Genomic DNA, 112,410 nt, shown 5'->3' with positions numbered 1-112,410 from the left:
CGCCCCGCTGCGCATCTCTTTTGCAAAGATCAAGGAGCCCCTCGAGGTTCCGAACCTCCTCGCGCTGCAGACCGAGAGCTTTGACTGGCTCCTCGGCAACGCCGCCTGGAAGGCTCGCGTCGAGGCTGCTCTGGACAGCGGACAAGACGTCCCCACCAAGTCCGGCCTGGAGGAAATCTTCGAGGAGATTTCGCCGATCGAGGACTTCTCCGGGTCGATGTCGCTCACGTTCCGCGACCACCGCTTCGAGCCCCCGAAGAACTCGATCGACGAGTGCAAGGAGCGCGACTTCACGTTCGCCGCGCCGCTCTTCGTCACGGCCGAGTTCACCAACAACGAGACCGGCGAGATCAAGTCCCAGACGGTCTTCATGGGCGACTTCCCGCTCATGACCAACAAGGGCACCTTCGTCATCAACGGCACCGAGCGTGTCGTCGTGTCGCAGCTCGTGCGCTCGCCGGGTGTCTACTTCGACTCCTCCATCGACAAGACGTCCGACAAGGACATCTTCTCCGCCAAGATCATCCCGTCCCGGGGTGCCTGGCTGGAGATGGAGATCGACAAGCGCGACATGGTCGGTGTCCGCATCGACCGCAAGCGCAAGCAGTCCGTCACCGTCCTCCTGAAGGCGCTCGGCTGGACCACCGAGCAGATCCTCGAGGAGTTCGGCGAGTACGAGTCCATGCGCGCCACCCTGGAGAAGGACCACACCCAGGGCCAGGACGACGCGCTGCTCGACATCTACCGCAAGCTGCGTCCGGGCGAGCCGCCCACGCGCGAGGCCGCTCAGACGCTGCTCGAGAACCTCTACTTCAACCCGAAGCGCTACGACCTCGCGAAGGTCGGCCGCTACAAGGTGAACAAGAAGCTCGGCGCCGACGAGCCGCTCGACGCCGGTGTCCTCACCAGCGACGACATCATCGCCACCATCAAGTACCTGGTGAAGCTGCACGCCGGCGAGACCGAGACGGTCGGCGAGTCCGGCCGTTCGATCATGGTCGAGACCGATGACATCGACCACTTCGGCAACCGCCGTATCCGTAACGTCGGTGAGCTCATCCAGAACCAGGTCCGTACGGGTCTCGCCCGTATGGAGCGCGTCGTGCGCGAGCGCATGACCACCCAGGACGTCGAGGCGATCACGCCGCAGACCCTGATCAACATCCGGCCGGTCGTCGCCTCCATCAAGGAGTTCTTCGGCACCAGCCAGCTGTCCCAGTTCATGGACCAGAACAACCCGCTGTCGGGGCTGACGCACAAGCGTCGTCTGAACGCCCTCGGCCCGGGTGGTCTGTCCCGTGAGCGGGCCGGCTTCGAGGTCCGTGACGTCCACCCGTCGCACTACGGCCGCATGTGCCCCATCGAGACGCCCGAAGGCCCGAACATCGGTCTGATCGGCTCGCTGGCCTCCTACGGGCGCATCAACCCGTTCGGTTTCATCGAGACGCCGTACCGCAAGGTCGTCGAGGGTGTCGTCACCGACGACGTCGACTACCTGACGGCCGACGAAGAGGACCGCTTCGTGATCGCCCAGGCGAACGCGACGCTCTCCGACGACATGCGCTTCACCGAGGCCCGCGTCCTGGTCCGCCGCCGTGGCGGCGAGATCGACTACATCCCCGGTGACGACGTCGACTACATGGACGTCTCGCCGCGCCAGATGGTGTCGGTCGCCACCGCGATGATCCCGTTCCTCGAGCACGACGACGCCAACCGTGCCCTCATGGGCGCGAACATGATGCGTCAGGCCGTCCCGCTCATCAAGAGCGAGGCGCCGCTGGTCGGCACCGGCATGGAGTACCGCTGTGCCACCGACGCCGGCGACGTGCTCAAGGCGGAGAAGGCGGGTGTGGTCCAGGAGGTCTCCGCGGACTACATCACCGTGACGAACGACGACGGCACGTACACCACGTACCGCATCGCCAAGTTCTCGCGCTCCAACCAGGGCACCTCGGTCAACCAGAAGGTCGTCGTCTCCGAGGGCGACCGCGTGATCGAGAGCCAGGTCCTCGCCGACGGGCCCGCCACCGAGAACGGTGAGATGGCGCTCGGCAAGAACCTGCTCGTGGCGTTCATGCCCTGGGAGGGTCACAACTACGAGGACGCGATCATCCTGTCGCAGCGCCTCGTGCAGGACGACGTCCTCTCCTCGATCCACATCGAGGAGCACGAGGTCGACGCCCGTGACACCAAGCTCGGCCCGGAGGAGATCACCCGGGACATCCCGAACGTCTCCGAGGAGGTCCTCGCCGACCTCGACGAGCGCGGCATCATCCGCATCGGTGCCGAGGTCGTCGCCGGTGACATCCTCGTCGGCAAGGTCACGCCCAAGGGTGAGACCGAGCTGACCCCGGAGGAGCGTCTGCTCCGCGCGATCTTCGGCGAGAAGGCGCGCGAGGTGCGTGACACCTCGCTCAAGGTCCCGCACGGCGAGATCGGCAAGGTCATCGGCGTCCGCGTCTTCGACCGCGAGGAGGGCGACGAGCTGCCGCCGGGCGTGAACCAGCTGGTCCGCGTCTACGTCGCGCAGAAGCGCAAGATCACCGATGGTGACAAGCTCGCCGGCCGTCACGGCAACAAGGGCGTCATCTCGAAGATCCTCCCGATCGAGGACATGCCGTTCCTGGAGGACGGCACCCCGGTCGACATCATCCTCAACCCGCTGGGTGTCCCGTCCCGAATGAACCCGGGACAGGTCCTGGAGATCCACCTCGGCTGGCTCGCCAGCCGCGGCTGGGACGTCTCCGGCCTCGGTGACGAGTGGGCCCAGCGCCTGCAGGCCATCGGCGCCGACCAGGTCGCCCCCGGCACCAACGTCGCCACGCCCGTCTTCGACGGCGCCCGCGAGGACGAGATCTCCGGTCTCTTCGGAGCCACGATCCCGAACCGCGACGGCGACCGGCTGGTCCAGCCCTCCGGCAAGGCCCAGCTGTTCGACGGCCGCTCCGGCGAGCCGTTCCCGGACCCGGTCTCGATCGGGTACATGTACATCCTCAAGCTGCACCACCTGGTCGACGACAAGCTCCACGCGCGTTCGACCGGCCCGTACTCCATGATCACGCAGCAGCCGCTGGGTGGTAAGGCGCAGTTCGGTGGTCAGCGATTCGGTGAGATGGAGGTGTGGGCCCTTGAGGCATACGGCGCCGCATACGCCCTCCAGGAGCTCCTGACGATCAAGTCCGACGACGTCACCGGCCGTGTGAAGGTCTACGAGGCGATCGTCAAGGGCGAGAACATCCCCGAGCCGGGCATTCCCGAGTCCTTCAAGGTGCTCATCAAGGAAATGCAGTCGCTCTGCCTCAACGTGGAGGTGCTGTCCTCGGACGGCATGTCCATCGAGATGCGCGACACGGACGAGGACGTCTTCCGCGCGGCGGAGGAGCTCGGTATCGACCTGTCCCGGCGCGAGCCGAGCAGCGTCGAAGAGGTCTGACGGGTTGCCCGGCCGGATCCCCGTGATCCGGCCGGCCCTCCCCGGACCCGTTCAGACCATTGCTGAAGTGCCCCGATTTCTCGCGTGAAGCGAGGGGGCTCGAACCCCCGAAAGAGGGATTGACGACAAGTGCTCGACGTCAACTTCTTCGACGAGCTGCGGATCGGCCTTGCCACCGCGGACGACATCCGGACCTGGTCCCACGGCGAAGTGAAGAAGCCGGAGACCATCAACTACCGCACGCTCAAGCCCGAGAAGGACGGACTCTTCTGCGAGAAGATCTTCGGTCCGACCCGGGACTGGGAGTGCTACTGCGGCAAGTACAAGCGTGTCCGCTTCAAGGGCATCATCTGTGAGCGCTGTGGCGTCGAGGTCACGCGCGCCAAGGTGCGCCGTGAGCGCATGGGCCACATCGAGCTTGCCGCTCCCGTCACCCACATCTGGTACTTCAAGGGCGTCCCGTCGCGCCTCGGCTACCTGCTGGACCTCGCGCCGAAGGACCTCGAGAAGGTCATCTACTTCGCCGCGTACATGATCACGTTCGTCGACGAGGAGCGCCGCACGCGCGACCTCCCGTCGCTGGAGGCGCACGTCTCCGTCGAGCGCCAGCAGATCGAGAACCGCCGCGACTCGGACCTCGAGAACCGCGCCAAGAAGCTCGAGACCGACCTGGCCGAGCTCGAGGCGGAGGGTGCCAAGGCCGACGTGCGCCGCAAGGTGCGCGAAGGTGCCGAGCGCGAGATGAAGCAGCTGCGCGACCGTGCGCAGCGCGAGATCGACCGTCTCGACGAGGTGTGGAGCCGCTTCAAGAACCTCAAGGTCCAGGACCTCGAGGGCGACGAGCTGCTCTACCGCGAGCTGCGTGACCGCTTCGGCACGTACTTCGACGGCTGCATGGGCGCCGCCGCGCTGCAGAAGCGCCTGGAGTCCTTCGACCTCGACGAGGAGGCCGAGCGCCTCCGCGAGATCATCCGCACCGGCAAGGGCCAGAAGAAGACCCGTGCGCTCAAGCGCCTCAAGGTCGTCTCCGCGTTCCTGCAGACCAGCAACAAGCCCAAGGGCATGGTGCTCGACTGCGTGCCGGTCATCCCGCCGGACCTGCGTCCGATGGTGCAGCTGGACGGTGGCCGCTTCGCGACCTCCGACCTGAACGACCTGTACCGCCGCGTGATCAACCGCAACAACCGCCTGAAGCGGCTTCTCGACCTCGGCGCGCCCGAGATCATCGTGAACAACGAGAAGCGCATGCTCCAGGAGGCCGTGGACGCCCTCTTCGACAACGGTCGTCGTGGTCGCCCGGTCACCGGTCCCGGTAACCGTCCCCTGAAGTCCCTCAGCGACATGCTGAAGGGCAAGCAGGGCCGTTTCCGCCAGAACCTCCTCGGCAAGCGCGTGGACTACTCCGCGCGTTCCGTGATCGTCGTCGGTCCGCAGCTCAAGCTGCACCAGTGCGGTCTGCCGAAGGCGATGGCGCTGGAGCTCTTCAAGCCGTTCGTGATGAAGCGCCTGGTGGACCTGAACCACGCGCAGAACATCAAGTCGGCCAAGCGCATGGTCGAGCGTGGCCGCACCGTCGTGTACGACGTCCTCGAAGAGGTCATCGCCGAGCACCCGGTGCTGCTGAACCGTGCGCCCACCCTGCACCGCCTCGGCATCCAGGCCTTCGAGCCGCAGCTGGTCGAGGGCAAGGCCATCCAGATCCACCCGCTCGTCTGCACCGCGTTCAACGCGGACTTCGACGGTGACCAGATGGCCGTGCACCTGCCGCTCTCCGCGGAGGCGCAGGCCGAGGCCCGCATCCTGATGCTGTCCTCGAACAACATCCTGAAGCCGGCCGACGGCCGTCCCGTCACGATGCCGACCCAGGACATGGTGCTGGGCCTCTTCTTCCTCACCACGGACGAAGAGGGCCGCAACGTCAAGGGCACGGACCGCGCGTTCGGCTCCACGGCCGAGGCCACCATGGCCTTCGACGCCCGCGAGCTGTCGCTCCAGGCGAAGGTCGACATCCGCTTCCCGGTGGGCACCATGCCCCCGCGCGGCTGGGTGCCGCCGGTCGCCGAGGAGGGCGAGCCCGAGTACCAGCCGGGTGACACCTTCCGTCTGCGTACGAGCCTGGGCCGCGCGCTCTTCAACGAGCTGCTGCCCGAGGACTACCCGTTCGTCGACTACTCGGTGGGCAAGAAGCAGCTCTCCGAGATCGTCAACGACCTGGCCGAGCGCTACCCCAAGGTCATCGTGGCGGCGACGCTCGACAACCTGAAGGCGGCCGGTTTCCACTGGGCGACCCGCTCCGGTGTGACCGTGGCCATCTCCGACGTCGTCGTGCCCGAGGCCAAGAAGGCCATCGTCAAGGGCTACGAGGAGCAGGACGAGAAGGTCCAGAAGCAGTACGAGCGCGGTCTGATCACCAAGGACGAGCGCACGCAGGAGCTCATCGCGATCTGGACCAAGGCGACCAACGAGGTCGCCGAGGCGATGAACGCGAACTTCCCGAAGACGAACCCCATCTTCATGATGGTCGACTCGGGTGCCCGAGGAAACATGATGCAGATGCGTCAGATCGCGGGTATGCGTGGTCTGGTGTCGAACGCGAAGAACGAGACCATCCCGCGTCCCATCAAGGCGTCCTTCCGTGAGGGCCTCACCGTTCTGGAGTACTTCATCTCCACGCACGGTGCCCGTAAGGGTCTGGCGGACACCGCCCTGCGTACCGCCGACTCGGGTTACCTGACCCGTCGTCTGGTGGACGTCTCGCAGGACGTGATCATCCGTGAGGAGGACTGCGGCACCGACCGCGGCCTCAAGCTGAAGATCGCCGTCAAGGGTGCCGACGGTGTCCTGCGCAAGACGGACGACGTCGAGACCTCGGTCTACGCCCGCATGCTCGCCGAGGACGTCGTCGTCGACGGCAAGGTCATCGCGCCTGCCAACGTCGACCTCGGTGACGTCCTGATCGACGCCCTTGTGGGCGCCGGCGTCGAGGAGGTCAAGACCCGCTCGGTCCTGACCTGTGAGTCCGCGGTCGGCACCTGTGCCTTCTGCTACGGACGCTCGCTCGCCACCGGCAAGCTGGTCGACATCGGTGAGGCGGTCGGCATCATCGCCGCCCAGTCCATCGGTGAGCCCGGTACCCAGCTGACGATGCGTACCTTCCACACCGGTGGTGTGGCCGGTGACGACATCACGCAGGGTCTGCCGCGTGTCGTCGAGCTCTTCGAGGCGCGTACCCCCAAGGGTGTCGCCCCGATCTCGGAGGCCAAGGGCCGGGTCCGTATCGAGGAGACCGAGAAGACCAAGAAGCTCGTCGTCACCCCGGACGACGGCAGCGAGGAGACGGCGTTCCCGATCTCCAAGCGTGCCCGTCTCCTGGTCGGCGAGGGCGACCCGGTCGAGGTGGGCCAGAAGCTCACCGTCGGTGCCACCAACCCGCACGACGTGCTGCGGATCCTCGGTCAGCGCGCGGTCCAGGTCCACCTGGTCGGCGAGGTCCAGAAGGTCTACAACTCGCAGGGTGTGTCGATCCACGACAAGCACATCGAGATCATCATCCGGCAGATGCTGCGCCGCGTGACGATCATCGAGTCCGGCGACGCGGAGCTGCTGCCGGGCGAGCTCGTCGAGCGCTCGAAGTTCGAGACCGAGAACCGTCGTGTGGTCACCGAGGGCGGTCACCCCGCCTCCGGCCGTCCGCAGCTGATGGGTATCACCAAGGCCTCGCTCGCCACCGAGTCGTGGCTGTCGGCGGCGTCCTTCCAGGAGACGACCAGGGTCCTGACCGACGCGGCGATCAACGCCAAGTCGGACTCCCTGATCGGCCTCAAGGAGAACGTCATCATCGGTAAGCTCATCCCGGCCGGTACGGGCCTGTCCCGCTACCGCAACATCCGGGTCGAGCCGACCGAGGAGGCCAAGGCCGCGATGTACTCGGCCGTCGGCTACGACGACATCGACTACTCGCCGTTCGGCACGGGCTCCGGCCAGGCCGTTCCGCTGGAGGACTACGACTACGGTCCGTACAACCAGTAAGCGAGTCGCTTGATACGACCGAAGGGCGGTCACCCCGTACACACGGGGTGACCGCCCTTCGGCGTGTGGTCGGCACCACGGTGCGCACGGGTTCAGCGCGGCGGCTCCAGGTAGGGCCGCAGGTGGTGCAGTCGGGTCGCGTGGTCCGGGTGTGAGTCCAGCAGGTGCGTCAGCGGCCCGGGGCCGACGCTTGTCCCTCTGGAGACGGGCTGGACGGGAGCATGGATCGGGCCCGTTTCCATGTCCTCCATGAACTGGAGTGCCTCCACCAGCATGGGCGCGAATCCCAGCGAGGCCGCGTGCCGATCCGCCCGCAATTCGGCGCGCCGGCTGAGAGCAGCCATCGCGTAGGGGAGAGCCAGCAGCAGCAACGGGGTGGCCAGCACGGCAAGGGCGGAACCGAGCACCATGATCGCGAGACCAATGGTGAGGATGAGCGCGATCAGACAGCTGGTACGCCGTGCGGAGGCCATCGTCCGAAGGAGCACCACCCGCCCCGCACGGCAGGCTGCGCGGCCGGGCAAGGCGTACCACTGTCCGAGCAGACCGGACCAACTGTGCCCGCCCGTGTGGTGACCCAGTTCGTGGGCGAGTACGGCGGCGAGCTGCGCGCTCGACAGGTGTCCGAGCGCGTACCGGGTGACCCCGACGATGTGGCCGGCCGCCGCGTAGGCGTTGAGTTCGCCGCTGTCCTCGACCCACAGCCGGTAGCGACTGCCATCGACGCCGGAGCGGCCGGTGACCTCGCGCCAGACGGGTTCGAGCCGGACACGTTCCTCGGGCAGCGGGTAGCGCAGTTTCAGCACGTGGCGGGCGAAGAGGGCCTCCGTGGGGTGGTGGAAGACCAGGACTCCCGAGGCCAGCCACAACAAGGTGGGGATCCAGAAGGGCAGACCGCACCCTGCTTGCAGGAGCAGGGCCGTGATCACAATCATGGCCAGGCTCAGCACAAGGCCCGGCAGGTACAACGCCAGCTGACCCAGTGCGGTGGCGTCCACCCCGCGTTGCCGGGCGGACAGGTAGAGCCGGCTGCCCAGGGCATGGTGATAGTCGAGATCGTCGGGTGAGGAGTGCTGCACGCCGGTTTCCGGCGCGTGCGCCGGACCGTCCTCGTGCTGGAACGGCTCGCGTGACTGCTGGGGCATGTCCGTCCTCGTGGTGTGGGGATGTCAGCCGATGACCATGGACGCGGGCAGCAGCAAGGCTCCGAGGCAGAGGGCGAGCAGCCCTGCCCTTATCCACTGGTGCTTCCGGGTGGCGATCCGGCTGGTCTCCGTGAGCGCTGTCAGGAGCGAGGTCATCGGCAGCTGTTCGGTTTCGGCCAGCGCCTCCTGCAGCCTGTTCTGCCGAGCAGCGCGCTGGATATCGCCGAAATAGGTGAGCGGTGCTCCCGGAGCCCAATCGCTGAGGCGATAGCGGGGCAGCACTGCCATCAACAGGAACAGGAGAGCCGCTGTGAGTGAGGCCGCGCCCATCCACCACAGGCACGTTCCCGTGGGTGAGAAGCGGGCCGGTGACCACTCACGGCCGACCAGGAGACCGCTGACGGCTCCCGCGCTGATGCCCAGGGCTGCGACCACGATGGCTGCCTTGCTGTCGGCACGAGCGATCTCGACCCGTAGGTCGGCAAGAAGACGAGTCGCGGTCTCGACACCTGCGGCGGCACTTTGCGGTGGTCTGCCGGTCGGCGGGGGAGGCGGTGAGGCGGCCATCAGCGACCGCCGCCCTTCAGCTCCTCACCCGTGTCGGCACCGGGCTCCTCCCCGGGCCCCGATGCCGACACGGGCGGGTCCTCGGCCGGGCGAGCGGACCGGGGCAGGCCGTTGACGAGGCCGACCGGCGGCTGCCAGCCAGGAAACGTGCTGTCGGAGCTGCTCGGCACCCCCTGACCGGACGGGCGGGATGCGGGAACGTACGGTCCGGTTTCCGGCGCGACGGCTGTCGGGGTGCACCCTTCGGGCCGACGGAGAGGTTCCTGCGTTCCCGGGCCCGCCGCGGCGCTTTCGGCCGCGGGCTGTGTGTTGCGGCCCGTTCCGACGGCTCGCACCGTGGTGAGGGGCAACCGCGGTACTCCTGGACCGTGTCCTGCCGTGGCGCCTGGCAACTGCTCGTTCAGGATGTCGTGCAGAGCCCGCAGCGCGAGCTCCTTCGGACCCTCCAGCTCATAGCCCTCCACGTCGTGCCCGGCCAGTAATTTGGCCACCATGTCCGCCTTGGCACGGATCATGTTCACCTGATCCTCGCGCAGGCTCTGTACCACCAGGCGGGAATCCTCCGGATGCTCGGCCAGGTGCAGTGCCCAAGCACGGACTCCGCCGTACTCCAACTGCTTCTGGTAGAAGTCGATCTTCGCGACCTCGCCCTCGCGTAGTTCTGCCTGCCACTGCTGCTGTTGCAGAAGCACCTCGTGCTGCTGTTCTCCGTAGGCGAGCGCCCGCTCGGACTGGAGCTCGTCCTGACGGCGTACCCGCCGGTCACTTTCGGCGTCCTGCCGCATGCCGTGCTGCTCGCTGTGGATGTGTTCCGTGGTCGCGTGATCGATCGCCTGCATGCGACGCTCGTGGTCGATGTTGGCCCGGTCCCGGTGCAGCCGCAGCGTCCAGGTCACGATGAGGCCGGCTGCTGCGCCGAGATCCCCTTGTGCCCGGACCGCTCGAAGCACCTCGGCCTCGGCCTCCGCGCTGTCGGTGATGCGGAAGCCGCGTGTCACCGATCGCGCCGCTTGCTCCAGTTCGCTCGACAGCAGGCGCGGTACGTCGCGGATGCCGGAGGCGACGAACACCGACGGGTTTCCCATCTGCCAGGTCATTTCCACGGCTGACTCGAACTGCAGCGTGTCGTTTTCGCTGGGCAGGAACAGCTTCAGACGGACTGGCTGGACGCCCATGTCGACTTCGTAGACCGAGGTGTAGCGCTTGCTGATGATCTCCCTGCGGGACGGCCGGACAGGTGGCAGGTAGGTGTTGTAGGTGCCGCTGGGCGTGGAGAAAACCAGGGCGTGGCCGATGCGGGTGAGGCGACGAGAGACGAAGCCGAGCCGTGAGAGCTGTCGTACGGTCAGTACCGGGTCCCTCAACAACGAATGCCGGTCGACCGGTTGCTCCCACTCGGGCGAGCGGCGGAACTGGGTCATGAATCGGATCTCCAGGGGTGGTCGGACCGGTGCGTCAGGGATGGGGCAGCGCGGAGAGCAGGCGACTCACCACGGGCGGCGGCGAGGCGTCCTCGCCGGTCGTCGTGCGCAGCAGGTGGGTGATGCGCCGCCACTCCTGCTCGCTGCCGGCAAGCAGGGGAAGCAGGAGTTCCAGGCTCTGTTCAGCCGGTGTGTCGTGGTCTGCCGACAGCACCCACTGGCGCATGACTTCCAGAGCCTTGGCACGGTGGAAGCGGTCGCCCAGCGCCGCCTGCCAGAGCCCGGCGATGTGAGCGGCTGCGTCATTCAGCTCCGGTGACTGCCCGTACCGGCCGAGGAGAAGCGGGCGTCCGCCCGGTTCGTCGCCTTCGGCTCGCCGGCAGGCACCCAGAAAGCCGACGACGGCAAGGTCGAACGCTTGGCGGTCCTGGCGCAGAGTTCTCAGCAGCTCGGACAGGACCTCGTCATGGGCTGATGACAGCAGCAGGAGTTCGACCGACTCGGCCAGGACGCCGCCCAGGTGCGCGTCGCCGTCCACTCTTTCGTCCGGGGTCGCCGGTTCGTCGGGTTCTCCGTGACGGGCGGCCGCACGCAGAGCGGCCAGCGTCTCCATCGGCCGCTCCGGCCCGATCAGTCCGTGTGTACGGATGGCTACCCAGCGCAGGTGCGGCGTCTTGCTGTCGCACCAGACGTCCAGGATGCGCGGGACGTTCGGAGTTCCGATGCTGTGCGCCAAGGCCAGGGCACTCACGGCCACGCTACGCGGGCCGAACTGACGGGACGAGGCCCAGGGCTCGATCACCAGGGCCATGGCGGAGGGCAGGTCGGTGTAGGCGAGAACGGCTGCTGTGGACGCCGCCCGCGTGCGGACCAGCGGCCGGCCGTCCTTCGACAGGTCCTGGAGCCACTGCACAAGCGCGGGGCGCGCCGACGGGTGCCCGGTCCACACCTCGCGCAGGAGGACGAATGCCGCCCTTTCGTCGCGGTAGGCCGCCTTCACCTGGCGCACCGGCCCCCATTCGGTGTGCTCCTCGTCCTCGTAGCGGTGGGCGCGGGCCAGTTGGAGGCGCTTCTCGATGTGCGTTCCGAACACCGGGACCGCTGCCTGCTGACGGGCGTCGGCGGTCCGTTGGAGGTGCGTGTAGAGGCCGTCGCTCACCTCAGCAGTCAGGGCGTACGGGCCCTCGTCGAAGGCAGCCAGGGCGATGAGGAACGCCTTCTCCCGCAAGTGCAGTGCCGCGTCGTCCTGCTCGAACCACTCGCGGACCTGGTTCTCCACCTTCAGCAGCGAGAAACCGTCGACGTGGCTCCGATCGACCTCTCCGGCCGTGTACCGGGCCAGGACCGACGCGAACTCGGCTGTCTCGCGGGGTTGATGGTCACGTGAGAGGAATTCGGTGACCATCGGCAGGGTCAGCATCTCCGCTGCTCTGCCGCGGCCCAACAGCGTTTCCAGATGGGAGTTCAGGATGGCCGGGGGCGGTGGCGGCTGCCAGCCGCAGGTCTCCACGTCCTCCAGATGCGCCTTGAGTCCTACGGTGATCACCGCATAGGCGTCCTGCTCCCTGAGCCGGTCCCGTAAGGCGAGCAGTTCAACCTCGCGCAATGGCCTCTTCGCATCGTTCACCGGGTCGCACAGCAGATGGCCCCGGGCGCCACCGGGTTGTTCGCCCTCCCTTTCAGGGGCGAGTTCTCCGAAGGGCGTTTCGCGGGCGACCGCGTGTACCGGCGTCGCTCCCAGACGGCGCAGCAGCATGAGGGCGGCGGTCCGACGCCCCGCCGAGTGGGGCCCCGCGATGACGAGGAGCCTCTCCTTGCGCAGCCGCTCGGCGAGTTCACCGAAGACCGGCCCGGGGTCCGCGAAGCTGTCGGCCAGCCGTTCCAGCGTGGTTGCCGGTACTTCCCCTGCGGGATTGGCTGCGGCACGGGTTCCGAACCGGTAGTGGACGTGGGTGGCGCCGACGTGGACGTCACCGTGGAAGGCTCCGCCGCCGATGCCGTGGTTGACACCGCCCAAAACACCGCCGTCGATCCGGACCCCATCGCCGAAGCCCATGGCGCGCGGAGTGTGGTGCTGCAGGTCACGCCGGGCTGCCCATGCCTCCTGAGGGCGATCCTCGACTCCGCCTTCCTCCTGGTGCTCGGGCGGGTGGGCGCCGTCGCTGTCCGGGAGCGTCGCGGGGTCGGCCGGGACCTGCCCGTCGCCATCCCGGGGGCGGCCCTTCCCGTCGATGCTCATGCGCCTTCTCCGGGGGCACCGCCCAGGTGGACGTCGCCGTGGAAGGTGCCGCCGCCGATGCCGTGGTTGCTGCCGCCGAAGACCCCGCCGTTCACCGTGGCCCCACCGAAATCGAAGGCTCCGGTCCGCGGTACGGAGCCCGACGGGCGGGCGGTTGCCAGGGGCTCCGGGGCCGGACCGGACGCCTGTGCCTGGGGGAACAGGCTGTGGATCCTGGCCTGGAGCACGCCGTTCTTGCTGTCCACCGTGACTGCGTGGAACTCCTCCGCCACCACACCCGGGTGGTTGTGCCGTACGACGCCGCGGTACACCGGCTCCGAGACACACAGGGCGAAGTCGCCGGGGCCCTCCCGTAGCGCCTCCCGCAACACCTCGGCGTCGAGCAGACGGCAGGCGTGATTGAGGTCGGAGCCCACCCAGCCACCGTCGCGGTCAACAGCCACGTAGCCCGATGCGACCACCCCGCGCAGCCGCATACGCGCGGAACTGGAGGCGAGACGATTCAGCGCGCGCAGCTCTGCGGGTACGACGGTGAGCAGTGTGCGCAACAGGGCGGTCACGGACGCGTTGGAGTCGATGAGCTCCATCACGCTGTCGCCCCGGTCGGCGCGGCGCCGCAACGTCTCCTCGATGCCGGCAGCCAGCAGAGCGCGGTCGGTGAGGTCGAACAGCATGCGGCGCAGGTATGCCTGCTCGACATCGTCGCGGTCGCTGTACTTCTCGATGTCGAGCAGGAGGATCGTGCTGTTCACGGGGTCGGACATGGTTGCCTCTCGCCAGGGGACAGGTGCTGGCAAGAGATTGGCCGCAGCCGGACGGCGGCGGTGAGTGCAGATGACGCAGTCGTACTGTGACCGTGGGCACAGACATCAAGGCGCGGGTGTGTCCTGCCGGGCCGAGCGCAGCGCGGTGGCAGGGGTCCGGGAAGGGACCGGAGTGGGCTGCGGGGTGCCCGCGATCCGGCGCAGCGCACTCGGACGTACGATCACCAGCGCTCTGCGCCCGGTGATCACGATGCCGCGCGTCCGCAGGTCCTTGAGCAGCCGTTGCACCATCTCCCGGGAGGCCCCGACCGCACCGGCCAACTCCTGCTTGCTGAGTGGCACGTCGATCTCGATTCCCTCGTCGGTACGGCGGCCGTGCGTGTGGAGGAGGTCGAGGAGGAGAACGGCGAACCGTTCTCTGACGCTCATCGAAGCGAATTCCAACCTGCGCTGGTCGGCCGCGCGGGTCCGGTCCGACGCCAGCCCGAGAAGCTTGAGCGACACGGTGGGGGAGTGTGCGACGAAGGCCCGGAACCGGCCGTGCTCGATGACGGACGCCCGTACCGGCGCCAGCGCGGTCACTGTCGCTGAGCGTGGCCTTCCGGTCAGTGCCGCGGACTCGCCGACGATGTCGCCGGGACCCCGCAGGGCCAGCAGCGCCTCGTAGCCGTTCTCGGCCGACGCGGTTACCTTCGTCCAGCCGTGAAGGATCAGCAGGACGTGGGAGGACGGTTCGTGCTGATGCAGAAGCGCGGAACGGGATGCGAAGGACAGTTCCCTGCCAAGAGTGAGCAGCGCTGCCCGGTCCTCGCTCTCCAGCCGGGCAAGGAAGGGCACCCGGTCGTCGAGCCCGCCACCGCTGGACAAGGGCTCAACCGTCGGCATACCGTCCCCCGAATCTCCCACGCGGCTTCAATGTACGGAGGGCTCCGGAGGCTCGCCCGGAATGACGGGATCCAGCCAGGGTTCCGGCTGAAGACAGCTCCTCACGTTCGCTGCGCCGACCGCGGGAGAGCTGGTGTGCCGTCGTGGATCGCATTTGTTTTGACCCAGCTCGGTGAGGTAGGTACGCTCAAGCCTTGTGCCTGGGGTGTGCCTGGGCTCGGGTGCGTGTCCTCAACCGCATGGCGAGTCCGTAAGTGGCCACCGCAATCTGTGTTTCCTCTGCCTGACCGCAGGGACGTGCAGTATTCGACACACCCGACCGCGTGGGTCGGACTGTGTTCCAGGTTAGTTTCACGAACGGCACACAGAAACCGGAGAAGTAGTGCCTACGATCCAGCAGCTGGTCCGGAAGGGCCGGCAGGACAAGGTCGAGAAGAACAAGACGCCCGCGCTCGAGGGTTCGCCCCAGCGTCGCGGTGTCTGCACGCGTGTGTTCACGACCACCCCGAAGAAGCCGAACTCGGCCCTCCGTAAGGTCGCGCGTGTGCGTCTGACCTCCGGCATCGAGGTCACGGCCTACATCCCGGGTGAGGGGCACAACCTGCAGGAGCACTCCATCGTGCTCGTGCGTGGTGGCCGTGTGAAGGACCTGCCGGGTGTTCGTTACAAGATCATCCGCGGTTCGCTCGACACCCAGGGTGTCAAGAACCGCAAGCAGGCCCGCAGCCGCTACGGCGCCAAGAAGGAGAAGTAAGAATGCCTCGTAAGGGCCCCGCCCCGAAGCGCCCGGTCATCATCGACCCGGTCTACAGCTCTCCTCTTGTCACGTCGCTGATCAACAAGATCCTGCTCGACGGCAAGCGTTCCACCGCCGAGCGGATCGTCTACGGCGCCATGGAAGGCCTCCGCGAGAAGACCGGCGCTGACCCGGTCATCACGCTGAAGCGCGCGCTCGAGAACGTCAAGCCCTCGCTCGAGGTCAAGTCCCGCCGTGTCGGTGGCGCCACCTACCAGGTGCCGATCGAGGTCAAGCCCGGTCGTGCCGCCACGCTCTCGCTGCGCTGGATCGTCGGTTACTCCCGCGCCCGTCGCGAGAAGACCATGACCGAGCGCCTCATGAACGAGCTGCTCGACGCCTCCAACGGTCTTGGCGCTGCCGTCAAGAAGCGCGAGGACACCCACAAGATGGCCGAGTCCAACAAGGCCTTCGCGCACTACCGCTGGTAGTCGCTCCCCCCATCGAGACCGAGAGAAGATTGAGCCTCATGGCCACCACTTCGCTTGACCTGGCCAAGGTCCGCAACATCGGGATCATGGCCCACATCGACGCGGGCAAGACGACCACCACCGAGCGGATCCTCTTCTACACCGGCGTTTCGTACAAGATCGGTGAAGTCCACGACGGCGCAGCCACGATGGACTGGATGGAGCAGGAGCAGGAGCGCGGCATCACGATCACGTCGGCCGCGACGACCTGCCACTGGCCGCTCAATGATGTTGACCACACCATCAACATCATCGACACCCCCGGTCACGTCGACTTCACCGTCGAGGTGGAGCGTTCGCTCCGCGTCCTCGACGGTGCCGTCACCGTGTTCGACGGTGTGGCCGGCGTCGAGCCCCAGTCCGAGACCGTCTGGCGTCAGGCGGACCGCTACGGCGTGCCGCGTATCTGCTTCGTCAACAAGCTCGACCGTACCGGTGCCGAGTTCCTCCGCTGCGTCGACATGATCGTCGACCGCCTCGGTGCGGTTCCGCTGGTCATGCAGCTCCCCATCGGTGCCGAAGCCGACTTCAAGGGCGTCGTCGACCTCGTGTCGATGAAGGCCTTCGTGTGGTCGGACGAGGCCGCCAAGGGCGAGATGTACGACACCGTCGAGATCCCCGACACGCACAAGGAGGCCGCCGAGGAATGGCGCGGCAAGCTCCTTGAGGCCGTCGCGGAGAACGACGACCAGATGATGGAGCTGTACCTCGAGGGCAACGAGCCCACCGAGGAGCAGCTGCACGAGGCGATCCGCCGGATCACCCTCGCGTCGAAGGGCTCGGCCGACTCCGTCACCGTGACCCCCGTCTTCTGTGGCACGGCGTTCAAGAACAAGGGCGTCCAGCCCCTGCTCGACGCGGTCGTCCGCTACCTGCCTTCCCCCCTGGACGTCGAGGCCATCGAGGGCCACGACGTCAAGGACCCGGAGCTGGTCATCAAGCGCAAGCCTTCGGACGACGAGCCGTTCTCCGGCCTGGCGTTCAAGATCGCGAGTGACCCGCACCTCGGCAAGCTCACCTTCGTCCGGATCTACTCCGGTCGCCTCGAGGCCGGCACCGCGGTGCTGAACTCGGTCAAGGGCAAGAAGGAGCGCATCGGCAAGATCTACCGCATGCACGCGAACAAGCGTGAGGAGATCGCGTCGGTGGGCGCCGGTGACATCGTCGCCGTCATGGGCCTGAAGCAGACCACCACGGGTGAGACGCTGTCCGACGACAAGAACCCGGTGATCCTGGAGTCCATGGACTTCCCGGCGCCGGTCATCCAGGTTGCCATCGAGCCCAAGTCCAAGGGCGACCAGGAGAAGCTGGGTGTCGCCATCCAGCGCCTCTCGGAGGAGGACCCCTCCTTCCAGGTGCACTCCGACGAGGAGACCGGCCAGACCATCATCGGTGGTATGGGCGAGCTTCACCTCGAGGTGCTCGTCGACCGCATGAAGCGCGAGTTCCGCGTCGAGGCGAACGTCGGCAAGCCCCAGGTCGCTTACCGCGAGACGATCCGCAAGACCGTCGAGCGCATCGACTACACGCACAAGAAGCAGACTGGTGGTACCGGCCAGTTCGCGAAGGTGCAGATCGCCCTCGAGCCCATCGAGGGTGGCGACGCCTCCTACGAGTTCGTCAACAAGGTCACCGGTGGCCGCATCCCCCGTGAGTACATTCCCTCGGTGGACGCGGGTGCCCAGGAAGCCATGCAGTTCGGCATCCTGGCCGGTTACGAGATGGTCGGCGTCCGCGTCACCCTTCTCGACGGTGGTTACCACGAGGTCGACTCCTCGGAGCTCGCCTTCAAGATCGCCGGTTCGCAGGCGTTCAAGGAGGGTGCCCGCAAGGCGTCCCCCGTGCTCCTCGAGCCGATGATGGCCGTCGAGGTCACCACGCCCGAGGACTACATGGGCGATGTCATCGGCGACCTCAACTCCCGCCGTGGCCAGATCCAGGCCATGGAGGAGCGCAGCGGCGCTCGCGTCGTGAAGGGCCTCGTGCCCCTCTCGGAGATGTTCGGCTACGTCGGAGACCTCCGCAGCAAGACCTCGGGTCGCGCAAGCTACTCGATGCAGTTCGACTCCTACGCCGAGGTTCCGCGGAACGTCGCCGAGGAGATCATCGCGAAGGCCAAGGGCGAGTAACTCTTCCGAGCTCACGCTTTAGGCTTGTCACCGGAGCCCGGTCGGGCATTCGTCGCAGCGCGCAAGCAGCGCGGCGGATGCCCCCGGCACCGGCATTCCAGCAAAGATCACCTGGCGCCGATGAAGCAAGGCGTACAGAACCACTCAGGAGGACCCCAGTGGCGAAGGCAAAGTTCGAGCGGACTAAGCCGCACGTCAACATCGGCACCATCGGTCACATCGACCACGGTAAGACGACCCTCACGGCCGCCATTACCAAGGTGCTGCACGACGCGTACCCGGACCTGAACGAGGCCTCGGCCTTCGACCAGATCGACAAGGCTCCTGAGGAGCGCCAGCGCGGTATCACGATCTCGATCGCGCACGTCGAGTACCAGACGGAGTCGCGTCACTACGCGCACGTCGACTGCCCGGGTCACGCGGACTACATCAAGAACATGATCACGGGTGCGGCGCAGATGGACGGCGCCATCCTCGTGGTCGCGGCCACCGACGGCCCGATGCCGCAGACCAAGGAGCACGTGCTCCTGGCCCGCCAGGTCGGCGTTCCGTACATCGTCGTCGCCCTGAACAAGGCCGACATGGTGGACGACGAGGAGATCCTGGAGCTCGTCGAGCTCGAGGTCCGTGAGCTCCTCTCCGAGTACGAGTTCCCGGGCGACGACCTTCCGGTCGTCAAGGTCTCGGCGCTCAAGGCTCTTGAGGGCGACGCCGAGTGGGGCAAGACCGTTCTCGACCTGATGAAGGCCGTGGACGAGAACATCCCGCAGCCCGAGCGTGACGTCGAGAAGCCGTTCCTCATGCCGATCGAGGACGTCTTCACGATCACCGGTCGCGGTACGGTCGTCACCGGCCGTATCGAGCGTGGTGTCCTCAAGGTCAACGAGACCGTCGACATCGTGGGCATCAAGCAGGAGAAGACCACCACCACGGTCACCGGCATCGAGATGTTCCGCAAGCTGCTCGACGAGGGCCAGGCCGGTGAGAACGTCGGTCTGCTCCTCCGTGGCATCAAGCGCGAGGACGTCGAGCGCGGCCAGGTCATCATCAAGCCCGGTTCGGTCACGCCGCACACCGAGTTCCAGGCCCAGGCCTACATCCTGTCGAAGGACGAGGGTGGCCGTCACACCCCGTTCTTCAACAACTACCGCCCGCAGTTCTACTTCCGTACCACGGACGTGACGGGCGTGGTGACCCTTCCCGAGGGCACCGAGATGGTCATGCCGGGTGACAACACCCTCATGGACGTCGCGCTGATCCAGCCGGTCGCCATGGAAGAGGGCCTGAAGTTCGCCATCCGTGAGGGTGGCCGGACCGTGGGCGCCGGCCAGGTCACCAAGATCGTCAAGTAGTCACTTGACCGTCTGACCTGGTTGCTCCGCACAGAGCACCAGGAAGGGCCCCGCACCTCGTGAGAGGTGCGGGGCCCTTCCGCATGGGAGAGCTTCCGCATGAGAGAGGGGGATCCGGTGCGTGAGTACCGGTTGACCTGGCTGCTCCTGCTCGTCCCCTCCATGGTGGCGAGCGGGACGGACGGGATCGGGGAGCCGGGCTGGGGCGGCCGGCTGTGGGGTGCGGCCGAGATCGTGCTGGCCGTCTGCGTCCTGGTGGGCGCCGCCATGGAGATCCGCGCGGGCCGGATCCGCCGGAGGGCGGGCCGGGGCGCCGGGGGCGCGGAGCCCGACGGCCGGCCGTAGCCGTACCGTGCAGGCGCGGGAGGCGCGGAGGCCACGGACGCCGGGGCGCGGTGCGGTTCCCCGTGGCCATGCCCTCCCCGGCCGGCGGTCGCCGGACCGGGCGGGTGGGGCGCGGGGGTGTGGCGGCTACGGGCGCCAGAGCCAGGGCAGCGCGTCCGTGCCCATGCCCGCCACCGTCGCCCGCCCCGCCTCGCCGAGGTGGAGCACGGCCCCGTCCAGGGCCACCGGCCCGTGCGTGCGTACGGCGCGCGCTCCCGCGGTACGCAGCTGGACCTGGCCGTCGGCGGTACGGCCCAGCAGCACCGGGCCCTGGGGCGACGGGGCCGCCATGACGGAGCCGTAGCCGTCGAATCCCGGCTCCTCCGACGCGGTCCCGGCGCGGACAGCCGTGAGCCGGCCCGCGGCCTGGCCGCGGTAGTACACGTCCACGGAGCCGTCCTCGGCGGCCAGCGCCGCCGGGGGAGTCCCCGGCACCGGGGCCCCGCCCCCGCCGATCTGGGTCCGGGCCGTCAGGTCGTCGCCGGCCGTGTCCTGGGTCCAGTGGTGCACCGCGTGGTGCCCGGCGCCGTACACATGGACGCGTCCGGCGCCGTCCACGGTGGTGGTCAGGCCGTCCTGCACCTCGCCGCCGCCCATGTCGCGCCACGCGCTCCACCCGCCGTCGGTGTCCCGCACCCGGGTGCTGAGCCCCTTCTCCGCAGTGCGTACGAAGAGGTGGACGCGGCCGTCGGGGGTCGCCCGGGCCACCGGTACGCCGATGCGTCGTCCCTCGTCGCGCCGGGGGGAGGGGGTTCCGAGGCCGCGCCAGGGCTGGAACGCGCCGTGGCGGGCGCCCTGTTCCAGCACCACGATCTCGCGGTCGTTGTCCGCGCCGTGCCCGGCCAGGGCCGCGAAGCGCAGCCCGAACACGAGCAGACGCCCGTCCGCGGTGGTGGCCGAGCCCAGGGCGGGCGCCAACGGCCCGCCGCCGAGGTCCAGCGCGGGCCCCCAGACCCCGCTGCCCGCCGCGGTCTCCTGCCACCGGACCAGGCGCAGGCCGAGCACGGCGTACGCGTCGAGCCGCCCGCCGGGTCCGGCCGCCGTGACGACACGGGGGCCCGGGTAGCGGTGGTGGGTGGAGCGGACCCAGCCCTTGCGGTTGGTCAGGGGCCGGTCGCCTCCGACGTTGTAGTCGCCGCAGCCCGAGGGGTTGCCGCAGTCCCAGTCCGGCGAGCCGCCGTAGGGGACGAGGTGGGCGGCCTTCTCCGAAAGGACCGCCGGGGGCAGGTTCTTGGGCCAGTGCCGGTTGTAGTAGCCCCGGAACGCGGTCACCCCGAAACCGGGCACCTCACCGCCCGCGGCCGCCGCCCCGGCCGTCCACCGCATCAGCGCGGCCCAGCTGAAGCAGGCGGCGGCGGTGTGGTCGGCGTGGTCGGAGTAGCCCTGCTGTTCGCTGTCCTTGCGGCGTACGGCCTCGGCGCTGTGCTGGATGTCGGGATCGGGGTCGAGGGTGTGGACGACGGTGGGCCGGTAGTCCTGCATCAGCCCGACGAGGACGTCCAGCAACCCGTCGTACGTGTACGAACCGGGCCGCCGCAGCGGCGAGCCGTCGGCGACCACGGTGCGCAGGGCCAGCCGCCGGTCCTGCCACAGGCTGGGCAGCCCCAGCCGGTGCCGGGTGGTGTGCATCGCGGTGTCGAGGAAGACCAGCTCTACCCGCCGGCCCCCGTCGGCGAGCACGTTGACCTCGGCCCGGTGGCCGCCGCGGAGCTCGGCGACGGAGACGCGCCAGGGCGTGAACCTCCCCAGCCCGAGCAGCGTCGCGTACGCCTGCCGGAGCCCCTGGTGGCGGGCGGAGGAGTACGCCGCCTTGTCCGGCTCGGGCCGGGGGCGGCCGGGGATCCTGTTGACGCCGTCGGCCTCACCGGCCGTGAGGTAGACGCACACCAGCGGGGTCCCCGCGTCGAGGGCGCGCTGGGTGTCCGGATTCATGAAGTACAGGTCGTCGTCCGGGTGGGCGAGCAGCTGCATGACCAGTGCGCGGCGGCCGGTGCTGATGGCCTGGCCCGGCGCGGGATCCGGGGCCGGATCGGTGCGCCGGGGCGCCGGAACCGAGCAGGCGCTGAGTGCCGCGCCGACCGCGGCCGTCGTGATGACGGTGCGCCGTCGCACACCGTTTCCCGGCAGGGCAGGTCCATCCGTCACGCCGCGCACTCCGTCCGCGTCCCCCGCAGCGGGCGCGGTGCCCAGAGCTGCGTGCTGTTGGTCGGTGCAGGTCAGAGCGGTGCCGCCTGTTCCTGCGGGGAGATAGACGGGGATCAGTGCGCCCGGGTTGCCCGGAAGGGGCACCTTGTCGGACGGGGCTCGGGGACCATGACTCCGGACGGACCGCCCGACCGGCCGCGCACCGGATGCGGCAGTCGGCGGGGGACCGCAGAACCGTCGGACGGCGTACGTCCGTCACAGGATCACCTCGCACCTGTGTGCGGGGTGGGCCGGCGCCGTGCCGTAGACGCGGCAGCGCTGTGCGGGAGGGAGGACCGAGGAGTGGGCACCAGCGCGTCACGGGGTGAACAGCCCGGGGACCAGGGTCGGGAGGGATCCGTCCCCGACGGACGGTGGGCAGGACTCGTCCGGCGGGCCGGGAGCGGCGGGGCCGGTGCGTCGGAGCAACCCTCGCCCGGCGCGCGTACGCGTGCCCGCGTGCGCCTGGACGACGCGCCGCCCGGGACGGGTCCCGGCCGTGACCGCCCGGCGGCCCCGTGAACGGGCCCGGAGAGGCTTCCTGAAGAATCGGGAGCAGGTTCGTCGACGAGGGACGGGGAAACGCAGGCGATGATCAAGCTGTCCGACATTGCGATATTCGTGGGCTGCCTGGCGTTCGGGGCGGTGCTGGCCCTGGTCCTCGGGAACGGCTTCCTGGGCCAGGCAGCGCTGGGGATATTCGGGATCGGGGGCGGAACCCTGGTCGGAACCCGTATCAGGGAGCGGAGGAAGTGAGCTGAACCAGCCGTGCGGGGCGGGTCGTCCGCCCGAGGACGGACCGCGGGGCGGAGGGCTCCACCCTCCGCCCCGCGGTCCGAAGCGCCGGCCACCGGCCGGAGAACGGATCAGGCGTCGGTGAACAGGTCCTCGGCCCGGGTCGCCGAGATCGCCCGGACCAGCCACCCGTCGAGCACGTCGGTGTCGGCGCAGCCCGTGACGCGGTCGAGGACGTCCTGGCCGACGGGGATCCCGCGCCCTTCCAGAACCCTCACCACGGCTTCGGCCTTGCCCTCGGCCTTGCCCTTGGCCCTGCCTTCGGCGCGCAGCCGCTGCGAGGTCTCCGAACGGAAGAATGAGAGGTCGACGGCCATGAGGTTCCTCCAGATCTGGGCGGCCCGGGTCGTTCCCAGACCGAGTTCGGTGAGTTCGCCGAAGATGATCGCGGTCTCTTCGTCGACGGTCTTCAGCGCGGCGGCCAACGCTTCGAGTATGGCAGGCGCATTCGGATCCTTACCATGCGTGATCGCGGAGAAGGCGGCCAGCGGGACATCGCGTGCCGCTGTGGACGCGTCGGTCACCGGCGGGACGTTGTGCGGGCCGAGGACCAGGGGGCGAACCGTCATCGACGTCCACTGGGGCGGGCCGATACGGATGGGCCGTGCGGCCCACCGCGCCGTCCGTTCGTCCTGGCAGACGACCAGCAGCACGGCGCCGACGCCGTACTTGGCGTTCAGGTGCGCCAGGTAGTACGGCCAGCTGCTGTGCTTGGCCGGGTCCTTCCTGGCCTGGGCCTCGACGGCGAGGAGGTAGCCGTCTCCGTCGGCCGTGTCCACGCGTAACAGGGTGTCGAGCCGCCGCTCCAGCGGCTTCGTCTCGGTGAGGTCCGTCGGGAGGAGCGAGACGGCCACGGGGTCGGGGAACGGGATGCCCAGGGTCCTGAAGGTCCTGGTGAAGATGCCCGGGTCCTCCTGGAAGATCCGGTGCATCGCCTCGTGCGAGGAATTGACCATGCTCCGGACGCTAGAACCGAATCGCCCCCGGCATATGCCGAGGGCGAAGGGTTAGCTCGAAGTGGTGGTGCGGCGCACGCGTGTGCGCGGACCGGCCGCCTCGCCCCGTCGTACGGTGTACGCGTGCGCGGAGGCGGGCGGCCGTCCGGTCAGGCGGAGGCGAGCGCCGTACGCAGCGTGGCGACGGCCTGGGCGATGGCGGCCTCGGCGGCGTGGGTGCCGCGCAGGGCGTTGAGCATCACGAAGTCGTGGATGACGCCCTGGTAGCGGACGGCGGTCACCGCGACGCCCGCCTCGCGGAGCTTGGCCGCGTAGGCCTCGCCCTCGTCGCGCAGCACGTCGGCCTCACCCGTGATGACCAGGGCCGGGGGCAGTCCGGTGAGCTGGTCCACGGTGGCCCGCAGCGGCGAGGCGGTGATCTCGGCGCGCTGCTTCTCGTCGGTCGTGTACTGGTCCCAGAACCACTGCATGGCGTCGCGGCGCAGGAAGTAGCCCTCGGCGAACTCGTGGTACGAGGGCGTGTCGAAGGCGGCGTCGGTGACCGGGTAGAAGAGCACCTGGTGGGCGAAGGTGACGTCGCCGCGCTCCTTGGCCAGCAGCGTCAGGACCGTCGCCATGTTGCCGCCGACGGAGTCGCCGGCCACGGCCAGCCGCGTCGGATCGAGCAGGTGGGCCGCGCCCTCGGCGGCGACCCAGCGGGCGACCGCGTAGCTCTGCTCGACGGCCACCGGGTAGCGGGCCTCGGGGGACAGGTCGTACTCGGGGAAGACGACGGCCGCGTGGGCGCCGACGGCCAGCTCCCGCACGAGGCGGTCGTGGGTGTGGGCGTTGCCGAACACCCAGCCGGCGCCGTGCACGTACAGCACGACGGGCAGCGGCCCCTCCGCGCCGGCGGGCCGGGTGACGCGGGCCCGGACGGAACCGGTCGGGCCGCCCTCGACGGTGACCCACTCCTGGGTGACCTCGGGGGCCTCGACGGGGCCCGACTGCACCTCGTCCACGGCCTTGCGGCCCTCCACCGGACCGAGGTCGAAGAGGTACGGCGGGTTCGCGGTCGCCTCGGCGAAGGCGGCGGCCGCGGGTTCCAGTACGACCTGACGGGGGCTGGTCTGCTCGGACATGACGGACTCCTGTGACAGGGGGAGAGGGATCCGCCCGGAGCCGGGGGACCCGGAAGGAATCATAGGGCTCGATTAAGTCGTGCACAACTTAATCGAGCACGAACCGATCGTGGATGACCGGAGACGTAGAGTGGAACGCCGCCCCGCCCCCTGGGCCCGCCGTCGACCGGAGTGAAGGGACCGCCCCATGAGTGCCGCCGCGAACACCCCGCCCGCCGAGGGCTCGCTCCAGCTCCGGGACCAGCTCTGCTTCGCCCTCTACGCCGCCTCGCGGGCGGTGACGGCGCGCTACCGGCCGCTGCTGGACGAACTGGGCCTGACCTACCCGCAGTACCTGGTGATGCTGGTCCTCTGGGGGCGCGACGCCGTCTCCGTGCGGGACCTCGGCGCGGCGCTCCAGCTGGAGTCGAGCACGCTCTCACCGCTGCTCAAGCGCCTGGAGGCGAACGGCCTGGTCCGCAGGGAGCGGCGGGCGGACGACGAGCGCTCGGTGGCGGTGCGCCTCACCGGCGCCGGAGTGGACCTGGAGGGGCGGGCGCGCGCGGTGCCCCTGGCCATCGGGGACGCGATGGGGCTGACGCCCGAACAGGACGCCACGGCCAAGCAGTTGCTCCGGCTGCTGACCGAGAACGTCACCCGGGGCTGACCCGCGGGCGGCCGTCGGCGGGCGGACGCGCGGGGCCCCGAAACGTGCTCGCGTTTGACCGCTCCCTCGCGAGGGGTAAGATTCTCGACCCGATTGGCCAGGCTCATAGCCCGTATGGCACACTAGCCAGGTTGCTCGGTTGAGTGTCAATGCTGCGCGCCTCCCGCCGGGAGGACCGGAAGCGAGTCCCACAGTACTCGTCGACCCCCAGGGTCGGACGTACGGGAATCTTCCGGGAAGTGTCAGTGGGGCGCTGACCAGGCACCCGGTGGGGTTTCGCCCCCGGCAGCGCGGTTTCGGCCCGCACCCCCTTGGTTGGGAAATCCTTCGGGAGATCTTCGTAGAGGGGATGCGACACGCCCGACCGCGTGGGTCGGAGGCGGAGGTTATGAGAACTCCCGGGTTCCAGAGCGTTATTGAGAGACAGGACTACTAGTAGCCATGGCGGGACAGAAGATCCGCATCCGGCTCAAGGCCTACGACCACGAGGTCATCGACTCCTCGGCGAAGAAGATCGTCGAGACGGTGACCCGCACTGGTGCGTCGGTCGCAGGCCCGGTGCCGCTGCCCACTGAGAAGAACGTGTACTGCGTCATCAAGTCGCCGCACAAGTACAAGGACTCGCGCGAGCACTTCGAGATGCGCACGCACAAGCGCCTCATCGACATCCTCGACCCCACGCCGAAGACGGTTGACTCGCTCATGCGTCTCGACCTGCCGGCGGGCGTCGACATCGAGATCAAGCTCTGAGGTGACGCGCGAGATGGCTAAGAACATTAAGGGCGTCCTGGGCGAGAAGCTCGGCATGACCCAGGTCTGGGACGAGAACAACCGGGTTGTCCCGGTGACCGTCGTCAAGGCCGGGCCCTGTGTCGTCACCCAGGTCCGCACCAACGACAGCGACGGCTACGAGTCGGTCCAGATCGCCTTCGGCGAGATCGACCCGCGCAAGGTGAACAAGCCCCTCAAGGGCCACTTCGCCAAGGCCGACGTGACCCCGCGCCGCCACCTGGTGGAGCTCCGCACCCCTGACGCCAGCGAGTACACGCTGGGCCAGGAGGTCACTGCCGAGGTGTTCGAGTCCGGCGTCAAGGTCGACGTCACGGGCAAGAGCAAGGGCAAGGGCTTCGCCGGTGTCATGAAGCGTCACAACTTCAAGGGCCTCGGCGCCGGCCACGGCGTCCAGCGCAAGCACCGTTCCCCCGGTTCGATCGGTGGCTGCGCCACCCCTGGGCGTGTCTTCAAGGGCATGCGCATGGCCGGTCGCATGGGTAACGAGCGCGTCACCACCCAGAACCTGACCATCCACGCGGTTGACGCGGAGAAGGGTCTGCTGCTCATCAAGGGCGCGGTCCCCGGTCCGAACGGCGGCCTCGTCCTGGTCCGTACCGCGGCCAAGGGGGCTTGAGGTAATGAGCACCATTGACATCCTTTCGCCGGCAGGCGACAAGGCCGGTACCGTCGAGCTCCCCGCGGAGATCTTCGACGCGAAGACCAGCGTTCCGCTGATCCACCAGGTCGTCGTCGCACAGCTGGCAGCTGCCCGTCAGGGCACGCACAAGACCAAGACCCGCGGCGAGGTCCGTGGTGGTGGGCGCAAGCCGTACCGCCAGAAGGGCACCGGCCGCGCGCGCCAGGGTTCGACCCGCGCGCCGCAGTTCGCCGGCGGTGGCGTCGTCCACGGCCCGCAGCCGCGTGACTACTCGCAGCGCACCCCGAAGAAGATGAAGGCCGCCGCCCTGCGCGGTGCCCTCTCGGACCGGGCGCGTCACTCCCGCATCCACGTCGTCACCGGCGTGGTCGAGGGTGGGATCTCCACCAAGGCCGCCAAGACGCTGCTCGGCAAGATCTCGGAGCGCAGCAACCTGCTCCTGGTCGTCGAGCGTGCCGACGAGGCCGCGTGGCTGTCCGCTCGCAACCTGCCCCAGGTGCACATCCTGGAGCCGGGCCAGCTGAACACGTACGACGTGATCGTCTCTGACGACGTGGTCTTCACCCAGGCCGCTTTCGAGTCCTTCGTGTCTGGCCCCCAGACCGCTGAGACCGAAGGGAGCGCCGCCTGATGAGTGAGGCGACCGTTACCAGCTCGAACATCACGAGCAAGACCTACTCGGACCCGCGCGACGTTCTCGTCAAGCCGGTTGTCTCCGAGAAGAGCTATGCGCTGCTCGACGAGAACAAGTACACGTTCATCGTCGCGCCCGGCTCCAACAAGACCCAGATCAAGCAGGCCGTGGAAGCGGTCTTCTCGGTCAAGGTCACCGGGGTCAACACGATCAACCGGCAGGGCAAGCGCAAGCGGACCAAGACCGGCTTCGGCAAGCGCGCGGACACCAAGCGCGCCATCGTGACCCTCGCCGAGGGCGACCGTATCGACATCTTCGGCGGCCCGACCTCCTGACGGAGGTCGAGACGTCCAGGATCCGGAATTCTTCCGAGGACTGAGAGATAATGGGTATCCGCAAGTACAAGCCGACGACCCCGGGCCGTCGTGGCTCCAGCGTCGCCGACTTTGTCGAGATCACGCGGTCCACGCCGGAGAAGTCGCTGGTCCGCCCGCTGCACAGCAAGGGCGGCCGTAACAACGCCGGTCGTGTGACCGTTCGTCACCAGGGTGGCGGCCACAAGCGCGCCTACCGGGTGATCGACTTCCGTCGTCACGACAAGGACGGCGTGCCGGCCAAGGTCGCGCACATCGAGTACGACCCGAACCGCACCGCGCGCATCGCGCTGCTGCACTACGCGGACGGCGAGAAGCGTTACATCGTCGCCCCCCGTGGCCTGTCGCAGGGTGACCGCGTCGAGAACGGTCCGACCGCAGACATCAAGCCGGGCAACAACCTGGCGCTGCGCAACATCCCGGTCGGTACGACCATCCACGCCATCGAGCTGCGGCCCGGTGGCGGCGCGAAGTTCGCCCGTTCCGCCGGTGCCTCCGTGCAGCTGCTGGCGAAGGAGGGCACCATGGCCCACCTTCGTATGCCGTCCGGTGAGATCCGGCTGGTCGACGCCCGCTGCCGCGCCACGATCGGCGAGGTCGGCAACGCCGAGCAGTCGAACATCAACTGGGGCAAGGCCGGCCGCATGCGCTGGAAGGGCGTCCGCCCGACCGTCCGCGGTGTCGCGATGAACCCGGTTGACCACCCGCACGGTGGTGGTGAAGGCAAGACCTCCGGTGGACGTCACCCGGTCTCGCCGTGGGGTCAGAAGGAGGGTCGTACTCGCTCGCCGAAGAAGGCATCGAGCAAGTACATCGTCCGCCGCCGCAAGACGAACAAGAAGCGCTAGGAGCGGGTTTAGATGCCGCGCAGTCTCAAGAAGGGGCCCTTCGTCGACGGCCACCTCATCAAGAAGGTGGACGTACAGAACGAGGCAGGCACCAAGAACGTCATCAAGACCTGGTCCCGTCGCTCGATGATCGTCCCGGCCATGCTGGGTCACACCATCGCGGTGCACAACGGCAAGATCCACGTCCCGGTGTTCGTCACCGAGTCGATGGTCGGCCACAAGCTCGGCGAGTTCTCGCCGACTCGCACCTTCCGCGGCCACGTCAAGGACGACCGGAAGTCGAAGCGCCGCTAACCGCGGGGTGGAAACGACTATGACTTACACCGAAGGGACAACCATGGAAGCCAGGGCCCAGGCGCGGTACATCCGCGTCACGCCCATGAAGGCCCGCCGCGTGGTGGACCTCATCCGTGGCATGGATGCCACGGAGGCTCAGGCGGTCCTGCGTTTCGCCCCGCAGGCCGCGAGCGTGCCGGTTGGCAAGGTGCTTGACAGCGCCATCGCCAACGCTGCACACAACTACGACCACACCGACGCCTCTTCGCTGGTCATCAGCGAGGCGTACGTGGACGAGGGCCCGACCCTGAAGCGGTTCCGTCCGCGTGCTCAGGGCCGTGCCTACCGGATCCGTAAGCGGACCAGCCACATCACCGTGGTCGTCAGCAGCAAGGAAGGAACCCGGTAATGGGCCAGAAGGTAAACCCGCACGGGTTCCGGCTCGGCATTACCACGGACTTCAAGTCCCGTTGGTACGCCGACAAGCTGTACAAGGACTACGTCAAGGAAGACGTCGCCATTCGTCGCATGATGACGAAGGGCATGGAGCGGGCCGGCATCTCCAAGGTGGAGATCGAGCGCACCCGCGACCGCGTCCGCGTTGACATCCACACCGCCCGCCCGGGCATCGTCATCGGCCGCCGCGGCGCCGAGGCCGACCGCATCCGTGGCGAGCTGGAGAAGCTGACCGGCAAGCAGGTCCAGCTGAACATCCTCGAGGTCAAGAACCCCGAGGTGGACGCTCAGCTGGTGGCCCAGGCCGTCGCCGAGCAGCTCTCCTCCCGCGTCTCCTTCCGTCGTGCCATGCGCAAGAGCATGCAGAGCACGATGAAGGCCGGCGCCAAGGGCATCAAGATCCAGTGCGGTGGCCGCCTCGGCGGCGCCGAGATGTCCCGCTCGGAGTTCTACCGCGAGGGCCGCGTGCCCCTGCACACGCTCCGCGCGAACGTCGACTACGGCTTCTTCGAGGCCAAGACGACCTTCGGCCGCATCGGCGTGAAGGTCTGGATCTACAAGGGCGACGTCAAGAACATCGCCGAGGTTCGCGCCGAGAACGCCGCGGCCCGCGCCGGCAACCGTCCGGCTCGTGGCGGCGCCGACCGCCCGGCCGGCCGCGGTGGCCGTGGTGGCGAGCGTGGCGGCCGCGGCGGTCGCAAGCCGCAGCAGTCCGCGCCGGCAGCGGAGGCCCCCAAGGCCGACGCTCCCGCCGCCGCTGCGCCGGCTGAGAGCACCGGAACGGAGGCCTGACCGAAATGCTGATCCCCCGTAGGGTCAAGCACCGCAAGCAGCACCACCCGAAGCGCAGCGGTATGTCCAAGGGTGGCACGCAGGTTGCGTTCGGCGAGTACGGCATCCAGGCGCTGTCCCCGGCGTACGTGACGAACCGCCAGATCGAGGCAGCTCGTATCGCGATGACCCGCCACATCAAGCGTGGCGGCAAGGTCTGGATCAACATCTACCCGGACCGCCCCCTGACGAAGAAGCCTGCCGAGACCCGCATGGGTTCCGGTAAGGGTTCTCCCGAGTGGTGGATCGCGAACGTCAAGCCCGGTCGGGTGATGTTCGAGCTGTCCTACCCGAACGAGAAGATTGCTCGTGAGGCGCTCACCCGCGCTGCTCACAAGCTTCCGATGAAGTGCCGGATCGTTCGGCGCGAGGCAGGTGAGTCGTGATGTCGGCCGGTACCAAGGCGTCCGAGCTGCGCGAGCTGGGCAACGAGGAGCTCCTCAACAAGCTCCGCGAGGCCAAGGAAGAGCTGTTCAACCTCCGCTTCCAGGCGGCGACCGGACAGCTCGAGAACCACGGTCGGCTCAAGTCCGTCCGTAAGGACATCGCCCGGATCTACACCCTGATGCGCGAGCGCGAGCTGGGCATCGAGACGGTGGAGAGCGTCTGATGAGCGAGAAGACTGTGACTGAGACGAACACCGACCGCGGTTTCCGCAAGACCCGTGAGGGTCTGGTTGTCAGCGACAAGATGGACAAGACCGTCGTCGTCGCTGTCGAGGACCGCGTCAAGCACGCGCTGTACGGCAAGGTCATCCGCCGTACGAACAAGCTCAAGGCCCACGACGAGCAGAACGCTGCCGGCGTCGGCGACCGCGTTGTCATCATGGAGACGCGTCCGCTGTCCGCCACGAAGCGCTGGCGCATCGTCGAGATCCTCGAGAAGGCCAAGTAATCCCTGAGGGGGTCTCCCCTCAGGACAGTTCCGCCAGGCTCGGCAGGGGCTTCCGCGACGAAGCCCCTGCCGGGAACCGGCAGACGATCAGGAGATAGACGTGATCCAGCAGGAGTCGCGACTGCGCGTCGCCGACAACACGGGTGCGAAGGAAATTCTCACCATCCGTGTTCTCGGTGGCTCGGGTCGCCGCTACGCGGGCATCGGTGACGTCATCGTCGCCACCGTGAAGGACGCGATCCCCGGTGGCAACGTGAAGAAGGGTGACGTCGTCAAGGCCGTCATCGTTCGCACCGTCAAGGAGCGCCGTCGCCCGGATGGCTCGTACATCCGCTTCGACGAGAACGCCGCTGTCATTCTCAAGAACGACGGCGACCCCCGCGGCACCCGTATCTTCGGCCCCGTGGGCCGAGAGCTGCGCGAGAAGAAGTTCATGAAGATCATCTCGCTCGCGCCGGAGGTGCTGTAAGCATGAAGATCAAGAAGGGCGACCTGGTTCAGGTCATCACCGGTAAGGACAAGGGCAAGCAGGGCAAGGTCATCGTCGCCTTCCCCGCTCAGGACCGCGTCCTCGTCGAGGGTGTCAACCGGGTCAAGAAGCACACCAAGGCCGGTCAGACGGCTCGCGGCTCGCAGACCGGTGGCATTGTCACCACCGAGGCCCCGATCCACGTCAGCAACGTTCAGCTGGTCGTGGAGAAGGACGGCAACAAGGTCGTCACCCGCGTCGGCTACCGCTTCGACGACGAGGGCAAGAAGATCCGCGTTGCCAAGCGGACCGGTGAGGACATCTGATGACTGCCACCACTGCGCCGCGTCTCAAGACGCGCTACCGCGAGGAAATCGCCGGCAAGCTGCGTGAGGAGTTCTCGTACGAGAACGTCATGCAGGTTCCCGGTCTGGTCAAGATCGTGGTCAACATGGGTGTGGGCGACGCCGCCCGCGACTCCAAGCTGATCGACGGTGCCGTCAAGGACCTCACCACGATCACCGGTCAGAAGCCGGCCGTCACCAAGGCCCGCAAGTCGATCGCGCAGTTCAAGCTGCGCGAGGGGCAGCCGATCGGCTGCCACGTCACCCTCCGTGGTGACCGCATGTGGGAGTTCCTGGACCGTACGCTGTCGCTCGCGCTTCCGCGTATCCGTGACTTCCGTGGCCTGTCGCCCAAGCAGTTCGACGGCCGTGGCAACTACACCTTCGGTCTCACGGAGCAGGTCATGTTCCACGAGATCGACCAGGACAAGATCGACCGGGTCCGGGGCATGGACATCACCGTGGTCACCACGGCGACCAACGACGACGAGGGTCGTGCCCTCCTTCGTCACCTCGGCTTCCCGTTCAAGGAGAACTGACCGTGGCGAAGAAGGCTCTGATCGCTAAGGCCGCCCGTAAGCCGAAGTTCGGCGTCCGCGGGTACACCCGCTGCCAGCGCTGCGGCCGGCCCCACTCCGTCTACCGCAAGTTCGGCCTGTGCCGCGTGTGCCTTCGTGAGATGGCTCACCGTGGCGAGCTGCCGGGCGTGACCAAGAGCTCCTGGTAACTCTCCTTCGCCCTCCGGGCGTTGGCAGTACCAGAAGCTCTCGGTAAGTATCTGGTCGGCAGGAGCCCCGCTTTTCATGCCGTAGGCTTGAAGGGTTGGGCGCCTGCCGCCCTGACCGACTTACTACGCCGTAGGTCCCCGCACCGCACCCGTCCCGCCACTGAGCGGGGAGAGGGATGGCGCATACAGGAAACCCCGGCGAGAGAGGCCGAAGGCCAACTCATGACCATGACTGATCCCATCGCAGACATGCTCACGCGTCTGCGCAACGCGAACTCGGCGTACCACGACGATGTCGCGATGCCGCACAGCAAGATCAAGTCGCACATCGCGGAGATCCTCCAGCAGGAGGGCTTCATCACCGGCTGGAAGGTCGAGGACGCCGAGGTCGGCAAGAGCCTCGTTCTCGAGCTGAAGTTCGGGCCGAACCGCGAGCGTTCGATCGCCGGCATCAAGCGCATTTCGAAGCCGGGTCTGCGTGTATACGCAAAGTCCACCAATCTGCCGAAGGTTCTCGGCGGCCTGGGCGTGGCGATCATCTCCACGTCCCACGGTCTCCTGACCGGCCAGCAGGCCAGCAAGAAGGGCGTAGGTGGGGAAGTCCTCGCCTACGTCTGGTAGTCGGGAACGGAGGAATAGCTCATGTCGCGAATCGGCAAGCTCCCCATCCAGGTTCCCGCCGGTGTGGACGTCACCATCGATGGCCGCACGGTCGCGGTGAAGGGGCCCAAGGGCACCCTCTCGCACACCGTCGCAGCGCCGATCGAGGTCACCAAGGGTGAGGACGGCGTGCTCAACGTCGTCCGCCCGAACGACGAGCGTCAGAACAAGGCCCTCCACGGCCTGTCCCGCACGCTGGTGGCGAACATGATCACCGGCGTGACCGCGGGATACAGCAAGGCGCTCGAGATCAGCGGTGTCGGTTACCGGGTCCAGGCGAAGGGCTCCAACCTGGAGTTCGCCCTGGGCTACAGCCACCCGATCCTCATCGAGGCCCCCGAGGGCATCACCTTCAAGGTCGAGTCGCCCACGAAGTTCAGTGTCGAGGGCATCGACAAGCAGAAGGTCGGCGAGGTCTCGGCGAAGATCCGTAAGCTGCGGAAGCCTGACCCGTACAAGGCCAAGGGCGTCAAGTACGCCGGCGAGGTTATCCGCCGCAAGGTCGGAAAGGCGGGTAAGTAAGCCATGGCATACGGTGTAAAGATCGCCAAGGGTGACGCCTACAAGCGTGCCGCCCTCAAGCGCCGCCACATCCGCGTGCGCAAGCACATCTCCGGTTCGCCGGAGCGGCCGCGCCTGGTCGTGACGCGTTCCAACCGTCACATCGTCGCCCAGGTCATCGACGACATCGCGGGCCACACGCTCGCGTCGGCGTCGACCCTGGACACGTCGATCCGTGGCGCGGAGGGTGACAAGAGCACCCAGGCCAAGCAGGTCGGCGCCCTGGTCGCCGAGCGTGCCAAGGCCGCAGGCGTCGAGGCCGTCGTGTTTGACCGCGGTGGTAACCAGTACGCCGGGCGGATTGCCGCTCTGGCTGACGCCGCCCGTGAAGCCGGGCTGAAGTTCTAAGCCCCGGTTCCAACGCACAGCGGACGTAACAGAGAGAGGTAAATCCAATGGCTGGACCCCAGCGCCGCGGAAGCGGTGCCGGTGGCGGCGAGCGGCGGGACCGGAAGGGCCGTGACGGTGGCGCTGCCGCCGAGAAGACCGCGTACGTCGAGCGCGTCGTCGCGATCAACCGCGTCGCCAAGGTAGTGAAGGGTGGTCGTCGCTTCAGCTTCACCGCGCTGGTCGTGGTGGGCGATGGTGACGGCACCGTCGGTGTCGGATACGGCAAGGCCAAGGAAGTTCCCGCGGCCATCGCCAAGGGCGTCGAAGAGGCCAAGAAGAGCTTCTTCAAGGTCCCGCGTATCCAGGGCACCATCCCTCACCCGATCCAGGGCGAGAAGGCCGCGGGCGTCGTCCTGCTCAAGCCTGCTTCCCCCGGTACCGGTGTGATCGCCGGTGGCCCGGTGCGCGCCGTCCTCGAGTGCGCCGGCGTTCACGACATCCTGTCGAAGTCGCTCGGTTCCTCGAACCCGATCAACATCGTGCACGCGACCGTGGCGGCCCTCCAGGGCCTGCAGCGTCCCGAGGAGATCGCGGCCCGCCGCGGTCTGCCCCTCGAGGACGTCGCCCCCGCGGCTCTGCTCCGTGCGCGTGCGGGAGCGGGTGCGTAATGGCTCGCCTCAAGATCACGCAGACGAAGTCGTACATCGGCAGCAAGCAGAACCACCGCGACACCCTGCGTTCGCTCGGGCTCAAGCGCCTGAACGACTCGGTTGTCAAGGAGGACCGCCCCGAGTTCCGCGGAATGGTGCACACCGTCCGCCACCTCGTGACGGTTGAGGAGGTTGACTGACATGGCGGAGAACAGCCCGCTGAAGGCCCACAACCTCCGGCCTGCCCCGGGCGCCAAGACCGCCAAGACCCGTGTGGGTCGTGGTGAGGCGTCCAAGGGTAAGACCGCAGGCCGTGGTACCAAGGGTACGAAGGCTCGTTACCAGGTTCCGGAGCGCTTCGAGGGTGGCCAGATGCCCCTCCACATGCGTCTCCCGAAGCTCAAGGGCTTCAAGAACCCGTTCCGCACGGAGTACCAGGTCGTGAACCTGGACAAGCTCGCGACGCTCTACCCCGAGGGTGGAGAGGTCACGGTGGCCGACCTGGTCGCCAAGGGCGCCGTGCGCAACAACCACCTCGTCAAGGTCCTCGGACAGGGCGAGATCTCCGTGGCGCTGCAGGTTTCGGTTGACGCCGTCTCCGGCTCCGCCAAGGAGAAGATCGCCGCCGCAGGCGGCACCGTCACCGAACTCGTCTGAGACAACTCGGACAGGACTGTGGCCTGAACACCCGACCGGGGATGCCTCTCATTTGGGGCATCCCCGGTTGGTCGTTCCTAGGGGGGCATGTCCGCCGGTAAGGTGGCGTGCACTTGCTGTGGTAAGTCCTGGGCAATCGCCCGGGGTCCTTTGGCTGTTACGTAACCGTCGATCCTCAAGACCGTCACCTCACGCTTTGCGCGGGGGTCGCAGGAGGCACCGTGCTCACCGCGTTCGCCCGGGCGTTCAAGACGCCCGACCTGCGCAAGAAGCTGCTCTTCACGCTCGGCATCATCGTGCTCTACCGTCTCGGGGCGCACATTCCCGTACCGGGGGTGAGCTACGAGAACGTCCAGACCTGTGTTGATCAGGCCAGCAAGGGCAACAACAGCCTCTTCGGTCTGGTCAACATGTTCAGCGGTGGTGCACTGCTGCAGATCACGATCTTCGCGCTCGGCATCATGCCGTACATCACGGCCAGCATCATTCTTCAGCTGCTGACCGTCGTCATCCCCCGGCTCGAAGCCCTCAAGAAGGAGGGCCAGTCGGGCACGGCCAAGATCACGCAGTACACGCGTTATCTGACCGTCGCGCTCGCCATCCTCCAGGGCACCGGCCTGGTGGCGACCGCCCGCAGCGGCGCCCTCTTCAGCGGCTGCCCGGTGGCCGACCAGATCGTCCCGAACCAGTCGATCTTCACGACCATCGTCATGGTCATCACCATGACCGCGGGTACCGCGGCCGTCATGTGGCTCGGTGAGCTCATCACCGACCGCGGCATCGGCAACGGCATGTCCATCCTGATGTTCATCTCGATCGCCGCCAGCTTCCCCGGCGCCCTGTGGGCCATCAAGCAGAGCGGCAAGCTGGCCGACGGCTGGATCGAGTTCATCACCGTCATCCTCATCGGCTTCGTGATGGTCGCCCTCGTCGTCTTCGTCGAGCAGGCCCAGCGCCGGGTCCCGGTGCAGTACGCGAAGCGGATGATCGGGCGCCGTTCGTACGGTGGTACGTCCACCTACATCCCGCTGAAGGTGAACCAGGCGGGTGTGATCCCCGTCATCTTCGCTTCTTCGCTGCTCTACATCCCTGCTCTGATCGTTCAGTTCTCCAACTCCACCGCGGGCTGGGCGACCTGGATCCAGGCCCACTTCGTCAAGGGCGACCACCCGTACTACATCGCGACGTACTTCCTGCTGATCGTTTTCTTCGCATTCTTCTATGTGGCGATCTCGTTCAACCCCGAGGAAGTCGCCGACAACATGAAGAAGTATGGTGGCTTCATCCCGGGTATCCGGGCAGGTCGACCTACCGCCGAGTATCTGAGCTACGTGCTGAACCGGATCACTTGGCCGGGCTCGCTGTACCTGGGTCTGATCGCTCTGGTGCCGACGATGGCGTTGGCAGGCTTCGGGGGCGCTAACCAGAACTTCCCGTTCGGCGGGACGAGCATCCTGATCATCGTGGGTGTGGGTCTGGAGACCGTGAAGCAGATCGAGAGTCAGCTCCAGCAGCGCAATTACGAAGGGTTCCTCCGCTGATGCGAATCGTCCTCGTCGGGCCGCCCGGTGCCGGCAAGGGAACGCAGGCTGCGTTCCTTGCCAAGAATCTCTCGATTCCGCACATCTCCACGGGCGACCTCTTCCGCGCCAACATCAGCCAGGGCACCGACCTTGGCAAGCAGGCCCGTTCCTACATGGACGCGGGACAGCTGGTGCCGGACGAAGTCACCATCGCTATGGCCAAGGACCGCATGGCTCAGCCGGACGCCGTGAACGGCTTCCTGCTGGACGGATTCCCCCGCAACGTGGGGCAGGCCGCCGCGCTCGACGAGATGCTTCTCGGCGAGGGCGTCAAGCTGGACGCGGTCCTTGACCTCGAGGTCCCCGAGGACGAGGTGGTCAAGCGCATCGCCGGCCGCCGGATCTGCCGCAACGACAGCGCGCACGTCTTCCACGCGACGTACAACCCGCCGAAGACCGAGGGCGTCTGCGACGTCTGCGGCGGCGAGCTGTACCAGCGGGACGACGACACCGAGGAGACGGTCCGCACCCGTCTCGAGGTCTACCACACGCAGACCGAGCCGATCATCGACTACTACCGGTCCCAGGGCCTGGTCGTGACGATCTCCGCGCTCGGCAAGGTCACCGAGGTGACCGAACGGGCCATGGAGGCCCTCAAGAAGTCCGACGAGGGCTGAGCCCCCGTCCCACCACCGCAGCCGGCCGCGGCGCCCTCGGGCGTCGCGGCCGACTGTTTGCGCGCCGTATCGTGGAGTACGGCCCCAACCGTTCCCCTTCGTACGCAGAGAGGCGCCCAGCGATGGTGCAGATCAAGACCCCCGAGCAGATCGCCAAGATGCGCGAGGCGGGCCTCGTGGTCGCTGCCATTCACGCCGCCACGCACGAGGCGGCCGTCCCCGGCGCCACCACCAAGGACCTGGACGAGGTCGCGCGCAAGGTGATCGCGGACCACGGCGCGAAGTCGAACTTCCTGGGGTACGGCGGATTCCCCGCGACGATCTGCACCTCGGTCAACGACGTCGTGGTGCACGGCATCCCGGACGAGAAGACCGTCCTGAAGGACGGCGACATCATCTCGATCGACGCCGGCGCGATCATCGACGGCTGGCACGGCGACGCGGCGTACACCGCCTTCGTGGGCACAGGTCACGCTCCGGAGCTCGTCGAGCTGTCCCGGGTGACCGAGGAGTCGATGTGGGCCGGGATCGCCGCGATGAAGGTGAACAACCGGCTGGTCGACATCTCGAAGGCCATCGAGTCCTACATCCGCCGCCAGCCCCGGCCGGCGACCGGCAAGTACGGGATCATCGAGGACTACGGCGGCCACGGCATCGGCACCGAGATGCACATGGACCCGCACCTGCTGAACTACGTCGCCCGCAAGCGCGGCAAGGGCATCAAGCTCGTCCCGGGCGTCTGCCTGGCCATCGAGCCGATGGTCTCGCTGGGCACGCCGCAGACGAAGGTCCTCGCCGACGAGTGGACGGTCCTGACCACCGACGGCACCTGGTCCTCGCACTGGGAGCACTCGATCGCCCTCACGGAGCAGGGCCCGCTGGTCCTGACCGCCCCGGACTGCGGCCGGGCCAGGCTCGCCGCGTACGGCGTCGAGGCGGCGCCCGACCCGCTGGGCTGAGCCCGTCCGCCCCGCCGCCCGGTCCGTGTTCCGCAGGACTGTCCGGCTGATCCGTGTCTAAGGATCAGGGGAAGTGGGCAAACTTGACGGATTCGTCTTTTGGGGTCCGCTGACGTAGACTGACTCGTCGGCTCTCGTGCATCAGTGTGCCCGTATGTCTGCACACACGGTGTGGAGAGTCGATCAAGGTAGCCGATTCGAAAGGCGAAGCGTGGCCAAGAAGCAAGGTGCCATCGAAATTGAGGGCACCGTGATCGAGTCCCTCCCGAACGCCATGTTCAAGGTGGAACTCCAGAACGGTCACAAAGTCCTCGCGCACATCAGCGGCAAGATGCGGATGCACTACATCCGTATCCTCCCGGATGACCGGGTCGTCGTGGAGCTGTCTCCGTACGACCTGACGCGTGGCCGGATCGTCTACCGCTACAAGTAGATCTTGCCGCCATCCCGCTTCGGCGTGGTGAGGGCACTGACCCGGAGAACCTGACATCCCATGAAGGTCAAGCCGAGCGTCAAGAAGATCTGCGACAAGTGCAAGGTGATCCGCCGTCACGGCCGGGTCATGGTCATCTGCGACAACCTGCGCCACAAGCAGCGCCAGGGCTGACGCACGACCCCCTGCATCTCGCAGTTCTTCGCGCGACGCACGTAAACGTACATACGCAGTGCCCGTCCACGCTTCGGCTGACGACACCTCCGGCGGGGGCCGGGGACCCGGGCGTACCACCTCCTCCCTCGTGGACGGGGTCGGCGTTCGGGAGTGGCTCTGTGGAAGACCCCCGACATGACAACTGGAGCCATTGAATGGCACGCGTTTCAGGTGTTGACATCCCGCGCGAAAAGCGCGTGGAGGTTGCCCTCACCTACGTCTTCGGTATCGGGCGCACCCGGTCCAAGGAGATCCTCGCCACCACCGGCGTGAACCCCAACACCCGCGTTCGTGACCTGGCCGAAGAGGACCTGGTCAAGATCCGCGAGTACGTGGACGCCAACCTCCGCACCGAGGGTGACCTTCGCCGCGAGATCCAGGGCGACATCCGCCGCAAGATCGAGATCGGCTGCTACCAGGGCATCCGGCACCGTCGCGGTCTGCCGGTCCACGGTCAGCGCACCAGCACGAACGCGCGTACCCGCAAGGGCCCGCGTCGCGCCATCGCCGGTAAGAAGAAGCCGGGCAAGAAGTAGTCCTCAGCGGACGTACCGCGGAGGTCCGGGCCACCGGATGTTCGCGGAAACCAGCGGTCTTCGCTGTAGGACCGATCACCTCCCCTCTCCATCTGGAGTCAAGACATGCCCCCCAAGGGTCGTCAGGGCGCAGCCAAGAAGGTGCGTCGCAAGGAAAAGAAGAACGTCGCTCACGGCCACGCGCACATCAAGAGCACGTTCAACAACACCATCGTCTCGATCACGGACCCCTCGGGCAACGTGATCTCCTGGGCCTCCGCCGGCCACGTCGGCTTCAAGGGCTCGCGCAAGTCCACCCCCTTCGCCGCGCAGATGGCCGCCGAGTCGGCCGCCCGCCGCGCGCAGGAGCACGGCATGCGCAAGGTCGACGTCTTCGTCAAGGGTCCCGGCTCCGGCCGTGAGACCGCGATCCGCTCCCTCCAGGCCACGGGCCTCGAGGTCGGTTCGATCCAGGACGTCACCCCGACGCCGCACAACGGCTGCCGTCCGCCGAAGCGTCGCCGCGTCTGATCCGCTACGGCCGGTGACGGCCGTGCGTCAGTAGCGTGGGTCCGGGCGGTAGGCCCCTTCGGGGGCGTACCGCCCGTACCCTTGTTTCATCTGTCGGGCATCAAATAGTGGGTGCCCACGACTGAAGGATCACCCCATGCTTATCGCTCAGCGTCCGTCGCTGACCGAAGAGGTCGTCGACGAGTTCCGCTCCCGGTTCGTGATCGAGCCGCTGGAGCCGGGCTTCGGCTACACCCTCGGCAACTCCCTGCGTCGCACCCTCCTCTCCTCGATCCCCGGTGCCGCTGTCACCAGCATCCGGATCGACGGCGTCCTGCACGAGTTCACCACCGTGCCGGGCGTCAAGGAGGACGTGACCGACCTCATCCTCAACATCAAGCAGCTGGTCGTCTCCTCGGAGCACGACGAGCCGGTCGTGATGTACCTGCGCAAGCAGGGCCCCGGCCTGGTCACCGCTGCTGACATCGCCCCGCCGGCCGGTGTCGAGGTCCACAACCCGGACCTGGTCCTGGCCACGCTGAACGGCAAGGGCAAGCTGGAGATGGAGCTGACCGTCGAGCGCGGTCGCGGCTACGTCTCCGCCGTCCAGAACAAGCAGGTGGGCCAGGAGATCGGCCGTATTCCGGTCGACTCCATCTACTCGCCGGTGCTCAAGGTCACGTACAAGGTCGAGGCGACCCGTGTCGAGCAGCGCACCGACTTCGACAAGCTGATCGTCGACGTCGAGACCAAGCAGGCCATGCGTCCCCGTGACGCCATGGCGTCGGCCGGCAAGACCCTGGTCGAGCTGTTCGGCCTGGCGCGCGAGCTCAACATCGACGCCGAGGGCATCGACATGGGCCCGTCGCCGACGGACGCCGCGCTCGCCGCCGATCTGGCGCTGCCGATCGAGGAGCTCGAGCTCACGGTCCGTTCGTACAACTGCCTCAAGCGCGAGGGCATCCACTCCGTGGGTGAGCTCGTGGCCCGCTCCGAGGCTGACCTGCTCGACATCCGCAACTTCGGTGCCAAGTCGATCGACGAGGTCAAGGCGAAGCTGGCCGGTATGGGCCTGGCGCTCAAGGACTCGCCTCCCGGCTTCGACCCGACCGCCGCCGCCGACGCCTTCGGCGCCGACGACGACGCGGACGCCGGTTTCGTGGAGACCGAGCAGTACTGAGCCACCTCCGGCGGGGGTGCCCGGACTCCGGGTGCCCCCGTTCCGGGGCGTTCCGGCCGGGGCATCCCGATGCCCCGGACCGCAGGACTTCCGCGGGGCGGCCGCCTCGCGGGAACTGACACCGGTACCTGATACGGCCGGTGCAGCACACAAGGAGAAACACCATGCCGAAGCCCGCGAAGGGCGCCCGTCTGGGCGGCAGCGCTGCGCACGAGAAGCTTCTTCTCATCAACCTCGCGAAGTCGCTGTTCGAGCACGGCCGCATCACCACGACCGAGGCCAAGGCCCGCCGCCTGCGTCCGGTCGCCGAGCGCTTCATCACCAAGGCGAAGAAGGGCGACATCCACAACCGTCGCCTGGTGCTGCAGTCGATCACGGACAAGAGCATCGTGCACACGCTCTTCACCGAGATCGCCCCGCGGTACGAGAACCGCCCCGGTGGTTACACCCGCATCACCAAGATCGGCAACCGTCGTGGCGACAACGCCCCGATGGCCGTCATCGAGCTGGTCGAGGCGCTGACCGTGGCCCAGCAGGCCACCGGTGAGGCCGAGGCCGCGACGAAGCGCGCCGTCAAGGAAGACGCCCTCAAGAAGGACGAGGCTCCGGCCGAGACCGTCGAGGACGCCAAGCCGGCCGCCGCCGAGGAGTCCAAGGACGCCTGAGCGTTCTGAGACCCAGGTACGGGCCCGCACCACCCTTCGGGGCGGTGCGGGCCCGTTCGGTTTTGAGAGGATCTTCGGGTGAGTGACGAGGCAGAGCCCGGATTCGTACGGGTACGGCTGGACCTTTCCTACGACGGGAAGGATTTCTCCGGCTGGGCGAAGCAGACGAGCAGGCGCACCGTGCAGGGCGAGATCGAGGACGCGCTGCGTACCGTGACGCGGTCGGCGGTGACGTACGACCTGACGGTCGCCGGGCGCACCGACGCGGGGGTGCACGCGCGCGGGCAGGTGGCGCACGTCGACCTGCCGGCCGGGGTGTGGGCCGAGCACGAGGAGAAGCTGCTGCGGCGGATGGCGGGGCGCCTGCCCCAGGACGTGCGGATCTGGCGGGCGGCCGAGGCCCCGGCGGGGTTCAACGCGCGGTTCTCGGCGCTGTGGCGGCGGTACGCGTACCGGGTGGGGGACCGGCAGGGCGGGGTGGACCCGCTGACCCGGGGCCATGTGCTGTGGCACGACCGGCCGCTCGACGCGGACGCGATGAACGAGGCCGCCGCGCTGATGGTGGGCGAGCACGACTTCGCGGCGTACTGCAAGAAGCGTGAGGGCGCCACGACGATCCGCACCCTGCAGAAGCTTCACTGGGTGCGGGACGCGGAGTCCGGTGTGCTGACGGCGACGGTGCAGGCGGACGCGTTCTGCCACAACATGGTGCGGGCGCTGATCGGAGCGGCGCTGTTCGTGGGGGACGGGCGGCGCCCGGCGGCGTGGCCCGCGGAGGTGCTGGCGGCGAAGGTCCGGGATCCGGCGGTGCACGTGGTCCGGCCGCACGGGCTGACGCTGGAGGAGGTGTTCTACCCCGCCGACGAGCTGCTGGCGGCCCGGGCCCGGGAGGCGCGGAACGTCAGGACGCTGCCGGGGGCGGGGTGCTGCTGAGGGCGGGCCGCGCTCAACGGCTGCGGCTGCTGCGGGCCTCGTCCCGGAAGTGGCGTACGAAGGTGAGGACGCCCCAGGCGACCAGGACGTTCACCAGCGCTCCGGAGCCGTGGAACAGTGGGGTGAGGAGGCTGGAGCCGGCCTCCTCCGTGACCGGGTCGTCGCCGGTCAGCAGGGCCGCCGGCCAGAGCAGGGCGACCAGCACCAGGCCCGCGCCGGGGAACGAGATCAGGGCCATCGCCGTGTCGAGGGCCGGAGGGCGGCCGGCGATCTCGTCGGCCAGGGCGACGGCCAGGACCAGGCCGACGTAGCCGAGGGCGAGAGGGCGGGCCCAGTTCCTGGGTCCGCCCCGGTCCGGGACGGCCGGCTTGCTCATGAGTACGTCCTCCGCCTGGTCGTCCGGCCTGCCGAGGGCCCGCTCCCCCCGGGCCCCGGCCCCTTATTGAACGCGTTCAGTATGCCTCGGGCGGTCCTGGAGCCTCGCGCGGACCAGCCCGGCCGCGAAGTACAGGGCCAGGGCGCTGGACACGGTGGAGCGGAACCAGCCGATGTCCGGGGCCCACCAGGCGTAGGCCGCCGCCGCGGTGAAGAACAGCAGGGCCGCCGTGCGCAGCACCCACCAGCGGACCGGACGGGGGTCGTCCTGGCGCGGGGACTCCGGGTGGACGCCGTCCTTCGTGGTCATGGTGTCCCGCATGCCCGCGAGGAAGCTCCGCCGGGCCAGCACCCGGGCGCCCGGGAGCGCGGTGAGCACCTCCTGCTCGCCGCCGTACCCGGCGGGCGGGGACGGGAGGCCCAGGGCGGCGACGAGTTCGCCCTGGTGGCGGGCGGGGTCGCCCGCGGCCCGCAGGACGTGGGCCACCGGACGCGGGTCGCTGAGTCCGTAGGCGCGGGCCAGGGCGGCGGCCGTCGTGGCCGCCGCCGTGTGGTCGGCGGCGGGCGCCGCGGTCTCCCAGGTGTGGTCCGCCACCTTCCGGCCCCGGTGCACGAGGGTGAAGCTGCTGCGCTCCGGGGTCCGGTGCAGCACCAGCGCGGGCCACTCCTCGGCCGTGGTGAAGCTGGCTGCCGCAGCGGTGAGCGGATCCTCGGGCAGCAGCGCCGCGCGGGCGCCGCGCACCGGGTCCGGGACGGCCTCGACGTACGTGTGGCGGCTGCCGGCCGGGGCCGTGCGCAGGCTGTGCCCGCAGATCAGGGCGGCCTGCGCCACCTCGGTGGGGCCGGTGGAGACGATGGCGAGCGAGCGCGGTGCCAGCTCGCGTTCCCAGCCGGGTGTCCCGGCGGCCGGCGGGTCGGGGGAGGCGCGGAAGAAGGGGATCCTCATCGCCAGCTCGATGCGGGTGTCGGAGCGGGCCTCCAGGAACTCCGAACGGGGCTCGCCGAAGTAGGACCAGGGGAACGTGGTGGCGTGCACCCCGATGCCGCGGAAGACGGTGAGCGCCTCCTCGTAGCGGTTCATCGACCACAGGACGAAGGCCAGGTGGTTGCGGAAGCCGGCGGCCTCCCGGTCCCCCGGCGCGTAGCTCTCCGAGAGGGCCTGCGCGCGCGCCACGGCCGCTTCGGCGCGCTCCGCGTACGGGTCGGGGCCGGGAGCCTTCTCCTCGGCGATCAGGTACTCCACGACGGCCCGCAGCGGCAGCGCGTGGAGCCGGGAGCCGGGAGGCGCCTGGTCCGCGGCGCGCTCGGCGAAGGCGAACATCTCCTCGTGCGAGCCGTACCACTTGGCGCAGAGGTACTGGAGCGCCTGCGCGTGGCACCCCTCGTGGTGCCGGTCGCGGGCGTCCGCCTCCGCCAGGTACGAGTCGAAGACCTCGCGCGGGGCCTGGATGCCCCGGGCCTGGGCCAGTGCGACGCGCCACGGGACCGGATCGCCGGGGTTCAGCTCGGCGGCGGCGGAGATCACCGGTACGGCGTCCCGCAGCACGGCGTGGAACGCCCGGAACTGGTCGGCCTCGACGTGCCCGGCCCGCGCCCCGGTCCGTATCTGCCAGGCCTGGCAGACGTACAGGTCCGCCTTGACCAGGACGGCGTCGGGGTCCTCGGGGGACTCCTCCAGCCAGCTGTCCAGCCAGCCCGGGTGGTGCAAGGAGGCCCGTGCGAGACGGGAGACGCAGGCGTCCCTGCGTTCCCACTGGGCGTGCTCGCGGGTGGCGGCGAGCAGTTCGGCGACCGGGGCGTGGTCACCCGACGCGGCGGCGGCGAGGGCGACCCGCAGCGAGGGGTCAGGGGCGTCGAGGACCACCGCGTCGTCCGGGGCCAGGCCGGCGCCCACGGCGTCGCCGTGGCGCAGGACGCGCGGGATGGTGAAGAGCGTGGTCAGACGCACGGCGGCGGGTCCTCGTTCGGGGAGTGGACGGGACCGGTGCGCGGGCGGGCCCGTCGACGGTCAGGTGACGGGGGCACCCGCGGCCGCCGATGCCCGGACCTCGCCGCGGTGGCGGATCTGGCGGAAGGTGAAGTCGGTCAGGTCGTCACCGACCGCGTACACGTCCTTGGCCGCCGTGGTGACGTTCTTCCCGCTGGTGAAGCCGCCGACCGTGAAGTAGGCGTACCGGCCGTAGGAGTTCGCGGTGCGGCGGCAGACGGCTCCGGCGCGGCAGAAGGTCGGGACGCCCGAACCGCTGAGGGAGGCGAGGCCGCCGGTCGCCTCCCGGGCGGCCTTCCTGGCCTCCGCCTCGGTGCCGAAGACGGCGAGCCCGACGGTGACCGCGACACCGTCCTTGCTGTACGTGGCGCGGATGACCTGGTCGCAGCCGTTGGCGTCGAGGACCGAACCGAGGGCGCCCTGGGTCGTCGTCGCGCAGTCCGCCGTACGGGCGGTGGCGCCCTTGGCGTAGACGCGGTCGCCCATGGTCAGTTTCCTGCCGGGGAAGAAGGCGTCGACGGTGACCGGGGCCGTGTCCTTCTTCTCGTCGGCTATGTAGTCCTTCGGGTCCGGCGGGGGCGGGGGAGCGACCGAGGAGAAGGAGGGCCCGGGGCCGGTGGGCTCCGAGGGCAGGTCGGCGGGGGCGGGCAGTTCGCTCGCGTTCCTCGCCGGGCCGGGGGAGCCGCCCCCGTTGGTGGTGATGACCGCGGTGGCCACGATCGCGCCCACCGCCGCGGTGGCCACCGCGCCGCCCCCGATCATCAGCCACTTCCGGCGCCTGCCCCGCGCCGCGGACCGATCCGCCAGCGCCGCCCAGTCCGGAGTCCGGCTCTCTTCCGGCCCCCAGGAGGGCCCCCCTTGCCCAAAGCTCATGCGGCGAATCCTAGACCGCGGTTAATCCGGTTGGGCCAACGGTTCGGCTGCCGTGACAATGCTGTGCATGGGACATCTCGAAGCGGGCCACCTGGAGTACTACCTACCGGACGGACGGGTGCTGCTCGGCGATGCCTCGTTCCGGGTGGCCGACGGGGCCGTGGTCGCCCTCGTCGGCGCGAACGGGGCGGGCAAGACGACGCTCCTGAAGCTGCTCGCCGGGGAGCTCCAGCCGCACGGCGGCTCGGTCTCGGTGAGCGGAGGGCTGGGCGTGATGGCCCAGTTCGTGGGCTCCGTGCGTGACGAGCGGACCGTCCGCGACCTGCTGGTGTCCGTGGCCCAGCCCCGCGTCAGGGAGGCGGCGAAGGCCGTCGACACGGCCGAGGAACGCATCCTCACCGTGGACGACGAGGCCGCGCAGATGGCGTACGCGCAGGCGCTGAGCGACTGGGCCGAGGCGCGCGGGTACGAGGCCGAGACGCTGTGGGACATGTGCACGATGGCCGCGCTGGGCGTCCCGTACGAGAAGGCGCAGTGGCGGGAGGTGCGCACGCTCAGCGGCGGTGAGCAGAAGCGGCTGGTCCTGGAGGCGCTGCTGAGGGGCCCGGACGAGGTGCTGCTCCTGGACGAGCCGGACAACTACCTGGACGTCCCCGGCAAGCGGTGGCTGGAGGAGAAGCTCGGGGAGACCCGCAAGACGGTGCTCTTCGTCTCCCACGACCGTGAGCTGCTCTCGCGGGCCGCCGAGAAGATCGTGAGCGTGGAGCCCGGCCCGGCCGGCTCGGACGTCTGGGTGCACGGCGGCGGCTTCGGCACGTACCACCAGGCCCGCAAGGAGCGCTTCGCGCGCTTCGAGGAACTCCTGCGGCGCTGGGAGGAGGAGCGGGCCCGGCTGAAGGCGCTCGTCCTGCGGATGCGGCAGCAGGCGGCGAACAGCCCCGACATGGCGAACCGCTACCACGCGATGCAGACCCGCTTCAAGAAGTTCGAGGACGCGGGACCGCCGCCGGAGCCGCCCCGCGAGCAGGACATCAGGATGCGGCTGCGCGGCGGCCGGACCGGGGTGCGGGCCGTGACGTGCGCCGGCCTGGAGCTGACCGGGCTGATGAAGCCGTTCGACCTGGAGATCTACTACGGCGAGCGGGTCGCCGTACTCGGCTCCAACGGGTCGGGGAAGTCGCACTTCCTGCGGCTGCTGGCGGGCGAGCCGGTGGCGCACACCGGTGAGTGGAAGCTCGGCGCGCGGGTCGTGCCCGGCCACTTCGCCCAGACCCACGCCCACCCGGAGCTGCTCGGCAAGACGCTCGTCGAGATCCTGTGGACGGAGCACGCCAAGGACCGCGGCGCCGCGATGTCGGTGCTGCGGCGCTACGAACTGGAGCGCCAGGGCGACCAGGCCTTCGAGAAGCTGTCCGGCGGGCAGCAGGCGCGCTTCCAGATCCTGCTCCTGGAGCTGGCCGGCACCACCGCGCTGCTGCTGGACGAACCCACGGACAACCTGGACCTGGAGTCGGCCGAGGCCCTCCAGGACGGCCTCGAGGTGTACGACGGCACGGTCATGGCCGTCACCCACGACCGCTGGTTCGCGAAGTCCTTCGACCGCTACCTGGTCTTCGGCTCCGACGGGGTGGTCCGCGAGTCCACGGAACCGGTCTGGGACGAGCGCAGGGTCCGGCGGGAGCGGTAGGGCAGGCGCGTTTTGACCCGTCCCGGGCGGGGCGGGTACTGTCGGGGGTTGTTATACGTATCGGACTTCGCCGTTCACACGCGAAGAAACCTTACGTAGGTTCTCTGGAGCAGTTACCAGTGGCTCGCATACGGGCAGTGTCCCCGGCACTGCGGGCCCCAGCTGCATGATCGCTTCAGGGGTGCCATGTGTCTGGACCTCATCCACTGAAGAAGCGAAGGCTACGAAGTGCGTACGTACAGCCCCAAGCCCGGCGATGTCACTCGCCAGTGGCACATCATCGACGCTGAGGACATCGTCCTCGGCCGTCTGGCCACCACGGCTGCGAACCTCCTCCGAGGCAAGCACAAGGCGATCTACGCCCCCCACATGGACATGGGCGACTTCGTCATCATCATCAACGCCGAGAAGGTCCACCTCTCCGGCAACAAGAAGACCCAGAAGATGGCGTACCGCCACTCGGGCTTCCCGGGCGGTCTCCGTTCGGTGCGCTACGACGAGCTGCTCTCCAAGAACCCGGAGAAGGCTGTCGAGAAGGCCATCAAGGGCATGATCCCCAAGAACACCCTGGGTCGCCAGATGCTCTCGAAGCTGAAGGTCTACGCGGGTGACCAGCACCCGCACGCTGCGCAGCAGCCGGTCCCGTTCGAGATCACCCAGGTCGCGCAGTAGTTCCGGCCTCCCCCCTAAGACGTAAAGAAAGATCTGAGGAGAATCGTGGCCGAGACCACTGTTGAGACGCCCGTCGAGGGCACCGAGGGCGAAGAGACCTTCGCCGAGGTGACCACCTTCGAGTCGGAGGTCCCCGTCGAGGGTGAGTACACCTCCGAGTCGCTCGCGGGCCGCTTCGGCGACCCGCAGCCCGCGGCCGGCCTTGGCCGTCGCAAGAACGCCATCGCCCGCGTCCGGATCGTCCCGGGCACCGGCAAGTGGAAGATCAACGGTCGCACCCTTGAGGACTACTTCCCCAACAAGGTGCACCAGCAGGAAGTCAACGAGCCCTTCAAGGTGCTCGAGCTCGACGGCCGTTACGACGTCATCGCCCGCATCTCGGGTGGCGGCGTCTCCGGTCAGGCCGGCGCCCTGCGCCTCGGCGTGGCCCGCGCGCTGAACGAGGCGGACGTGGACAACAACCGCGCCACGCTGAAGAAGGCCGGCTTCCTCTCCCGCGACGACCGTGCGGTCGAGCGCAAGAAGGCCGGTCTCAAGAAGGCCCGTAAGGCTCCGCAGTACAGCAAGCGCTAAATCGCCTGCTCGTCTGCTTCACACGTTCGCCCCGGCGGCACGCACCGTGCTGCTGGGGCGTTCGTTTATCAGCCCTCGCGGGCGTATAACGGCTTAAGACGTTTGCCTTCTTATAGGGCCGGCAGCCGCAGGCGCGCCCTTCTTCGCTGTGCCTTGCCTCGCTTTGCCCTGTTTTGTTTACTTTGGTTTTGTGGTTTCGGAGCACCTTCGGAGGACACCAGTGGGACGACTCTTCGGCACGGACGGCGTGCGCGGTGTCGCCAACGCGGACCTGACGGCCGAGCTCGCGCTCGGGCTCTCGGTCGCGGCGGCGCACGTACTGGCCGAGGCGGGGACCTTCGAGGGGCATCGGCCGACCGCCGTGGTGGGCCGCGACCCCCGCGCGTCCGGAGAGTTCCTGGAGGCCGCCGTCGTGGCGGGCCTGGCCAGCGCCGGCGTGGACGTGCTGCGGGTCGGGGTGCTGCCCACCCCCGCCGTGGCGTACCTCACCGGCTCGCTCGGCGCCGACATCGGTGTCATGCTCTCCGCCAGCCACAACGCCATGCCGGACAACGGCATCAAGTTCTTCGCCCGCGGCGGTCACAAGCTCGCCGACGAGCTGGAGGACCGCATCGAGACCGTCTACGAGCAGCACCGCACCGGCGAGCCCTGGGCCCGTCCGACCGGCGCGGGCGTGGGCCGTGTCACCGACTACGCGGAGGGCTTCGACCGGTACGTCGCCCACCTCATCGGTGTCCTCCCGAACCGCCTCGACGGGCTGAAGGTGGTCCTCGACGAAGCGCACGGCGCCGCCGCCCGCGTCTCGCCCGAGGCGTTCGCCCGGGCCGGGGCCGAGGTCGTCACCATCGGTGCCGAACCGGACGGCCTGAACATCAACGACGGCTGCGGCTCCACGCACCTGGACCTGCTCCGGGCCGCCGTCGTCGAGCACCGTGCCGACCTCGGCATCGCCCACGACGGCGACGCGGACCGCTGCCTGGCCGTGGACGCGGCCGGCGAGGAGATCGACGGCGACCAGATCCTGGCCGTGCTCGCCCTCGCCATGCGCGAGGCCGGCCACCTGCGCAAGGACACCGTCGTCGGCACGGTCATGTCGAACCTCGGCTTCAAGATGGCGATGGAGCGGGAGGGCATCCGGCTCGTGCAGACCGCGGTCGGCGACCGCTACGTCCTGGAGTCGATGAAGGCCGAGGGCTTCGCGCTCGGCGGCGAGCAGTCCGGCCACGTCATCGTCCTGGACCACGCCACGACGGGCGACGGCACCCTGACCGGCCTGATGCTCGCGGCCCGGGTCGCCGCCACCGGTCGTACGCTCGCCGACCTGGCGGGCGTGATGCAGCGCCTCCCGCAGGTCCTCATCAACGTGCCGGACGTCGACAAGTCCCGCGTGGACACCTCGCCCGAGCTCGCCACCGCGGTGTCCCTGGCCGAGCGCGAGCTCGGTGACACCGGGCGCGTACTCCTGCGCAAGTCGGGCACCGAGCCGCTCGTGCGGGTCATGGTCGAGGCCGCCGACCTGGAGCAGGCGCGCGCCGTGGCCGGGCAGTTGGCCGACGTCGTCAAGTCCGCCCTCGGCTGACGCCCGTTCCGCTCCGCGAAGGGTCCGGCCGCGCGGCCGGACCCTTCCGCGCTCCCGCGCCGGGTCAGAGCTTGCGCAGCGACAGCCGCTGGACCTTGTGGTCCGGCCCCTTGCGCAGCACCAGCGTGGCGCGGCCGCGCGTCGGCGCCACGTTCTCCAGCAGGTTCGGCTTGTTGATGGTCCGCCACATCGTGCGCGCGTAGTCCAGCGCCTCCTCCTCGGAGACCTGGGTGTACTTGCGGAAGTACGAGAACGGGTTCTGGAACGCCGTCTCGCGCAGCCTGCGGAACCGGTGCAGGTACCAGTTCTCGATGTCCTCGGCGCGCGCGTCGACGTACACGCTGAAGTCGAAGTAGTCCGCGAGCCCGACCCTGGTCCTGCCGTCCTTGCCGGGCAGTGCGGGCTGCAGCACGTTCAGCCCCTCGACGATCAGGATGTCGGGGCGGCGCACGGTCAGCCGCTCGCCCGGCACGATGTCGTAGATCAGGTGCGAGTAGACGGGGGCCGTCACCTCGTCCTTGCCCGCCTTGATGTCGGCGACGAACCGGGTCAGCGCCCGCCGGTCGTAGGACTCGGGGAACCCCTTGCGCGACATCAGGCCGCGCGCCTCCAGCTCCTTCATCGGCAGCAGGAACCCGTCGGTGGTCACCAGCTCCACCCGGGGGTGCTCCGGCCAGCGCGCCAGCAGGGCCTGGAGGATGCGGGCGGTGGTGGACTTGCCGACGGCGACACTGCCCGCGACCCCTATGACGAACGGGGTGCCGCGCTGCTCGCCGTGCCCGTTGCCCGCGTCGCCGAGGAAGGTGTTCAGCGCGCCGCGCAGGCCCGAGGTGGCCTGGACGTAGAGGTTGAGCAGCCGGGAGAGCGGCAGGTAGACGTCCCGGACCTCGTCGAGGTCGATGACGTCGCCGAGCCCCCTCAGCTTCTCGACCTCCTCCGCGCTCAGGGGCAGCGGGGTCTTGTCGCGCAGAGCGCTCCACTCGGCCCTGGTCAGGTCGACGTAGGGCGTCGGCGCGTGCTCGGTGCGGCGGGTGCTCCGTGCGGACGAGGTGATCACCTGTTCATTGTTGCGGCAGTTCTGACGGAGTGGGGGGTGGGGTGGGTCACGTGGCGGAGCGGTTTCCCACCACCGCGCGCGTGCCGACCGCCCTTACCGCCCCCGGCCACCTCCCGGCCTTAGGGTGCCGATATGTGCGGAATCGTGGGTTACGTCGGGGCGCAGTCGGCGCAGGATGTCGTCGTCGCGGGACTGAAGCGGCTGGAGTACCGGGGATACGACTCCGCCGGGGTCGCCGTCCTCGCGGACGGGGGGCTGGCCTCCGCGAAGAAGGCGGGCAAGCTCCTCAATCTGGAGAAGGAGCTCAAGGACCGGCCGCTGCCGGCCGGGAACGCCGGGCTCGGGCACACCCGTTGGGCGACCCACGGCGGGCCCACCGACACCAACGCCCACCCGCATCTCGACAACGCGGGCCGGGTCGCCGTCGTGCACAACGGGATCATCGAGAACTTCGCGGCGCTCCGCGAGGAGTTGGCCGGGCGGGGCCACGAGCTGGCCTCCGAGACCGACACCGAGGTCGTGTCCCACCTGCTCGCCGAGGCGTACTCCTCGTGCGGCGACCTGGCGGAGGCCATGCGGCAGGTGTGCCGGCGGCTGGAGGGCGCGTTCACCCTGGTCGCCGTGCACGCGGACGAGCCCGACGCGGTGGTCGGCGCCCGGCGGAACTCACCGCTCGTCGTGGGGGTCGGCGAGGGCGAGGTGTTCCTGGCCTCCGACGTCGCCGCGTTCATCGCGCACACCCGGTCAGCGATCGAGCTGGGCCAGGACCAGGTCGTCGAGCTGCGCCGGGACGGGGTGAGCGTCACCGGCTTCGACGGGCGGCCCGCCGACGTGCGGGAGTACCACGTGGACTGGGACGCGTCGGCCGCCGAGAAGGGCGGCTACGCCTCCTTCATGCTCAAGGAGATCGCCGACCAGCCCAAGGCCGTCGCCGACACCCTGCTCGGCCGCGTCGACGGCTCCGGCGCCCTCCACCTCGACGAGGTGCGCATCCCGCCGGGTGTGCTCCGCGAGGTCGACAAGGTCGTCGTGATCGCCTGCGGGACCGCCTTCCACGCCGGGATGATCGCCAAGTACGCCATCGAGCACTGGACGAGGCTGCCCTGCGAGACGGAGCTGGCCAGCGAGTTCCGCTACCGCGACCCCATCCTGGACCAGCGCACCCTCGTCGTCGCCATCTCGCAGTCGGGCGAGACGATGGACACGCTGATGGCGGTCCGGCACGCCCGGGAACAGGGGGCGAAGGTCCTCGCGATCTGCAACACGAACGGCTCGACCATCCCCAGGGAGTCGGACGCCGTCCTCTACACGCACGCCGGACCCGAGGTCGCCGTCGCCTCCACCAAGGCGTTCCTGACGCAGCTCGTCGCCTGCTACCTGGTCGCGCTGTACCTGGGGCAGGTGCGCGGCACCAAGTGGGGCGACGAGATCCGCACCGTGGTCCGCCAGCTCTCCGAGATGTCCGGCGCGGTCGACCGCGTCCTGGGCACCATGGAGCCCGTACGCGAACTGGCCCGCTCGCTGTCCGCCCACGGCACCGTGCTCTTCGTCGGCCGGCACGTGGGCTACCCGGTGGCCCTGGAGGGCGCGCTGAAGCTCAAGGAGCTCGCCTACATGCACGCCGAGGGGTTCGCCGCCGGAGAGCTCAAGCACGGGCCGATCGCGCTCATCGACGAGGGCCTGCCGGTCGTCGTGATCGTGCCCTCCCCGCGCGGCCGTTCGGTGCTGCACGACAAGATCGTGTCGAACATCCAGGAGATCAGGGCCCGTGGCGCCCGCACCGTCGTCATCGCCGAGGAGGGCGACGAGGAGGTCGTCCCCTACGCCGACCACCTCATCCGGATCCCCGCTACGCCTACGCTGCTTCAGCCGCTGGTCGCCACGGTGCCGCTCCAGGTGTTCGCCTGCGAACTGGCGACCGCCCGCGGCAACGAGGTGGACCAGCCGCGCAACCTGGCGAAGTCCGTGACTGTCGAGTGAGTGAGTGAGCGCGTGATCATTGGGGTCGGGATCGATGTGGCGGAGATCGAACGCTTCGGCGCCGCGCTGGAGCGCACGCCCCAGCTGGCCGGGCGGCTCTTCCTGGAACGGGAGCTGCTGCTGCCCGGCGGCGAGCGGCGGGGGACCGCCTCGCTGGCGGCCAGGTTCGCCGCGAAGGAGGCCCTGGCCAAGGCGCTCGGCGCACCGGGCGGGCTGCTCTGGACCGACGCCGAGGTGTGCGTCGAGGAGAGCGGACGGCCCCGGCTGGAGGTGCGCGGCACCGTCGCCGCGCGGGCGGCCGAGCTCGGCGTACGCAGCTGGCACGTCTCGCTCAGCCACGATGCGGGGGTGGCGTCGGCCGTGGTGATCGCGGAGGGTTGAGACATGCGACATGCCTACAGCGTGGAGACCGTACGGGCCGCCGAGAAGGCGCTCATGGCACGGCTGCCGGAGGGGACGCTGATGCGCCGCGCCGCCGCCGGGCTCGCGGTGGCCTGCGGTGACCTGCTCCGGCGCAACGGACGGGTCTACGGATCACGGGTGCTGCTGCTGGTCGGCAGCGGCGACAACGGCGGGGACACCCTGTACGCGGGCGCCCTGCTGGCCCGGCGGGGAGCCGGCGTACGGGCGCTGCTGACCTCGCCGGACAAGGTCCACCGGCCCGCCCTCTCCGCCCTGCTGGCGGCGGGCGGCCAGGTCCTTCACGGCCCCCCGCACGGCGGCGCCTTCGCCCCCGTCGACCTCGTCGTCGACGGCATCACCGGGATCGGCGGCCGTGGCGGGCTGCGGCCCGGGGCCGCGGAACTGGTGCGGGCCGTCACCGGCGGCCACGCGCCCGTGCTCGCCGTGGACCTGCCGAGCGGGGTCGAGGCCGGGACCGGTCAGGTGCTCGGCCCGGCGGTGCGGGCGGACGCGACCGTCACCTTCGGCGCGTACAAGCCGGGGCTGCTCATCGACCCGGCCGCCGCACACGCGGGCGCCCTCCGGCTCGTCGACATCGGCCTGGCCGCGGAGCTGCCCGCCCGGCCGGACCTGGAGGCCCTCCAGTACGCCGACGTGGCGGCCCTGCTGCCGGTGCCGGGCGCCGAGAGCGACAAGTACCGGCGGGGGGTCGTCGGGGTGGCCGCCGGATCGGAGCGGTATCCGGGCGCGGCCGTGCTCGCGGTCGCGGGCGCCCTGCGCGCCGGCGCGGGAGCCGTGCGGTACGCCGGCCCCGGGGCCGGCGCGGTGATCGCCCGCTTCCCCGAGACGCTGGTGCACTCCGGCCCGCCCTCGGAGGCCGGGCGGGTGCAGGCCTGGGTGGCCGGCCCGGGGCTCGGCGACTCCGCGGCGGCGGCCCGCGCGGTCGCCGACGTGCTGGCCGCGGACGTCCCCGTGCTGGTCGACGCCGACGGGCTGCGGCTGATGGACGCGGGGGCCGTGCGCGCGAGGACCGCCCCCACCGTCCTCACCCCGCACGCGGGCGAGGCCGCCGCGCTGCTCGGGGTCCCGCGCGAGGAGGTCGAGGCGGGGCGGCTCGCCGCCGTGCGGGAGCTGGCGGAGCGCTACCGGGCCACCGTGCTCCTGAAGGGCTCCACGACCCTCGTGGCGGAACCGGGGGACGCACCGGTGCGGGTCAACCCGACCGGCACGTCCTGGCTGGCCACGGCGGGCAGCGGCGACGTGCTGTCCGGGCTGACCGGCTCGCTGCTGGCCGCGGGCCTCGCACCGCGCGACGCGGCGTCGGTGGGCGCCTACCTGCACGGGCTCGCCGCCCGCCGCGCCTCGGACGGCGCCCCGGTCGCCGCGCAGGACGTCGCGGACGCCGTCCCGGCGGCGTGGCGGGACGTGCGGAGCTGATCCACGCTGGAGAGCGGAGGGCCGGAGGGCCGGAGCGACGGGAACGGCGGTGATCGGTCATGGGCAGCGGCAGCGGCATACGCGTACGCAGGGTGTACGACCCGCCGGAGCCCGAGGACGGCACCCGTGTCCTGGTGGACCGGCTCTGGCCCCGCGGGCTCTCCAAGGAGCACGCGGCGGTCGACCTGTGGGCCAAGGACGTGACCCCTTCGAAGGAACTGCGCACCTGGTACCACGAGGACCGCACGGGCGGCCGGTACGACGAGTTCGCGGACCGCTACCGGACCGAGCTGGGCGACGCCGCCCACACCGAGGCCGTGGAAGGACTGCTCGCCCTGCTCCGCAGAGGCGGTCCCGTCACCCTCGTCACCTCCGTGAAGGACGTCCGGACCAGCCACGTCCCGGTCCTCGTCGGCCACCTGGAACAGGCCCTCGACCACCGGTGACCGCCTCACCGGGCACAGGAGGTCGAGGGCACAGGCGTACGGCTCTGAGACACTGGGCGCGATGAACGAGACAGCGACCCTGAGAGCCCGTGCCGAGATCGACCTCGACGCGCTGCGCGCCAATGTGCGCGTCCTGCGCGCGCGGGCGTCCGGGGCGCAGCTCATGGCCGTGGTGAAGTCCGACGCGTACGGGCACGGGGCGCTGCCCTGCGCCAGGGCGGCGCTGGAGGCCGGCGCGGCCTGGCTGGGCACCGCCACCCCGCAGGAGGCGCTCGCGCTGCGGGAGGCCGGGATCGGCGGCCGGGTGATGTGCTGGCTGTGGACGCCGGGCGGGCCCTGGCGGGAGGCGGTCGAGGCGGGTATCGACGTCTCGGTGAGCGGCATGTGGGCCCTCGACGAGGTCACCGCCGCCGCCGCGGAGGCCGGGATCCCGGCCCGGGTCCAGCTCAAGGCGGACACCGGCCTGGGCCGCAACGGCTGCCAGCCCGCGGACTGGCCCGAGCTCGTCACGGCCGCCCGCGCGGCCGAGGAGGCGGGCGTCCTGCGCGTCACCGGTCTCTGGTCGCACTTCGCCTGCGCCGACGAACCCGGTCACCCCTCGATCGCCGCCCAGCTGAACGTCTTCCGGGACATGGTGGCGTACGCCGAGAAGGAGGGCGTCCGGCCCGAGGTGCGGCACATCGCCAACTCCCCGGCCACGCTCACGGTGCCCGAGTCCCACTTCGACCTCGTCCGCACCGGCATCGCGATGTACGGCATCTCGCCCAGCCCCGAGCTCGGCACCCCCGCCGACTTCGGGCTGCGGCCGGTCATGACGCTCGCCGCCTCCGTCGCCCTGGTCAAGCAGGTGCCCCCGGGGCACGGCATCAGCTACGGGCACCACTACACGACCCCGGCCGAGACCACGCTGGCCCTGGTGCCGGTCGGCTACGCGGACGGCATCCCGCGCCACGCCTCGGGCCGCGGCCCCGTCCTCGTCGGAGGCGCCGTCCGCAGGATCGCCGGGCGGGTGGCGATGGACCAGTTCGTGGTCGATCTCGGAGGGGACGCCCTGGAGGCGGGCGCGGAGGCGGTGCTGTTCGGACCGGGGGACCGGGGCGAGCCCAGCGCCGAGGACTGGGCGCGGGCGGCGGACACGATCGCGTACGAGATCGTGACGCGCATCGGCACACGCGTCCCGCGCGTCCATCTCCACGAGGACTCCGGCCGGGGCTGAGACCCTGCCCGGCACGCGCACGGCCCGGCGACGACACCTACGACGAAGGAGCACGGCACGGTGAGCGAGACCAGCGCGGAGGACGTGGTGGCGACGGCGGCCGTCGCGGCGGCCGGCTGGCGCCGGGCGGGTATCGCGGGGGCGGCGATAGGCGTCATCGCCGCGGGCGCGGCGGCCGGCGTCGCCGTCGAGCGGCTCACCGTGGGCCGGGGCATGCGCAAGAAGGCCCGCCTGGCGCTGGACGCCTCCGGCCCGTACGGCTCCCTGCGCGGACAGCCCGGCCGGGCGGTCGCGGACGACGGGACCGAGCTGTACTACGAGGTCGACGAGATCGAACCGGACGGCGGTACGGGCCGCGCCGGAGCCCCCGCCGGGGCCGCCCCCCGCCGGCGCAGGCTCTTCGGCAGCAAGGACCCCGCGCCCCTGACGGTCGTCTTCAGCCACGGATACTGCCTCGGCCAGGACTCCTGGCACTTCCAGCGCGCCGCGCTGCGCGGCCTGGTGCGTACGGTCCACTGGGACCAGCGCAGCCACGGCCGCTCGGAGCGGGGCAGGGCGCAGGCCGAGGGCGTGCCCGTCGGCATCGACCAGCTGGGCCGCGACCTCAGGGCGGTCATCGACGCGGCGGCCCCCGAGGGCCCGCTCGTGCTGGTCGGGCACTCGATGGGCGGCATGACGATGATGGCGCTCGCCGACCGGTACCCGGAGCTGATCCGCGACCGGGTGGCCGCGGTCGCGTTCGTCGGGACGTCGAGCGGCAAGCTCGGCGAAGTGAACTTCGGGCTGCCGGTCGCGGGCGTCAACGCCGTGCGCCGGGTGCTGCCCGGGGTGCTCAGGGCGCTCGGTTCGCAGACGGAGCTGGTGGAGCGCGGTCGGCGGGCGACCGCCGACCTGTTCGCGGGGCTGATCAAGCGGTACTCGTTCGGCTCGCGGGACGTGGACCCGGCGGTGGCCCGGTTCGCCGAGCGGCTCATCGAGTCGACCCCGATCGACGTGGTCGCCGAGTTCTACCCGGCCTTCACCGAGCACGACAAGAGCGCGGCCCTGCCCGCGTTCCGCGGGATCCCGGTGCTGATCCTGGCCGGTGACAAGGACCTCGTGACGCCCAGTTCGCACAGCGAGGCCATCGCGGACGAGCTCCCGGACGCGGAGCTGGTCATCGTGCCGGACGCCGGGCACCTGGTGATGCTGGAGCACCCGGAGACGGTGACCGACCGGCTCGCGGACCTGCTGGTGCGGATCGGAGCCGTTCCCGCCGAGGCGCGCTGATCCTCTACCGTTGGTCGGCATGGAAGCAGCGCACAACGGCCCGGTGGCCGGCACCGTCGCACCGGGCACCGTCACCCTGGACGTCGCCGTCGAGTCCCCCGAAGAGATGAAGGAGCTGGGCCGCCGGATCGCCGGTGTGCTGGCCCCCGGTGACCTGGTGATGCTCACCGGCGAGCTCGGCGCGGGCAAGACCACCCTGACCCGTGGCCTGGGCGAGGGCCTCGGGGTGCGGGGTGCCGTCACCTCGCCCACCTTCGTGATCGCCCGGGTCCATCCGCCGCTGGGCGAGGGCCCCGCCCTGGTCCACGTCGACGCGTACCGGCTGGGCGGCGGCCTGGACGAGATGGAGGATCTGGACCTCGACGTCTCGCTGCCGGAGTCGGTGGTCGTCGTGGAGTGGGGCGACGGCAAGGTCGAGGAGCTGTCGGAGGACCGGCTGCGGGTGGTGATCGACCGCGCGGTCGGCGACACCGACGACGAGCGCCGCACGGTGACCCTGGTGGGGATCGGTGCCCGCTGGGCCGGCCTCGGGGCCGAGCTGGCCGGGCGCTGAGGACGCGACGGGACCGCCCGCCCGAGCGGAAGTCCGCGCCCCCGCTTCCCGACACTTTCCGACAAGGCGTCGGTAAAATGTTGCGCGGGGGAGCCCCGTCGTGGTCACATGGGGTACGAGGCCTGGTTAGGTCTACCTAACCACGTCGCTCGACGAGCCCGAGGAGGCATCCATGCCGGCACCCGAGCGTGAAGCCCGTCCGCAGCCGACGCAGCCGGAACCGCCGTCGGTGTCCGCGGTGTCGATGAAGGACCTGCTCGCCGCCGGCGCGGCAGCGAGCGCGGTCTCCACGCCGCCCCGCGACGAGCCGGCGGACGAGGGCGACACGGAGGACGCGGGACGCGACGCGGCCTGATCCCCGGCCCGTGGCCGGGGAGCGGCAGGACGGGCTACGGGACGACGACGACCTTCGCGCCGATCGTGGCGAACGTCCACAGCGCGTCACCGTCGGGCCGGCCCATCCGCACCCCGCCGGTCCTCATCGTGGGGTCGGGGCTCTTCATCGAACCGTCCTGGGCGGCGCTGAAGCCGATGGACACGTCGTCGACGCTCGCGAAGCGCACCACGTGCTCGATCATGACGCCGTCCGAGCCCTTGATGGTCCCGGAGCGCGAGGTCACGCCGTAGACGCCGGGCAGCGGGTTCACCGAGCTCGGCATCACGGCGAACGTCCGCAGCGCCTTCTCCGCCTCGTCCACGATCCAGACCCGGCGGTCCTTCAGCGCGTACACGACGCGGGCGCCGGTGTCGGAGTCCGCGGGGACCGCGAGCGGCTCCCGCGTGGCCTCGGGCTTCTTGGTGGGGGTCGCCTTCGCGGTGGCGGTGGCCCCCGGCGTGGGGACGGCGACCGAGTCGGGCGCGTTCGCCGACGCCTGGTAGGCGAGGAAACACACCGCGGCCACCGCCGCGGCGGTGAGCCCGGCCACGATTCCCGAGCTGCCCCTTGCCACCGTGGGATCCCCTTTCACCTGCTGCTCGTCGTATGTCGTACAAGCATGTATGTCGTACACGCGTATACCCGGCGACGGTACCAGCAGCGGACAGGGAGACCGGGACGCTGCACGGGCTGCCGTGGCCGGGTCGGCGGAGCCGTAGGCTGTTGGTGTGCTGCTGCTCGCCATGGATACCGCCACCCCCGCCGTCACCGTCGCCCTCCACGACGGGACCTCCGTCGTCGCCGAGACCGGCCAGGTGGACGCCCGCAGGCACGGGGAACTGCTGCTGCCCGCCGTCGACCGGGTGCTCGCCGAGGCCGGGGTGGGGCTCGACGCCGTGACCGACGTGGCCGTCGGGGCCGGCCCCGGCCCCTACACGGGGCTGCGCGTCGGCCTGGTCACCGCAGCTGCCTTCGGCTCCGCCCTCTCCGTGCCGGTGCACGGGGTGTGCACCCTCGACGCCCTCGCCTACGCCGCCGGACTGGACGGCCTCGAAGGCCCCTTCGCCGTCGCGACCGACGCGCGCCGCAAGGAGGTCTACTGGGCGCGGTACGCGGACTTCCGCACCCGGGACGGCGAACCCTCCGTCGACCGGCCCGCCGACATCGAGGACCGGCTCGCCGGACTGCCCGTGGCCGGCGCCGGCGCGCTGCTCTACCCCGGGGCGTTCCCGGACGCCCGCGGACCCGAGCACGTCTCCGCCGCGGCGCTCGCCGCGCTCGCCGTCGAACGGCTGGCCGCCGGCACCGCGCTGCTGCCGCCGCAGCCGCTCTACCTGCGCAGGCCCGACGCCCAGGTCCCCAAGAACTACAAGGTGGTCACCCCCAAGTGACCACCGCGACCGCAGTGCTCCGCGAGATGCGCTGGTGGGACATCGAGCCGGTGCTGGAGCTGGAGCACGAACTGTTCCCCGACGACGCCTGGTCGGCCGGAATGTTCTGGTCCGAACTGGCCCGCACCCGCGGGCCCCGGGCCACCCACCACTACGTCGTCGCCGAGGACCCCGCCGACGGCCGGATCGTCGGCTACGCGGGTCTCGCCTCGGCCGGCGACCTCGCCGACGTCCAGACGATCGCGGTCAGCCACCGCAGGTGGGGCGGCGGCCTCGGCTCCGAACTGCTGACCGACCTGCTCCGGCACGCCACCGCCCTGGAGTGCGCCGCCGTGCTCCTGGAGGTCCGGGTCGACAACACCCGCGCCCAGAAGCTCTACGAACGCTTCGGATTCGAACCCATCGGATTCCGCCGGGGCTACTACCAGCCGGGCAACATCGACGCACTCGTCATGCGCCTGACCGTACAAGGAACAGAGACAGACTGATGGCTGACGAACCGCTCGTACTCGGTATCGAGACCTCCTGCGACGAGACCGGCGTGGGCATCGTGCGCGGGACGACGCTCCTCGCGGACGCCGTCGCCTCCAGCGTCGACACGCACGCCCGCTTCGGCGGCGTCGTCCCCGAGATCGCCTCCCGCGCCCACCTGGAGTCGATGGTCCCGACCATCGAGCGCGCGCTGAAGGACGCCGGGATCAGCGCCCGCGACCTCGACGGCATCGCGGTCACGGCAGGCCCCGGGCTCGCCGGTGCCCTGCTCGTCGGCGTCTCCGCGGCCAAGGCGTACGCCTACGCCCTGGGCAAGCCGCTGTACGGGGTGAACCACCTGGCCTCGCACATCTGCGTCGACCAGCTGGAGCACGGACCGCTGCCCGAGCCCACCATGGCCCTCCTGGTGAGCGGCGGGCACTCCTCGCTGCTGCTGGCCCCGGACATCACCCAGGACGTACGGCCGCTGGGCGCGACCATCGACGACGCGGCGGGCGAGGCCTTCGACAAGATCGCCCGGGTGCTGGACCTCGGCTTCCCCGGCGGGCCGGTCATCGACCGGCTGGCCAGGGAGGGCGACCCGAAGGCGATCGCCTTCCCGCGCGGACTGAGCGGCTCGCGCGACCCCGCGTACGACTTCTCGTTCTCCGGGCTCAAGACGTCCGTGGCGCGCTGGATCGAGGCGAAGCGCGCGGCGGGCGAGGAGGTGCCCGTCCGCGACGTGGCCGCGTCCTTCCAGGAGGCCGTCGTGGACGTCCTCACCCGCAAGGCCGTCCGGGCCTGCAAGGACGAGGGCGTCGACCACCTGATGATCGGCGGCGGCGTCGCGGCCAACTCCCGGCTGCGGGCACTCGCCGAGGAGCGCTGCGGGAAGGCCGGGATCCGGCTGCGGGTCCCCCGCCCGGGGCTCTGCACGGACAACGGGGCGATGGTCGCCGCGCTCGGCGCGGAGATGGTGGCCCGCAACCGCCCGGCCTCCGACTGGGAGCTCTCCGCGGACTCCTCGCTGCCGGTCACCGAGACCCATGTCCCCGGGGCGCACAGCCACGACCACGTGCACGAGATCAGCAAGGACAACCTCTACTCATGACCGTCGCCCTGATGTGGGAGGCCCGCGCCGCGCGGGGCCGGGGCGCGGAACTGCTGGAGTGGGCCGGGGCCCGCGCGGCCGAGCTCGTCCGGGAGCCGCTGCGCAGCGAGCTGCTGCGCGCCCCGCAGGACCGGGTGCTGGTGCTGACCTGGTGGGACGCGGAGTACGACGACGAGCTGCCGGAACTGCCGGAACCGGACGCGGGCCTGATCACCCGCCCCGTCCACCGGTGGCGCTTCGAGTCCCTCGGCCCGGCGGCCGGCTGACCGGGGTCCTCCGCGGCCCGGCGGCCGGCTGACCGGGGTCCTCCGCGGCCCGGGGGCGGCCGGGCGCGTGTCCCGATGAGTTCCGGGCCTCCCGGCGGTCTACCTTGCACAGCGTCCGTGACGCACCGGGCCGAGTGGAGGAGAGCGACCATGCAGAAGATCAGGCCCTGTCTGTGGTTCGACGACCAGGCCGAGGACGCCGCCGAGTTCTACGTCTCCGTCTTCGGCGGGGACTCCCGCATCGTCGAGGTCACCCGCAACACGGACGCGGCACCGGGCGGCACCGGCACGGTCCTGACCGTGGAGTTCGTCCTCGCGGGCCAGGAGTACCTGGCTCTCAACGGCGGCCCCCACTTCCACTTCAGCGAGGCCGTCTCGCTGAGCGTGGACTGCGCCGGCCAGGAGGAGGTCGACAGGCTGTGGGCGCGGTTCACCGAGGAGGGCGAGGAGAGCATGTGCGGCTGGCTGAAGGACAAGTACGGCCTGTCCTGGCAGGTCGTCCCGCGCGCGCTCCCCGAGCTGCTCTCCGGCCCCGACCGGGCCAGGGCGGACCGGGCGATGAAGGCCATGATGGGCATGCGGAAGCTGGACGTGCGGGCCCTGCTGGACGCCTGAGCCACCGCTCCCGCGGCGCCCTCCGTACGCCGTGCGCGGGCGGGGCGCCGGGCGCACCCTGGAAACAGGAGATCCCGGGAGGTGACCGTCATGATGGAGACTGCCGTCGGATGGCATGTCGAGCTCGAATTCGAGGAGGACACCCATCGGACCCGCGCGGCCGCGATGGTACGGCTGAGCGACGGGACCGAGGTGCGGGCCCACGGCTATGCCAGCCGCCACCCCGCCGACTCGCGGCAGCCACGGGTGGGCGAGGAGATCGCCGGGGCACGCGCGCTCAACGAACTGGCGATGAAGCTGCTCACCAAGGCGCACGACGAGATCGACGAGGTGTCCGGCCGGACGTCGTACCCGCTGGCCTGATCCTCCGTACCGTCCGACCGCCCGGAGGCGCGCGCGGACTCGGTTAATGTCTGGGCCATGCCCAGCCGTTCACCGCTTCCGCCCCCGCCTCCGCCCGTGGGAGTACGCACCTGGCCCGACCGGGACGCCCTGTTGGGCGACCGGGCGGTCGTACTGGGTGAACTGGTGAGGTCGTTCCTCGGGCCCGGGCGGCTCGGGGCCCTGTGGACGTGGGCGGGCACCGCCGCGCTCGGCTGGTCCCTCGTGGGGTCGGCGCTGCTCACGTTCGAGGACGCCTCCGACGCCCTCGGCGCGGTGCCCGGAGTGATCCTCCTCGCCGCGGGCGCCGCCGTACTGGTGCCCGCCTGCGTCCTGCTGGTCGTCGGTGTGCTCAGGGACCTGCGGGCACACCGGCTGCTGGTGGCGTGGGGCGCTCTGGACCGCGACCCGGAGCGGGACGGGCGGCTGCGCCGGCCGCGGGCGAGCCTCGCCTGGCTGCTGCTGTCGTCCGTGCTCTGCGCGGCGGGTCTGTTCGGCTGCGTCGCGGTCCCGGCGACCGCCAGGGCGGGCCAGGAGACGTACGGCCTGGTGACCTGGCTGATGGGGCTCGGGTTCCTGGCCTGGCTCACCGGACTGACCGGCCTGGTCAAGGCGTTCGCCCACCGCCGCTGGGTGCTCCGGGTGCTCGCGGGGGCTCCGGCGGCCCCCCGGGTGGCGGCGGAGGGCTGATCAGGGCCGCTTCACCGGCTGCCCGATCAGCATCGTCGGCGCCCCGGCCACCCGGGTCAGGAAGACGGTCGCCGCGTGCGGCCCCTGGAGTTTCATCTTCCGCCGCAGTTCCTCCGGTTCGACCGCCGAGCCGCGCTTCTTGACGGTCAGCACCCCGACCTGGCGTTCCCTCAGCAGAGCCTTGAGCTTCTTCATGTTGAACGGCATCTGGTCGGTGATCTCGTACGCGACCGTCTCGTCGGAGGAGTACGCCGTGTCGCTCGTGACGTAGGCGATCGTCTCGTCGACGAGCCGGCCGTCGCACCGCTCCACGACGCGGGCCACCAGATGGGCGCGGATGACGGCGCCGTCGGGTTCGTACAGGTAGCGGCCGACCGGGCCGACCGGCGGGGCCGGGAGCGGGCCGTCCGAGGTGAGGGTCGTGCGGGACGGGAGCAGCGTCGCCCGGAACGCGCCGGGGGTGAAGCCCTCGCCGAACCACAGCACGGCCTCCTTCACGTCGCCGCCGTCCGAGATCCACTCGGCCTCGGCCTGCGGTCCGATCGCCTCGTGCGGGACGCCGGGGGCGATCTTCAGCGCGGCGCGGGGTGCCTTCAGCGCGGCCCCGGTCGCCCAGGAGAGCGGCGGGGAGTACGCCTCGGGGTCGAAGATCCGGCCCCGCCCGCCGCGCCGCGCGGGATCGACGAAGACGGCGTCGTACGGGGAGGTGTCGATGCCGGTGACGTCGGCGCAGCGCACCTCGACGAGGTCCTGGAGGCCGAGCGCCTCGGCGTTGGCGCGGGCCACCTGGGCGGTCAGCGGGTCGCGGTCCACGGCCAGGACCGCGATGCCCGCCCGGGCCAGGGCGATGGCGTCGCCGCCGATGCCGCAGCACAGGTCGGCCACGCTCCGCACACCGCGCTCCGCGAACCGGCCGGCGCGGTAGGCGGCGACCGAGGTGCGGGTCGCCTGCTCCACGCCGTCGGGGGTGAAGAACATGCGGTACGCGTCCGTCTCCCCGAACTTCGCCACCGCGCGCTGCCGCAGCCGCGCCTGGCCGAGCGCCGCCGACACGAGGGCGGCGGGATGCGTGCGGCGCAGCCGGGTCGCGGTCGCCAGCTCCCTGGCCGGGTCGTGGTCGCGCAGCTCGTCCAGGAGCGCCGTGCCCTCGGGGGTGCGCAGGGCGGCGAAGGCGGCGAGCGGGTCGGCGGGGTCGGTCCGGCCGGCGGGGGGAAGAGCGTTCACCGGTCCATTGTGAGCCAGCCGGGCGACGTGCCGGGCCCGCCGGAGGTGTCGCGGCGGGAGGCCGGTGCCCCGGTGGCAGGATGCGGCGCCATGCAACTAGTAAGACAAAAAGAAAAAGTCACCGCGAAGCGCCACAGAGCGGCCTGCGCGATCCTCGTCGCCCTGCTCGCCGGCGCCGCCGCGTCCGGGTGCGCCGGCGGTTCCGGCGAAGGGGCCGCCGGTCCGGACAGGCAGGCCGGGGGACAGCAGGGTGCCGCAGCCCCGCCCGCGGGTCCCGCGGCGGCGGAGGCCGAGGCCGAGCTGCTGAAGCAGGAGCAGGCCGCCCGTGTCGTGGCGGCGAAGAAGTGGGGCCTGGCGAAGGTCCCGCTCGTCGCCCCTCCGCCGCCCGCCGTCCGGCCGCACGTCACCACCCGCGACGGGTTCGAGGTGGAGGGCGGGGAGAAGCTGCCGCCGGTCTTCACCACCGTGCCCACCAAGGAGCGGATCGTCTTCCTGACGATGGACGACGGGGCGGAGAAGGACCCCGAACTGCTGCGCATGATGACCGAGCTGAAGATCCCGTACAGCGCCTTCCTCAGCGACTACGAGGTGAGCGACGACTACGGCTACTTCAAGGACATGCAGACCCGCGGCGTCTCCCTCAACAACCACACGCTCAACCACCGCTACCTCCCCGGGCTTTCGGAGGCCGAGCAGCGCCGGGAGATCTGCGGCGAGCAGGAGAAGCTGGAGAAGCACTTCGGGAAGCGGCCCACGCTCTTCCGGCCGCCGTACGGCAACTACAACGGCGACACCCTGCGCGTCGCCGAGTCCTGCGGCATCAAGGCCGTCCCCCTGTGGGCGGCCGAGGCGTTCCCCGACCACATGGAGTGGCGCGAGTGGGACCAGGACCTGCACCCCGGTGACATCATCCTCACCCACTTCCGCGGCCGCGAGGACTGGGACGGGTCCATGGCCGACATGATCCGCAACGTCATGAAGACGGTCACGGACAAGGGGTACGCGGTGGCCAGGCTGGAGGACTACGTCTGAGGCGCACCGGTGCGGACGGGCCGGCGCGTGCGACGCCCCGTCCGCACCGGTACGCGGGCCGGAACACCGCGGCGGTCTCCCGCGTTGTCCGGGCGTGCGCCGGTCCCACGGCGCCACGCGAGGGTGGTGAATTGGCACTCCGCTTGACCGAGTGCTAATCGCGGTCATAGTCTCAGTGCTGGCACTCCCCGAGGGAGAGTGCCAGCACCACCGCGCGACAGGGCAGGTCCGGCACCCGCGACGACGGATCCACCTGGTCGCCACCCCACAGACTGTTAAACCCCGTGAGATCTCCGAAGGGGGAGACCGGATCGTGTCGACCACCAGCTCCAAGGTTGCGATCAAGCCGCTCGAGGACCGCATTGTGGTCCAGCCGCTCGACGCCGAGCAGACCACGGCTTCCGGCCTGGTCATTCCGGACACCGCCAAGGAGAAGCCCCAGGAGGGCGTCGTCCTGGCCGTGGGCCCGGGCCGCTTCGAGAACGGCGAGCGCCTTCCGCTCGACGTCAAGACCGGCGATGTCGTCCTGTACAGCAAGTACGGCGGCACCGAGGTGAAGTACAACGGCGAGGAGTACCTCGTCCTCTCGGCCCGCGACGTTCTCGCGATCGTCGAGAAGTAATTCACCCACGTTTGCTTGTGTTCTGCGCCCCTGGCCCCCTGCGAAATAACTAGCCGGGCGGCGAGGGGCGCAGTTCGTTTGAGAGGACAGCTCAGCCCATGGCGAAGATTCTGAAGTTCGACGAGGACGCCCGTCGCGCCCTTGAGCGCGGCGTCAACAAGCTTGCCGACACGGTCAAGGTGACGATCGGCCCGAAGGGCCGCAACGTCGTCATCGACAAGAAGTTCGGCGCTCCCACCATCACCAACGACGGTGTCACCATCGCGCGCGAGGTCGAGCTCGACGACCCGTACGAGAACCTCGGTGCCCAGCTGGTGAAGGAGGTGGCGACCAAGACCAACGACGTGGCGGGTGACGGCACCACCACCGCCACCGTGCTCGCCCAGGCCCTCGTCCGCGAAGGCCTGCGCAACGTCGCCGCGGGCGCGTCCCCGGCCGCCCTGAAGAAGGGCATCGACGCCGCGGTGAGGGCCGTGTCCGAGGAACTCCTCGCGACCGCCCGCCCGATCGACGACAAGGCCGACATCGCCGCCGTGGCCGCGCTCTCCGCGCAGGACCCGCAGGTCGGCGAGCTCATCGCGGACGCGATGGACAAGGTCGGCAAGGACGGTGTCATCACCGTCGAGGAGTCCAACACCTTCGGTCTGGACCTCGAGTTCACCGAGGGCATGGCCTTCGACAAGGGTTACCTGTCCCCGTACATGGTGACCGACCAGGAGCGTATGGAGGCCGTCCTCGACGACCCGTACATCCTGATCCACCAGGGCAAGATCGGCTCGATCCAGGAGCTGCTCCCGCTGCTGGAGAAGGTCATCCAGGCCGGCGCCTCCAAGCCCCTCCTGATCATCGCCGAGGACGTCGAGGGCGAGGCGCTCTCCACCCTCGTCGTCAACAAGATCCGCGGCACCTTCAACGCCGTCGCGGTGAAGGCCCCGGGCTTCGGTGATCGCCGCAAGGCCATGCTCGGCGACATCGCCACCCTCACCGGTGCGACCGTCATCGCCGAGGAGGTCGGCCTCAAGCTCGACGGCGCCGGCCTCGAGGTGCTGGGCACCGCCCGCCGCGTCACCGTCTCCAAGGACGACACGACCATCGTCGACGGCGGCGGCGACTCCGCCGACGTCAAGGGCCGCGTCAACCAGATCAAGGCCGAGATCGAGTCCACGGACTCGGACTGGGACCGCGAGAAGCTCCAGGAGCGCCTCGCGAAGCTGGCCGGCGGCGTCTGCGTGATCCGCGTCGGTGCGGCCACCGAGGTGGAGCTCAAGGAGAAGAAGCACCGTCTGGAGGACGCCATCTCCGCGACCCGCGCCGCGGTCGAGGAGGGCATCGTCTCCGGTGGTGGCTCCGCCATCGTCCACGCCGTCAAGGTCCTCGAGGGCAACCTCGGCAAGACCGGCGACGAGGCCACGGGTGTCGCGGTGGTCCGCCGCGCCGCGGTCGAGCCGCTCCGCTGGATCGCCGAGAACGCCGGCCTCGAGGGCTACGTCATCACCTCGAAGGTCTCCGAGCTCGACAAGGGCCAGGGCTTCAACGCCGCCACCGGCGAGTACGGCGACCTGGTGAAGGCCGGCGTCATCGACCCGGTCAAGGTCACCCGCTCCGCCCTGGAGAACGCCGCGTCCATCGCGTCGCTGCTGCTCACGACCGAGACCCTGGTCGTCGAGAAGCCGGCCGAGGAAGAGGCCGACGCCGGTCACGGCGGCCACGGCCACTCCCACTAGTACGCCCCGTACGCCACCGAGGCCCGGTACCCCCGTCGCGGGGGCACCGGGCCTCGGTGTCTCCCGGCCCGGACCGCTCCGCGGACCCGCGTCCGCTCCGGGCGGCCGGGCCGGGGGAGCGGGCGTGGTGCCGAGCGCCGACGCGGGGCGACGCGCGCCGCCTCCGGCCGGAGCCCGGCACCGGGGTCGCGAGGTCTCCTCGTGGCGGGCGCCGGCCCGCTCCGGACGGGCGACCTCAGCGGGGACCGTACGTCCGGCCCGCCCGGGAGGTGACTCCGCCGAGCAGGCCGCGGGGCGCCAGCTTCACCAGGCCCATCAGCGTCTTGTAGCGCGGGTCGGGGATCGACACGGTCCTGCCCCGGGCCAGGTCCGCCAGGGCCTCGGCCACCAGCTTGTCCGCGTCGAGCCACATCCAGTCCGGGATGTTGCCCGTCGCCATCCCGGCCCGCTGGTGGAACTCGGTCCGCACGAAGCCCGGGCACAGCGCCATCAGCCGCACCCCCGAACCCGCCAGGTCCTTCGCCGCGCCCTGGGTGAACTGGACGACCCAGGCCTTCGACGCCCCGTACGTCCCCCTCGGCAGGAAGGCCGCCACGGAGGCCACGTTGACCACCCCGCCGCGACCGCGCTCGCGCATCGATCCCGCGGCGGCCGAGGTCAGCCGCAGCACCGCCTCGCAGTGCACCTTCAGCATCGTCAGCTCGTCGGCCGTGGAGACGTCGAGATAGCGCCCCTTGTTGGCGAAGCCGGCGTTGTTGACCAGGAGGTCGACCGGGCTCACCCGGTCCGTCAGCCGCGCGGCGACCGCTTCGATCCCGGCGTCGGTGGACAGGTCCGCCGTCAGCACCTCGGCCTCGATGCCATGCCCGTCGTGCAGCTCCGTGGCCTGCGCGCGCAGGCGTTCCGTGTCCCGGGCCACCAGCACCAGATTGTGCCCGTCACCCGCGAGCCGCCGTGCGAAGGCGGCGCCGATCCCCGCCGTCGCGCCCGTAATCAGTGCAGTCGTCATAGGCGGCACGTTAGCGTCCGCCTGAAGGGGTGACGGACCCGCCTTCCGCCTGCGGCCCGCGCCACCAGGGGCGGAAGGCCGTCACAAGGGCGGGCCCGGGCGTCGTGCCCGCTCGTCCTCGCCCGTCCCCGCACGTCGCGAACCGGAACAAGCCCGACAGCCCGCCGCCGGACCGCGGCCCGGGACACAGCGTCCGGATACGGCAGTCCCGGTCGCAGGGGGTCAGGAGGCGGCGGCCCGGGGCACGGCGGCCCCGGTCACAGCGCCCCGGGCAACAGAGGTCAGGGGGCACGGCGGTCCGGGGGCACGGCGGTCGCGGCGCGCCCGGATACGGCGGCCCTGGTCACAGCGCCGCCTGTGACAGCGGTCAGGGGCACGGCGGCCCTGGTCACAGCGCCGCCTGTGACAGCGGTCAGGGGGCACGGCGGCCCTCGATCACAGCGGTCCGGGGCACCGTGGCCCCGCACGCGGCGCCCCCCGGATCGCAGCGCCCCCGCAGACGGGGGCCCCGGTTCGCAGCGTCACCGGTCACGGCGGGACCCGGCCGTCCCGCCACCCGGCCGCACCCGCACCGGACTCCGTCCAGGAGGCCGGGCTCACTTCGCCAGGTACGTCCGCGCCGCGCGCAGCGTCTCCGCGTGCAGCGCGTCACCGGCGTCGAGCAGGCGCGGCAGCAGCTCCCGCTCCGTGGTCGTCGCCCGGAACTCCAGGGCGGCGGTGATGTCGTGGTCGGGCACGTGCACCACCTCGACCGGGTCGCCGGACCGGATCGTCCCCGGTTCGATCACCCGGAGGTACGCCCCCGTGGCCCCCTCGCGCGTGAACCGCTTCACCCAGCCCCGCTCGCCCAGGTGGCCCGCGAACGTACGGCACGGAATGCGGCCCGACGTCACCTCCAGGACCAGCCCGTCGCCGATCCGCCAGCGCTCACCGATCCGGGCGCGGCTCACGGTGAGGCCGAGGGTCGTCAGGTTCTCGCCGAACGCGCCGTTGGGCAGGGGGCGTCCGAGCTGCTCCTCCCAGGCGTCGAGCTCCTCGCGGGCGTACGCGTAGACCGCCTGGTCCGAACCGCCGTGATGGCGCAGATCGCACACCGCGTCACCAGCCAGGCCACTGCCGCCGCTGCCCTTGGGGCCGGGGTCCGAGACCCGGACCGGTCCGTCGGACGGACGCTTGCCGATCCCGGTGAGCCCGCCGTCCGCATCGGAGTGCGGGGAGGGGGTGGGACGGCCGAGGTTCACGGTGAGCACCTTCATAACCGGACAGGCTAACCGCGAGTCTCTCAAAGGCGCTCATGATTAATCGCCCGGTTCTGCAAGAGTGCCTTATGGTTGAAGGGTGATCGAAGCTCGTCATCTCCGTGTCCTGCGCGCCGTGTCCACCACCGGCTCGTTCTCCGCCGCCGCGCGTGAGCTGGGCTGCACCCAGCCCGCCGTCAGCCAGCAGATGAAGGCCCTGGAGACCTCGGCGGGCACGCCGCTGCTGATCCGTACGGGCCGCGAGATGCGCCTCACCCAGGCGGGTGAGGCACTGGTGCGCCACGCGTCCGGCATCCTCGCGGGACTGACCGCCGCAGAGGAGGAGGTCGCCGCCATCGCCGGGCTGCGGGCCGGCCGGGTCCGGCTCGTTTCCTTCCCCAGCGGGAGCTCCACCCTGGTCCCCGGGGCCCTCGCGGCCCTGCGCGCCGCACATCCCGGCACCCAGGTCTCGCTCGTCGAGGCGGAACCGCCGCACTCCGTGGAGATGCTGCGCGACGGCGACTGCGACATCGCGCTGGCGTTCCGCTACGGGACGGTCGGCGGCGAGTGGGACGACCTGGTCGTGCGCCCGCTGCTCAGGGACCGGCTGGTCGGGCTGGTCCCCGAACGGCACCGGCTGGCCGGAGCGGACGCGGTGGGCATCGGGGAACTGGCCGACGAGCCCTGGATCGCCGGCTGCCCGCGCTGCCGGCGCCAGCTGGTGGAGGTCTGCGAGTCCACGGGCTTCACCCCCCGGATCGACTTCGCCACGGACGACTACCCGGCGGTGATCGGCCTCGTCGGGGCGGGACTCGGTGTCGCCGTCCTGCCCGAGCTGGCCCTCGAATCGGTGCGCCCCAAGGGCGCGCGCACCGTGACGGTGGAGCCGGCCGTGGAACGGGAGATCGTCGCCCTCACCCTGCCCGACCTCGCCAGGGTGCCCGCGGTGGCGGCGACCCTGGACCAGCTGTCCCTGGCGGCCGCACGCTGAGCGGCCCGGCCGGCCGGACCGGTGGAACGGGTCCGGCGCCGGGCATGAGGGATCCGTCGCGTCTGAAGAAACGTTTCTGCGTTCGATGGGCCGTACGGGGTGTCAGGTGCGGCCGGCTTCGGGGGCCGGCCCCGAGTGGGCGGAGATCAGACGGTTGCGGGCGCGTCCCATGAGTTCCTCGCGCTCGTCCTCGGTGAGGCCGCCCCAGACGCCGTAGGGCTCTCGTACGGCGAGGGCGTGCGCCGCGCACTCGGCGCGCACCGGGCAGCGCATGCAGACCTCCTTGGCCGAGGTCTCACGGGCGCTCCGGGCCGCTCCGCGTTCTCCTTCGGGGTGGAAGAACAGTGAACTGTCGACCCCGCGGCAGGCGGCCAGCAGCTGCCAGTCCCACAGGTCCGCGTTGGGTCCGGGAAGGCGGGAGAAATCTGCCATTGCGTGTCCCCTCGAAACCTTGCTGGTTCGGAAACGGCGTCCCCGACCGTTGCCGCTCGTCTCGTGCTCGTCGGCGACCGGAGTTCCGACGGTACATCTACGGTCTTAGTAGATGTAAATATGACTGATTGCGAATCTAGCCTCAGACGCCCCCAAAAGGGAAGAAAAACCGCTAAATGGGGCAGGTCGCCGGGTGGAATATCGGTTGAGGGGTGAATGACCCCGCGTCGCTCTCCTCCGTGCGCGGGCGCTCACTTAGAGTGCCGAACCGGATGCTTTGGCCCGTAACTCTTTCGAGTGACCGTCGTTGATGAGGGGGAGGCGGTTGACGGAGAACGACCTCGGGCAGATGTCCGAGGGGGTCAACCGCACAGGTGACGACTTGTATTCAGCCTGGAGGCTCAAGGTGACGTGCATCAGCTGCGGAGGACGGTCATGACATCCGTCCTCGTCTGCGACGACTCCCCGCTTGCCCGAGAAGCGCTCCGCCGCGCGGTTGCGACCGTGCCCGGTGTCGAGCGTGTGACGACTGCGGCCAACGGGGAGGAAGTTCTCCGCCGCTGGGGGGCCGATCGTTCGGATCTGATTCTGATGGACGTACGCATGCCCGGTCTGGGGGGTGTGGAGACGGTCCGGCGGCTGCTCTCGGCGGACCCCGGGGCCCGGATCATCATGCTGACCGTCGCCGAGGATCTCGACGGGGTCGCTCTCGCGGTCGCCGCCGGGGCCCGCGGATACCTGCACAAGGACGCCTCGCGGGCCGAGCTGCGCGCGACCGTGACCCAGGCGCTCGCCGACCCGACGTGGCGGCTCGCCCCGCGCCGGCTGCGGTCGGCCGAGATGGGCGCGGCGCCGACACTCACGGCCCGCGAGATCCAGGTGCTCGAAGGCATGAGCCACGGCCGCTCCAACGCGGAGATCGGGCGCGAGCTGTTCCTCTCCGAGGACACGGTGAAGACGCACGCGCGCCGTCTGTTCAAGAAGCTCGGGGCCTCGGACCGCGCGCACGCCGTCGCGCTCGGATTCCGCTGGGGCCTGGTCCGCTGACGCCGCGGCGCGGCCGATAGCCGTGCGATCCCGTCCGCACGCCGGCGGACGGGGCGGTGGTGGCGGCGGACCTGCGGCCGGGCCCTCCCCACCAGTGCCATGTGACGCTTCCTGGCCGATGCCGCATCCTTGGGGATGTGGAGTTCCTCGGGGAACATTCGGTCGAGCGGAAGGGGAGGGCGCAGGAGATGACACCCGGCGCACCCGCTCAGAACGCTGGAGCACTCACTCACGACGACGACGTACGGACCGATGCATCCGCCGACCGGACCGACGCGTCCGCCGGCGCACCCGCTGATAACGCTTCGGTGCACAACTCGGGACGCGATGCATCGGACCGGACGCCGCCAAGGCACCATGGTCCGATGCGTGAGGACGGGACGACGGTGATCGGTGCTCTGGTGCACCGTGCCGTCGACGGCGACGCGCGGGCCACCCACGACCTGCTGGCCCACGTCCACCCCCTCGCCCTGCGCTACTGCAGGTCCCGGCTCAGCCGGCTGCCCGGTGATGCCCGTCACTTCGTGGAGGACCTCGCGCAGGAGGTCTGCGTCGCGGTGCTGATGGCGCTGCCGAGGTACAAGGACACCGGCAGGCCCTTCGAGGCCTTCGTCTTCGCCATCGCGGGCCACAAGGTCGCCGACCTCCAGCGCGCCGCGATGCGGCACCCCGGGTCGACGGCCGTCCCCTCGGACGAGATGCCGGAGCGGCCCGACGACTCGCTCGGCCCCGAGGAGCGGGCGCTGCTCAGCAGTGACGCGGCCTGGGCGAAGAAGCTCCTCGCCAACCTCCCGGAGAACCAGCGCGAGCTCCTGGTCCTCCGGGTCGCGGTCGGTCTGACCGCCGAGGAGACCGGCCAGATGCTCGGAATGTCACCCGGCGCCGTCCGGGTCGCGCAGCACCGCGCGCTGAGCAGGCTGCGGGCGCTCGCGGGCCAGTAGGGGACGGTTCCGGAGGCTCCCGCCGTGTGGAGGAAGCCACAGAAACCCCAGGTGATCTTGATCGTGGAATGAGACACCCCGCGAGCCCGTTAGCATGGACATCCGCACCGATCAAGACCATTTGGGGAAGGTGTCATGACTGCAAACGTCGACGGAGTGCCTGAGAAGTTCGCGACGCTCGGGCTGACATACGACGACGTGCTGTTGCTGCCGGGCGCGTCGGAGGTCCTGCCCAACGCGGTCGACACCTCGTCCCTCATCTCGCGCAACGTGCGGGTGAACATCCCCCTGCTGTCGGCCGCCATGGACAAGGTGACCGAGTCCCGGATGGCCATCGCCATGGCCCGTCAGGGCGGCGTCGGCGTGCTGCACCGCAACCTCTCGATCGAGGACCAGGTCAACCAGGTCGACCTGGTCAAGCGGTCCGAGTCCGGGATGGTCACCGACCCGATCACCGTGCACCCGGACGCCACCCTCGGCGAGGCGGACGCGCTCTGCGCGAAGTTCCGCATCAGCGGCGTGCCGGTCACCGACCCCGCGGGCAAGCTCCTGGGCATCGTGACCAACCGCGACATGGCCTTCGAGTCGGACCGCTCGCGCCAGGTGCGCGAGGTCATGACGCCGATGCCGCTCGTCACCGGCAAGGTCGGGATCTCCGGCGTGGAGGCCATGGAGCTGCTGCGCCGCCACAAGATCGAGAAGCTGCCGCTGGTCGACGACGCGGGCATCCTCAAGGGCCTCATCACCGTCAAGGACTTCAAGAAGGCCGAGCAGTACCCGAACGCCGCCAAGGACGCCGAAGGCCGTCTGCTGGTCGGCGCGGCCGTCGGTGCCAGCCCCGAGGCGCTGGACCGCGCGCAGGCGCTCGCCTCCGCCGGCGTCGACTTCCTGATCGTCGACACCTCGCACGGGCACAACAGCAACGCCCTCGACTGGATGGCGAAGATCAAGTCGAGCGTCGCCATCGACGTCATCGGCGGGAACGTCGCCACCCGCGACGGCGCCCAGGCGCTGATCGACGCCGGTGTCGACGGCGTGAAGGTCGGCGTCGGACCCGGCTCGATCTGTACCACCCGCGTGGTCGCCGGCATCGGCGTCCCGCAGGTCACCGCGATCTACGAGGCGGCCCTCGCCGCCCGCGCCGCCGGCGTCCCCGTGATCGGTGACGGCGGCCTCCAGTACTCCGGCGACATCGGCAAGGCGCTCTCCGCGGGGGCGGACAGCGTGATGCTGGGCAGCCTCCTCGCCGGCTGCGAGGAGTCCCCGGGTGAGCTGATGTTCATCAACGGCAAGCAGTTCAAGTCGTACCGCGGCATGGGCTCGCTGGGCGCCATGCAGTCCCGCGGTCAGGGGCGGTCGTACTCCAAGGACCGCTACTTCCAGGCGGAGGTGTCCTCGGACGACAAGCTCGTGCCCGAGGGCATCGAGGGCCAGGTGCCCTACCGCGGCCCGCTGGCCAACGTCCTCCACCAGCTGGTCGGCGGCCTGCGCCAGACCATGGGCTACGTGGGCGCCGCGACCGTCGACGAGATGGAGAGCAAGGGCCGCTTCGTGCGGATCACCTCGGCGGGCCTCAAGGAGAGCCACCCGCACGACATCCAGATGACGGTGGAAGCGCCGAACTACAGCAGGAAGTAACACATCGGCGCAGGTGAGGGGCGGACCGGGGTTCCCGGGACCGCCCCTCACGCGTGCGTCGGGGATACTGGTCAGCGCAGACGTAGAGGGAAAGGCCACACCATCGTGACTGAGATCGAGATCGGGCGCGGCAAGCGCGGCCGCAGGGCATACGCGTTCGACGACATCGCCGTCGTGCCGAGCCGACGCACCCGTGACCCGAAGGAGGTCTCGATCGCCTGGCAGATCGACGCCTACCGGTTCGAGCTGCCCTTCCTGGCCGCGCCGATGGACTCGGTGGTCTCCCCGCAGACCGCCATCCGCATCGGTGAGCTGGGCGGCCTCGGTGTCCTCAACCTCGAAGGGCTGTGGACCCGGCACGCCGACCCGCAGGCCCTCCTCGACGAGATCGCCGAGATGCCCGTGGAGACCGCCACCCCGCGGCTCCAGGAGATCTACTCCGCCCCCATCCAGGAGGAGCTGATCGGGCAGCGCATCAAGGAGGTGCGCGACTCCGGTGTCGTCACCGCCGCCGCGCTGTCGCCGCAGCGCACCGCGCAGTTCTCCAAGGCCGTCGTCGACGCGGGCGTGGACATCTTCGTCATCCGCGGTACGACGGTCTCCGCCGAGCACGTCTCCGGCGCGGCCGAGCCGCTGAACCTGAAGCAGTTCATCTACGAGCTGGACGTCCCGGTCATCGTCGGCGGCTGCGCCACGTACACCGCCGCCCTGCACCTGATGCGCACCGGCGCGGCCGGTGTCCTCGTCGGCTTCGGCGGCGGGGCCGCGCACACCACGCGCAACGTCTTCGGCATCCAGGTCCCGATGGCGACCGCCGTCGCCGACGTGGCCGGGGCCCGCCGCGACTACATGGACGAGTCCGGCGGCCGGTACGTGCACGTCATCGCCGACGGCGGCGTCGGCTGGTCCGGCGACCTGCCCAAGGCCATCGCCTGCGGTGCGGACGCCGTGATGATGGGCTCCCCGCTGGCCCGCGCCACGGACGCGCCCGGCCGCGGCCGGCACTGGGGCATGGAGGCCGTCCACGAGGACGTGCCGCGCGGCAAGCTGGTCGACCTCGGCTCCGTCGGCACGACCGAGGAGGTCCTGACCGGCCCGTCGCACAACCCGGACGGCTCGATGAACATCTTCGGCGCCCTGCGCCGGGCGATGGCCACCACCGGTTACAGCGACCTCAAGGAGTTCCAGCGCGTCGAGGTGACGGTGGCGGACTCGCAGCACCGCCGCTGATCCCCCGCGCGCACCGACGGCCCGGACCGGGAGACGGTCCGGGCCGTCGGTGCGTGAGGCGTCAGCCGGCCCGCTTGGCGCCACCGAAGGCGGCGACCGGACCGAGGAGGAGGAAGAGGTACGTCATGAAGTCGGCCTCCTGCTTCCAGACGTCGACGAGGTCCCTGAAGTGGTCGAAGAAGACCTCGGAGAAGCCGACCCCCAGGCCGTCCGCGAGGATCATCGACATGCCGATGAGCTGGCCGAGGAAGACGGCGCCCAGGGCCAGGACGGCGCTGCCCACGCCGATGACCGGGAGCGGGCCGCCGACCTTGCTCGCCGCGAAGCCGGTCAGGAAGCCCACACCGACGGCCGCGTAGCCGACCTCGCGCTCGATGGAGCCCGCGATGACGCCGTACAGGATCGCCGCCACGACCGCCGTGCCGAGGGCCGTCAGCAGGCCGAGGGCCAGGTTGTCGCGCGGGGCCGGCGGGGCGGGCGGGAACGGGCCGCCGCCGTACGGGCCGGGCTGCTGGGCCGCGAAGGGGTTGCCGGTCGGGGCGCCGGGCTGAGCGGCGAACGGGTTGCCCGTGGGAGCGCCGGGCTGCTGCGCCGCCGGGGCGGTGCCGGGCTGCTCCGCGTACGGGTTCCCGGCGACCGGCCGGCCGTCCTGGGGCTGCTGCGGTGGGTTCGGCGGCTGTGCGGGCTGGCTCATACGGGTGTTCCCCCTGGGACGGTGCGCACGGGTGTGCGAGAAGTGACGCCGCAGGCTAGCAGCCCGCGCCGACACGCCCCACGGTGATTCCGGGGACCCGCACAGGGACGCGCTACAGCCGGTGGGCGGCCCCCGCCGGAGTGGCTCCCCGGGTGTCCAGGAGGAGCTGGGCCTTCACGGCCAGACCCTGGAGGTCGTACGTGCGGTGGTGCTGGAGCAGCACCGTCAGGTCGGCTCCGGCGGCCGCCTCGTAGAGCGAGTCGGCGCGCGGGACGGGCAGGTCGCGCACCCGCCAGTCCAGGACGTGCGGGTCGTGGTAGCCGATCTGGGCGCCCATGTCCATGAGCCGGGTCGCGATCTCCCGGGCGGGCGACGCCTCCTGGTCGGCGAGGTCCGGCTTGTAGGTGACACCGAGCAGCAGGACCCGGGCGCCCCGAACGGACTTGCCGTGCTCGTTCAGCAGGGTCGCGCAGCGCTGGATCACGTAGCTCGGCATCCGGTCGTTGATCTCCTTGGCCAGCGAGACCATGCGCAGGGGGTGGCCGGGCGTCCGGCTGTTGTACGGGAAGTAGCCCGGGTCCACCGGGGCGCCGTGACCGCCGACGCCGGGGCCGGGACGGAACGCCTCGAAGCCGAAGGGCTTGGTCTCGGCGCACCTGATGACGTCCCAGAGGTCGACGCCGAGGTCGTGGCAGAGCACCGCCATCTCGTTGACGAGCGCGATGTTGACGTGCCGGAAGTTGGTCTCCAGGACCTTCGTCATCTCCGCCTCGCGCGGCCCGCGGGCCCGTACGACCTTGTCGGTGAGCCGTCCGTAGAAGGCGGCGGCCGACTCGGTGCACGCGGGGGTGAGCCCGCCGATGACCTTCGGGGTGTTGCCGTACACGTGGGTGCGGTTGCCGGGGTCGAGGCGGCCGGGGGAGTGGGCCAGGTGGAAGTCGCGTCCGGCGCGCAGGCCTGAGCCCTCCTCCAGCAGGGGGCGTACGACGTTCTCGGTGGTGCCGGGCGGCACGGCGGACTCCACCAGGACGGTGGTGTGCGGCCGCAGCCGGGCGGCGAGCGCCCGGGCCGCGTCGGTCACGGCGCGGAGGTCGAGCGCGCGGTCCGGCCCGAGCGGCGTCGGGGCGCAGATCGCGGCGGTGCGGACCCGGCCGAGCTCGGCCGGGTCGGAGGTGGGCCGGAAGCCGCCCGAGAGCATCCGCCGGATGTCGGACGCGCTCAGTGATCCCTCGACCGGAGTACGGCCCGCGGAGAGTTCCGCGCAGGGCCGTGGGTCCGTGTCGTAGCCGACGGTGTGGATTCCCACGCCGACGGCTGCCTGGGCGAGGGGCAGGCCGAGGTGACCGAGTCCGATGACGGCGAGGTCTGCGGGCATGTGGGCCGTCCTTTCCCTAAGGCCAAGAGACAGAGAGTGCAACTGCTGTGGACAGCGCTATGTCAGACTAGGCGTAAATATGACCTATATGTCGCATTCCGTGACTCCTGTGAGGCGGGTGTTGTCCACAGGCGGTGGCTGAAGTCGTGGACCGCGGACAGAATCGAGAGGTGGGCACGGGCGCCCGGCCCTCCGGCCGGTCCCCGCTCCCGTGCCCGAACCACCCGACGCACCGGGACTACCGGGAGGCAGCAGTGAGGACAGCGACACTGGGACCCGCGGAGCGCACCGAGGCGCTGACCGCGATGGCCGAGCGCGAACTGGACGTGCTGGTCGTGGGAGCGGGCGTCGTCGGCGCCGGGACGGTGCTGGACGCGGCCACCAGAGGACTCTCCACCGGACTGGTCGAGGCGCGCGACTGGGCGTCCGGCACGTCCAGCAGGTCGAGCAAGCTGATCCACGGCGGGCTGCGCTATCTGGAGATGCTGGACTTCGCGCTCGTACGCGAGGCGCTGAAGGAGCGCGGGCTGCTGCTGGAGCGGCTGGCGCCGCACCTGGTGAAGCCCGTTCCCTTCCTTTACCCGTTGCAGCACAAGGGCTGGGAGCGGCTGTACGCGGGCTCGGGCGTCGCGTTGTACGACGCGATGTCGGTGTCCTCGGGCCACGGCCGCGGGCTGCCCGTGCACCGGCACCTCACCCGCCGCCACGCCCTGCGCGTCGCTCCCGCCCTCAAGAAGGACGCCCTGGTCGGAGCCCTGCAGTACTACGACGCCCAGATGGACGACGCGCGCTACGTGGCGACCCTGGTGCGCACGGCCGCGGGCTACGGCGCGCACGTGGCCAACGGCGCGCGGGTGACCGGCTTCCTGCGCGAGGGCGAGCGCGTCGTCGGCGCCCGGGTGCGGGACGTCGAGGGCGGCGAGGAGTACGAGATCCGGGCCAAGCAGGTGGTCAACGCCACCGGGGTGTGGACGGACGACACCCAGGCGCTGATCGGCGAGCGCGGGCAGTTCCACGTCCGCGCGTCCAAGGGCATCCACCTCGTCGTGCCCAAGGACCGCATCCACTCCTCGACCGGGCTCATCCTGCGGACCGAGAAGTCCGTGCTCTTCGTGATCCCGTGGGGCCGGCACTGGATCATCGGCACGACCGACACCGACTGGGACCTGGACAAGGCCCACCCCGCCGCCTCCAGCGCCGACATCGACTATCTGCTGGAACACGTGAATTCGGTGCTGAACACCCCGCTGGGACGCGACGACGTGGAGGGCGTCTACGCCGGGCTCCGGCCCCTGCTGGCCGGTGAGTCGGACGCCACGAGCAAGCTCTCGCGCGAGCACACGGTGGCCCATCCGGCGCCCGGGCTGGTCGTCGTGGCGGGCGGCAAGTACACGACGTACCGCGTGATGGCGAAGGACGCCGTCGACGAGGCGGTGCACGCCCTGGACCAGCGGGTGGCGGACTGCGTCACCGAGGACATCCCGCTGCTGGGCGCCGAGGGCTACCGCGCCCTGTGGAACGCCCGCGCCCGCATCGCCGCCCGCACCGGGCTGCACGTCGCCCGGGTGGAGCACCTGCTCAACCGGTACGGCTCGATGACCGAGGAGCTGCTGGAGCTGGTGAAGGGCGACTCCACGCTGGGCGAGCCGCTGGCGGGCGCCGAGGACTACCTGAGGGCCGAGGTCGTCTACGCCGCCTCGCACGAGGGCGCCCTGCACCTCGACGACGTCCTGACGCGGCGCACCCGGATCTCCATCGAGACCTTCGACCGGGGCACCCGCTGTGCCCGCGAGTGCGCGGACCTGATGGCACCCGTGCTCGGCTGGGACACGGACCAGGTCGAGCGCGAGGTGGAGCACTACCGCAAGCGGGTCGAGGCCGAGCGGGAGTCCCAGCGGCAGCCGGACGACCTGACGGCCGACGCCGCGCGGCTGGGCGCGCCCGACATCGTGCCGCGCTGAGGCGAGGGGCCGTCAGGTCCTCCCGGAGCGGGCCGGCGGGCAGAACTCCGCCTCCAGCAGGCCCGCTTCGAGGGCGGCACCGGGTGAGGCGTCGGTGTTCACCCGGAAGGTGAGGACGTGCCGGCCGTCACGGGTCGCGGCGGTCCGCACGTAACTGCCGGTGATGTGCCCGTTGTGCCCCCAGACGGTGATGCCGCAGGAGAGCCTCTGCGGGAAGACCCCCATGCCGTACGAGCCGTCGGCGGCCCGGGTGTCGAGGAGCAGCGCCAGTTGGGCGGGCGGCAGCAGCCGGCCGCCCAGCAGGGCGGCGTAGAAGCGGTCCAGGTCGGTCAGGGTGGACACCATCTCCCCCGCGGCGCCCGCCGCCCGCGGGTCGATGTCCGTGACGTCGAGCAGGGTCCCGTCCACGGGGGAGCGGTGGTAGCCGCGTGAGCGCGGGGCCGGCAGGGAGGTGCGGGCACCCGGGAGCGAGGTGCCGGTCAGCCGGAGCGGGACGAGGATCCGCCGCTGGATCTCGGCGGCGTAGCCGTGTCCCGTGACGTGCTGGACGACCAGGCCCAGCAGGACGTAGTTCGTGTTGGAGTACGCGTACGAGCCCCGCGCCGCCACCGGAGCGAGGGCCATGGCCGTACGCACCGCGGCGAGGGCGGTGAGGGGCCGGGCCGACGGGCCGGTGGCGCCCGTGAGGGCCGGGTCGGCGGCGGACAGGGCCGCCGCGTAGTCGGGGAGGCCGCTGGTGTGGGTCAGCAGCGCGCGCAGGGTGACGGCGGACCCGTCGTAGCCGTTGCCGCGCACGAGGCCCGGCAGGTGGTCCTCGACGCTGTCCTCCAGCCGGAGCCCGCCCTCCTGGGCGAGTTGGAGGACGACGGCGGCGACGAACGTCTTGGTGACGCTGCCCGCCCGGAAGTGGTCGTCCGCCCCGATGCCGGTGCCCGCGGAGTCGTACGTCCGGCCGCCCCCGGCGCGCCGCGGTGGGACAGGAGGGCCGCCGCGGGGGCGCCGCCCTCGACGACCAGCCGGGGGAGGTAGGAGGATGCCGGTGCGAGGTGTGGTTCGCTGGGCGGGTTCGCGGATCCCGCGGCGAGCAGAGTCAGCACCAACGGGGCGGCGAACAGCGTCCTGAGTATCGGCATGGCACGGGATTCCTTCCTCCGGCCACATCATGGCCGTCCACGGACCCGGGACCATGACCGGTCCCGGGGTGAGGGACAATGGACGCTCTGCCAGGGCGGGTTGATCGCAGAGGGGACGCATGTCGGAGGCGGAGCAGTCGCGGGAGCCCGAACGGGACAAGGACGGACGTCTCCTCGCGGGGCGGTACCGCCTCGGGGAGGTGCTCGGCCGGGGCGGCATGGGCACGGTCTGGCGTGCTGCCGACGAGACGTTGGGGCGCACGGTCGCGGTCAAGGAGCTGCGGTTCCCGTCGTCCATCGACGACGACGAGAAGCGCCGTCTGATCACGCGAACCCTGCGCGAGGCGAAGGCCATCGCGAGGATCCGCAACACCAGCGCGGTGACGGTCTACGACGTGGTCGACGAGGACGACCGGCCGTGGATCGTCATGGAGCTCATCGAGGGCAAGTCCCTCGCCGAGGTGATCCGCGAGGACGGGACGCTGACGCCGAGGCGTGCCGCCGAGGTCGGCCTCGCCATCCTCGACGTGCTGCGCTCGGCGCACCGCGAGGGCATCCTGCACCGTGACGTGAAGCCGTCCAACGTGCTGATCTCGGAGGACGGCAGGGTCGTCCTGACCGACTTCGGCATCGCCCAGGTCGAGGGCGACCCCTCCGTCACCTCGACGGGCATGCTCGTCGGAGCCCCCTCCTACATCTCGCCCGAGCGGGCACGCGGCCACAAGCCGGGCCCGCCCGCCGACCTGTGGTCGCTCGGCGGACTGCTGTACGCGAGCGTCGAGGGCCGCCCGCCCTACGACAAGGGCTCGGCCATCGCCACGCTGACGGCGGTGATGACGGAGCCGGTGGAGACACCGGTGAACGCGGGCCCGCTGGAAGAGGTCATCTACGGCCTGCTGGCCAGGGATCCCGAACAGCGGCTGGACGACGCCGGGGCGCGTGTCCTGCTCAACGCGGTGATCAACGCCCCGGAGCGGCCCGCCGTGCCGCCGGCCGAGGCCACCCAGGTCATGGCGCTGCCCACGATCGGTGACTCCGCGGGCGACAAGGGCGCCAGGAACGGCCGGAACGACTCCAAGAGCGGGAAGAAGGCCGCCGGGGCCGCCGGAGCGGCCGCCGCCGCGGGCTCCGCGAGACCGGTGGCCGGCGACTCCGGCTCCGAGGGCGGGGCTTCCGGCTCCGCCTCCACCGCGGCCTCTCCGGCCGGGGCGTCCGAGCCCGTCGAGGGCACCCGGGACCGGCTGCGGGGCGCCCTGAAGTCGGTCCGCAACGCCAAGTCCCCGACGGCCGCCGCGGTGCCGCCCGGCACCGCGAGGACCACGTCGTCGGCTTCCGTGGCGGCCACGCCGCCCGGCCGTCCGGCCGTGCCCCGCGCATCGATCACCGACGTCGTGCCGCGCCGCACGCTGGCGATCATCGCCGGTGTGGTCGTGCTCGCCGTCCTCGGTACGATCCTGGCGCTCACGCTCGGCGACGACGGAACGGGTGACCAGGGCGGCTCCAAGGGCGGTGACAGCGCCGCCTCGTCCGGGGCGACGGCCGACGGTGACGCGGAGGCCTCGGCCGGGGGCGGCTCGGGCAAGGACGACGGCGCCACGGGGGACGGCGGCAAGGACGGTCAGGGACAGGGCGGGACCGAGGCGACCGGCGAGGCCTCGCCCTCGGCGGAGACGGGCGAGCCGAGTGCGGACCCCGACCCGGACGCGCTGCCCGCCGGCTACCGGACCGTCACCAACAAGCAGTTCCACTTCTCCATGGCGATGCCGGGGGACTTCACGTTCTACAAGATAGCGGGACAGAACTCGGGCGCCATCTACAACGCCGGCGGCGGATTCCCCCGGGTCCAGGTCGACTACAACTCCTCCCCGAAGAACGACGCGGCGGCGGCCTGGGCGGGAGCGGTCGCCGGGACCAGGAGCCTCAGCAACGGCTACAAGCACATCGGCATCAAGAAGGTCGAGTTCAACGGCTACCCGACGGTCGCCGACTGGGAGTTCACCCGGAACCAGGACGGCATGCGGGTGCGGGTCCTCAACCGCGGTTTCAAGGCGGACTCCACCCACGGCTACTCGATCATGCTCAGCTGCAAGGCGGACGCCTGGGACGAGGACGAGTGCCGGACCATGCGCGAGACGGCGTTCGCCACGTTCGAGTCGACCGACTGACCCGCCCGGGCCCTGCCGGGCGGCCGGGTTGCCGTGACCCGGCCGCACGGCCGTGACTTGCCACGTATGGTGAGAGGCCGAGGACCGTACGCAGCTGCCAGGCCAGGTCAATTGCACAGCAAGTGACCGCAATTGACGGATTCATGCGGTTTCGGTGACCGGGGGACAGCGCGCTCTGGGGAGGCGTCGTGGACGACTACGCGGGTCGGGTGCTTGCCGACCGCTACCGCCTTCCGCTGCCTCCGTCCGATGCGTACGAATTCGCCGAGACCCGGGCCTTCGACACGTACAGCGGGCAGGAAGTCCTCGTCCGGCAGGTCCCGTTGCCGGAGGTCGTGGATGCCGAGGTGGTGGACGCCGAGGGCGTTCCCCCCGCCAGGCGTGCCACCGGGCGTGCGGCGCGGCGGCCCACGGACCCCGCGGTCCGGCGGGCGATAGAGGCCGCTCAGGCGGCCGCCCAGGTGCCTGACCACCCGCGCCTGGACCAGGTCTTCGACGTGTTCGCCGAGGCGGGATCGCTCTGGATAGTGAGCGAGCTGGTCGCCGCCCGGCCGCTCGCCGCGCTCCTCGCGGAACAGCCCCTCAACCCCTACCGGGCCGCCGAGATCGGCTCCGACGTGCTCACCGCGCTGCGGGTGCTGCACGCGCACGGCTGGACCCACCGCAACATCACCGTCCGCACGGTGCTGGTCTGCGACGACGGCCGCGTCGTGCTGACGGGACTCGCGGCGGGCGCGGCCGAGGAAGCCCTGTGCGGATACGTTCCGGCGCCGCAGCCGGACGAGCAGAACGCCTACGGGCCCCCGGCGGTCGAATCGGGGCCCACGGGCCCGTACGAGCCGCCGGCGGCCGGGCCGGGTGCGTACGACGAGCCGTCGCGGGTCGAAGCGGGCCCGTACGCGCCTCCGGCGGTCGAGCCGGGCCCCACCAGCCCGTTCGCGCCGCCCGCCGTCGAACGGGGCCCCACCGGTCCGTTCGCGCCCCCTGCCGTCGAGCCGGGCCCCACCGGTCCGTTCGCGCCGCCGCCCGCCGTCGGGCCGGGCCGGTACGAGGAGCCGCCCGCCGTCGGGCCCGGTCCGTTCGCGCCGCCCGCCGTCGAACGGGGCCCCACCGGTCCGTTCGCGCCCCCTGCCGTCGAGCCGGGCCCCACCAGCCCGTTCGCGCCGCCGCCCGCCGTCGAGCCGGGCCGGTACGAGGAGCCCCCCGCCGTCGGGCCCGGTCCGTTCGCGCCGCCCGCGGCGCGCGAGCCGGACGACTCATGGCGCGGGTCCGACGGGCCCCCCGCTCCGGAGGCCCCGAGCGTTCCCCAGGCGTCCACCGAGGGGGTGCCCGCTCCCGCCTCCCACGCCGAGATCGAGGTGGCGCCCCCGGCCGCTCTCCCCGCCCTGCCCGCGCCCGGGAGCCCCGCGCAGCTGCGTGCCGCCCGTGCCGGGGCCATCGCTGCCTACCGTGCGGGCGCCCGCGCCGCGGCACGGGCCGGCGAGGAGGACAAGCGGGCGGACCACGACCGTGAAGGCGGATCCGGGGAGTCCGGGCGTGAGGAGCCCGCCGCCCCCGCCGCTCCCGGACGCCCCCGGTTGCCCAGTACCTGGGGCACGCCCGCCGAAGGGGCGTACCCCCACCACGAGGCCGTCGGCGCCAACGACGCCTACGACGCCTACGACGACGAGGACGACGAGGACGACGACGAGGGCCCCGGCGGCCCCGTGCCGCCCGGCCGCCGCGTCCACCTCGCCGGCACCTGGGACGACGGCCCCGGCTCCGGCCGCCCCGTGCCCGCCGGCGGCTCCGGAGGGCACGGCCGCTCCGGTGAGGACGCGCTGCGCGCCGACTCCCGGCGCCAGGGCGGCGGTCCGGTGGAGCGCCGGGACCGGCTGCCGCAGCCGGTGCCCGCACGCGCGTCCGCCGGAGGGTGGGACGAGGTCGTCGCCGGAAGCGGCACCACCCCCGCCTACCGGGGCCCCGCCACCCCTCTCGCCGCCGAACGCGCCCGGCAGGCGCGTATCGCCGTCGTCGGTGCCGTCACCGAGCGCTGGGCCCCCGAACAGGCGGGCCCCGTGCACGACAACTGGCAGCTCGCCCCGCCCATCGGACCCTCCACCGACCTGTGGGCGCTCGGCGCGCTGCTCTACCGCGCCGTGCAGGGCCACGCCCCGTACCCGGAGGAGAACGCCGCCGAGCTCGTCCAGATGGTCTGCGGCGAGCCGCCCGCCTTCGCCGAGGAGTGCGGCCCGCTGCGGCCCGTCGTCGAGTCGCTGCTCCGGCAGGACCCCACGGAGCGGCCCGACTTCGAGGAACTGCGCGGCTGGCTCCGCTCCCTCGTGCGCTCGGCCCCCGAGCCCGAGGCTGGCGCCGACATCGTCGCCATGCCGCCCGCGGACGCCACCCGCCTGCCCGTCGTACGCCGCCGGGGCGAGCTGGTGCGCCGCCGCCGGGGCCGCGGCGCGGCGGCCCACGGACGCCACCGGCAGGGGAGGTCGCAGCGCCGTGAGGCGCAGCAGGCGTACGAACAGCAGGCCCACGAGCGGCCGCAGGCGTACGAGAAGCCGGCCCGCGCGCCCCGCGAACCCAAGGGCCCCAAGGTGCTGCGCCAGCCGCAGCCCGGCGGCAGGGCACCGCGGCGGCTCGGACGGCTGCTGCTGGTGCTGATACTGCTGGCGATGGCGGCCGCCATCGCCTACGCCCTGCTCTTCATGCCGAAGGAGGGCGCGGACACGGGGGCCGGGACAGCGCCCTCGGGTTCCACCGCGCCCGCCGGCCCGGCCCCGGGCGACAGCCCGTCCGCGGGCGCGCCGGCACCCTCCGGCCCGTCGGCCTCCGCCGGTTCCCAGGGTTCGCAGAAGCCGCAGACCAGCGGATCCGCCGCCGCCCTCGCCCCGGGGTACGAACTCCGCAAGGACGCCGAGGGGTTCGAGATCGGGGTGCCCAAGGACTGGCAGCGCAGCCCGGCCAACGCCGACCGTCAGATCCGTTACGGCAGCGACGGTTTCAGCGTGCTGGTCGTGCCCGGCCGGGACACCGTCAAGGCCAACGGCGGTGACCCGCTGGACTACCAGCGGACCGGGGAACCCGAGCTGAAGCCCTTCCGGGACTCCAGCTGGGCCACGTCCACCGGACTGCGCCGGGTGGACGTCGGACGACAGGCCATGGCGGAGGGGCAGTTCACCTGGCAGGAGAGCAACGGCCGCCAGGTGTACGTCCGTAACCTGGTCATGATCGTGTCCGGGAGGTACCACATCGTCCAGGTCATCGGCCCGGAGAACGAGCGGGACAAGGTCTCCGAGATCTATCAGCAGGCCATTTCCTCGTACCGCGTGCCCTCCTGACGGGGCGCCGGCGGAAAGCGACAAGCATCACAGTGCGGTCTCGTGCGCGGTGCGAGGTTCCGTGGCAGTGCCTCCCCTCCGTACCCTGTCGTCCCGAGGAACGGGGCAGGGACACACGTGGAACACGTACAGGGCACGGGCGCGGGAATCGTACTGGCCGGACGGTACCGGCTGGGTGACGTCCTGGGCAGAGGCGGCATGGGCAAGGTGTGGCGCGCTCATGACGAAGTGCTCCACCGGACCGTGGCCGTCAAGGAACTGACGGCCGGACTGTACGCCGCCGAGGCGGACCGGATCGTGCTGCACGCCCGCACCCAGAAGGAAGCCCGCGCGGCGGCCCGGATCACGCATCCCGGGGTCGTCACCGTCCATGACGTCATCGAGTACGACAACCGTCCCTGGATCGTCATGCAGTACGTCGACGGGCCCTCGCTCGCCGACGCGGCCAAGGAGTCCGGCGAGGTCGATCCGCGCGAGGCGGCCCGGATCGGGCTCCATGTGCTGGGTGCCCTGCGGGCCGCCCACGGCGCCGGTGTCCTGCACCGGGACGTGAAGCCCGCCAACGTCCTGCTCGCCCGGGACGGACAGGTCCTGCTGACCGACTTCGGGATCGCGGCCATCGAGGGTGACTCCACCATCACCAGAACGGGTGAGCTGGTGGGCTCCATCGACTACCTGGCACCCGAACGGGTGCGCGGCGGCGACCCGGGTCCCGCGTCCGACCTCTGGTCCCTGGGCGCCACGCTCTACACGGCCGTCGAGGGGAACTCGCCCTTCCGCCGCACGTCCCCCATCTCCACCATGCAGGCCGTCGTCGCGGAGGAGCCGCCCCCGTCGGTGCGCGGCGGCGCGCTGGCGCCCGTGATCACCGCACTGCTGCGCAAGGACCCCGCGGACCGTCCCACGGCCGAGGAGGCGGAGCGCATGCTGCTGGACGCCATGGAGGGGCGCAAGCCCCGCGCCGCGCAGGCGCACGTGCCGACGCAGCGGCTGTCCGAGGAGGACGTGCGCGACTTCTCCGCTCCGGACGGTTCCACCACCCCGCTTCCCCGGCCCCGGACCCAGTCCCCGCCGCCGGCCTCCCCGGTGCCCGCCGCCCGGCGCGGCCGGGGCCGCTGGCGCACCGTCCTGCTGGTCGTCGCCGCCGCCGCCCTGGTCGGCGCGGCGGCCGGCCTGGTCGCGATGAAGGCGATGGACCGGGGCGGGGAACGGGCCGGGGGCGAGGTGGAGCAGAGCACCACCGCCCCGGCCCCCTCCCCGTCGGCCGGCGACGACCGGGCCGGGGACTCCACCGGGAAGGGGGAGAGCGCCGCACCCCAGCGGATCCCCGACGGCTGGAAGCGGATCACCGCCCCCGAGGGCTTCAGCCTCGCCGTCCCCGAGGGCTGGGAGCGGATGACGGACAACGGCCAGATCGACTACACCCCGGACGGCGGCGCGCACAGCGTCCGCGTCAGCCTCGACCCGGACCCCGACTTCGACCACTCCTACGCCCACATGCAGAGCATCGAGAGGGACCTGTCCAAGCGTCTGCCGGAGTACCGGCGCCTGACGCTGGAGGAGAACATCTTCCGCGACCGGCCCGGCTCCCGGTGGGAGTTCACCTGGGTGGAGTCCAAGGACCACCCCGGTCCGCGCCACGGCATCGACCAGATGTACTTCGCCGAGACGGGCGGGCCGGAGTACGCGCTCTACATGACCGGGCCCGAGGAGGACCAGGCCGAGACCCGGAAGATCTTCGAGACGATGCTGCGCAGCTGGGAACCGCCGGAGCAGACGGACTAGGCGTCCGGATCCGCGATTCCCTGCCGCCGATCCGCCGAAGCGCGATGGATCGCCCCTGATCAGCGGTTATGCAGCCAGTGATCACTGGCTGAGTGGCCGGGCGTCGCGGCGGTCTCCGTCAGGGTCTGTGAAAACCTGTTACCCACGGGTACCCAAAGTGCGCGGGCCGACATACTCTCGCCCTCATGACGGACTCGCAGGCCTCCACGCCCACCTCCGCCGCCTCCGGCACCCGCGTCGGCACCAATCCGGTGGCCGCCGCCCCGGCGGGCGCGCGCACCGCCGCCGACGTGGTCACGCCCGAGGTGGTCGCCCGGCTGACCCGCGGGGTCGTCGGCTCCGGCCGCACGGCCAACCACAGCCCCTTCACCGGGGAGAAGCTGGCCGACCTGCCCGAGTCCACGCCCGAGGACGTCGGGACCGCGTTCGACCGTGCCCGCGCCGCCCAGCCCGCCTGGGCCGCCACGCCCGTCCGGGACAGGGCCGCCGTCCTGCTGCGCTTCCACGACCTGGTGCTGCAACGCCAGTCCGAGGTCCTCGACCTGATCCAGCTGGAGACCGGCAAGGCCCGGCTGCACGCCCACGAGGAGGTGCAGGCCGTCGCCGTCGCGGCCCGGCACTACGGGCGCAGGGCCGCCTCCTACCTCAGGCCCAGGCGGCACACCGGGGTCGTCCCGGTCTTCACCAAGGTCACCGAACTGCGCCAGCCGCGCGGGGTCGTCGGCCAGATCGCCCCCTGGAACTACCCGCTCGAACTCTCCGTCGGCGACGCGCTGCCGGCCTTCGTCACCGGCAACGCCGTCGTGATGAAGCCCGACACGGAGACCGCGCTGACCGCCCTGTGGGGCCGTGACCTGCTGATCGAGGCCGGACTCCCCGCCGAGGTGTTCCAGGTGGTCCTCGGTGAGGGGCCCGTCGTCGGCCCGGAGGTCGTCGGCCGCGCCGACTACGTCTCCTTCACCGGCTCCACCCGTACCGGCCGTGAGGTGGCCCAGGGGGCGGCCGCCCGGCTCGTCGGCGTGAGCCTCGAACTCGGCGGCAAGAACGCCATGCTCGTCCTGGAGGACGCCGACGTGGAGAAGGCCGCCGCGGGCGCCGTCCGCGCCTGCTTCTCCTCCGCGGGGCAGCTCTGCATCTCCATCGAGCGGCTGTACGTCCACGAGTCGGTCGCCGACGACTTCGTGGAGCGCTTCGCCGCCCGGACGAAGGCCATGCGGCTCGGCAGCTCCCTGGCGTACGGCGCCGACATGGGCTCCCTCGTCGGCGCGCAGCAGCTGGAGACCGTCAGCCGGCACGTGGCCGAGGCCGTCGGGAAGGGCGCCACGCTCGTCGCGGGCGGCGTCGCGCGTCCCGACATCGGCCCGCTCTTCTACGAGCCGACGATCCTGGACGGCGTCGAGGCACCCATGGCCGTCTGCACCGAGGAGACCTTCGGTCCCGTGGTCTCCGTCTACCGCTTCCGCGACGAGGACGAGGCCGTCACGCTCGCCAACGCCACGCCGTACGGCCTCAACTCCAGTGTCTGGACGAAGGACGCCGGGCGCGGACACCGCGTCGCCGCCCGGCTGCGGACCGGCACCGTCAACATCAACGAGGGGTACGCGCCCGCCTACGGCAGCGTCCAGTCACCCATGGGCGGTATGAAGGACTCCGGTCTCGGCAGGCGGCACGGTTCCGAGGGCATCCTGAAGTTCACCGAGGCCCAGACGGTGGCGCAGCAGCGGCTGATCCCCCTCGCGCCGGCCTTCGGGATGGACGACGAGAAGTACGCCGCCTTCATGAGCCGCAGCCTCAGGGCGATGAAGGCCTTCCGGCTGCGCTGACCCCGGCGCCCCCCGACCCGCCCGTTCCGTACCGAGGAGTGCCATGTCCCAGGACAGCCATGCCCAGAACCAGGCCGGCCCGGCCGTTCCGGCGGCGGACGACGACGCGTACGACTACGACGTCCTCGTCGTCGGTTCGGGCTTCGGCGGCGCGGTGTCGGCCCTGCGCCTGAGCGAGAAGGGGTACCGGGTCGGCGTCCTGGAGGCGGGCCGCCGCTTCACGCGCGCGACGCTGCCCAAGAGCTCCTGGGACATCAGGAACTACCTGTGGGCCCCGGCGCTCGGCCTGTTCGGCATCCAGCGGGTGCATCTGCTCGGCAAGGTCATGGTGCTGGCGGGCGCCGGCGTCGGCGGCGGCTCCCTCAACTACGCCAACACCCTGTACGTGCCGCCCACCGCCTTCTTCGAGGACCGGCAGTGGGCCGGCATCACCGACTGGAAGGCCGAGCTGGCGCCGTACTACGACCAGGCCAAGCGGATGCTCGGGGTGCGTCTCAACCCGACCGTGACCCCCGCGGACGTCCACCTCAAGGCCGTCGCCGAGACCATGGGCGTCGGCGACACCTTCCACCTCGCCCCGGTCGGCGTCTTCTTCGGCGACGGCCGGGACGCCGACGGGGCCGCGCGGGCGAAGCCCGGAGCGGAGGCCGCCGACCCCTACTTCGGAGGCGCCGGGCCCGCCCGCACGGCGTGCACCCAGTGCGGCGAGTGCATGACGGGCTGCCGTCACGGGGCGAAGAACACCCTGAACGAGAACTACCTGTACCTGGCGGAGAAGGCCGGGGCCGTCATCCACCCGATGACGTCCGTCGTCGCGGTCACCGACGGCCCGGACGGCGGCTACCGCGTGACGACCGTGCCCACGAACCGGCGCCGCGGGGCGGCGCCGTCCGTGCTGCGGGCCCGGAGGGTGGTCGTCGCCGCGGGGACGTACGGCACCCAGACCCTGCTGCACACGATGAAGGACGAAGGGCTGCTGCCCCGGCTCTCGTCCCGGCTCGGGGAACTGACCCGCACCAACTCCGAGGGACTGGTGGGGGCGCAGACCAGCGACCGCCGCTACCGCAGGAAGCACGGCACCGCCAGGGCCGACTTCACCCGCGGCGTCGCCATCACCTCGTCGATCCACCCCGACGGGAACACCCACATCGAGCCGGTGCGCTACGGCAAGGGCTCCAACGCGATGGGCGCGCTGACCATCCTCCAGGTGCCCTACAGCAGCCACCGGGTGCTGAGCTGGTTCGGCAACGTGGCCAGGCACCCGTGGCTCGCGATGCGCTCCCTGTCCAACCGGCGCTGGTCGGAGCGGACCATCATCGGCCTCGTCATGCAGTCGCTGGACAACTCCCTGACCGCGTACCGCAAGCCCGGCGGGGTCGGCAAGGGACTGCTCACCGCGCGGCAGGGCCACGGCTCGCCCAACCCGACGCAGATCGCCGAGGCCACCCAGGGCGCCACGCTGCTCGCCCAGGAGATCAACGGCTTCGCCGGGTCCAACGTCGGGGAGCTGATGGGCACCCCGCTCACCGCGCACTTCCTCGGCGGCTGCCCGATCGGAGCGAGCCCCGAGGAAGGCGTCATCGACCCCTACCACCGGCTGTACGGGCACCCCGGCATCTCCGTGGTCGACGGTTCCGCCGTCTCGGCCAACCTCGGCGTCAACCCGTCGCTGACCATCACGGCGCAGGCCGAACGGGCGATGTCCTTCTGGCCCAACAAGGGCGAGGCGGACCCGCGTCCGGCGCAGGACGCCGCCTACGAACGGCTCGCCGCGGTCGAGCCGCAGGCGCCCGCCGTGCCCGAGGAGGCCTTCGGCGCGCTGAGGCTGCCGTTCCTGGGGATACCCGTGGTGCCGCCGAGGACGGCCACCGGGGAGGCGTGACCGGCGAACGCCGAGGGGCTGCACCCCCCTCCGAGTGCAGCCCCTCGACGTTCCCGCCGGTGACGAGCCCTACGGCCCGTTCCGGAGGCCCCGCCCGCCCTCCGGGCGGACGGCGCTGTTCGCGAAGCGCCTAGCCGGCGGCCTCACCGTTCTTGCGGCGCCGCACGACGAACATCGCGCCGGCACCCAGCACCACGGCCGCGCCGCCCGCGAGGGCGATCGCCGGGGTGGTGGAGGACGAACCGGTCTCGGCGAGACTGCCGGTGACCTTGGAGGTGTCGCCGGCCGGCTTCGCGGCGGGGACGGGGATCTTGCCGCCCTCCTGGGGCTTCGCGCCGCCCCCGGCGCCGGCGTCCACGATCTGGAACTTGTAGGCGACGTCCGTGAAGCACGGCTCGGTCTCGAAGTCCTCGCCGAAGACGAGCCCGCCGCCGAGGCTGAAGCCGGCGCCCACCGGGGCGCTCGCCGCCACCTTCAGACGCAGGTCGATGTCGATCTCGTAGCCGGGCTTGATCTCGTCGGTCTGGCCGACGTAGCCGGACGTGCTGCCGAAGTCCTCCACGTCCTCCCAGACGCCGTCGTTGAGGGCCTGGAGCCGGACCTGGTCCGTGCTGAAGAGCTTCTCGCCCGCCTTGTCGGCGGCGGCACCCGCGAAGAACGCCACGTTCTTCACGGTCGACTTCGAGTCGTTGTAGATGTTGAAGGTGAACCGGTCCCAGCCGCCGCCCCGGGCGATCTTGCCGGACAGGCCCTTGATGGAGAGCTCCAGCGGACGCGGCTCGCACTCGTCGAGCGGCTGGCCCTCGTCCTCGTCGTCGTCCTCGTCGGCGGTCTCCGAAGCGGTGGGCTCCGGCGTCGCGGACGGCGTCTTCACCGGCGTCCCGGTGGGCGTCGGGGCGGTGGTCTCCGGGGTGGTGCCCTCGGTGGACTCCGTGGCCGACGGGGTCACCGTCGGGGACGGCGAGACCGACTCGGTCTCCTCGGCGGTGGCGGTCGCGGTCGGTGTCTCCTCCAACGTCTCGGACGGTGTCGCCGAGGGGCTCTCGGTCGTCGTGGTCCGGGTGTCCGCGAACGCGGCCGGCGCGGAGAGCAGGACGACCGGTCCTACGACGGCGGTGGCGGCGGCGAGTGCCAGGGTGCGGCGCAGCTTCATCTTGGGCCTCAGCGGGTCCGTGGTACCGCGTGGTCCGCGGTACGCGTGAAAGGTGTGAACGGGCCTGCCGTTGTGGGGACGGAACGAGCCGGTGTGTTCGCCATGCATGACCTGTGAAGTGAGGAAACGGTTGTCCTCGTTTTCACAGAATCTTTATGTGGTGCTCGACACATTCACGAGGCGTACCCAATTCGTGATCCCCGTCCGCGCAACTCCCGGGGCCGCGGAGCGGTCGAACCCGTACCGAGTCACAGCAGTCACACAGGTCCGCCGATCTCCAGAGGTTCGCGATGACACTCCTTTCCCCGAGAACAGCGCTGCGCCGCACGGCAGGCGGCCTCGCCGCCGCCGGGCTGATCGCGGCAGGTTCGCTCGCCGTCGGCGCCCCGGCCCGCGCGGAGGTGCCCGCCCTCACCCTCGGCGGCCCCGCCGGGACGGCCGTGCACCCCTACCCCGAGACCGGCGGCCCCCAGAGGTCCTCGCTCGGGCTCACCGTCCACAACCCCGACGCGGACCCGGAGAACGGGGGCTACGAGGGCGACGTGACCTACACGCTCGACCTCAGCGGCATCGCGGGCGTCGCCGAACTCCTCCCGGCCGAGGACTCGGGATCGGACTGCGAGATCACCGGGGACACGGCGGTCTGCCACGACCACGGCGTCCTCCCCGGCCTCAGCTCCCTCGCCGACTTCGACCTGACCGCCGCCCGGGGCAGCCGGGACGGCGCCTCGGGCACCATCCGGGTCACCGGCTCGGCGGACGGGGTCACCTTCACCCCGTTCTCGACGAAGGTGACCGTCGGCGGCCCCGACCTGGTCATGAAGCCGCTCCCCTTCGAGCGGCGCCTCGTACCGGGGGACGTGCAGCCCGCGCCGGTCACCTTCACCAACGAGGGCACCACGGCCGCCGACGGCGTCCTGCTGACGCTGATGTACACGCGCGGCCTGGAGATCCCCGAGCGCTACGCCAACTGCGAGTACGACGGCGAGGCGGGAGAGGATCCGTTCGAGGACTTCGTCTGGGCGACCGCCCTGTGCTCGGTCCCCGGCTCCTACGAACCGGGCGCCACCTACACCCTGGCCGAACCGCTCTCCGTCGAGGCCACCGGGCGCGCGTACTACGACACCTTCGTCTACCGCGTCGACGAGGACAGCGCGGCACAGCGCACCGCCCGGCGCGCGGGCGCGCCCTTCACCCGGGGCACCGGCCCCGAGCTGGCCCTGAAGAAGGTCACCGCCTCCGCGAGGAGCGCGGACCTCGACCCGTCGGACAACCAGCAGGAGGCCGACTTCCGTACGGTGAACACCGCGAACTTCGTGGCGGTGGGCGGCCGGGCCGACGGCGCCGCGGGCGAGACCGTCACCGCGGACATCGGCTTCCGCAACGACGGGCCGGCCTGGATCGGCTACATCCGGTCCGGTGAGCCCGTCGCCACCTTCGACTTCACCGTCCCCGAGGGCGCCGAGGTCACCCGCAAGCCCGACGGCTGCCAGGGGGTCACGGCGGAGGGCACGTACCGCGAAAGCCTCACCGCCGCGCCCCGCTACGTCTGCGACACGTCGACGACCGTGCGCGACGGGGCGGAGATCTCGTTCCCGTTCGAACTGAGGATCACCGAGGTGGTCCCCGGCGCCGAGGGTGCCGTCCGGATCCGCAACACCTGGCTCGCCGACCCCGACCTGCCCTTCGACCCGGAGCCGGCCGACAACACCGCGTCCCTGGTCCTCAACGGCCCCGGCCCGGAGACCACGGGCGGCACCACCGCCGCGGGCGCTTCCACCGGAGGCCGGGACGGCGGCACGGCGGGCGAGGACGGCCCGGCGCCCGGAGCCCCGGGAGCGTCGTCCGGCGTGGGCACCACCGGGATCACCGGCACGTCCGGCGCCGCGTCCCTGGTCGCGAGCGGCGGCCTCGCCTCCACCGGCTCGGCCGCGCTGACTGCCTCCGTCGCCGCGGCGACCGTACTGGCCGCGGGCTGTGTGCTGTACGTGACGACCCGGCGCCACGTGCGGCGGGTCTGAGGTCCGGCGTCCACGACGGTCCGAAGGCGACCGGTCCCGGGCGTCCCCGGGGCCGGCCGCACATGGGTGACCGGGCTGCTGTCCCCTGCCGACCGGTCACACACGCCGGGCCGTGGTCCCACGACGTACCGGTGGTACGTCACACGTCCCGGCGGAGCCACGCGTGGATCTCTGCCGGTGCCGCCCCTGGCTGGCACGGACAACCGGACCAACGAAGCCGTCCGGGGACCGGTCACGCGCCGTACGGGTGAGACCGGTTCCGAACGCGGGTGCGGCCGTACAGCCTTCCCGCGCGTCACACCCGGCCGCGGCAGAGCTCCAGCAGCGTCATCGCGAGCGCCGTGCCCGGCTTGCCCAGGGCGTCGCTGTAGTGGCCGAGGACGTCCATCTCCCGGGAGAGGTTCACCCGCCGGCCGCCCGACGTGATCCTGGCCTCCTGGATCACCGCCGAGACGGCCATCCGCTCCTGGACGAGGCCGATGATCCGGTCGTCCAGCGCGTCGATGCGCGTGCGGGCTCCCCCGATCAGGGACGCGGCCTGGTCGGTGTGCGCGCCGGTCCGCTCGGCTGCCGTCCTCGTGGACGCGGCACTGGTGCTGGTACTGGTCATCCGTGACTCCCGGTGGGCTGGGGGCCCCGGAGCGACAGGCCCGGAACGCCAGAACGCCCCGGGCCTGTCGGCCCGGGGCGCCTGGAACGTTGCTTGTCAGTTGCTCAAGCAGCACGACCATGGCAGCCGGCGGGCCGGGTGCCATAGGTAAAGACGAAGATCGTGTGCTGACGCATGGGACGAGTATGGACCCCGCCCGGGGCCCGGGTCCACGCCGGGCCCGGATGGTGAGACGGGAGCCCGGCGGGACGCCGTCCCACGGCCGGTAGAATTGGGAGGACCGACCCCTCTCCACCGCCGGAAGGCCGCCCCCGTGCCAGCAGCACCCCCCGCCGCCCCCGACACCGCGACCGACGTCGTCCTGGTTGTCGACTTCGGCGCCCAGTACGCCCAGCTCATCGCCCGCCGTGTCCGTGAGGCCAGGGTCTACAGCGAGATCGTCCCGTCCACGATGCCGGTGGCCGAGATGCTGGCCAGGAACCCCCGGGCGATCATCCTGTCCGGCGGCCCCTCCTCGGTGTACGCGCAGGGCGCGCCCAGCCTCGACCGCGCGCTCTTCGAGGCCGGTGTCCCGGTCTTCGGCATGTGCTACGGATTCCAGCTGATGGCGACCACCCTCGGCGGCACGGTCGACGACAACGGCGCACGCGAGTACGGCCGCACCCCCCTCGCCGTCTCCAAGGCGGGCTCCACCCTCTTCGAGGGCACGCCCACCGAGCAGTCGGTCTGGATGTCGCACGGCGACGCCTGCTCGGCCGCCCCCGAGGGCTTCACCGTCACCGCGTCCACGGACGTCGTCCCGGTCGCCGCCTTCGAGAACGACGAGAAGAAGCTCTACGGCGTCCAGTACCACCCGGAGGTCATGCACTCGACCTACGGCCAGCAGGTCCTGGAGCACTTCCTCTACCGGGGCGCGGGCATCGAGCCGACCTGGACGACCAGCAACGTCGTAGAGGAGCAGATCGCCCTGATCCGCGAGCAGGTCGGCGACAAGCGCGCGATCTGCGGCCTCTCCGGCGGCGTGGACTCCGCCGTCGCCGCCGCCCTCGTGCAGAAGGCCATCGGCTCCCAGCTCACCTGCGTGTACGTCGACCACGGTCTGATGCGCAAGGGCGAGACCGAGCAGGTCGAGAAGGACTTCGTCGCCGCGACCGGCGCGAAGCTGAAGGTCGTCGACGCGGAGAAGCGCTTCCTCGACGCCCTGGCCGGTGTGTCCGACCCGGAGCAGAAGCGGAAGATCATCGGCCGCGAGTTCATCCGCGTCTTCGAGCAGGCCCAGCTGGAGATCCTCCAGGAGGACGGCCCCGAGGTCGCCTTCCTCGTCCAGGGCACCCTGTACCCGGACGTCGTCGAGTCCGGCGGCGGCACCGGCACCGCCAACATCAAGTCCCACCACAACGTGGGCGGGCTCCCCGACGACATCGAGTTCGAGCTCGTCGAGCCGCTGCGCCAGCTGTTCAAGGACGAGGTCCGGATGGTCGGCCAGGAGCTCGGCCTGCCGGAGGAGATCGTCCAGCGCCAGCCGTTCCCCGGCCCCGGCCTCGGCATCCGCATCGTCGGCGACGTCACCAAGGAGCGGCTCGACCTGCTGCGCGAGGCCGACGCCATCGCCCGCGAGGAGCTGACCGCGGCCGGCCTGGACCGCGACATCTGGCAGTGCCCCGTGGTCCTGCTCGCGGACGTCCGCAGCGTCGGCGTCCAGGGCGACGGCCGCACCTACGGCCACCCGATCGTGCTGCGCCCGGTCTCCTCCGAGGACGCCATGACGGCCGACTGGTCGCGCCTGCCGTACGAGACGCTGGCGAAGATCTCCACCCGCATCACCAACGAGGTCGCCGACGTCAACCGCGTGGTGCTCGACGTGACGAGCAAGCCGCCGGGGACCATCGAGTGGGAGTGAACCCCACCGCCTGAGGCCCGCGTCCCTGCCGTCGCCCGTTCCCACGGGCGGCGGCATCGCCGTGTCCGCCGCGCCTCGCGTCCCCGCGCCGTCCGCGGGGATCGGGCCGCTCCGGGTGACCGTCGCCGGTCAGCGCGGGCGGGACCTCTCCGAGTCCGCCGCCAGTACCGGGCGCCGGCCCGTCGCGGACACCCGCCGGCCCCCGCGGTGACGGCGGCCGCCGACGCGCGCCGCAGCGGATACCGGAGGGCGCCTGGCCTCGCCCACCTCGTCCTCACCACCTGGGAATCGAACATTTCCCCGACACGCGCCCCCGCCCCGCCCCGATGCGGGACGAGCCCGTTCCGTACGGCACAATTCGCAGTAATCAGAGGCGAGTTGGTTCTACAGGGTGGGAAAGGGCGGCGTTCTCCGTGGCGTTGGACGAGGCGAGGGCGAAGAGTGCGCACGGCGGTGGCTGTACGTGCGGCGACTGCCCGCACGGGGCACGCGAAGGTCACCGGCGGGCCGTGGCGGCCTTCCTCGTCAAGCGCGACGAACTCGCCGCGGGACAGGGCCTGCCCGGAGGGGTCGCCCAGTCCGTCTCCGCGTCCCGCCAGTGGGTCTCGGACGAGCTGACCGTCTCCGCCCGCGCCGTCGCCGAACGCAGCCGTGAGGCCGGTGACGCCTGGCTCCACACCCTCTGGGTACGCACCCTGGCCGTGGTCTGGGGCGGCGTCGCGCTGCTGGTCGTCGGCGAGTCCGTCACCGCCATCGGGGCCGGCTGGTCCACGGCCCGCACCGCCGGCCTCCTCGCCGCGTTCGTCACCGCGGGGCTGCTGACCGGCGCCGCCCGCGTCCACCGGTCCCGCGGCGGCCTCCTCGCCCCGCTGATCGGTGAGGACAACCGGCTCTCCACGTCCCGTACCGTCGCCGCCTCCTGGGTCCTGCTCGCCGTCTTCGCCGTACTCGTCCTCGCCCTGCAACTGGCCGGGGCGTCCGACCACGCCGACCGCGACACCCTGATCGAGGGCCTCGACCTGGTCCGCTCGGCCGGTGTCCTGACCGTGCTCGCGCTGGTGTGCGCCGTCGCCGTCGTGGTGCGCCGGGTGGTGACCGTGCGCGTGCTGTCCCAGCGGTTGCAGAAGCTCCGCGCGGACCGGCCGCGGGCCGCCGACCTGCTGACCGACGACTCCGGGCGCGGCAGCTTCACCGATGTGCAGTACGTGCTGATCAGCGCCGTGGCCGTCCTGTTCGCCGCGGTCCGGCTGGCCCGCCGCCCCGAGCAACTGCCGGACCTGCCCTGGGGCCTGGCCGTCCTGGTGGCCGTCTCGGCGGCGACGTACTTCGCGGGGAAGTACGCCGAGGGGGGCCGTCCGGTCATCCTGTCCGTCGTCCGGGCCAGGGAGGCCGGGGACCTCGACGCCCCGATCCGGACCGGCGACGACATCGAGATCCGCGGCGCGGGCTTCGTCCCGCCCGGCGCGGGCAGCCCCGACCGGCTGGCCCGCGTGGTCGTCAGGATCGGCCGGGTCCACGTGCACGTCCCTCTGATCCCGGTCACCGGAGGATTCGCCAACCCGGCGGACACCGTGCTCACCGTGCCCGTCCCGGTCGAGGTCGAACCCGGCACCGTGGAGGTGCAGGTGGTCACCGCGGCGGGCGTGGAGACCGACGCCTGCCTCATCGACGTCACCGACTGACCGGCGTACCTGGTGTGAGCGGAACCGAACCGGCGTACGTATGGTCTGTCGGAGGGCCAACGGAAGGCGGAGCGGTGATGCACGGGTACAGGGGCGGTTCGTACGGACTGGACGAGCCGAGGAGTCTCAGGGACCGGGCGGCGGAGTACGCGCTCCTGCCCCTGCGGATCTTCCTCGGTGTCACCTTCGTCTACGCGGGGCTCGACAAGCTGACCGACAGCGCCTTCCTGTCGGCGAGCGGGCCCGGATCCATCGGCGAGATGATGCACGCCGTACGTGACAGCGCGGCGATCCCCGGCCTCGTCGACCTCGCCCTGAAGAGCCCCGAGGGCTTCGGCTACGCCATCGCGGTCGGTGAACTCCTCGTGGGCCTGGGCACCCTCGCCGGACTGTGGGCGCGGCTCGCGGCGTTCGGCGGGGCGCTGATCTCGCTGAGCCTGTGGCTCACCGTCAGCTGGCAGTCCACGCCGTACTACTACGGCAACGACCTGGTCTACCTCATGGCCTGGCTGCCGCTGGTGCTCGCCGGTGCGTCCTTCTGGTCGCTGGACGCCCTGCGGGGAAGCCGGCGCGGGGTGCGCGTCTGACCGCCGGGTGCCGGGCAGGCCTCGTACGCGGGCGCGGTCCCGGGGGGACGACGGGCGCGAGCCGTCCGCCGTTCCCGCGAACTCCCGGCGGCGTTCAGGACGCCCGGGTGGAACCGCCGTGCGGAGGCTCCGCCGCGTTCCGCGCCGGCGCCTCCCGGTCGCGCCGCCGCCGGAGCCGGTAGCTCACCCAGGTCGTCACGGCCGCCAGCCCCAGGCCGCCGAGGAGCACGGGGGCGAAGAACGCCCACGGGGCGGTCCACGCCCCCGCGGCGTCCGCCGCGTAACCGCCGGCCAGGGCCAGCATGGCGAGGCCCGCCACCGCGCGGCCGGGCCGGATCTCATGACGCAGCACGGATGACCTCCAGCTGTCCGACACCGACGCCCATGGACAGCTCGACGGTCCCGGCGGGCTCGCTGCCCCCGGGGGGCGCGATGGTCCGCCGGGTGTGCCGGTCGGGTGCGATGTTCACGTCCTGGCGCAGGTCCGAGGGGAACTGGATGTCCCCCAGGCCCGCTTCGGCGTCCACCTTCACCGTCACGTCCCTCGGTACGACGACGACCGCGCGGCCCGCCCCGACCTCGACACGGGTGCGCAGGGTCCCGCCCTCCGGGACGGTGATCCCCGAGAGGTCGAGCCTCGCGACCCCGGTGCCCAGCTTGTACCGCGCCTCGACCGCGGCCACGGAGGCGGGACGCCACTCCGCGCGGACCCATTCCGTACCGATGTCCGCCGGGATGACCGAGGCCCCCGCCAGGAGACCGGCCGTGATCACGGCCAGCACGATCGTGCCGAAGCCGGTCCTGCCGAGGACGGAGGCGGTCAGCAGGCCGAGGCCGAACACCCCCAGCGCGGCGGCGAGCCCGATCTGCAGGCTCAGGCCCAGGGGGTGGGTCCCCCAGCTCAGCCCCGTGCCCAGGCCGCCCGCGACGAGGGCGAGCAGGAGGACGAGGCCTCCGATCGAGCGCGGGCCCCGGGTGCCCCGCGCGCGGGGCGGCGGGCGGAAGGCGGCGTCCGAGGACGCCCCGCCGCCGCCCGGTGCCGGCCCCTCGGGCAGCGCGTCCGCGGGACCCCACAGATAGCCGGTCCCCGCCGGGCCCGTCGTGCCGTCCTTGACGATCGGGTCCCGCCACCAGGACGGACTGCCCGGCGTGGGCGGTGCCTTCACCTCGGGCGGCGCCCCGTGACCGGCGGCGTGCGCCGCGCTCTTCGGGGGGTGGGCCGCCGCGCCCGGGGTGTCCTCGGGCGGTGCGGTGCGGCGGTGCTGCGTCCAGACCGAGAAACCGACCACGGTCAGCGACAGCATCGCGGCGAAGGCGAGCATCCCGCCGTTGTGCAGCATCGACAGCAGCAGCCCGCAGCCCACCAGGGCCAGTACGAGGGCGACCAGGGAGGCACCCTCGACCCGGCCCGACAGCAGCCGGCGCGCCTCGTTCTCCTCCTCACCCTCCACGGGGAGCAGCAGCCACGCGAAGCCGTAGAAGATCAGGCCGATGCCGCCCGTCACCGCGAGGACGCCCAGCACGATCCGGAAGATCACCGGGTCCACGTCGCAGTACCGGCCGAGCCCGCCGCACACCCCCGCCACCACCTTCTGGCGCGGGCTGCGTCGCAGCCGCGGTGCCGGCCCGGGGGGCGGAGTGACGCCGGGGGAGGCGTCCTGGGGAACGGTCATGGATCCATGGTGACGGCCCGTAGGCCCTCGTGGGACCCGCGACGACCCTGGCCGGTCCCTGATATTGCGTCCCGGAGGTCCCTCGGGGACCGCCGTGTGCGGGTGCACCCGCACACGGCCTCAGGGTCGGGTCCGGGCAGACCCTGATGCCACGGCCCACCGGAACGTGTGACGATCGGTGCATGCCAGCAGCCACGACCCGAGCCCCGAGCTCCCACGCCCCGGACCCGGAGGACCCGGCGCCGCGCAAGCTCTACCGCAGCGCCGACGGGCGGATGCTCGGCGGCGTCGCGCGCGGGCTCGCCGGGCATCTGGGGCTGCCCGTCGCCTGGGTCCGGTTCGTCTTCCTCGGGCTGTTCTTCGCCGACGGCCTCGGCGCCCTGCTCTACGCCGTGTTCTGGATCGTCGTACCGCTCGGTGTCGGCGGTGTGGGCGGATCCGGCGGCGTGGAGCGGTCGCTCTTCGAGACCGCCCCGGACGGCCGGCGCAGGCTCCGCAAGCCTGACAGGGGCCAGGTCTTCGCCCTGGTCGCGCTGCTCGTCGGCGCCATGATCTTCGTCGGCAACGTCGACATGGGGAGCGAGGCGGACCGTTACGTCTGGCCCGCCCTGCTGATAGGCGCGGGCTCCGTCCTCGTGTGGCGCCAGGCCGACAACGCGCGGCGCGCCCAGTGGATCGAGGCCGGCCGCCGCCGCCGGGTGCTGCGGCTGGCCCGCGGCCTGGCCGGCGTCGCACTCGTCGGCCTCGGCCTCGCCGCCTTCATGGTGGTCCGGGGCTCGGCCGCGCAGCTCGGTACCGCGCTCACCGCCGCCGTCGCCGTACTCACCGGCATCGCGCTGCTCGCGGGCCCCTATCTCGTACGGATGATGCAGGACCTCTCCGAGGAACGCCTGATGCGCATCCGGGCCCAGGAGCGGGCCGAGGTCGCCGCCCACGTCCACGACTCCGTCCTGCACACGCTCACGCTGATCCAGCGCAACGCGGACGACGGCGGCGAGGTCCGCAGGCTCGCCCGCGCCCAGGAACGCGAGCTGCGCAACTGGCTGTACGACCCGTCGGGTACCGGCAAGGACGAGGACGACGAGCCCACGAACCTGGCCGAGGCCGTCAAGCGCGCCGCCGCCGAGGTCGAGGACAAGCACGGCGTCCCGCTGGAGGTCGTCGTCGTCGGCGACTGCCCGCTCGACGAGAAGCTGGCGGCACAGATGCAGGCAGCGCGCGAGGCGATGGTCAACGCCGCCAAGTACGGTGGCGAGGGCGGGGCCGTCCAGGTCTACGCGGAGGTCGAGGGGCGCACGGTCTTCGTCTCCGTGCGGGACCGTGGTCCGGGATTCGACCTGGACGCCGTTCCGGACGACAGGATGGGCGTACGGGAATCGATCATCGGCCGGATGCAGCGCAACGGCGGTACGGCGCGTCTGCGCGCGGTGCCCGGCGGGGGCACGGAAGTCGAGCTGGAGATGGAGAGGGCGAGCGAATGACCGAGAACACCGAAGCGACCGGGGGCCCGGAGCGCCGGGTACGGGTCGTGCTCGTCGACGACCACCGGATGTTCCGCACCGGGGTCCAGGCCGAGATCGGCCGCACCGAGGAGACCGGGGTCGAGGTCGTCGGCGAGGCCGCCGACGTCGACCAGGCGGTCACCGTGATCACCGCGACCCGCCCCGAGGTCGTCCTGCTCGACGTCCACCTCCCGGGCGGCGGCGGGGTCGAGGTGCTGCGGCGCTGCGCCCCGATGATGGGCGCGGTCGAGAACCCGGTGCGCTTCCTGGCGCTGTCCGTCTCGGACGCCGCCGAGGACGTCATCGGGGTCATCCGCGGCGGCGCCCGCGGCTACGTCACCAAGACGATCACCGGCGCCGACCTGGTCGACTCGGTCTTCCGCGTCCAGGAGGGCGACGCGGTGTTCTCGCCCCGCCTGGCCGGCTTCGTCCTGGACGCCTTCGCCTCGACGGACGCCCCGCCGGTCGACGAGGACCTGGACCGGCTGACGCAGCGGGAGCGCGAGGTGCTGCGGCTGATCGCCCGGGGATACGCGTACAAGGAGATCGCCAAGCAGCTCTTCATCTCGGTGAAGACCGTCGAGTCCCATGTCTCGGCGGTGCTGCGCAAGCTCCAGCTGTCCAACCGGCACGAGCTGACCCGCTGGGCCACGGCGCGCAGGCTGGTCTGAGCCGGGAGCGCCCGGGCGGGGCCGCGACCGGGCTGAGGCGGACTCAGGCGGGTTCCTCCAGCGCGATGTTGAGCTTCTCGCCCACCCGGCGGTAGCCGATGCCCGCGTAGATCCGCTCGACGTCGGGGCCGCCCGGCTCCAGCCACACCGTGGTGAAGCCGCGTGTGAAGGCGGTGCGGGTCAGCCAGGCGGAGAGCGCCGCGCCGACGCCCCGGCGGCGGAAGGCTTCGGCGACGGCCAGGCCCGCCAGCTCGCCGATCCCGTCCACCGGTGCCGGGCAGCCGCCCGCCCCGGCGGGCCTGCCGTCCACGGTGGCCAGCGCCGACACCCCGCCGCCCGCCGTCGCCCGGCGCAGCCACGCGATCTCGCCGTCGTCCGGCCCGCCCTCGCCGCCGAATCCGGTGTGCTGCACGGCTGCGGCCGAGGTGAACTCCGCGTCGGTGACGGGCTCGGAGACCCGCAGACCGTCCACCGGCTCCGGTGCGACGAGGCCGTCGGGGGCGCACGCCATGACCGGTGCGCGGTTCTCCGCCGTGAAACCGGCCGCCAGCAGGGCCGGTTCGACGGCCGGTGCCCATGACGGCAGGAACTCCAGCCGGGGCAGCCGGCCGCGCTCGCGGAACGCGGCGACCAGGTCGGCGACCTCCCCCGCGGTCGGTTCGGCGCCCTGGTCGGGGACGGCGTAGTTGGCGAACTTCAACTCCCGGTCGGGGGTGTGGCGCACGGTGAAGGGCCCCACCCGGTAGTGGCCGGGGGAGCGGAGGGTGGTCGTGCGCGCGTAACGCTGGATGGCGGTGTCCATGAGCCCGGGAGCCTAGGCGACCCGGGTCGCTCCGGCGAAAGGCATTTGTGAGATCGGCGCGATCCGCACGGGAGCGCCCGGGCGCGGGGCGTGGATCATCTGGCCGCCGCCGATGTAGAGCCCGACATGGGTGACCCCGGAGTAGAAGAACACCAGGTCCCCGGGGACGAGTTCGGAGCGCGCCACGCGCCGGCCCGCGTTGATCTGGGTGTACGTGGTGCGGGGCAGGGAGATGCCCGCCGCCCGCCAGGCGGCCTGGGTGAGGCCGGAGCAGTCGAAGGAGGCGGGCCCGCTGGCGCCCCAGACGTACGGCTTGCCGAGGGCGCCGTACGCGAAGGCGACGGCCTGCGCCGCGCGGGCGTTGGGGGCGGCCACGGAGCCGCGCGGGGTGCCGCGGTCCGCGCGTACGCCGCTGCCGCCGTGCGCGGCGTCGGCCGAGCGCTCGTAGTCGGCGCGCTGGGCGGCGGTGAGGGTGGCCAGGAGCCTGCGGGCGTCGGCGAGCTTCGTGCGGACGGCGTCCTTGTGCTGCTCCAGGTCGGCCCGGCGGGCGGCGAGCACCGCGAGTTCGTCCTGGGCCCGGGCGCGGAGCCGGGCGAGGTCGGCGGCCTGCCGGCGCACGCCGTTGAGCGCACCGGCCTGGCGGTCGCCCGCCCGGTCCTCGAAGGAGGCCCGCTCCAGGTACTGGTCGGGGTCGGAGGAGAGGGCCAGCCGCACGGCGGGGTCGATGCCGGCGCTGCGGTACTGGGCGGCGGCGAACGCCCCGAGGGCCTCCCGCGCGGCGTTCAGGCGCTCGGTCCCGCGGGCGGCCTCGTCGCGCAGCGCGTCCAGGGACCTCTCGGCCTCGGCCGACCGCTCCTTCGCGCCGTTGTACTCCTCGGTCGCCACCTCGGCGTCGTGGTAGAGCCGGTCCACCTTGGCCTCGACCTGGGCCGGGGTGAGGCGGGGGTTGGCCTGCGCGGCGCCGTCGAGGACGGTCGCGGCCGCCGCTCCGGCGAGGGCGAGGGTGGCCGCCCGGCGGGCGGCGGGCCCGGTGAACAGACGCTGCCTGGGCTTGCGGTGAGCGGCTTCTCGATGGGCGGCCACGGGGGTGGTGCGTCCTTCCGTTCGACTGCCCGCCGGGGGGTACCGCCGGGCCCGCCGGGGTCCCGCGGCGGGCCGCCACAGGGGGAGCGGCCCGCCGCGGGACTTCCGGCGGGGCGACCGGGATGCCGCCCGGTGCGGGGGCGGCGATGCGGATCCGGTCACCTGGGAGGGACGCTAAACCCGGCACACAGGGCGGAGGCGTAATGACAGGTATTGCCCTCATGTGCTGTTTCGTTTCCGTCCAATGACCGGAAAAATCAACCGGAGTCCGGCAATCCGTGCAGCTCGGGGGCAACTCATCGGTAAGTCCTACCTGGCCGAAGAGTGGTGATATGGCCGCGGTTAGGCTGCGGCCATGGACGTACTCATCAATGTCTTCGTGGCCTTGCACATCATCGGTATCGCCTCCCTGCTGGGCGGTTTCCTGACCCAGATGAAGGCCATGGGGGCGGGCACGGCCCGCTTCGTCCCGGCCATGCTGCACGGCGCGCTCACCATGCTCGTCACGGGCGTCGCCCTGGTCGGCCTCAACCAGGCCGACGACCACACCGTGAACAACATCAAGATCGGCGTCAAGCTGCTGGTCCTGATCGTGATCCTCGCGCTCGTCTACGTGAAGCGGGACGAGGAGAAGGCGGACAAGGGCGCGTTCGCCGCGGTCGGCGGGCTGACGGTCGCCAACATCTTCATCGCCACGCTCTGGACCTGAGCGGGCGGCGGTTCCGGCGCCACGCTCCGGCCTGAGCGGCCTCATCGGACGGTGGAGGGCCCGGGGATTCCCCCGGGCCCTCCACCGCGTGCGGGCGCCGTGGGCTACGCCGGGCGCACGCTGCCGTAGATCGGCATGTAGTAGATCGACTCCTCGCGGACGTTCGCGCCCGGCTTCGGCGCGTGGATCATCATCCCGTCGCCCTTGTAGATCCCGACGTGGCTGATGTCGTCGTAGAAGAAGACCAGGTCCCCCGGCCTGAGGTCCGCCGTGGCCACGCGGGTGCCGACCTCGACCTGGTCCCACGTGGTGCGGGGGAGGCTGACGCCCGCCGCCTTCCAGGCGGCCTGGGTGAGCCCGGAGCAGTCGTACGAGGACGGGCCCGTCGCCCCCCACACGTAGGGCTTGCCGATCTGGGCCCGTGCGAAGGCCAGGACCTTCTCGGCCTTCGTGGCGTAGCCGCTGCCGGAGTCCGTGCCGGTCCCGGCTCCGGTCCCCGTGCCGGTCCCCGGCTTCGCGGCCTCCTCCTTGGCGCCCTGCCCGGCCTTCTTCTTCGCGGCGGCCTGCTGCCTGGCCAGCTCCTCCGCCTTGCGCCGGGCCTCCGCCTCCTTCTTGCGCTCCAGCTCCGCGAGCCGCGCCTTCTCCTCGGCGGTCAGCTCCGACAGCAGCGAGCGCGCCTCGGTGAGCTTCGTCTGCACCTGCTGCTTGCTGGTGCGCAGGGAAGCCTGCGACTTCGTGAGCGTCTCCAGGCTCTTCGTCGCCTCGACGCGCTTGGCCGCCGCCTCCTTCTGCTGCGTACGGAAGTCGGCGACCGCCTTCTGCTGCTGGCTGGTCATCCGGGCCATCAGCTGGTCCTGGTCGAAGTACGACTGCGGGTCGTCCGCGAGGAAGAACGTCGCCGTCGGGGCGATCGAGCCGGTGCGGTACTGCGCGGCCGCGTAGCCGCCCAGCTCCCTGCGGGTCTCGTTGAGCTTGTCGGCCCGCTTCGCCGCCGCCTCCAGCAGCGCGTCGACCTTGGAACGCTGCTCGGCCGACGCGGTCTTCGCCTGGTTGTACTCCTGTGTCGCCACCCCGGCCTGCCGGTACAGGGAGTCGACCCGCTTCTGCACTTCCTCGATGCCGGGCTTGGGCTCGGCCGGTGCCGCCGTCGCGCTCTGCGTGGAGAGCAGGGTGACGGAGGCCAGCGCCGCGGTCGTGAGACCGATGGCGGGGGTGGTGCGCACCCGGGTGCGCGGCTTGCGATGCGATGCCAAGGCCGGCATCTCCTTCCGTGGACCGCCTACCGGGTTAGCTGTCGGGTTCGGGCGGAACGGAAGGCTGCCCTACGGTCCGGTGGGGAAGGACCGATTCACCCCGGTGCTGCGTGTGGGTCCCCGGTTCCGGCCCCGACGAGGGGGTGCGGATTCGGCGGGGGTGCCCGTGCGGCGCGGTTCGCCTCAAAGGGGTACGGGGCACCCGTCCGAGCACGCTAACCAACCCGTGGTGCCCCTGTGAAGGTTGATGTTCGATATGCCCGATACATTTTCGTGACCTTTCCCCCGTGGTCGTCCCCGTGGCCGGAAGACGCCCCGGAATTTCACGTTCCGTGTGCGGTCGGTCTCGATACGCGCACGGTCCGGGGTACTTGTCGCCGATGCGGCCCGGGCTGTCGGTGCGTCCGCCTAGACTCGTGAGGCGATGAGCAGCCTCTTTGACGACAGTTTCCTGACCGGCCTCCAGCAAGCGGAGGACGGCCCCCCGCCGCCCCCCGAGGAGCACGCGCCCGAAGCGGTGCCGGAGGGCCTCTTCGAGGACGTCTTCGACGCGCCTCCGCCGCCGCGCGACGCCCACTACCGCGACGGCGCCCCGCGCCCCGTCATCGACGCCGCCGCGCTGCTCGACGGGCTGAACACCGAACAGCGCGCCGCCGTCGTGCACGCCGGATCGCCGCTGCTCATCGTCGCCGGGGCCGGCTCGGGCAAGACCCGGGTGCTCACCCACCGCATCGCCCACCTCCTGGCCGAGCGCGGGGTGCACCCGGGGCAGATCCTCGCGATCACCTTCACCAACAAGGCCGCCGGCGAGATGAAGGAGCGCGTCGAGGACCTCGTCGGCCCGCGCGCCAACGCCATGTGGGTCATGACCTTCCACAGCGCCTGTGTGCGGATCCTGCGCCGCGAGTCGAAGCGCCTCGGCTTCACCTCGTCGTTCTCGATCTACGACGCCGCCGACTCCAAGCGGCTGATGGCGCTGGTCTGCCGCGACCTGGACCTCGACCCGAAGCGCTACCCGCCGAAGTCGTTCACGGCCAAGGTCTCGAACCTGAAGAACGAGCTGATCGACGAGGAGACCTTCGCCGGCCAGGCCGCCGACGGCTTCGAGAAGACGCTGGCGCAGGCGTACGCGCTCTACCAGGCCCGGCTCCGCGAGGCCAACGCCCTGGACTTCGACGACATCATCATGACGGCGGTGCACCTGCTCCAGGCGTTCCCCGACGTCGCCGAGCACTACCGCCGCCGCTTCCGGCACGTCCTGGTCGACGAGTACCAGGACACCAACCACGCCCAGTACACCCTGGTGCGTGAGCTGGTGGGCCCGTCCGGTGAGGCCGACGCCCCGGGCGAGCTGTGCGTCGTCGGTGACGCGGACCAGTCGATCTACGCCTTCCGCGGCGCGACCATCCGCAACATCCTCCAGTTCGAGGAGGACTATCCGGACGCGACCACGATCATGCTGGAGCAGAACTACCGCTCCACCCAGACGATCCTCTCCGCGGCCAACGCCGTCATCGAGCGCAACGAGAGCCGCCGCCCCAAGAACCTCTGGACGAACGCCGGCGCCGGCACCCGGATCGCGGGCTACGTCGCCGACACCGAGCACGACGAGGCGCAGTTCGTGGCCGACGAGATCGACCGGCTGACCGACGCGGGGGACGCGAAGGCGGGCGACGTCGCCGTCTTCTACCGCACGAACGCCCAGTCCCGTGTCTTCGAGGAGATCTTCATCCGCGTCGGGCTGCCCTACAAGGTCGTCGGCGGAGTGCGCTTCTACGAGCGCAAGGAGGTCCGGGACATCCTGGCCTACCTCCGGGTGCTCTCCAACCCCGAGGACACCGTGCCGCTGCGCCGCGTCCTCAACGTGCCCAAGCGCGGCATCGGCGACCGGGCCGAGGCGATGATCGACGCCCTCTCGATGCGCGAGAAGATCTCCTTCCCGCAGGCCCTGCGCCGCGTCGACGAGGCGTACGGCATGGCGGCCCGCTCGGCCAACGCCGTGAAGCGCTTCAACGCGCTGATGGAGGAGCTCCGCACGATCGTGGAGTCCGGCGCGGGGCCGGCCGTCGTGCTGGAGGCCGTCATGGAGCGGACCGGCTACCTCGCGGAGCTCCAGGCGTCCACCGACCCGCAGGACGAGACCCGGATCGAGAACCTCCAGGAGCTCGCCGCCGTCGCCCTCGAATTCGAGCAGGAGCGTGCGGAGGAGGAAGGTTCGGGGACGCTCGCCGAGTTCCTGGAGAAGGTCGCGCTCGTCGCGGACTCCGACCAGATCCCCGACGAGGACGAGGACGGCTCCGGCGTCATCACCCTGATGACCCTGCACACGGCCAAGGGCCTCGAATTCCCCGTGGTCTTCCTGACGGGCATGGAGGACGGCGTCTTCCCGCACATGCGCGCCCTGGGCCAGGTGAAGGAGCTGGAGGAGGAGCGCCGGCTCGCCTACGTGGGCATCACGCGCGCCCGCGAGCGCCTGTACCTGACGCGTGCGGCGATGCGGAGTGCCTGGGGGCAGCCCTCGTACAACCCGCCGTCGCGGTTCCTGGAGGAGATCCCGGACCAGCACCTGGAGTGGAAGCGCAAGGGGCCGATGGCGGCCTCGGCGGGGCCGACGTCCGGCATCACGTCGTCCCTGTCCTCGTCGCGGGCGAAGTCGGGGCCCTCGGGGTTCGCCACCCGGCGCACCTCGGAGAAGCCGGTCGTCGCGCTGGCGGTCGGGGACCGGGTCACGCACGACCAGTTCGGTCTGGGCACGGTGACGGCGGTCGAGGGGTTCGGCGACCAGGCCAAGGCGACGGTCGACTTCGGCGACGAGAGGCCGAAGAAGCTGCTGCTGCGGTACGCGCCGGTCGAGAAGCTCTGACGTCCGGGCCGGCCGGTGACCTCCGGCCGGCCCGTCACGGGGCCCGGCCCGGTCCGCGGCGGCAGGAGACGGTGCCGCTGCCGGGGGAGGCGCCCTGCGCGGGCGGGTGAGGTGGCCGGAGGGCGGTGGCCGCGGCTCAGGAGCACGCTGCC

At 71.0% G+C, this 112,410-nt stretch carries 108 protein-coding genes, 1 pseudogene and 1 riboswitch (1 of these 110 only partly in view); of the genes and pseudogenes, 81 read left to right on the top strand and 28 right to left on the bottom strand.

The features are described 5' to 3' along the window. Together rpoB and ACFVS9_RS20105 are read left to right on the top strand one after the other, a co-directional pair. Window positions 1-3,433 carry the 3' portion of a DNA-directed RNA polymerase subunit beta gene (rpoB, locus tag ACFVS9_RS20110; RefSeq protein ID WP_383118433.1) on the top strand. The gene continues 53 nt to the left of window position 1, outside the view, so only the last 3,433 of its 3,486 coding nucleotides appear in the window; its start codon lies beyond the left edge, outside the window; the stop codon is at window positions 3,431-3,433. Window positions 3,434-3,562: 129 nt separating this feature from the next. Beyond that, entirely contained in the window at window positions 3,563-7,462 is a 3,900-nt protein-coding gene (locus ACFVS9_RS20105) for a DNA-directed RNA polymerase subunit beta' (RefSeq protein WP_383118432.1), read from the top strand. A 92-nt stretch (window positions 7,463-7,554) separates the two neighbouring features. Here ACFVS9_RS20105 and ACFVS9_RS20100 read toward each other — a convergent pair whose 3' ends face one another. From ACFVS9_RS20100 to ACFVS9_RS20075, 6 genes are all read right to left on the bottom strand, one after another. After that, window positions 7,555-8,607 (bottom strand): M48 family metalloprotease, encoded by a 1,053-nt coding sequence (locus tag ACFVS9_RS20100; protein WP_389934041.1) that lies wholly within the window; start codon window positions 8,605-8,607, stop codon window positions 7,555-7,557. A gap of 24 nt (window positions 8,608-8,631) precedes the next feature. Further along, the gene (locus ACFVS9_RS20095) at window positions 8,632-9,042 is read right to left on the bottom strand and encodes a Pycsar system effector family protein (protein WP_389934038.1); all 411 of its coding nucleotides are present in this window, start codon (window positions 9,040-9,042) and stop codon (window positions 8,632-8,634) included. A gap of 131 nt (window positions 9,043-9,173) precedes the next feature. Next, window positions 9,174-10,595 carry a hypothetical protein gene (locus tag ACFVS9_RS20090; RefSeq protein WP_389934036.1) on the bottom strand — a complete coding sequence of 474 codons (1,422 nt, stop codon included), beginning with the start codon at window positions 10,593-10,595 and terminating at the stop codon, window positions 9,174-9,176. Window positions 10,596-10,629: 34 nt separating this feature from the next. After that, the gene (locus ACFVS9_RS20085; RefSeq protein ID WP_389934033.1) at window positions 10,630-12,834 is read right to left on the bottom strand and encodes a hypothetical protein; all 2,205 of its coding nucleotides are present in this window, start codon (window positions 12,832-12,834) and stop codon (window positions 10,630-10,632) included. Next, window positions 12,831-13,598: a hypothetical protein gene (locus ACFVS9_RS20080; RefSeq protein ID WP_389934030.1), complete on the bottom strand. Its 768-nt coding sequence runs from the start codon at window positions 13,596-13,598 to the stop codon at window positions 12,831-12,833. Before ACFVS9_RS20080 ends, ACFVS9_RS20085 begins: the two co-directional genes overlap by 4 nt. A gap of 105 nt (window positions 13,599-13,703) precedes the next feature. Beyond that, entirely contained in the window at window positions 13,704-14,483 is a 780-nt protein-coding gene (locus tag ACFVS9_RS20075) for a Crp/Fnr family transcriptional regulator (RefSeq protein ID WP_389934028.1), read from the bottom strand. 382 nt (window positions 14,484-14,865) lie between these two features. Here ACFVS9_RS20075 and rpsL point away from each other — a divergent pair, with 382 nt between their 5' ends. The 5 genes from rpsL (at window position 14,866) to ACFVS9_RS20050 (ending at window position 19,575) form a co-directional block, all read left to right on the top strand. Further along, complete coding sequence (rpsL, locus tag ACFVS9_RS20070; RefSeq protein WP_003948652.1) at window positions 14,866-15,237, top strand: 30S ribosomal protein S12; 372 nt, start codon at window positions 14,866-14,868, stop codon at window positions 15,235-15,237. Between the two features lie 2 nt (window positions 15,238-15,239). Further along, entirely contained in the window at window positions 15,240-15,710 is a 471-nt protein-coding gene (gene rpsG, locus ACFVS9_RS20065; protein WP_014154599.1) for a 30S ribosomal protein S7, read from the top strand. A gap of 38 nt (window positions 15,711-15,748) precedes the next feature. Next, window positions 15,749-17,878, top strand: coding sequence for an elongation factor G (gene fusA, locus ACFVS9_RS20060; protein ID WP_383118431.1), 2,130 nt, complete (start codon window positions 15,749-15,751; stop codon window positions 17,876-17,878). 158 nt (window positions 17,879-18,036) lie between these two features. Then, complete coding sequence (tuf, locus tag ACFVS9_RS20055) at window positions 18,037-19,230, top strand: elongation factor Tu (protein ID WP_014154597.1); 1,194 nt, start codon at window positions 18,037-18,039, stop codon at window positions 19,228-19,230. 99 nt (window positions 19,231-19,329) lie between these two features. Further along, on the top strand, window positions 19,330-19,575 hold the full coding sequence (locus tag ACFVS9_RS20050; RefSeq protein ID WP_389934023.1) for a hypothetical protein: 246 nt from the start codon (window positions 19,330-19,332) through the stop codon (window positions 19,573-19,575). 126 nt (window positions 19,576-19,701) lie between these two features. Here ACFVS9_RS20050 and ACFVS9_RS20045 read toward each other — a convergent pair whose 3' ends face one another. Next, window positions 19,702-21,726 (bottom strand): PIG-L family deacetylase, encoded by a 2,025-nt coding sequence (locus ACFVS9_RS20045; RefSeq protein ID WP_389934096.1) that lies wholly within the window; start codon window positions 21,724-21,726, stop codon window positions 19,702-19,704. Between the two features lie 663 nt (window positions 21,727-22,389). Here ACFVS9_RS20045 and ACFVS9_RS20040 point away from each other — a divergent pair. Beyond that, window positions 22,390-22,554, top strand: a complete 165-nt coding sequence (locus ACFVS9_RS20040) for a hypothetical protein (RefSeq protein WP_383118429.1) — start codon at window positions 22,390-22,392, stop codon at window positions 22,552-22,554. Between the two features lie 110 nt (window positions 22,555-22,664). Here the strand turns inward: ACFVS9_RS20040 and ACFVS9_RS20035 are convergent, their stop codons facing one another. Together ACFVS9_RS20035 and ACFVS9_RS20030 are read right to left on the bottom strand one after the other, a co-directional pair. Beyond that, entirely contained in the window at window positions 22,665-23,549 is an 885-nt protein-coding gene (locus tag ACFVS9_RS20035; RefSeq protein ID WP_389934020.1) for a hypothetical protein, read from the bottom strand. 149 nt (window positions 23,550-23,698) lie between these two features. After that, window positions 23,699-24,670, bottom strand: coding sequence for an alpha/beta hydrolase (locus ACFVS9_RS20030; RefSeq protein WP_389934017.1), 972 nt, complete (start codon window positions 24,668-24,670; stop codon window positions 23,699-23,701). A gap of 187 nt (window positions 24,671-24,857) precedes the next feature. Between ACFVS9_RS20030 and ACFVS9_RS20025 the strand changes: the two genes are divergently transcribed. From ACFVS9_RS20025 to truA, 32 genes are all read left to right on the top strand, one after another. Next, window positions 24,858-25,316: a MarR family winged helix-turn-helix transcriptional regulator gene (locus tag ACFVS9_RS20025; RefSeq protein ID WP_389934014.1), complete on the top strand. Its 459-nt coding sequence runs from the start codon at window positions 24,858-24,860 to the stop codon at window positions 25,314-25,316. 441 nt (window positions 25,317-25,757) lie between these two features. After that, window positions 25,758-26,066, top strand: a complete 309-nt coding sequence (rpsJ, locus tag ACFVS9_RS20020) for a 30S ribosomal protein S10 (protein WP_003948644.1) — start codon at window positions 25,758-25,760, stop codon at window positions 26,064-26,066. A gap of 13 nt (window positions 26,067-26,079) precedes the next feature. Continuing rightward, window positions 26,080-26,724 carry a 50S ribosomal protein L3 gene (gene rplC / locus ACFVS9_RS20015; protein WP_014047781.1) on the top strand — a complete coding sequence of 215 codons (645 nt, stop codon included), beginning with the start codon at window positions 26,080-26,082 and terminating at the stop codon, window positions 26,722-26,724. A gap of 4 nt (window positions 26,725-26,728) precedes the next feature. Next, a complete protein-coding gene (gene rplD, locus ACFVS9_RS20010) occupies window positions 26,729-27,379 on the top strand; it encodes a 50S ribosomal protein L4 (RefSeq protein ID WP_069171157.1) in 651 nt (216 codons plus the stop codon). Continuing rightward, on the top strand, window positions 27,379-27,717 hold the full coding sequence (gene rplW / locus ACFVS9_RS20005; protein WP_356532951.1) for a 50S ribosomal protein L23: 339 nt from the start codon (window positions 27,379-27,381) through the stop codon (window positions 27,715-27,717). Before rplD ends, rplW begins: the two co-directional genes overlap by 1 nt. Window positions 27,718-27,767: 50 nt before the next feature. Further along, window positions 27,768-28,604 (top strand): 50S ribosomal protein L2, encoded by an 837-nt coding sequence (rplB, locus tag ACFVS9_RS20000; RefSeq protein WP_056796589.1) that lies wholly within the window; start codon window positions 27,768-27,770, stop codon window positions 28,602-28,604. A gap of 12 nt (window positions 28,605-28,616) precedes the next feature. Then, a complete protein-coding gene (gene rpsS / locus ACFVS9_RS19995) occupies window positions 28,617-28,898 on the top strand; it encodes a 30S ribosomal protein S19 (RefSeq protein ID WP_003966956.1) in 282 nt (93 codons plus the stop codon). A 43-nt stretch (window positions 28,899-28,941) separates the two neighbouring features. After that, window positions 28,942-29,289 (top strand): 50S ribosomal protein L22, encoded by a 348-nt coding sequence (rplV, locus tag ACFVS9_RS19990; RefSeq protein ID WP_004571827.1) that lies wholly within the window; start codon window positions 28,942-28,944, stop codon window positions 29,287-29,289. Further along, window positions 29,289-30,128: a 30S ribosomal protein S3 gene (gene rpsC / locus ACFVS9_RS19985; protein WP_358973519.1), complete on the top strand. Its 840-nt coding sequence runs from the start codon at window positions 29,289-29,291 to the stop codon at window positions 30,126-30,128. Before rplV ends, rpsC begins: the two co-directional genes overlap by 1 nt. Before the next feature lie 5 nt (window positions 30,129-30,133). Further along, a complete protein-coding gene (gene rplP, locus ACFVS9_RS19980) occupies window positions 30,134-30,553 on the top strand; it encodes a 50S ribosomal protein L16 (RefSeq protein WP_014154587.1) in 420 nt (139 codons plus the stop codon). Further along, entirely contained in the window at window positions 30,553-30,777 is a 225-nt protein-coding gene (gene rpmC, locus ACFVS9_RS19975) for a 50S ribosomal protein L29 (protein ID WP_014047786.1), read from the top strand. Before rplP ends, rpmC begins: the two co-directional genes overlap by 1 nt. After that, a complete protein-coding gene (gene rpsQ, locus ACFVS9_RS19970) occupies window positions 30,777-31,061 on the top strand; it encodes a 30S ribosomal protein S17 (protein ID WP_069171155.1) in 285 nt (94 codons plus the stop codon). Before rpmC ends, rpsQ begins: the two co-directional genes overlap by 1 nt. A 100-nt stretch (window positions 31,062-31,161) precedes the next feature. Then, window positions 31,162-31,530 carry a 50S ribosomal protein L14 gene (gene rplN, locus ACFVS9_RS19965; protein WP_003974257.1) on the top strand — a complete coding sequence of 123 codons (369 nt, stop codon included), beginning with the start codon at window positions 31,162-31,164 and terminating at the stop codon, window positions 31,528-31,530. 2 nt (window positions 31,531-31,532) lie between these two features. Further along, complete coding sequence (gene rplX, locus ACFVS9_RS19960; protein WP_014047788.1) at window positions 31,533-31,856, top strand: 50S ribosomal protein L24; 324 nt, start codon at window positions 31,533-31,535, stop codon at window positions 31,854-31,856. Continuing rightward, entirely contained in the window at window positions 31,856-32,413 is a 558-nt protein-coding gene (gene rplE, locus ACFVS9_RS19955) for a 50S ribosomal protein L5 (RefSeq protein ID WP_003966948.1), read from the top strand. The genes rplX and rplE overlap by 1 nt, the downstream gene beginning before the upstream one ends. A gap of 2 nt (window positions 32,414-32,415) precedes the next feature. After that, the gene (locus tag ACFVS9_RS19950; RefSeq protein ID WP_003948630.1) at window positions 32,416-32,601 is read left to right on the top strand and encodes a type Z 30S ribosomal protein S14; all 186 of its coding nucleotides are present in this window, start codon (window positions 32,416-32,418) and stop codon (window positions 32,599-32,601) included. A gap of 222 nt (window positions 32,602-32,823) precedes the next feature. Then, window positions 32,824-33,222, top strand: coding sequence for a 30S ribosomal protein S8 (gene rpsH / locus ACFVS9_RS19945; RefSeq protein ID WP_014154584.1), 399 nt, complete (start codon window positions 32,824-32,826; stop codon window positions 33,220-33,222). A gap of 21 nt (window positions 33,223-33,243) precedes the next feature. Further along, window positions 33,244-33,783 carry a 50S ribosomal protein L6 gene (rplF, locus tag ACFVS9_RS19940; RefSeq protein WP_328905326.1) on the top strand — a complete coding sequence of 180 codons (540 nt, stop codon included), beginning with the start codon at window positions 33,244-33,246 and terminating at the stop codon, window positions 33,781-33,783. Window positions 33,784-33,786: 3 nt separating this feature from the next. Next, complete coding sequence (gene rplR, locus ACFVS9_RS19935; protein ID WP_383113993.1) at window positions 33,787-34,170, top strand: 50S ribosomal protein L18; 384 nt, start codon at window positions 33,787-33,789, stop codon at window positions 34,168-34,170. Window positions 34,171-34,217: 47 nt separating this feature from the next. Beyond that, window positions 34,218-34,820 (top strand): 30S ribosomal protein S5, encoded by a 603-nt coding sequence (gene rpsE, locus ACFVS9_RS19930; protein ID WP_014047793.1) that lies wholly within the window; start codon window positions 34,218-34,220, stop codon window positions 34,818-34,820. Continuing rightward, on the top strand, window positions 34,820-35,002 hold the full coding sequence (rpmD, locus tag ACFVS9_RS19925; protein ID WP_003966943.1) for a 50S ribosomal protein L30: 183 nt from the start codon (window positions 34,820-34,822) through the stop codon (window positions 35,000-35,002). The genes rpsE and rpmD overlap by 1 nt, the downstream gene beginning before the upstream one ends. 1 nt (window position 35,003) lies before the next feature. After that, complete coding sequence (rplO, locus tag ACFVS9_RS19920) at window positions 35,004-35,459, top strand: 50S ribosomal protein L15 (protein WP_014047794.1); 456 nt, start codon at window positions 35,004-35,006, stop codon at window positions 35,457-35,459. Between the two features lie 221 nt (window positions 35,460-35,680). Further along, on the top strand, window positions 35,681-37,000 hold the full coding sequence (gene secY, locus ACFVS9_RS19915; protein WP_383113994.1) for a preprotein translocase subunit SecY: 1,320 nt from the start codon (window positions 35,681-35,683) through the stop codon (window positions 36,998-37,000). After that, window positions 37,000-37,659 (top strand): adenylate kinase, encoded by a 660-nt coding sequence (locus ACFVS9_RS19910; RefSeq protein ID WP_383113995.1) that lies wholly within the window; start codon window positions 37,000-37,002, stop codon window positions 37,657-37,659. The genes secY and ACFVS9_RS19910 overlap by 1 nt, the downstream gene beginning before the upstream one ends. 122 nt (window positions 37,660-37,781) lie before the next feature. After that, complete coding sequence (gene map, locus ACFVS9_RS19905; RefSeq protein WP_383113996.1) at window positions 37,782-38,618, top strand: type I methionyl aminopeptidase; 837 nt, start codon at window positions 37,782-37,784, stop codon at window positions 38,616-38,618. Between the two features lie 211 nt (window positions 38,619-38,829). Continuing rightward, on the top strand, window positions 38,830-39,051 hold the full coding sequence (gene infA, locus ACFVS9_RS19900) for a translation initiation factor IF-1 (RefSeq protein ID WP_003956442.1): 222 nt from the start codon (window positions 38,830-38,832) through the stop codon (window positions 39,049-39,051). Window positions 39,052-39,111: 60 nt separating this feature from the next. Further along, window positions 39,112-39,225 carry a 50S ribosomal protein L36 gene (rpmJ, locus tag ACFVS9_RS19895; RefSeq protein ID WP_003956441.1) on the top strand — a complete coding sequence of 38 codons (114 nt, stop codon included), beginning with the start codon at window positions 39,112-39,114 and terminating at the stop codon, window positions 39,223-39,225. 197 nt (window positions 39,226-39,422) lie between these two features. Further along, window positions 39,423-39,803 (top strand): 30S ribosomal protein S13, encoded by a 381-nt coding sequence (gene rpsM / locus ACFVS9_RS19890; RefSeq protein ID WP_014047799.1) that lies wholly within the window; start codon window positions 39,423-39,425, stop codon window positions 39,801-39,803. Window positions 39,804-39,908: 105 nt separating this feature from the next. Then, window positions 39,909-40,313, top strand: a complete 405-nt coding sequence (rpsK, locus tag ACFVS9_RS19885) for a 30S ribosomal protein S11 (RefSeq protein WP_003956432.1) — start codon at window positions 39,909-39,911, stop codon at window positions 40,311-40,313. A gap of 136 nt (window positions 40,314-40,449) precedes the next feature. Further along, window positions 40,450-41,472, top strand: a complete 1,023-nt coding sequence (locus ACFVS9_RS19880) for a DNA-directed RNA polymerase subunit alpha (RefSeq protein ID WP_003966937.1) — start codon at window positions 40,450-40,452, stop codon at window positions 41,470-41,472. Between the two features lie 164 nt (window positions 41,473-41,636). Beyond that, window positions 41,637-42,137: a 50S ribosomal protein L17 gene (gene rplQ, locus ACFVS9_RS19875; protein ID WP_383113997.1), complete on the top strand. Its 501-nt coding sequence runs from the start codon at window positions 41,637-41,639 to the stop codon at window positions 42,135-42,137. A 78-nt stretch (window positions 42,138-42,215) separates the two neighbouring features. Further along, window positions 42,216-43,070, top strand: a complete 855-nt coding sequence (gene truA / locus ACFVS9_RS19870) for a tRNA pseudouridine(38-40) synthase TruA (RefSeq protein ID WP_383113998.1) — start codon at window positions 42,216-42,218, stop codon at window positions 43,068-43,070. 13 nt (window positions 43,071-43,083) lie between these two features. Here the strand turns inward: truA and ACFVS9_RS19865 are convergent, their stop codons facing one another. The 3 genes from ACFVS9_RS19865 to ACFVS9_RS19855 form a co-directional block, all read right to left on the bottom strand. Next, on the bottom strand, window positions 43,084-43,446 hold the full coding sequence (locus tag ACFVS9_RS19865; RefSeq protein WP_383113999.1) for a hypothetical protein: 363 nt from the start codon (window positions 43,444-43,446) through the stop codon (window positions 43,084-43,086). Between the two features lie 63 nt (window positions 43,447-43,509). After that, window positions 43,510-45,393, bottom strand: a complete 1,884-nt coding sequence (locus ACFVS9_RS19860) for a hypothetical protein (protein ID WP_389933998.1) — start codon at window positions 45,391-45,393, stop codon at window positions 43,510-43,512. Between the two features lie 60 nt (window positions 45,394-45,453). Then, complete coding sequence (locus tag ACFVS9_RS19855) at window positions 45,454-46,305, bottom strand: hypothetical protein (protein ID WP_383114001.1); 852 nt, start codon at window positions 46,303-46,305, stop codon at window positions 45,454-45,456. Window positions 46,306-46,372: 67 nt separating this feature from the next. Between ACFVS9_RS19855 and ACFVS9_RS19850 the strand changes: the two genes are divergently transcribed. The 4 genes from ACFVS9_RS19850 to glmM all read left to right on the top strand — a co-directional run bounded on the left by ACFVS9_RS19850 (window position 46,373) and on the right by glmM (window position 50,816). Further along, window positions 46,373-47,992, top strand: a complete 1,620-nt coding sequence (locus tag ACFVS9_RS19850) for an ABC-F family ATP-binding cassette domain-containing protein (RefSeq protein ID WP_383114002.1) — start codon at window positions 46,373-46,375, stop codon at window positions 47,990-47,992. A 228-nt stretch (window positions 47,993-48,220) separates the two neighbouring features. After that, on the top strand, window positions 48,221-48,664 hold the full coding sequence (gene rplM / locus ACFVS9_RS19845; protein WP_030914195.1) for a 50S ribosomal protein L13: 444 nt from the start codon (window positions 48,221-48,223) through the stop codon (window positions 48,662-48,664). Window positions 48,665-48,709: 45 nt separating this feature from the next. Then, window positions 48,710-49,237: a 30S ribosomal protein S9 gene (gene rpsI, locus ACFVS9_RS19840; protein WP_014154572.1), complete on the top strand. Its 528-nt coding sequence runs from the start codon at window positions 48,710-48,712 to the stop codon at window positions 49,235-49,237. Between the two features lie 220 nt (window positions 49,238-49,457). Further along, entirely contained in the window at window positions 49,458-50,816 is a 1,359-nt protein-coding gene (gene glmM / locus ACFVS9_RS19835) for a phosphoglucosamine mutase (protein ID WP_383114004.1), read from the top strand. A 64-nt stretch (window positions 50,817-50,880) separates the two neighbouring features. On the opposite strand, the gene coaA is transcribed toward glmM, so the two are convergent. Further along, complete coding sequence (gene coaA, locus ACFVS9_RS19830; RefSeq protein WP_383114005.1) at window positions 50,881-51,873, bottom strand: type I pantothenate kinase; 993 nt, start codon at window positions 51,871-51,873, stop codon at window positions 50,881-50,883. Window positions 51,874-52,005: 132 nt separating this feature from the next. Here coaA and glmS point away from each other — a divergent pair, with 132 nt between their 5' ends. The 8 genes from glmS to ACFVS9_RS19790 all read left to right on the top strand — a co-directional run bounded on the left by glmS (window position 52,006) and on the right by ACFVS9_RS19790 (window position 59,531). After that, entirely contained in the window at window positions 52,006-53,853 is a 1,848-nt protein-coding gene (glmS, locus tag ACFVS9_RS19825; RefSeq protein WP_383114006.1) for a glutamine--fructose-6-phosphate transaminase (isomerizing), read from the top strand. Between the two features lie 12 nt (window positions 53,854-53,865). Next, on the top strand, window positions 53,866-54,234 hold the full coding sequence (locus ACFVS9_RS19820; RefSeq protein ID WP_383114007.1) for a holo-ACP synthase: 369 nt from the start codon (window positions 53,866-53,868) through the stop codon (window positions 54,232-54,234). 3 nt (window positions 54,235-54,237) lie between these two features. Next, complete coding sequence (locus tag ACFVS9_RS19815) at window positions 54,238-55,692, top strand: NAD(P)H-hydrate dehydratase (RefSeq protein ID WP_389933992.1); 1,455 nt, start codon at window positions 54,238-54,240, stop codon at window positions 55,690-55,692. A 59-nt stretch (window positions 55,693-55,751) separates the two neighbouring features. After that, the gene (locus tag ACFVS9_RS19810; protein ID WP_383114009.1) at window positions 55,752-56,138 is read left to right on the top strand and encodes a DUF488 domain-containing protein; all 387 of its coding nucleotides are present in this window, start codon (window positions 55,752-55,754) and stop codon (window positions 56,136-56,138) included. Window positions 56,139-56,199: 61 nt separating this feature from the next. Beyond that, a complete protein-coding gene (alr, locus tag ACFVS9_RS19805; protein ID WP_383114010.1) occupies window positions 56,200-57,354 on the top strand; it encodes an alanine racemase in 1,155 nt (384 codons plus the stop codon). Between the two features lie 60 nt (window positions 57,355-57,414). Continuing rightward, complete coding sequence (locus ACFVS9_RS19800; RefSeq protein ID WP_383114011.1) at window positions 57,415-58,623, top strand: alpha/beta fold hydrolase; 1,209 nt, start codon at window positions 57,415-57,417, stop codon at window positions 58,621-58,623. 19 nt (window positions 58,624-58,642) lie between these two features. Then, window positions 58,643-59,176: a tRNA (adenosine(37)-N6)-threonylcarbamoyltransferase complex ATPase subunit type 1 TsaE gene (gene tsaE / locus ACFVS9_RS19795; protein ID WP_383114012.1), complete on the top strand. Its 534-nt coding sequence runs from the start codon at window positions 58,643-58,645 to the stop codon at window positions 59,174-59,176. A gap of 172 nt (window positions 59,177-59,348) precedes the next feature. After that, entirely contained in the window at window positions 59,349-59,531 is a 183-nt protein-coding gene (locus ACFVS9_RS19790) for a hypothetical protein (RefSeq protein WP_383114013.1), read from the top strand. A 34-nt stretch (window positions 59,532-59,565) separates the two neighbouring features. Here the strand turns inward: ACFVS9_RS19790 and ACFVS9_RS19785 are convergent, their stop codons facing one another. Next, the gene (locus ACFVS9_RS19785; protein ID WP_389933987.1) at window positions 59,566-60,126 is read right to left on the bottom strand and encodes a hypothetical protein; all 561 of its coding nucleotides are present in this window, start codon (window positions 60,124-60,126) and stop codon (window positions 59,566-59,568) included. A gap of 169 nt (window positions 60,127-60,295) precedes the next feature. On the opposite strand from ACFVS9_RS19785, the gene tsaB reads away from it, so the two are divergent. The 7 genes from tsaB to ACFVS9_RS19750 all read left to right on the top strand — a co-directional run bounded on the left by tsaB (window position 60,296) and on the right by ACFVS9_RS19750 (window position 64,477). Next, complete coding sequence (gene tsaB, locus ACFVS9_RS19780) at window positions 60,296-60,943, top strand: tRNA (adenosine(37)-N6)-threonylcarbamoyltransferase complex dimerization subunit type 1 TsaB (RefSeq protein ID WP_383114051.1); 648 nt, start codon at window positions 60,296-60,298, stop codon at window positions 60,941-60,943. Continuing rightward, window positions 60,940-61,431 carry a ribosomal protein S18-alanine N-acetyltransferase gene (gene rimI / locus ACFVS9_RS19775; RefSeq protein WP_383114015.1) on the top strand — a complete coding sequence of 164 codons (492 nt, stop codon included), beginning with the start codon at window positions 60,940-60,942 and terminating at the stop codon, window positions 61,429-61,431. The genes tsaB and rimI overlap by 4 nt, the downstream gene beginning before the upstream one ends. After that, a complete protein-coding gene (gene tsaD / locus ACFVS9_RS19770; protein WP_389933984.1) occupies window positions 61,431-62,525 on the top strand; it encodes a tRNA (adenosine(37)-N6)-threonylcarbamoyltransferase complex transferase subunit TsaD in 1,095 nt (364 codons plus the stop codon). The genes rimI and tsaD overlap by 1 nt, the downstream gene beginning before the upstream one ends. Further along, complete coding sequence (locus tag ACFVS9_RS19765; protein ID WP_383114017.1) at window positions 62,522-62,791, top strand: hypothetical protein; 270 nt, start codon at window positions 62,522-62,524, stop codon at window positions 62,789-62,791. The genes tsaD and ACFVS9_RS19765 overlap by 4 nt, the downstream gene beginning before the upstream one ends. 150 nt (window positions 62,792-62,941) lie before the next feature. Further along, window positions 62,942-63,406, top strand: a complete 465-nt coding sequence (locus tag ACFVS9_RS19760; RefSeq protein WP_389933981.1) for a VOC family protein — start codon at window positions 62,942-62,944, stop codon at window positions 63,404-63,406. Between the two features lie 90 nt (window positions 63,407-63,496). Then, the gene (locus tag ACFVS9_RS19755) at window positions 63,497-63,769 is read left to right on the top strand and encodes a DUF1876 domain-containing protein (protein ID WP_383114019.1); all 273 of its coding nucleotides are present in this window, start codon (window positions 63,497-63,499) and stop codon (window positions 63,767-63,769) included. Between the two features lie 57 nt (window positions 63,770-63,826). Next, window positions 63,827-64,477: a hypothetical protein gene (locus ACFVS9_RS19750; RefSeq protein WP_389933978.1), complete on the top strand. Its 651-nt coding sequence runs from the start codon at window positions 63,827-63,829 to the stop codon at window positions 64,475-64,477. On the opposite strand, the gene ACFVS9_RS19745 is transcribed toward ACFVS9_RS19750, so the two are convergent. Continuing rightward, window positions 64,478-65,701 (bottom strand): methyltransferase domain-containing protein, encoded by a 1,224-nt coding sequence (locus ACFVS9_RS19745; protein ID WP_389933975.1) that lies wholly within the window; start codon window positions 65,699-65,701, stop codon window positions 64,478-64,480. Between the two features lie 90 nt (window positions 65,702-65,791). On the opposite strand from ACFVS9_RS19745, the gene ACFVS9_RS19740 reads away from it, so the two are divergent. The 3 genes from ACFVS9_RS19740 (at window position 65,792) to groL (ending at window position 69,079) form a co-directional block, all read left to right on the top strand. Next, complete coding sequence (locus ACFVS9_RS19740) at window positions 65,792-66,733, top strand: polysaccharide deacetylase family protein (protein WP_389933972.1); 942 nt, start codon at window positions 65,792-65,794, stop codon at window positions 66,731-66,733. A 313-nt stretch (window positions 66,734-67,046) separates the two neighbouring features. Continuing rightward, on the top strand, window positions 67,047-67,355 hold the full coding sequence (gene groES, locus ACFVS9_RS19735; RefSeq protein ID WP_003966899.1) for a co-chaperone GroES: 309 nt from the start codon (window positions 67,047-67,049) through the stop codon (window positions 67,353-67,355). A gap of 98 nt (window positions 67,356-67,453) precedes the next feature. Next, window positions 67,454-69,079, top strand: coding sequence for a chaperonin GroEL (groL, locus tag ACFVS9_RS19730; protein WP_383114023.1), 1,626 nt, complete (start codon window positions 67,454-67,456; stop codon window positions 69,077-69,079). Between the two features lie 235 nt (window positions 69,080-69,314). Here groL and ACFVS9_RS19725 read toward each other — a convergent pair whose 3' ends face one another. Continuing rightward, complete coding sequence (locus tag ACFVS9_RS19725; RefSeq protein ID WP_383114024.1) at window positions 69,315-70,088, bottom strand: SDR family NAD(P)-dependent oxidoreductase; 774 nt, start codon at window positions 70,086-70,088, stop codon at window positions 69,315-69,317. Between the two features lie 596 nt (window positions 70,089-70,684). Further along, window positions 70,685-71,344 carry an MOSC domain-containing protein gene (locus tag ACFVS9_RS19720; protein WP_383114025.1) on the bottom strand — a complete coding sequence of 220 codons (660 nt, stop codon included), beginning with the start codon at window positions 71,342-71,344 and terminating at the stop codon, window positions 70,685-70,687. A gap of 82 nt (window positions 71,345-71,426) precedes the next feature. On the opposite strand from ACFVS9_RS19720, the gene ACFVS9_RS19715 reads away from it, so the two are divergent. Continuing rightward, window positions 71,427-72,317 carry a LysR family transcriptional regulator gene (locus tag ACFVS9_RS19715; RefSeq protein WP_389933967.1) on the top strand — a complete coding sequence of 297 codons (891 nt, stop codon included), beginning with the start codon at window positions 71,427-71,429 and terminating at the stop codon, window positions 72,315-72,317. 102 nt (window positions 72,318-72,419) lie between these two features. On the opposite strand, the gene ACFVS9_RS19710 is transcribed toward ACFVS9_RS19715, so the two are convergent. Next, window positions 72,420-72,749: a WhiB family transcriptional regulator gene (locus ACFVS9_RS19710; RefSeq protein WP_383114027.1), complete on the bottom strand. Its 330-nt coding sequence runs from the start codon at window positions 72,747-72,749 to the stop codon at window positions 72,420-72,422. Window positions 72,750-73,184: 435 nt separating this feature from the next. Between ACFVS9_RS19710 and ACFVS9_RS19705 the strand changes: the two genes are divergently transcribed. The 4 genes from ACFVS9_RS19705 to ACFVS9_RS19690 all read left to right on the top strand — a co-directional run bounded on the left by ACFVS9_RS19705 (window position 73,185) and on the right by ACFVS9_RS19690 (window position 77,605). Next, window positions 73,185-73,796 (top strand): response regulator transcription factor, encoded by a 612-nt coding sequence (locus tag ACFVS9_RS19705; protein WP_003948568.1) that lies wholly within the window; start codon window positions 73,185-73,187, stop codon window positions 73,794-73,796. A gap of 365 nt (window positions 73,797-74,161) precedes the next feature. Further along, window positions 74,162-74,737 carry a sigma-70 family RNA polymerase sigma factor gene (locus tag ACFVS9_RS19700; protein WP_383114028.1) on the top strand — a complete coding sequence of 192 codons (576 nt, stop codon included), beginning with the start codon at window positions 74,162-74,164 and terminating at the stop codon, window positions 74,735-74,737. A 135-nt stretch (window positions 74,738-74,872) separates the two neighbouring features. Further along, window positions 74,873-76,375, top strand: coding sequence for an IMP dehydrogenase (gene guaB / locus ACFVS9_RS19695; RefSeq protein ID WP_383114029.1), 1,503 nt, complete (start codon window positions 74,873-74,875; stop codon window positions 76,373-76,375). Window positions 76,376-76,480: 105 nt separating this feature from the next. After that, window positions 76,481-77,605: a GuaB3 family IMP dehydrogenase-related protein gene (locus ACFVS9_RS19690; RefSeq protein WP_104788355.1), complete on the top strand. Its 1,125-nt coding sequence runs from the start codon at window positions 76,481-76,483 to the stop codon at window positions 77,603-77,605. A 61-nt stretch (window positions 77,606-77,666) separates the two neighbouring features. Here ACFVS9_RS19690 and ACFVS9_RS19685 read toward each other — a convergent pair whose 3' ends face one another. Both ACFVS9_RS19685 and ACFVS9_RS19680 read right to left on the bottom strand, forming a co-directional pair. After that, entirely contained in the window at window positions 77,667-78,299 is a 633-nt protein-coding gene (locus tag ACFVS9_RS19685) for a hypothetical protein (protein WP_389933963.1), read from the bottom strand. Window positions 78,300-78,411: 112 nt separating this feature from the next. Further along, window positions 78,412-79,674: a nucleotide sugar dehydrogenase gene (locus ACFVS9_RS19680; RefSeq protein WP_383114031.1), complete on the bottom strand. Its 1,263-nt coding sequence runs from the start codon at window positions 79,672-79,674 to the stop codon at window positions 78,412-78,414. A 254-nt stretch (window positions 79,675-79,928) separates the two neighbouring features. On the opposite strand from ACFVS9_RS19680, the gene ACFVS9_RS19675 reads away from it, so the two are divergent. After that, window positions 79,929-81,635: a glycerol-3-phosphate dehydrogenase/oxidase gene (locus ACFVS9_RS19675; protein ID WP_383114032.1), complete on the top strand. Its 1,707-nt coding sequence runs from the start codon at window positions 79,929-79,931 to the stop codon at window positions 81,633-81,635. 12 nt (window positions 81,636-81,647) lie between these two features. Here ACFVS9_RS19675 and ACFVS9_RS19670 read toward each other — a convergent pair. Then, window positions 81,648-82,768: pseudogene (locus tag ACFVS9_RS19670) on the bottom strand (serine hydrolase domain-containing protein). A 119-nt stretch (window positions 82,769-82,887) separates the two neighbouring features. Between ACFVS9_RS19670 and ACFVS9_RS19665 the strand changes: the two are divergent. From ACFVS9_RS19665 to ACFVS9_RS19645, 5 genes are all read left to right on the top strand, one after another. Next, window positions 82,888-84,933 (top strand): protein kinase, encoded by a 2,046-nt coding sequence (locus ACFVS9_RS19665; RefSeq protein WP_389933959.1) that lies wholly within the window; start codon window positions 82,888-82,890, stop codon window positions 84,931-84,933. 188 nt (window positions 84,934-85,121) lie between these two features. Continuing rightward, the gene (locus ACFVS9_RS19660) at window positions 85,122-88,259 is read left to right on the top strand and encodes a protein kinase (RefSeq protein ID WP_389933956.1); all 3,138 of its coding nucleotides are present in this window, start codon (window positions 85,122-85,124) and stop codon (window positions 88,257-88,259) included. Between the two features lie 117 nt (window positions 88,260-88,376). Further along, window positions 88,377-90,044 (top strand): protein kinase, encoded by a 1,668-nt coding sequence (locus tag ACFVS9_RS19655; protein ID WP_389933953.1) that lies wholly within the window; start codon window positions 88,377-88,379, stop codon window positions 90,042-90,044. Between the two features lie 185 nt (window positions 90,045-90,229). After that, window positions 90,230-91,867 (top strand): succinic semialdehyde dehydrogenase, encoded by a 1,638-nt coding sequence (locus ACFVS9_RS19650; protein ID WP_383114037.1) that lies wholly within the window; start codon window positions 90,230-90,232, stop codon window positions 91,865-91,867. 43 nt (window positions 91,868-91,910) lie between these two features. Then, window positions 91,911-93,749 carry a GMC oxidoreductase gene (locus ACFVS9_RS19645; protein WP_389933950.1) on the top strand — a complete coding sequence of 613 codons (1,839 nt, stop codon included), beginning with the start codon at window positions 91,911-91,913 and terminating at the stop codon, window positions 93,747-93,749. 130 nt (window positions 93,750-93,879) lie between these two features. Here ACFVS9_RS19645 and ACFVS9_RS19640 read toward each other — a convergent pair whose 3' ends face one another. Further along, entirely contained in the window at window positions 93,880-94,902 is a 1,023-nt protein-coding gene (locus ACFVS9_RS19640; RefSeq protein WP_389933947.1) for an LAETG motif-containing sortase-dependent surface protein, read from the bottom strand. A gap of 290 nt (window positions 94,903-95,192) precedes the next feature. Between ACFVS9_RS19640 and ACFVS9_RS19635 the strand changes: the two genes are divergently transcribed. Then, on the top strand, window positions 95,193-96,923 hold the full coding sequence (locus ACFVS9_RS19635) for a peptidase (RefSeq protein ID WP_389933944.1): 1,731 nt from the start codon (window positions 95,193-95,195) through the stop codon (window positions 96,921-96,923). Between the two features lie 295 nt (window positions 96,924-97,218). On the opposite strand, the gene ACFVS9_RS19630 is transcribed toward ACFVS9_RS19635, so the two are convergent. Next, window positions 97,219-97,533 carry a chorismate mutase gene (locus ACFVS9_RS19630; RefSeq protein WP_389933941.1) on the bottom strand — a complete coding sequence of 105 codons (315 nt, stop codon included), beginning with the start codon at window positions 97,531-97,533 and terminating at the stop codon, window positions 97,219-97,221. A gap of 313 nt (window positions 97,534-97,846) precedes the next feature. Here ACFVS9_RS19630 and guaA point away from each other — a divergent pair, with 313 nt between their 5' ends. From guaA to ACFVS9_RS19615, 3 genes are all read left to right on the top strand, one after another. Continuing rightward, window positions 97,847-99,433 (top strand): glutamine-hydrolyzing GMP synthase, encoded by a 1,587-nt coding sequence (gene guaA, locus ACFVS9_RS19625; protein ID WP_383114042.1) that lies wholly within the window; start codon window positions 97,847-97,849, stop codon window positions 99,431-99,433. Between the two features lie 413 nt (window positions 99,434-99,846). Beyond that, window positions 99,847-101,115 (top strand): hypothetical protein, encoded by a 1,269-nt coding sequence (locus tag ACFVS9_RS19620; RefSeq protein WP_389933938.1) that lies wholly within the window; start codon window positions 99,847-99,849, stop codon window positions 101,113-101,115. Between the two features lie 77 nt (window positions 101,116-101,192). Then, complete coding sequence (locus tag ACFVS9_RS19615) at window positions 101,193-101,702, top strand: DoxX family protein (RefSeq protein WP_383114044.1); 510 nt, start codon at window positions 101,193-101,195, stop codon at window positions 101,700-101,702. Window positions 101,703-101,796: 94 nt separating this feature from the next. Here the strand turns inward: ACFVS9_RS19615 and ACFVS9_RS19610 are convergent, their stop codons facing one another. Next, on the bottom strand, window positions 101,797-102,054 hold the full coding sequence (locus ACFVS9_RS19610) for a hypothetical protein (protein WP_383114045.1): 258 nt from the start codon (window positions 102,052-102,054) through the stop codon (window positions 101,797-101,799). Further along, entirely contained in the window at window positions 102,041-103,375 is a 1,335-nt protein-coding gene (locus tag ACFVS9_RS19605; protein WP_383114046.1) for a PspC domain-containing protein, read from the bottom strand. The genes ACFVS9_RS19610 and ACFVS9_RS19605 overlap by 14 nt, the downstream gene beginning before the upstream one ends. 182 nt (window positions 103,376-103,557) lie before the next feature. Here ACFVS9_RS19605 and ACFVS9_RS19600 point away from each other — a divergent pair, with 182 nt between their 5' ends. Next, window positions 103,558-104,856 carry a PspC domain-containing protein gene (locus ACFVS9_RS19600; protein WP_383114047.1) on the top strand — a complete coding sequence of 433 codons (1,299 nt, stop codon included), beginning with the start codon at window positions 103,558-103,560 and terminating at the stop codon, window positions 104,854-104,856. After that, a complete protein-coding gene (locus tag ACFVS9_RS19595) occupies window positions 104,853-105,548 on the top strand; it encodes a LuxR C-terminal-related transcriptional regulator (RefSeq protein ID WP_383114048.1) in 696 nt (231 codons plus the stop codon). The genes ACFVS9_RS19600 and ACFVS9_RS19595 overlap by 4 nt, the downstream gene beginning before the upstream one ends. Before the next feature lie 43 nt (window positions 105,549-105,591). Here the strand turns inward: ACFVS9_RS19595 and ACFVS9_RS19590 are convergent, their stop codons facing one another. Together ACFVS9_RS19590 and ACFVS9_RS19585 are read right to left on the bottom strand one after the other, a co-directional pair. Beyond that, entirely contained in the window at window positions 105,592-106,350 is a 759-nt protein-coding gene (locus ACFVS9_RS19590; protein WP_389933933.1) for a GNAT family N-acetyltransferase, read from the bottom strand. 12 nt (window positions 106,351-106,362) lie between these two features. Then, window positions 106,363-107,433: an NlpC/P60 family protein gene (locus tag ACFVS9_RS19585; protein ID WP_389933931.1), complete on the bottom strand. Its 1,071-nt coding sequence runs from the start codon at window positions 107,431-107,433 to the stop codon at window positions 106,363-106,365. Window positions 107,434-107,788: 355 nt separating this feature from the next. Between ACFVS9_RS19585 and ACFVS9_RS19580 the strand changes: the two genes are divergently transcribed. Beyond that, the gene (locus ACFVS9_RS19580) at window positions 107,789-108,142 is read left to right on the top strand and encodes a hypothetical protein (protein WP_389933928.1); all 354 of its coding nucleotides are present in this window, start codon (window positions 107,789-107,791) and stop codon (window positions 108,140-108,142) included. A gap of 104 nt (window positions 108,143-108,246) precedes the next feature. Here the strand turns inward: ACFVS9_RS19580 and ACFVS9_RS19575 are convergent, their stop codons facing one another. Further along, a complete protein-coding gene (locus tag ACFVS9_RS19575) occupies window positions 108,247-109,404 on the bottom strand; it encodes an NlpC/P60 family protein (protein WP_389933925.1) in 1,158 nt (385 codons plus the stop codon). Continuing rightward, window positions 109,403-109,562, bottom strand: a riboswitch (cyclic di-AMP (ydaO/yuaA leader). It overlaps the preceding gene by 2 nt. A 257-nt stretch (window positions 109,563-109,819) precedes the next feature. Here ACFVS9_RS19575 and pcrA point away from each other — a divergent pair. Beyond that, window positions 109,820-112,258, top strand: a complete 2,439-nt coding sequence (gene pcrA / locus ACFVS9_RS19570) for a DNA helicase PcrA (RefSeq protein WP_383118994.1) — start codon at window positions 109,820-109,822, stop codon at window positions 112,256-112,258. Window positions 112,259-112,410 lie beyond the last annotated feature (152 nt).

It is taken from the genome of Streptomyces sp. NPDC058008, from assembly GCF_042886395.1.
Lineage (GTDB): Bacteria > Actinomycetota > Actinomycetes > Streptomycetales > Streptomycetaceae > Streptomyces.
The sequence above is the reverse complement of the archived record's forward strand: the minus strand, read 5'-3'. Positions and strand labels throughout refer to the sequence as shown.

Excerpts from the sequence above, each read along its gene's own strand:
- ACFVS9_RS20100 (WP_389934041.1), bottom strand. The coding sequence starts at position 8,607 with ATGCCCCAGCAGTCACGCGAGCCGTTCCAGCACGAGGACGGTCCGGCG.
- ACFVS9_RS20090 (WP_389934036.1), bottom strand. The coding sequence starts at position 10,595 with ATGACCCAGTTCCGCCGCTCGCCCGAGTGGGAGCAACCGGTCGACCGG.
- ACFVS9_RS20085 (WP_389934033.1), bottom strand. The coding sequence starts at position 12,834 with ATGAGCATCGACGGGAAGGGCCGCCCCCGGGATGGCGACGGGCAGGTC.
- ACFVS9_RS20080 (WP_389934030.1), bottom strand. The coding sequence starts at position 13,598 with ATGTCCGACCCCGTGAACAGCACGATCCTCCTGCTCGACATCGAGAAG.
- ACFVS9_RS20075 (WP_389934028.1), bottom strand. The coding sequence starts at position 14,483 with ATGCCGACGGTTGAGCCCTTGTCCAGCGGTGGCGGGCTCGACGACCGG.
- rpsG (WP_014154599.1), top strand. The coding sequence starts at position 15,240 with ATGCCTCGTAAGGGCCCCGCCCCGAAGCGCCCGGTCATCATCGACCCG.
- fusA (WP_383118431.1), top strand. The coding sequence starts at position 15,749 with ATGGCCACCACTTCGCTTGACCTGGCCAAGGTCCGCAACATCGGGATC.
- ACFVS9_RS20050 (WP_389934023.1), top strand. The coding sequence starts at position 19,330 with ATGAGAGAGGGGGATCCGGTGCGTGAGTACCGGTTGACCTGGCTGCTC.
- ACFVS9_RS20040 (WP_383118429.1), top strand. The coding sequence starts at position 22,390 with ATGATCAAGCTGTCCGACATTGCGATATTCGTGGGCTGCCTGGCGTTC.
- ACFVS9_RS20035 (WP_389934020.1), bottom strand. The coding sequence starts at position 23,549 with ATGGTCAATTCCTCGCACGAGGCGATGCACCGGATCTTCCAGGAGGAC.
- ACFVS9_RS20030 (WP_389934017.1), bottom strand. The coding sequence starts at position 24,670 with ATGTCCGAGCAGACCAGCCCCCGTCAGGTCGTACTGGAACCCGCGGCC.
- ACFVS9_RS20025 (WP_389934014.1), top strand. The coding sequence starts at position 24,858 with ATGAGTGCCGCCGCGAACACCCCGCCCGCCGAGGGCTCGCTCCAGCTC.
- rpsJ (WP_003948644.1), top strand. The coding sequence starts at position 25,758 with ATGGCGGGACAGAAGATCCGCATCCGGCTCAAGGCCTACGACCACGAG.
- rplC (WP_014047781.1), top strand. The coding sequence starts at position 26,080 with ATGGCTAAGAACATTAAGGGCGTCCTGGGCGAGAAGCTCGGCATGACC.
- rplD (WP_069171157.1), top strand. The coding sequence starts at position 26,729 with ATGAGCACCATTGACATCCTTTCGCCGGCAGGCGACAAGGCCGGTACC.
- rplW (WP_356532951.1), top strand. The coding sequence starts at position 27,379 with ATGAGTGAGGCGACCGTTACCAGCTCGAACATCACGAGCAAGACCTAC.
- rplB (WP_056796589.1), top strand. The coding sequence starts at position 27,768 with ATGGGTATCCGCAAGTACAAGCCGACGACCCCGGGCCGTCGTGGCTCC.
- rpsS (WP_003966956.1), top strand. The coding sequence starts at position 28,617 with ATGCCGCGCAGTCTCAAGAAGGGGCCCTTCGTCGACGGCCACCTCATC.
- rplV (WP_004571827.1), top strand. The coding sequence starts at position 28,942 with ATGGAAGCCAGGGCCCAGGCGCGGTACATCCGCGTCACGCCCATGAAG.
- rpsC (WP_358973519.1), top strand. The coding sequence starts at position 29,289 with ATGGGCCAGAAGGTAAACCCGCACGGGTTCCGGCTCGGCATTACCACG.
- rplP (WP_014154587.1), top strand. The coding sequence starts at position 30,134 with ATGCTGATCCCCCGTAGGGTCAAGCACCGCAAGCAGCACCACCCGAAG.
- rpmC (WP_014047786.1), top strand. The coding sequence starts at position 30,553 with ATGTCGGCCGGTACCAAGGCGTCCGAGCTGCGCGAGCTGGGCAACGAG.
- rpsQ (WP_069171155.1), top strand. The coding sequence starts at position 30,777 with ATGAGCGAGAAGACTGTGACTGAGACGAACACCGACCGCGGTTTCCGC.
- rplX (WP_014047788.1), top strand. The coding sequence starts at position 31,533 with ATGAAGATCAAGAAGGGCGACCTGGTTCAGGTCATCACCGGTAAGGAC.
- rplE (WP_003966948.1), top strand. The coding sequence starts at position 31,856 with ATGACTGCCACCACTGCGCCGCGTCTCAAGACGCGCTACCGCGAGGAA.
- rpsH (WP_014154584.1), top strand. The coding sequence starts at position 32,824 with ATGACCATGACTGATCCCATCGCAGACATGCTCACGCGTCTGCGCAAC.
- rplF (WP_328905326.1), top strand. The coding sequence starts at position 33,244 with ATGTCGCGAATCGGCAAGCTCCCCATCCAGGTTCCCGCCGGTGTGGAC.
- rplR (WP_383113993.1), top strand. The coding sequence starts at position 33,787 with ATGGCATACGGTGTAAAGATCGCCAAGGGTGACGCCTACAAGCGTGCC.
- rpsE (WP_014047793.1), top strand. The coding sequence starts at position 34,218 with ATGGCTGGACCCCAGCGCCGCGGAAGCGGTGCCGGTGGCGGCGAGCGG.
- rpmD (WP_003966943.1), top strand. The coding sequence starts at position 34,820 with ATGGCTCGCCTCAAGATCACGCAGACGAAGTCGTACATCGGCAGCAAG.
- rplO (WP_014047794.1), top strand. The coding sequence starts at position 35,004 with ATGGCGGAGAACAGCCCGCTGAAGGCCCACAACCTCCGGCCTGCCCCG.
- ACFVS9_RS19910 (WP_383113995.1), top strand. The coding sequence starts at position 37,000 with ATGCGAATCGTCCTCGTCGGGCCGCCCGGTGCCGGCAAGGGAACGCAG.
- map (WP_383113996.1), top strand. The coding sequence starts at position 37,782 with ATGGTGCAGATCAAGACCCCCGAGCAGATCGCCAAGATGCGCGAGGCG.
- rpmJ (WP_003956441.1), top strand. The coding sequence starts at position 39,112 with ATGAAGGTCAAGCCGAGCGTCAAGAAGATCTGCGACAAGTGCAAGGTG.
- rpsM (WP_014047799.1), top strand. The coding sequence starts at position 39,423 with ATGGCACGCGTTTCAGGTGTTGACATCCCGCGCGAAAAGCGCGTGGAG.
- rpsK (WP_003956432.1), top strand. The coding sequence starts at position 39,909 with ATGCCCCCCAAGGGTCGTCAGGGCGCAGCCAAGAAGGTGCGTCGCAAG.
- ACFVS9_RS19880 (WP_003966937.1), top strand. The coding sequence starts at position 40,450 with ATGCTTATCGCTCAGCGTCCGTCGCTGACCGAAGAGGTCGTCGACGAG.
- rplQ (WP_383113997.1), top strand. The coding sequence starts at position 41,637 with ATGCCGAAGCCCGCGAAGGGCGCCCGTCTGGGCGGCAGCGCTGCGCAC.
- ACFVS9_RS19865 (WP_383113999.1), bottom strand. The coding sequence starts at position 43,446 with ATGAGCAAGCCGGCCGTCCCGGACCGGGGCGGACCCAGGAACTGGGCC.
- ACFVS9_RS19855 (WP_383114001.1), bottom strand. The coding sequence starts at position 46,305 with ATGAGCTTTGGGCAAGGGGGGCCCTCCTGGGGGCCGGAAGAGAGCCGG.
- ACFVS9_RS19850 (WP_383114002.1), top strand. The coding sequence starts at position 46,373 with ATGGGACATCTCGAAGCGGGCCACCTGGAGTACTACCTACCGGACGGA.
- glmS (WP_383114006.1), top strand. The coding sequence starts at position 52,006 with ATGTGCGGAATCGTGGGTTACGTCGGGGCGCAGTCGGCGCAGGATGTC.
- ACFVS9_RS19815 (WP_389933992.1), top strand. The coding sequence starts at position 54,238 with ATGCGACATGCCTACAGCGTGGAGACCGTACGGGCCGCCGAGAAGGCG.
- ACFVS9_RS19810 (WP_383114009.1), top strand. The coding sequence starts at position 55,752 with ATGGGCAGCGGCAGCGGCATACGCGTACGCAGGGTGTACGACCCGCCG.
- alr (WP_383114010.1), top strand. The coding sequence starts at position 56,200 with ATGAACGAGACAGCGACCCTGAGAGCCCGTGCCGAGATCGACCTCGAC.
- tsaE (WP_383114012.1), top strand. The coding sequence starts at position 58,643 with ATGGAAGCAGCGCACAACGGCCCGGTGGCCGGCACCGTCGCACCGGGC.
- ACFVS9_RS19790 (WP_383114013.1), top strand. The coding sequence starts at position 59,349 with ATGCCGGCACCCGAGCGTGAAGCCCGTCCGCAGCCGACGCAGCCGGAA.
- tsaB (WP_383114051.1), top strand. The coding sequence starts at position 60,296 with ATGGATACCGCCACCCCCGCCGTCACCGTCGCCCTCCACGACGGGACC.
- tsaD (WP_389933984.1), top strand. The coding sequence starts at position 61,431 with ATGGCTGACGAACCGCTCGTACTCGGTATCGAGACCTCCTGCGACGAG.
- ACFVS9_RS19765 (WP_383114017.1), top strand. The coding sequence starts at position 62,522 with ATGACCGTCGCCCTGATGTGGGAGGCCCGCGCCGCGCGGGGCCGGGGC.
- ACFVS9_RS19760 (WP_389933981.1), top strand. The coding sequence starts at position 62,942 with ATGCAGAAGATCAGGCCCTGTCTGTGGTTCGACGACCAGGCCGAGGAC.
- ACFVS9_RS19755 (WP_383114019.1), top strand. The coding sequence starts at position 63,497 with ATGATGGAGACTGCCGTCGGATGGCATGTCGAGCTCGAATTCGAGGAG.
- ACFVS9_RS19750 (WP_389933978.1), top strand. The coding sequence starts at position 63,827 with ATGCCCAGCCGTTCACCGCTTCCGCCCCCGCCTCCGCCCGTGGGAGTA.
- ACFVS9_RS19740 (WP_389933972.1), top strand. The coding sequence starts at position 65,792 with ATGCAACTAGTAAGACAAAAAGAAAAAGTCACCGCGAAGCGCCACAGA.
- groL (WP_383114023.1), top strand. The coding sequence starts at position 67,454 with ATGGCGAAGATTCTGAAGTTCGACGAGGACGCCCGTCGCGCCCTTGAG.
- ACFVS9_RS19725 (WP_383114024.1), bottom strand. The coding sequence starts at position 70,088 with ATGACGACTGCACTGATTACGGGCGCGACGGCGGGGATCGGCGCCGCC.
- ACFVS9_RS19720 (WP_383114025.1), bottom strand. The coding sequence starts at position 71,344 with ATGAAGGTGCTCACCGTGAACCTCGGCCGTCCCACCCCCTCCCCGCAC.
- ACFVS9_RS19710 (WP_383114027.1), bottom strand. The coding sequence starts at position 72,749 with ATGGCAGATTTCTCCCGCCTTCCCGGACCCAACGCGGACCTGTGGGAC.
- ACFVS9_RS19705 (WP_003948568.1), top strand. The coding sequence starts at position 73,185 with ATGACATCCGTCCTCGTCTGCGACGACTCCCCGCTTGCCCGAGAAGCG.
- ACFVS9_RS19700 (WP_383114028.1), top strand. The coding sequence starts at position 74,162 with ATGCGTGAGGACGGGACGACGGTGATCGGTGCTCTGGTGCACCGTGCC.
- guaB (WP_383114029.1), top strand. The coding sequence starts at position 74,873 with ATGACTGCAAACGTCGACGGAGTGCCTGAGAAGTTCGCGACGCTCGGG.
- ACFVS9_RS19685 (WP_389933963.1), bottom strand. The coding sequence starts at position 78,299 with ATGAGCCAGCCCGCACAGCCGCCGAACCCACCGCAGCAGCCCCAGGAC.
- ACFVS9_RS19680 (WP_383114031.1), bottom strand. The coding sequence starts at position 79,674 with ATGCCCGCAGACCTCGCCGTCATCGGACTCGGTCACCTCGGCCTGCCC.
- ACFVS9_RS19665 (WP_389933959.1), top strand. The coding sequence starts at position 82,888 with ATGTCGGAGGCGGAGCAGTCGCGGGAGCCCGAACGGGACAAGGACGGA.
- ACFVS9_RS19650 (WP_383114037.1), top strand. The coding sequence starts at position 90,230 with ATGACGGACTCGCAGGCCTCCACGCCCACCTCCGCCGCCTCCGGCACC.
- ACFVS9_RS19645 (WP_389933950.1), top strand. The coding sequence starts at position 91,911 with ATGTCCCAGGACAGCCATGCCCAGAACCAGGCCGGCCCGGCCGTTCCG.
- ACFVS9_RS19640 (WP_389933947.1), bottom strand. The coding sequence starts at position 94,902 with ATGAAGCTGCGCCGCACCCTGGCACTCGCCGCCGCCACCGCCGTCGTA.
- ACFVS9_RS19635 (WP_389933944.1), top strand. The coding sequence starts at position 95,193 with ATGACACTCCTTTCCCCGAGAACAGCGCTGCGCCGCACGGCAGGCGGC.
- ACFVS9_RS19630 (WP_389933941.1), bottom strand. The coding sequence starts at position 97,533 with ATGACCAGTACCAGCACCAGTGCCGCGTCCACGAGGACGGCAGCCGAG.
- ACFVS9_RS19615 (WP_383114044.1), top strand. The coding sequence starts at position 101,193 with ATGCACGGGTACAGGGGCGGTTCGTACGGACTGGACGAGCCGAGGAGT.
- ACFVS9_RS19605 (WP_383114046.1), bottom strand. The coding sequence starts at position 103,375 with ATGACCGTTCCCCAGGACGCCTCCCCCGGCGTCACTCCGCCCCCCGGG.
- ACFVS9_RS19600 (WP_383114047.1), top strand. The coding sequence starts at position 103,558 with ATGCCAGCAGCCACGACCCGAGCCCCGAGCTCCCACGCCCCGGACCCG.
- ACFVS9_RS19595 (WP_383114048.1), top strand. The coding sequence starts at position 104,853 with ATGACCGAGAACACCGAAGCGACCGGGGGCCCGGAGCGCCGGGTACGG.
- ACFVS9_RS19590 (WP_389933933.1), bottom strand. The coding sequence starts at position 106,350 with ATGGACACCGCCATCCAGCGTTACGCGCGCACGACCACCCTCCGCTCC.
- ACFVS9_RS19580 (WP_389933928.1), top strand. The coding sequence starts at position 107,789 with ATGGACGTACTCATCAATGTCTTCGTGGCCTTGCACATCATCGGTATC.
- ACFVS9_RS19575 (WP_389933925.1), bottom strand. The coding sequence starts at position 109,404 with ATGCCGGCCTTGGCATCGCATCGCAAGCCGCGCACCCGGGTGCGCACC.
- pcrA (WP_383118994.1), top strand. The coding sequence starts at position 109,820 with ATGAGCAGCCTCTTTGACGACAGTTTCCTGACCGGCCTCCAGCAAGCG.